We start from the raw sequence: 114,190 nt of genomic DNA on the forward strand, positions 1-114,190 counted from the left end.
GGTGACCCGCTCGGCGAAGGTGCCCTGGTAGCGCTCGGTCAGGATCGAGCGGGGCTCGTCCGGACCGACGCCGTGGCCGGTCTGGCCGATGACGGGCCCGGCCCGCCGAAGACCGCGAAGCGGCGGCGGGCGTAGGTGTACGCGAGGGACCGGGCCGGTTCCGCGAACGCCTGCGAGCCGGGCGCGCCGCTGTGCCCGACGGCGCCCGCGCCGAGCTCGGGGTGGCGGAGGGCGAGCGGGATGAAGCCGAGGGCGAAGGCGTTGGGGTTCCCGGTGACCAGGTCCGTGCCCTCGGAGTGGACCCGCGAGAACTCCGCCAGGGTCTCCGGCTTCAGCAGCGGCGCCCGCCCGTCGAGCTCGCCGGCCATCGCCGCGTACATCCGGGCGAGCCCGCGCGCGCTGCCGACCCCGCCGCCGGAGAGCGGCGCCCCGGCCCGCAGGGCCCGGGAGTTCCCGTACGCGACCATGTCGAGCGGCGGGTCGCCGTGCAGGCCGAAGGCGATGCTCAGGAGGCTGTCGGGGGCGACCGGGTGGGCGTCGAGGAGGGCCTGCTCCTCCGGGGTGGGCCGCATCGGCAGGACGGTCCGGAAGCGCGGCTCCAGCTCCTCGGGCAGGCCCAGGTGGTAGTCCACCCCGTACGGGACGCGGATCCGCTCCTCGTAGTGCTCCCGGACCGTGCGCCCGGTGGCCCGCACCACCACCTCGCCGACCAGCGCGCCGAAGGTGTGGCCGTGGTAGCCGTGCCCTGTGCCGGGCTCCCAGTACGGGCGGTGGGCGGCGAGCCGGGCGGCGACCCCCCGGTCGTCGGCGAGCTCCTCCAGCGTGAAGCCGCCTTCGACGGCGATCGCGCCCGCGCGGTGCGCCAGCAGCTCCCGCAGGGTCAGCGCCCCCTTGCCCTCCGCCGCGAACTCCGGCCACCAGGAGGCCACCTCGCGGTCGAGGTCCAGCGCGCCGTCCTGGACCAGCAGGGCGACCACGAGCGCGACGGCGCCCTTGCTGCAGGAGTAGAGGGCGAGCAGCGCGTCGCCGTCGACATCCTCGCCGCCCCACAGGTCCACCACCCGCCGCCCCCGGTGGTAGACGGCGAGCTGGGCGCCGCCGTCGCGGGCCTCGTCGGCGAGGACGCTCGCGAACTCCTCCCGTACGGACTCGAATCCGGCCGCCACGGTGCCGTGGACCTCGCTCATCGCACCCTCCCCCTCGTCGTGGCGCGGTGGTCCGCGCCGGGTCTTCCTCGGACCGAACGATCAAGGAGGCGGCGGGATTCCCGGCGTTGTCAGTGCGGGCCGCTAGCGTCGGCGGCATGGAATTCCGTATCGAAAGCGGCCTCTTGACCGAAGCCGTGGCCTGGGCGGCCCGGGTGCTGCCCGCCCGCTCCCCCGTGCCCGTGCTCGGCGGGCTGCTGTTGGAGGCGGCGGACGGGCGGCTGCGCGTCTCCGGTCTGGACTACGAGGCTTCCGCCCGCATCGAGGTGGACGCGGACACCCTGCGGGACGGGCGGGCCCTGGTCCTCGGGCGGCGGCTGCTCGACATCTGCAAGGTGCTGCCGGCCGGGGTCGCGCACTGCGCCGTCGAGGGCGCCCGGCTCTCGGTGACGGGCGGTGACGCCCGCTTCGGGCTCTCGCTGCTGCCCCTGGACGACCACCCGGCCCCGCCGGTGCTGCCCGCCGTGCGCGGGACGGTGGACGCGGACGCCTTCGCCGCGGCCGTGGGCCACGTGGCGGTGGCGGCCGGGCGGGACGACGCGCTGCCGGTCCTCACGGGGATCCGGCTCGGCCTGGACGGCACGACGATGACCCTGGCCGCGACCGACCGCTACCGGTACGCGGTGCGCACCCTGGAGTGGAAGCCCGAGGAGGCCCCCGGGGCCGAGGCCGCCGACGTGGTGGTCCCGGCCCGCCGGCTCACCGAGATCGCCCGCTCGCTGGCCGGGTCGGGCCCGCTCCGGCTCGCCCTCGACCAGGGCTCCATCGGCTTCGAGAGCGGCGGGATGCGGACCACCACCCGCCTCCTGGACGGGCGGCTGCCCCGGCACGACAAGCTGTTCGCGCTCGGCGAGCACGCGGTGGCCGTCACCGGGCGGGCTGCGCTGGTCGAGGCGGTGAAGCGGGTCGCGGTGGTGGCCGAGGGCGACAGCCCGGTGCAGCTCACCTTCGACCCGGCCGGCGTGCACCTCCAGGCGGGGTACGAGGACGACGTCGCCTCCCAGCGGCTGCCCGCCTCGCTCACCGGCGCCGAGTCGCTGACGGTCGCCTTCAACCCCGGCTATCTGCTGGACGCCCTGGGCTCCTTCGACGCGCCGGAGCTGTGCCTCCGGCTGCTCGGCCCCGGGCAGCGGGCGCTGATCACGGACGGGGAGGCCGGGACCCACCGGCATCTGCTGATGTCGGTGAAGCCCCTGGTCTGAGTCCGGCCGGCCTGGGCGCGGTCGGACGGTCAGAAGCCGCCGCCGCCGTCGAAGCCTCCCCCGCCGTCGAAGCCGCCGCCCCCGTCGAAGCCGCCGAAGTCGCTCGACCCGAAGTCGGCGGAGCTGAAGTCGGCGCCCGAGAAGTCGCCGCCCTGGAAGTCCGCGCCGCCGTACTCGGCGGCGTAGGCCGGGGTGGCGAGCATCGAGCCGAGCATGGTGCCGACGAGCAGGCCGGGCAGGATCCCGCCGCCGAAGTAGCCGCCGGCCCAGGGGCCGTACGCGGGTCCCGCCTCCCAGTAGGGGCGGCGCCCGCCGTCGGTCTCGACCGTACGGGCCCGGGGGTCGAGCCCGTCGTCGATGCGGGCGGCGTCGGCGGCGCAGACCGGGACCTCGCGGGCGGCGCCGCCGGCCGGGGTCCAGGTGCGGTCCTCGGTGGAGGGGCCGTGCCGGGGGTCGAAGAAGCAGGGGGCGCGCCGCTCGGGCGGCGGGCGGTGCTCGCGGCGGGCGGCGAGCACGGCGAGCGAGTAGCGGCCGTCCTCCAGCGCCTCGGTGACCGGGCGCACCTCGTGCGGGCGGGTGGCGGCGCCCATCAGGGACTTGGCCCGGTCGTAGGAGTCGAGGGCGCGCTCGTAGTCGCCGCGCATGGCGTCGTCGGCGCCCGCCTCGGCGGGGTGGAAGTCCAGCCGCTCCAGCTCCTCGCCGAAGGCGGTGATGTCCTCGTCGACGACGACCCGCAGCCGGTCGAGGGCGGCGCGCTCCTCGGCCTCCTTCCGCTGCCGCCTGCGGCGGGACACGGTGAGGGCGGTGGCGCCGCCAGCCACGACGACGGCGCCGAGGACGGCCAGGCCCGCGACGGGGACGCCGGAGCCCTGCCCGGAGCCGCCGGTGGCGCCCCAGGAGGCGGGGGCGGAGCCGCGCAGGGTCGGCAGGGCCTGGTCGACGAAGTTGTTCAGCTCGGTCGCGGCGGAGACGCCGGGCTGCCGGACGGCGGTGACCAGGTTGCGGACGGTGTCGCCGGAGATCACCGAGCGGTCGGCGGCGGCGTTGAAGCCGTCGCCGAGGCGGACCGCGTAGAGCCCGGTGACGCCGGTCTCGGTGCGCAGGTTGCGCAGCAGGTTCTCCGGCGGGAACTGCGCGTTCGCCGGGAGGACCGCCACGAACAGCGGCTTGTCGGCGTCCTTGATCTTCTTGGCGAGGGCGTCGGCCTCGGCCTTGGAGAGCTGCCCGGCGGCGGCCGGGTCCACGTAGACCGGGCCCTGTTTCAGGGCGGCGGCAGCGTCGGAGAGACCCGTGGCCCTGGCCCCCGCGGGCGGGGCCAGGGTCAGGAGCAGCAGAAGCGTCAGCCCCGCGAGGGCCGACCATATGGATATCGCCCTGATCCTCATGGTTCGACGCTACCCGAACAGCATCGAACAGGACATAGAGGGGTTATTCGGCCGGGTCGATGCCCGCGCGGAGCAGGCCGTACGTGAAGGCGTCCTCCAGGGCGTGCCAGGAGGCGGCGATCACGTTGCCGCCGACGCCGACGGTGGACCACTCGGTGTTGCCGTCGCTGGTGGTGACCAGGACGCGGGTGGTCGACTCGGTGCCGTGGCGGCCCTCCAGGATGCGGACCTTGTAGTCGACGAGGCCGAACTTGGCGAGCGGCGGGTAGATGCGCTCCAGGGCGACCCGGATGGCGCGGTCGAGGGCGTTGACGGGGCCGTTGCCCTCGGCGGTGGCGACGATCCGCTCGCCCTTGGCCCACAGCTTGACGGTGGCCTCGTTGGCGTGGGTGCCGTCGGGGCGGTCCTCGACGATGGCCCGCCAGGACTCGGTGCGGAAGTAGCGGCGCGGCCGGCCCTCGGCCTCCTCGCGGAGCAGCAGTTCGAAGGAGGCGTCGGCGGCCTCGTACGTGTAGCCCTGGAGCTCGCGCTCCTTGACGCGCGCGACGACCCGGGCGACCAGGGCGCGGTCGTCGCCGAGGTCCACGCCGAGCTCCTTGCCCTTGAGCTCGATGGAGGCGCGGCCGGCCATGTCGGAGACGAGCATCCGCATGGTGTTGCCGACCAGCTCGGGGTCGATGTGCTGGTAGAGGTCGGGGTCCACCTTGATGGCGGAGGCGTGCAGGCCCGCCTTGTGCGCGAAGGCGGAGACGCCGACGTACGGCTGGTGGGTGGAGGGGGTGAGGTTGACGACCTCGGCGATGGCGTGGGAGATCCGGGTCATCTCGGCGAGGGAGCCGGCCGGGAGCACGGTCTTGCCGTACTTGAGCTCCAGGGCCGCGACGACGGGGAAGAGGTTGGCGTTGCCGACCCGCTCGCCGTAGCCGTTGGCGGTGCACTGGACGTGGGTGGCGCCGGCGTCGACGGCGGCGAGGGTGTTGGCGACGGCGCAGCCGGTGTCGTCCTGGGCGTGGATGCCGAGCCGGGCGCCGGTGTCGGCGAGGACGGTGGAGACGACGGCCTGGACCTGGGCGGGCAGCATCCCGCCGTTGGTGTCGCAGAGGATGACGACGTCGGCGCCGGCCTCGTACGCGGTGCGGACGACGTCCTTGGCGTAGCCGGGGTTGGCCTTGTAGCCGTCGAAGAAGTGCTCGCAGTCGACGAAGACCCGGCGGCCCTGGGCGCGCAGGTGGGAGACGGTGTCGCGGACCATCTCCAGGTTCTCTTCGAGGGTGGTGCGCAGGGCGAGCTCGACGTGCCGGTCGTGGGACTTGGCGACGAGGGTGATCACCGGGGCGCCGGAGTCCAGCAGCGCCTTGACCTGCGGGTCCTCGGCGGCGCGGCCGCCGGCGCGGCGGGTGGCGCCGAAGGCGACGAGCTGCGCGTTCTTGAACGCGATCTCCTGCCGGGCGCGGGCGAAGAACTCGGTGTCACGCGGGTTGGCACCGGGCCAGCCGCCCTCGATGAAGCCGACGCCGAAGTCGTCGAGGTGGCGCGCGATGGTCAGCTTGTCCGCGACGGTGAGGTTGATTCCTTCGCGCTGCGCGCCGTCGCGCAGCGTGGTGTCGAAGACGTGGAAGCTGTCGTCGGGACGCGGGCTCTCGCCGTTCTCCGTGGTCATGACTGTGATGGCTCCTGTCGGATGTGGCTCCGGAAGTCTGGATCCACTTGCCCCCATTCTCACGCGCGGTCCGTTTTCGGCGGTGGTGGGGCCGGAAAACGAAAAAACCCCTCGCGGGTGCGAGAGGTCTGCGCGCGGGTCTGGGGCACGATGTCCGCCTGCGTGGGGGTTCTTCCACGCGTCAGCGGCCACTGCGGACCGGCGCGCTGCTGCCGATAATCATGGTGGTAGCGAGCACGCCCGCAGTCTGCCACAGCCGGGTGGCCGAAAGGGATGCGGTCTCAGGATGCGGGCGCCTTCTCCGCCCCGGCGGCCGGCACCGGGGCCGGTGTCCGGGCGCCGACCCGGCCCAGGTCGATGTCGCGGGTCTCGCGCATCGTGAGGTAGACGACCAGCGAGACGGCCGCGCAGCCCGCCACGTACCAGAAGAAGCCCGACTCGATCCCGGCGTCCTTGAACCAGAGCGCCACGTATTCGGCGGTGCCGCCGAAGAGGGCGTTGGCGATCGCGTACGGCAGGGCGACGCCGAGGGCGCGGATGCCGGTCGGGAAGAGCTCGGCCTTCACGCAGGCGTTGATCGAGGTGTAGCCGGTGACGACGAGGAGGGCGAGCAGGGAGAGGCCGAGGGCCGGCCAGAAGGAGCCCGCGTGCCGGAGCATCGTCATGATCGGCACGGTCAGGAGGGTGGAGCCGACCGCGAAGGTGATGAGCAGCGGGCGGCGGCCGACCCGGTCGGAGAGCAGGCCGGCGAGCGGCTGGAGGCAGGCGAAGACGATGAGCGCGCAGAAGGAGACGAGGGTCGCGGTCTGCTTGGGCAGCCCGGCGGAGTTGGACAGGTACTTCGTCAGATAGGTGGTGTACGTGTAGTAGGCCACGGTGCCGCCCATGGTGAGCGCGATCACCAGGAACGCCTCGCGGCGGTGCGCCCAGAGGGCCTTGACGGTGCCCTTGTCGTCCCGCGCGACGGCGTCGTCGGCGGTCTCCTCGTAGACCTCGGTCTCCAGCATGGTGCGGCGCAGGTAGAAGACGACGGCCGCGCCGAGGGCGCCGATGGCGAAGGGGATGCGCCAGCCCCAGGTGTGCAGGTCCTCGGCGGACAGGGTGCGCTGGAGGACGATCAGGAGCCCGAGGCCGGCGACCTGGCCGGCGGTCATCGACACGTACTGGAAGCTGGAGGCGAAGCCGCGGTGGCGCGGGGCGGACGCCTCGGTGAGGTAGGTGGCGCTGGCGGCGTACTCGCCGCCGACGGAGAGCCCCTGGAGCAGCCGGGCGACGAGCAGGACGGCGGCGCCGCCGTATCCGGCGACGGCGTAGGTGGGGGCGACGGCGATGAGCAGGGCCGAGGCGGACATCAGGGTGACGGTGAGGGTGAGCGCGGCCTTGCGGCCCTTGCGGTCGCCGACCCGGCCGAGCAGCCAGCCGCCGACCGGGCGCATGAAGAAGCCGACGGCGAAGATGCCGGCGGTGTTCATGAGCTTGGCGGTGTCGTTGCCCTCGGGGAAGAACGCCCCCGCGAAGTAGGTCGCGAAGCTCGCGTAGACGAACCAGTCGAACCACTCGACCATGTTGCCCGCCGACCCGACCCAGATCTTCTTCCAGTGCTCTCGTCCCATGGGGAAGGACCGTGCCGGAGGAGGCGTGGGCGCAACAAGGGTGCAGGGCGCAACGATCGGGAGTACTTACGTGCCTTGAGTTCCCGCGATCAGGGTTTGATCGACGAACTCCCGTACGTGGCCGAGGACTTGCTCGCGTCCGGTGCCGGGGATGCCGACGGCGACGTGCACGCTGAAGCCGTCCAGGAGGGCGCGCATCCGGTGCGCGAAGCGGTCCGGGTCGACGCTCCGGAACTCCCCGCGCGAGACGCCCTCGGCGAGGATCGCGACGAGGTCCCGGTGCCAGGCGCCCTCGATGGCGGCCTGCCGGGCGCGGGCGTCGTCGTCGGCGTTCTGCGAGCGGTTCCAGACCTCCAGCCAGAGCGTCCAGTGCGGGTCGCGCGGCCCCACCGGCACGTACACCTCGACGTAGCCGTCGAGCCGCTCGCGCGCGCTGCCCGGCCGCGCCAGCAGGGCGCCGCGCTCGGCCCCGAGCCGCCCCTCGCTCCACTCCAGGGTGCGCAGCAGCAGCTCGTCCTTGGTGCGGAAGTAGTAGAGCAGGTGCCCACTGCTCATCCCGACCTGCCGCCCGAGCCCGGCCATGGTCAGCCCGTCGAGCCCGCGCTCGGCGATGGTGTCCATGGCGGCGGCCAGCACGTCCTCGCGGGGCGGGGCGGCCTGGTTGCGGCGGCGGGGGTGGGGGGCGGGGTCGCTGCTCTGACTCACTCGTACGTTCTACATGATCGGGCGGGGTGGCCCGTGCGCGGAAGGCGCCGCGGCCGTGCGGGCACGGCGGGCGGGAGCCCGTTCCGCCGGAGCGGTGAGCGGAGGGGGCGGGGCGGCCGGATTCGAACCGGCGTCCTCCGAGATGATGTCGCGGCGCACTACCTCTGTGCTACGACCCCGCCTTGGCGATCACCCTAGGGGGCTCCGGTCGGCTCCCTCAAGGGGTTTTCCGCCCGCTCGCCCGCCCGTCCGCTCAGACCGCCGGCTGCTGCTGGGTGATGCAGTGGATGCCGCCGCCGCCCGCGAAGATCGTGCGGGCGTCGACGAGGACGACCTCGCGGTCCGGGAAGAGGCCGCGGAAGATCTCCGCGGCGACCTCGTCGTTCGGGTCGTCGAAGGCGCACAGGACCACGCCGCCGTTGCACAGGTAGTGGTTGATGTACGAGTAGTCGACCCAGTCGCCCTCCTCGTCCTTCAGGACGGTCGGCGCCGGGACCTCGACGACCTCCAGCGGGCGGCCCTGGGCGTCGGTCTGGCCGCGCAGCAGGTTCACGTACAGGCGCGAGCGCTCGTAGTCCGGGTGGGCCGGGTCCCGCTGGCTGTGGACCAGGACGGTGCCGGGGCGGGCGAAGGCGGCGACGATGTCGACGTGGCCCTGGGTGCCGTACTGGCCGTAGTCGCCGGCCAGGCCGTGCGGGAGCCAGATCGCCTTGCTGGTGCCGAGCTTCGCGTGGATCTCGGCCTCGACCTCCAGGCGGGTCCAGTCGGCGTTGCGGCCGGGGCCGAGCTGCACGGTGTCGGTGAGGAGGACCGTGCCCTCGCCGTCGACGTGGATCGCGCCGCCCTCGTTGATCAGCGGGGAGGGCAGCACCGGCACTCCGGCCACGTCCGCGACATGGCGGGCGATCGTGGAGTCGTGCTCCCAGCGGGCCCAGTCCTGGGCGCCCCAGCCGTTGAACACCCAGTCGACCGCGGCCAGCCGCTCGCCGTCGGTGACGAAGGTCGGGCCGATGTCGCGCATCCAGGCGTCGTCCAGCTCCCGCTCGACGAGCTCGATGCCCTCGCCGAGCAGGGCGCGGGCGGACTCCGCGTCGCCGGGGGCGACCACCACGGTGACCGGCTCGAAGCGGCGCACGGCGCGGGCCACGGAGGCCCAGGCTGCGCGGGCCTCGGCGAGCTCCTCCGGGTTGGTGAAGGTCGGGTTGGGGCTCGGCCAGGCCATCCAGGTGCGCTCGTGGGGGGTCCACTCGGCGGGCATGCGGTACGTCATGGGCTGCGGTCCTAGCGGTCAGGGGTGGCGGCGGTCACGTTCCGTGGGGCCGGGTGCGCCAGCCAGTCACCTCATGTTTGAACACCACTCTAAATGCTGTGACCTCAGCTTCCAAGCATTGACGCCGCAGGTTCATGTGGGTCACATTGAGCGGCACTCTAAATCCGTACCCACCCCCCACGCCTCCCTCTCCTTGCCCCCTGCCCCCTGCCCCCCCAGGAGCCCCCACCCATGGCGATAGAACAGCGCGGAGTCGACACCATCCCCGAGGCGGAGCGCACCAGCGGCCCCCGCGACCTCGTCTCGATCCTCCTCGGCTCCAACCTCTGCCTCGGCGTGATCGTCTTCGGCTGGCTGCCCGTCTCCTTCGGGCTCGGCCTGTGGGCCTCGGTCACCGCCGTCGTCACCGGCACCCTCGTCGGCGTGGCCGTCACCGCCCCGCTCGCGCTGATCTCGCTGCGCACCGCCACCAACCTCTCCACCTCCTCCGGCGCCTTCTTCGGCGTCCGGGGCCGGCTCGTCGGCTCGGTGGTCGGCCTGCTGCTCTCCCTCGGCTACACCGCGCTGACCCTGTGGATCGGCGGCGACGTGATGGTCGGCACCCTGGAGCGGCTGGTCGGCCTGCCGACCGGCGGGCTCGCGCACACCCTCGTGTACGCCCTGCTCGCCGCCCTCACCGTGGTCGGCGCCGTCTACGGCTACCGGCTGCTGCTCAGGCTGAGCCAGGCGCTCGCGATCGGCATGACCCTGCTGCTCGCGCTCGGACTCCTCGCGTACGCCGGGGACTTCAGCGCCGCGCCCGTGGCGGACACCCCGCTCCTGCTGGGCTCGTTCTGGCCCACCTGGCTGCTCGCCGCCGTCGCCGCCGGGCTCAGCGGGCCGGTCGCCTTCATCACCCTGCTCGGCGACTACACCCGCTACATCTCGCCCGCCGAGCACAGCCCGCGGAAGGTCTGGCGGGCCACCTGTCTGGGCCTCGTCGTCGGCCTGCTGGTCCCCCAGCTCTTCGGCACCTTCACCGCGCTCGCCTCGCGCGCCGGGGCCGAGTACGCCGGCCCGCTCGTCGCCGCCTCGCCCGCCTGGTATCTGGTCCCGCTGCTGCTCGCGGCGACCGCCGGGTCGGTCGGCAACGCGGGCCTGATGCTCTACTCGATGGGCCTGGACCTCGACGCGATCCTGCCGAAGGCGACCCGCGCCCGCGCCACCCTGGTGGTCGCCGCCGTCGCCACCGCCTTCGTCTTCCTCGGCCACTTCGCCTCGGACGCGCAGACCGCGATGACCTCGTTCGTGCTGCTGCTCACCGCGATCGGCACCCCCTGGGCGGTGATCACCCTGATCGGGCACGTGCGCTGCCGGGGCGCGTACGACGCGGAGGCGCTCCAGGTCTACAACCGGCGCTCGCGCGGCGGCGTGTACTGGTACGCGGCCGGCTGGCACCCGCGCGCCACCGTCTCCTGGGCGATCGGCGCGGCGGTCGGCCTCGCCGCCGTCTCGACCCCGCTCTACGAGGGCCCGCTGCTGTCCCTGACCGGCGGGGTGGACTGCAGCTTCGTCTTCTCGGGGATCGTCGGCGGCGTGCTGTACGCGGTGCTGACCCCGTCCCCGGCACGCGAGACGCCCGGGACGGAGACCGTCCCGGGCGTCCTGGCCGACAGGCCCTGAGCCGCTACTCGCCGAGCTGGTGCACCCAGCCGTGCGCGTCCTCGGCCTTGCCCGTCTGGATGGCGAGCAGGGCCTCGCGCAGCTTCATGGTGACCTCGCCGGGCTCGCCGCCCGAGTGGTGCCACTCGCCGCGGGCGGACTTGACCGTGCCGACGGGGGTGATGACGGCGGCGGTGCCGCAGGCGAACACCTCGGTGAGGGTGCCGGCCTCGGTGTCCGCCTGCCACTGGTCGATGGAGACGCGGGCCTCCTCCGACGCGTAACCGAGGTCGCGGGCGACCTGGAGCAGCGAGTCGCGGGTGACGCCGGCGAGCAGGGAGCCGGTGAGGGTCGGGGTGACGATCCGGTCCCCGTACACGAAGTACAGGTTCATGCCGCCCAGCTCCTCGACCCACTTGTGCTCGACGGCGTCGAGGTAGGCGACCTGGATGCAGCCCTTCTCGGCGGCCTCGGCCTGGGCGAGCAGGGAGGCGGCGTAGTTGCCGCCGGTCTTGGCGTCGCCGACGCCGCCGGGGACGGCACGGACGCGGTCCTCGGAGGCCCAGATGGCGACCGGCTTCACGCCGTCCGGGAAGTAGGCGCCGGCCGGGGAGGCGATGACGACGAAGAGGTACTCGTTGGCCGGGCGGACGCCCAGGCCGACCTCCGTGGCGATCATGAACGGGCGGAGGTACAGGGACTCCTCGCCGCCGTGCGCCGGGACCCACGCCTCGTCCTGGCGGACCAGGACGTCGCACGCCTCGATGAAGGTCTCGACCGGGAGCTCGGGCATCCCGAGGCGGTGCGCGGAGGACTGGAAGCGGCGGGCGTTGGCGTCGGGGCGGAAGGTGGCGACGGAGCCGTCGGGGCGGCGGTACGCCTTCAGGCCCTCGAAGATCTCCTGGGCGTAGTGCAGGACGCTGGTCGCGGGGTCCAGGGAGAGCGGGCCGTAGGGCACGAGCTGCCCGTCGTGCCAGCCGCGGCCCTCCGTCCAGCGGATGGTGACCATGTGGTCGGTGAAGTGGCGGCCGAATCCCGGGTTGGCCAGGATCGCCTCGCGCTCCGCGTCGGACAGCGGGCTGGAGGAGGGCTTGAGCTCGATGGTGGGCGTCGTCATGAGTGCTTGTCCTTCACCGGTTGTGTGTGTCGGACCGCGCTCACGCCGCTACGCAGTACTGCTAGGACGTCCGAGCTTTCCCGCATTCGCGGCCCCACGTTCGATTATCGCTCGTGGGGACCGGTGGACGAAAACGGTGTGTGACGCGGTCCAGGGTTCGATGGTGGCACCCTGCGACCGCATAGGTACAGCCGCCGGGTGCGGAGTGCGACCCGGCGGCTGGAGGTGGAACGTGCAGCGGCGGGTCAGCTCGCTACGCGTACCGCGAGCGCGTCGCCGATCTCGGCCGTCGTACGGGGGGTGTCGCCGCGCTCGGTGAGGTCGGCGGCGACCGCCTCCTCGATGCGGGCCGCCTCGGACTCGTAGCCGAGGTGGCGCAGCAGCAGGGCGACGGAGAGGACGGTGGCCGTGGGGTCGGCCTTGCCCTGGCCCGCGATGTCCGGGGCGGAGCCGTGGACCGGCTCGAACATGGACGGGAACTCGCCGCTCGGGTTGATGTTCCCGGAGGCGGCGACGCCGATCCCGCCGGAGACGGCGGCGGCGAGGTCGGTGATGATGTCGCCGAAGAGGTTGTCGGTGACGATGACGTCGAAGCGGGCCGGGTCGGTGACGAGGAAGATCGTCGCGGCGTCGACGTGCAGGTAGTCGGTGGTGACCTCGGGGAACTCGGCGGCCACCGCGTTGAAGATGTTCGTCCACAGGTGGCCCGCGAAGGTCAGCACGTTGTTCTTGTGGACCAGCGTGAGCTTCTTGCGGGGGCGGGCCTGGGCGCGGGCGAAGGCGTCCCGGACCACGCGCTCGACACCGTAGGCGGTGTTGACGGAGACCTCGGTGGCGACCTCGTGCGGGGTGCCCTTGCGGATGGTGCCGCCGTTGCCCGTGTACGGGCCCTCGGTGCCCTCGCGGACGACGACGAAGTCGATCTCGGGCTGGCCGGCGAGCGGGGTGGCGACACCGGGGAGCAGCTTCGAGGGGCGCAGGTTGACGTGGTGGTCGAAGGCGAAGCGCAGCTTCAGCAGGAAGCCCCGCTCCAGGACGCCGGACGGGACCGAGGGGTCGCCGATCGCGCCGAGCAGGATGGCGTCGTGGCCCTTGAGGGAGTCGAGGTCGGCGTCGGTGAGGGTCTCACCGGTGGCGTGGTAGCGCGTGGCGCCGAAGTCGTACTCCTTGGTCTCCAGCTTCACATCCTGGGGAAGGACGGCCGCGAGGACCTTGAGGCCCTCGGCCACGACCTCCTGGCCGATGCCGTCGCCGGGGATGACTGCGAGATCGATGCTGTGAGACATGTCGGCACCCTACTCTTCGTCCCATCGTCTGACACATCATGTCCAGGATGCGGACGATCCTCCTGGACCCGGGGCGGCGCGCCGGGGGTCGGCGGGGTGCGCCGCCACCTTCGGGCCCGGACCGAAAATGGAGGCATGACACGCACTTTCGAAGAACTCGTGGCGGAGGCGTCCCAAGCGCCGGTGGACGGCTGGGACTTCTCCTGGCTGGACGGCCGGGCGACCGAGGAGCGCCCGTCCTGGGGCTATCAGCGCCTGATGGGCGGGCGGCTGGCGGCGGCGGAGGCCGCGCTGGACGTCCAGACCGGGGGCGGCGAGGTGCTGGCCGGGGTGCCGGTGCTGCCCCGGACGGCGGTGGCGACCGAGTCCTGGCCGCCGAACGTCGCGCGGGCGACGGAGCTGCTGCACCCGCGCGGGGTGGTGGTGGTCGCGGACCCGGACGAGCCGCCGCTGCCGTTCGGCGACGCGGCCTTCGACCTGGTGACCAGCCGCCATCCGGCGACCGTGTGGTGGGCGGAGATCGCCCGGGTGCTGCGCCCCGGCGGCACGTACCTCGCCCAGCACGTGGGCCCGGCCAGCGTCTGGGAGCTGGTCGAGTTCTTCCTGGGCCCGCAGCCGGAGGCGGCCCGGCTGCGGCACCCCGACGACGAGGCGGCGGCTGCGCGGGCGGCCGGGCTCGACGTGGTGGAGGTGCGCGCGGAGCGCCTGCGGATGGAGTTCCACGACGTCGGGGCCGTGGTCTGGTTCCTGCGCAAGGTGATCTGGATCGTGCCGGGCTTCACGGTGGAGGCCGAGCTGCCGAGGCTGCGCGCGCTGGACGCGCTCATCCGCGAGCGGGGCCCGTTCGTGGCCCACTCGGCCCGCACCCTGATCGAGGCCCGGAAGCCCGGGGGCGGTGGCGGGTCCGGTCAGTGACCGGTCTCGCCGCCGTTGTCCCGGCGGTCGAGGGAGCGCTGGAGGGCGGCGGCGGCGTTCTTGCGGGCCTCGTCGCTGGGACGGACGGCGGAGTGGCGGACGCGGCGGGCGGTCTGAGCGGCCATGAGGGATCGACTCCTTGAGATCAGCGTGATCGAAGGCGCCGGAAGGGGCGGGGAGCGCCGCCGCAGGGGTTGCCTGCACGGGGCGTGGCGCTCTCGACCGCCCTGCGCTCGATGGAGCGGGACGTTCGGCTTCTACAAAGCTAAGCCAGCTCACCCGAACTGTCTCCACAATTACTCGGACTTCCTACTATCTGAGACGGCCCTCACACCGCCACCTAGATTGCATTCCTACCTAGATAGTGCTGAGATCCATCCATGGCCGCAGACCGCAGATCCAGCTGGCTCAAGGGAGTCCTCGACCTGCTCGTCCTCTCCTGCCTGACCGACGGTGAGAGTTACGGGTACGAGATCGCCAGGTCGCTCGCGGAGGCGGGGGTCGGCGAGATCAAGGGCGGGACGCTGTATCCCGTGCTGAACCGCCTGGAGGAGGCCGGCCTCGTCGAGGCCGAGTTCCGGGCCGCCGAACGGGGCCCCGGACGCCGCTACTACCGCCTGACCGAGACCGGGCGGACCCATCTCGCGGCGGAGAGCGCGGCCTGGCACCGGTTCCACCGGGCCGTGGGGACCAAGCTGCACACAGGGGGTACGGAACGATGAACACCGCGAAAGTCCCGAAGGGCACCGACGCAACCGGTGCAACCGGCGCAACCGGCGCCGCCGACGCCACGGACCGCTGGTTCGCGACGCTGGGCGAGGCGCTGACCGGCGCGGGGGTGCCCGAGGAGCAGGTCGCCCGCACGGCCGACGAGCTGCGCGGCCACCTGGCGGAGTCGGGCACGGGGCCCGAGGAGGAGTTCGGCCCGGCCGGCCGCTTCGCCGCCTCGCTGGGCGGCCTGGCCCCGGCGCCCGGCGAACCGGACGGGGCGGCCGAGCGGTGGACCTGGACGGCGGACCTGTTCAACGACCGCCGGATGCTGGCCGTCCACGGCGACCAGGGCTGGGAGGTCGAGCACCTGGACCCGCTGGGCCGCTTCGTCTGCCGCCGCGCTCCCGGGGCGCCGCTCGCCTGGGAGTACCGCCGCGAGGTCATCGGCCTGCGCCGCCGCGCCAAGGTCCTCGGCGAGCTGGACCCGGAGGGCTGGGAGCTGTGCGGGGAGTGGCTGGTGTACGGCTACTTCAAGCGCCCGAAGGCGGCGACGACGGGCCCGGCGGCGACCCTGGCCACGGTCCCCGCCACCCCGGACCGCCACCTCTTCCTGAGCCGCCGCGGCAAGGCCCTCCTGGCCCTGTGGGCCGCGGGCTCGGGCGCCGCGTACCTCTCCCTGGGCCTGCCGGGCCTCGCGATCCTGATCGCCCTGGGCGGATCCCTGACGGCGGTCTGGACGGCGAGGCTGGAGACGGCCCGGGGCAGGGTGGCGGCGGCGGCCGGGAACGGCGACGCGGAACGCCCGGGGCCGTAGCGGTCGACGGCTCCCGGGGCGCGGGTCGGTTCCCGGGCCCGCCCCGGATCAGGGGACGACGGCCGCTGCCCTGATCAGGAGGCGACGGCCGCTCCCCGGATCAGTGCCCGGCGGCCGGCGACCCGAGCTGGGCGGCGACGCCCTGCCGGTCGATCTGGATCCAGTACTCGACGATGAGCCCGTCCTCGACGCGATAGACCGCGCTGGTCGTCGCGGTGACGGGCACGCCGGTCGGCTCGTGGCCGTCGACCGGCCCGAGGTGCCGCCCGGTCTGGGTCCAGCGCGCGTAGACCCGGTCGCCCTCGGCGATGAGCTCGTCCACCGTCAGCGCGAAGGCGCCGTACGCGTCCAGCATCTCCTGGACGTGCTCGGTGTACTGCGCGGGCGTCCGCTCGACGACCTCGGGCGCCTCCGAGACGACCTGGTGGGCCCGGACACGGCCGGCCATGAACCGGTCGGCATGGTCCGGGTGCAGCCCCGAGCGCACCTGGAGCAGGAACTGGCGGACGATTTCCTTGGCATCGATCACGGTCACAGTCTGGCACCCCTCCCCCGGACCGCCCGGGGCCGGGGCCGGACCGGGCGACCCGGCGGACCACTTGTTGCAGCATCGCGGCCCGCTCGATCGGCTGGAACGTGTGCCACGCTGCGATCAGCCCGAAGATCAGCTCGCGGTACTCCTCCTTGGCCGGCATCGCCTTACCACCTCCGGACTCACCGCCGATGAGCAACGCCCCCTCTCGCGCTCAGCACGAGAGGGGGCGTTTTGTCGTGCACGGCTACTGTTCCGGTGTCGAGTCAGAACGGAGCCCCTTATGCACGCTCTACCACACGACCACACCGGCGCACGCATCAAGCGTCTGCGCCTCGAACGACACCTCACCCAGAAGGCGTTGTCGGACCTGTCGCAGGTCCCGTACGGCACCCTCACCAAGGTCGAACAAGGTGTCACCGCCGCCACCCCGTACGTCATCGCCGCCGTCGCCCGCGCGCTGCGTGTCGAGGTCGCCACGGTCACCGGCCAGCCGTACGCCGCCGAACTGCGCGCCGACGAGCTGGACGTGCTGATCCGCCCCATCCGTGAGTCCTTGGACGTCTACGACCTCGGCGCCGACCCCGACTTGTCGCCCCGTCCACACCAGCTCATCTCCGATGACGCCGAGGAACTCCTCGTGTCGGTCCGGGCGGGCGAGATCAAGCGGGTCGCCAGCCTCGTGCCGGGCCTGATCGAAGAGGCCACGACCGCCGCGCACCTGGCACCCAGCAGGGAGCGGTGGCTGCTGCTCGCCAGCCTGTACCGCACGTCGTACGACGTCGCGTCGAAGCTCGGCTATGCGGACCTGGCGACGCTCTCCCTGGCCCGGATGGACTGGGCGGCGCATCGCGCCTCGGACGCGGTGGTCGGGGGCATGTACAGGTACATGCGCGCGCTGACGTACCTCCGTAGCGGCGAGTACCGCACCGGCCAGCGCCTGATCGACCTCGGCCTCTCCGCCCTGGGGCAGGCCGAGGAAGGGCGGGAGCGGAGTGTCCTCACCGGCCAACTGCACCTCGGCGCTGCCGTCATGGCCGCCCGCTCGCGGAACGCCGACAGCGCCGAGGACCACCTGGTCGAGGCGGACCGGATCGCCGCCGAGACCGGTGAGGCCGTCGATGTGCACTGGCTCGCGTTCGGCCCGACGAACGTAGCGGTCCACCGTGTGAGCGCGCTCGCCGAGCTCGACGAGTACGGTGCTGCGGCCGAGCGCGGCGCCGAGGTCCGGATCCCCCGGGACTGGCCGGCCTCCCGCCGGTCGCATCACCATGCCGAGGTGGCACGGGCGCAGATGTGGACAGGAGACCTGGAAGGTTCGTTCCGCAGCCTGCTCGCAGCGAGGAAGGCGGCTCCCCAGCAGGCGCGGTACCACCTGACTGTCCGGGAGACGTACTCCGGCCTGGAGGCGGCACGGCGCCAACTCCCCGACAGCTTCCTGTCGTATGGCTCCTGGCTGGGAGCCTGACGGATCGTTATCCCTTGGCCCCGACTATCCGAAACGGCGGATAGTCGGGGCCTTCCCATGCCCCCACTCTGGTCTCACGCAGTCGCCAAGAACCTTCCACCGCAGGTCCCCGCATCCGAATCGCCGCAACAGGGACCACCGCCCCCGTCCGGTCTTACCCGCCACGGTCACCGCATCGTGGCCGGACTCGCCACGCAGTACGGCACTTCGCCCGACGGCCGCGGCCTGTGGGCCCTGCTCTCCACGTCGTAAACGCACCGCCGACAGGCTCGGCCTCCACTCTTGAGAGGGGACACGCGTGATCGATCCACCGCGGGCGCTTCCGCCCGCAAGCTGCCTGCCGCCCGCAGGCCCGCCCTCCGTACTGCTGCTGGGGAGCTCCCCTCAGTCCGCTCGCGAAGCGCGGGCATTCGCACGCGAGTTCACCGAGTTCCACTCGCCCGACGCAAGGAGCAGCCACGTTGACGCGGTCGTCCTGGTGATGTCCGAGCTCGTCACCAACAGCTACCGGTACGGCAGTGAACCCGGCGACTCGATCCAGGTCGTCATGGACACCAACAGCCACCGCACGCGCATCGAGGTGCACGACCCCGTGCGCCGCACGCCGCGTCAGCGGCCCGAGTCCGCCGATCGCGACCGCGGGCGCGGCCTGATCATCGTCGACGCGCTGTGCCCGCAGCGGTGGGGTGTCAAGAACCGACCGCTCGGGAAGTACGTGTGGGCGGAGGTCCCGTGGAACACGTGACCATCCGCCCCGTACCCGGCCCCGGGTTCACCGCCACGCTGCTGACGTCAGCGTGGATTGACTCGGACGTAGATGCGGGCGACGTGGCGTGGCTGTTCGTGGCTCACGCCGGAGCTCGTCGTCCTGGCGATACGCCCGAGGCAGTCGAGACCAACCTGATGGGCATGGCCGACGCCCTCGGCCTCGCCCCGATGACCGAGAACCTGCCCGACATCGGAGGGCGGCTGATCATCAGGGGCGGCGCCTCCCTCTACTACGGGCACCCCATGTCCGTACTCCGGCTTCCACACACGTCCCCCAGGTGGCAGCGCCACATCCTCGCGGGCGGCCTGGCCGTCCTCGCCCTGGGGCTCGCCCCCATCCCGCCCGGCACCGGACAGGACGGCATCGACGAGTACCTGTTCCGCCACGGCGCCGACGACCGGGTCCTCATGGGCGCCACCAGTCTGCGCCGCCGATGGACGTGAACGGGAGACCGGACCGCCCCGGAGTGTAGAAGACTCCGGGCCGGTCCGGCGTGGCCCGAGCCTACAAGTCCCGCCCTGCGCGCGTGATCCGCTCCGTGCGCAGGGCGGCCCACCGCACCACCCACAGCCGGCCGCTCGCCCGGCCGCGACACAGGAGGACCGAGAGATGACCACCGCCCTTGACCTGCGGGAGGTTTTCCCGCTGACCGCCCGCCTCTTACCGAGCAGCGACCCCCAGAGCAGCGCCGCCACCCGCCCGTGGATCCTCCGGTTCGCCCGGACGCCCGACTCCACGCAGGCCGTCACCATCCCGCCGGCTGTCTACGACCCCGAGTCGCAGATGTCCGTCAGCCTCTACGGCGGCCCGCTCCCCTTCATGCAGACGCACACCCCGAGCGTCCCCGACGGGAGCATCCACAACCCGCCGCCGCTCGACGAGGGCCCGAAGGACTGACCGCCCATGCCCACCGTTCTCGTGATCGCGGCCGACGACGACTGGCCGACCGACCGCGTCGTGAAGGCCCTCACGGACGGTGGGGCGGAGGTGTTCCGCATGGACACCGCCATGTTTCCGCAGGAACTCAGCCTCGCCGGGCGCATCGATGCCCGGCGAGGCTGGTCCGGCGGACTCACCACCGCCCACCGCTCCGTCGACCTCGCGGACGTCTCCGCCGTCTACTACCGCGCCCCGAACCCCTTCGCCTTCCCCGCCGGCATGTCCGGACCCGAGCGCCGGTTCGCCGCCGCGCAGGCGCGCGCCGGTCTGGGCGGCATCATCACGGCCCTGGACTGCCGGTGGGTGAACCACCCGAGCGCGATGTCGCGCGCCGAGTACAAGCCCCTCCAGCTCGCCACCGCGCGGGACAGCGGCCTGACCATCCCCCCGACGCTCATCACGACCAGCCCCGACGCCGTCCGCGCGTTCTGGGGTGACGTCGGCGGCGAACTGGTCTGCAAGCCGGTCGCCACCCCCGTCTTCATCGAGGGCGACCGCCTCCAGACCGTGTACACCCACCGGGTCACCGAGAACGACCTCGACGACCTGCTCGGGCTCGACACCACGGCCCACCTCTTCCAAGGGTGGGTGCCCAAGGCCCACGAGGTACGCCTCACCGCTGTGGGCGACCGGCTGCTCGCCGCCGAGGTGCACGCCGGCAGTGCCGCCGCGCATACCGACTGGCGCAGCGACTACGCGTCGCTCACCTACCGCCCGTGCACCCCGCCGGACTATGTCGCCGAGGGCGTACGCCGCTACATGGGCACCCTTGGCCTGCGCTTCGCCGCCCTGGACTTCGTCGTCGGCCACGACGGCACCTGGACGTTCCTGGAGGCCAATCCGTGCGGCCAATGGGACTGGATCGAGCACGCCACCGGCCTGCCCCTCACGCAGGCCATCGCCGACGAACTGCGAGGAGCCCCCGCATGAACACGCCTCCATCCCTTACCGAGGCCCGTCCCTACATGACCACGCTCGCGACGGAGCTGATCAAGTCCGGGGCCATCCGCACCCGCCCGTGGACCCGCGCGTTCGGCGACGTGCCCCGGCACCTCTTCGTGCCGAGGTGGCTCCGGCAGGACCAGGACCACCGCGGCATCACCGTGTGGCGCGAGCACCACGGCGCCACCACCGACGAGGACCTCGCCGCCGTCTACAGCGACCAGACGCTCGTCACGGCCCTGGACCCCGACACGGCCGAGCAGTTCGACGACGGCGCGTGGACCGGCATCCCCGTGTCGTCCAGCACCCTGCCGAGCCTCATGGTCCGAATGCTCGAAGACCTGCGCATCGCGGACGGCCACCGGGTCCTCGAAATCGGCACCGGCACCGGCTACAACGCCGCCCTGCTGAGCGCGCGCCTCGGCGCGGACCTCGTGCACTCCGTCGAGATCGACCCCGAGCTCGTCGCCGCCGCACGCCGGCACCTCGCCGCCGCCGGATTCGCGCCGCACGTCCTCGCGGGCGACGGAACCCTCGGCCACCCCGAGGGGGGCACCTTCGACCGGATCATCGCCACGTGCTCCGTGCCGAGCGTCCCCGCCGCGTGGATCGAGCAGAGCAGGCCGGGGACGATCCTCGTCACCGACATCGCCCTCGGCGTCGAGGGCGGGCTCGTCCGCCTCAAGGTCGACGACCGCGGCCGGGCCGTCGGCCGGTTCACCACGACCGCCGGCCGCTTCATGGCCGCCCGCTCCGACGCCAAGAGGTACCCTCCGCGGCACCGCCCCGAGCCCGCACCGGAGGCGGGGACGCTTCCGTCGTCGGTCGCCGCCGCCGACATCCGCGCGCACTATCCCTTCCGCCTGCTCCTGTCGGTCAGCCTCCCCGAGGCCGAACTCGTCTACCACCTCGACGAGGCGGGGACGACGGCACTCCAGATCCAGGACCCCGAAGGCTCCTGGGCCCGGATTCCCCTCGCAGGCGATGCGGCCCGGACGGTCACCTACGGCGGCGACCCCCGTCTGTGGGCCCGGGTCGACTCCGCGTGGCAGTGGTGGTGCGCGGCGGGCCGCCCGTCCCACGACGCGTTCACGTACACCCGCGAGGCCGACGGCCGCGCGTACGCCTCACACGCCCCCACCGGGGCCCGCTGGAGCCTCCCCCGGCCGTAGACCGGCCCCATGGAAACCGCCCCCTTCGCCGGTTGGGGGACCGGCGAAGGGGGCGGTGATCAGGGGCCTCCCCCGCGAGGGGGGGGAGGCGGGTGGGTGTTAGCCCATGTGGGGGTAGCCGTACTCGGTCGGCGGGACCAGGGTCTCCTTGATGGCGCGGGTCAGCGTCCAGCGCATCAGGTTCTGGGGGGCGCCGGCCTTGTCGTTGGTGCCGGAGGCGCGGCCGCCGCCGAAGGGCTGCTGGCCGACGACGGCGCCGGTCGACTTGTCGTTGATGTAGAAGTTGCCCGCGGCGAAGCGGAGCTTCTCCATCGTGTACGCGGCGGCGGCGCGGTCGCCCGAGATGACCGAGCCGGTCAGGGCGTAGTCGGAGACGGACTCCATCTGGGTCAGCATCTCGTCGTACGCCGCGTCGGAGCTGTCGTCGTACACGTACACCGCGAGGATCGGGCCGAAGTACTCGGTCGTGAAGACCTCGTTCTCCGGGTCCGAGCACTCGATGACGGTCGGGCGGACGAAGTAGCCCTCCGAGTCGTCGTAGGTGCCGCCCGCGACGATCGTGCAGGAGGCGTCGGCCTTCGCGCGGTCGATCGCGGCCTTGTTCTTGGCGAAGGAGCGGTCGTCGATGACGGCGCCGATGAAGTTCGACAGGTCGGTGACGTCACCCATGGTGATGCCGTCGACCTCGGCCGCGAACTCCTCCTTGAACCCGTCGTTCCAGATGGAGGCCGGGACGTACGCGCGCGAGGACGCGGAGCACTTCTGGCCCTGGAACTCGAAGGAGCCGCGGGTCAGCGCGGTCTTCAGGATCGCGCGGTCGGCGCTCGGGTGGGCGACGACGAAGTCCTTGCCGCCGGTCTCGCCGACGATCCGCGGGTAGGAGCGGTACGTCTCGATGTTGTTGCCGACGGTCTTCCACAGGTGCTGGAAGGTCTTGGTCGAACCCGTGAAGTGGATGCCGGCCAGGTCGCGGTGGTTCAGGGCCACCTCGGAGACGGCGATGCCGTCGCCGGTCACCAGGTTGATGACGCCCTTCGGCAGGCCGGCCTCCTCCAGGAGCTCCATGAGGAGCACGGCGGAGTGGGTCTGGGTCGGGGACGGCTTCCAGACCACCACGTTGCCCATGAGGGCGGGGGCGGTGGGCAGGTTGCCCGCGATGGCCGTGAAGTTGAACGGCGTGATCGCGTAGACGAAGCCCTCCAGCGGGCGGTGGTCCAGGCGGTTCCACACGCCGGGCGAGTTCGCCGGCGGCTGCTCGGCCAGGATCTGGCGGGCGTAGGCCACGTTGAAGCGCCAGAAGTCGACGAGCTCGCACGGGGTGTCGATCTCGGCCTGCTGGGCGGTCTTCGACTGGCCGAGCATGGTGGACGCGGCCAGCGTCTCGCGCCACGGGCCGGCGAGCAGCTCGGCGGCGCGCAGGATGATCGCGGCGCGGTCGTCGAAGGCCATCGCGCGCCACGCCGGGGCGGCGGCCAGGGCCGCGTCGATCGCGTCCTGGGCGTCCTGCTGGGTGGCGCCGGCGAAGGTGCCGATGACGGCCTTGTGGTTGTGCGGCTGCACGACGTCGACGCGCTCGCCGCCGCCCATGCGCTTCACGCCGCCGATGGTCATCGGCAGCTCGCGCGGGTTGTCGGCCAGCTCCTTGAGCTTGACCTCCAGACGGGCGCGCTCGGGGGAACCGGGGGCGTAGCCGTGCACCGGCTCGTTGACCGGAGCGGGGACCTGGGTGACAGCGTCCATGGGTCGCGGGACTCCTTCTTGAGAGGTGGTGGGGCTCAGCCCTTGGTGAGGATGGAGCGGACGAAGAAGAGCAGGTTGGCCGGCTTCTCCGCGAGGCGGCGCATGAAGTAGCCGTACCAGTCGGTGCCGTAGGCCGTGTAGACGCGCATCCGGTGCCCCTCGGCCGCGAGCCGGTTCTGCTCCTCGCCGCGGATGCCGTACAGCATCTGGAACTCGTACTCGTCCAGCTTGCGCCCGGCGCGGCGGGCCAGCTCCTGGCCGACGGCGATCAGGCGCGGGTCGTGGGACCCGATCATCGGGTAGCCGTCGCCCTCCATCAGGATCTTCATGATCCGGACGTACGCCTTGTCGATCTCCGGCTTGTCCTGGATGGCGACCTCGGCGGGCTCCTTGTAGGCGCCCTTCACGATCCGCACGCGCGAGCCGTTGGCGGCGAGGCGGCGGGCGTCGTCCTCGGTGCGGAAGAGGTACGCCTGGATGACGCAGCCGGTCTGCGGGAAGTCCTTCCGCAGCTCCTCGTGGATGGCGAACATCGAGTCGAGGGTGGTGTGGTCCTCGGCGTCCAGGGTGACGGTGGTGCCGATCTCGGCGGCGGCGGCCACGACGGGGCGCACGTTCGCCAGCGCGAGCTCGTGGCCGCTGCCGGGGCCCTCGGGGTCCAGCGACTGGCCGAACATCGACAGCTTCACGGACATCTCGGCGCGGGCGCCCAGGCCCAGCTCCTTGAGGCGCCCGATGAGCTCCAGGTAGGCGTCGCGGGCGGCGTGGGACTGCTCGACGGTGGTGATGTCCTCACCGACCACGTCGAGAGTGACCTCCAGGCCGCGGGCGGCCAGCTCCTGCACGATCGGGACGACGTCGTTGACCGTCTCGCCGGCGATGAAGCGCGCCACGACCTGCTTGGTCCCGGGGGCGGCCGACACGAAACGGCGCATCTTGTCGCTGCGCGACGCGGCGAGGATCACGGGACCCAGCACGGGGCACCTCCAGAGGGCAGGGTGACGAAAGGTGCCGTACCCGACCTTCCGTAAGGAACGGGGAACAGCACGAAGAACCACCGTGAAACCTAGGGACCGCTCCGATCGTCCGCCATCTACAGCTGTCACGCATCCGTGGACACGCTCTCAGACATCTGTCTGAAGGTCGGGCCGCGCGGTGGGAGAATGGCGCCGTGAAAGGCGACTACCAGGACCTTGTGGACGAGATCTCGGCGCTGCTCGGCGCCCCCGCGACCCTGGAGAACCGCGATTTCGGGCTGATCGCCTTCGGCGCGCACGACAGCGAGGACGACGAGGCGATGGACCCGGTCCGCACCCGGTCGATCCTCACCCGCAAGTCCACCCCCGCCGTCCGCGCCTGGTTCGAGGGCTTCGGCATCACCCGGGCGACCGGCCCGGTCCGCATCCCGGCCGCCCCCGACGCGGGCGTCTTCCGGGACCGGATCTGCCTGCCGGTACGCCATCGGGGAGTGGTCCTCGGCTACGTCTGGCTGCTCGACGCCCACCCCGGCCCCTCGCACGCGCAGCTCACCGCCGCCATGGAGGTCGCCGCCCGGATCGGCGAGCTCCTCGCCGACGAGGAGCGGGCCGGCGCCGACCTCTCGCGCGAGCTGCGGGCCGCCCTGTCGGCGGAGCGCGGCTGGCAGTACGACATGGCGCTGGCCGCCCTGCGCACCGCCCTCGGCCCGGACGCGGACGGCCTGCACGCCCTGGTCTGCCTGGCGCCCTGGCCCGGCGAGGACTCCCCTTCCCCGCGTACGGTCCCGGGCGCGGCGGCCCTGTGCACGGTGCCGTGGCGCCCGGCGGCGCCCCCGGCCGACGGCCCCGGCGCCCCCGGCTCCGCTCACGCCCCCGCCCCGGCCCGCGCGCTCGCCGCGCTGGTCCGGCTCCGCTCGGCCGACAACCTCTCCCCCGCCGTCACCGCCGCCACCCGGCTGCGCGGCACGGCGGGCCCGGCGGCCGTCGCGGGGGTCGGCACACCCCGGCGCGGGCTCGCGGACCTCGACGTCTCCTGGCGCGAGGCCGGCTCGGCCGCCCGCGCCGCGACCGCGCAGCCGCGCCTGGGCCCGCTCGCGGAGTGGTCCGCCATCGGCCCGTACCGCCTGCTGACCGCGCTCCCGCCGGACGGCCCCGACCCGGCGGTCCGCACCCTGCTGGCCCCGGCCCACACCGAACTGGCCCGCACCGCCGAGGTGTTCCTCGACCACGCGGGCCAGGCGGGCCGCACGGCGACGGCCCTCGGCATCCACCGCCAGACCCTCTACTACCGCCTCTCCCGCGTCGAACAGCTCACCGGCCTCGACCTGGACGCGGGCGAGGACCGGCTGCTGCTGCACATGGCGCTGAAGGCGGCGAAGCTGTAGCGACGGGCCCGCCGCCCGTCACGGGCCGACGTGCACGTACGCCGCCCAGGCCGCCACGGCCCTCGGCCTGAGCGCCCGCACCGCGCGCAGCGCCCGGTGCAGGGCGACCGCCGGGCCGGGGGCCTCCGGCCGGGACAGCTCCCCGTACACGGCCTCCGCGACGACCGGCGCGAGGCCGTCGTCGATGGACCACAACGTGCCGACGACGTCCCGGAAGCCCGCCAGCTGGAGCGCGGCGGCGAAGCTGATCGCCTCGTCCGCGAGGACGAACCCGCCCCGCGAGGTCTCGCAGGCGGAGAGGTACGCGAACCGCGCGCGCGGCAGCCGGAGGTTCACGATGTCCCGGAGCGTCAGCGGACCGTCGTGCAGGACGAGCGCGCCCCGCGAGGGCATGGCGAGGTCCTGCGTGCCGTGGCAGGCGAAGTGCGCCCAGGCGCAGCGGGCCAGCTCCGCCAGCACCGCCGGCGCGGTCGCGGCCGGTCCGGTGAGGAGCCGGGCCTCCGGGTGCCGCCGGCACAGCGCGGCGGCCTCCGCCTCGGCGGCCGGCAGGTCCCGGAAGTCCGGGGTGACGGGGAGGGAGACGACGAGGCCCGGGCCCTCCGGGCCGGCGGGCAGCCGGAGCCGGGTCCGGGCGTGGAGCAGCGCCCGCAGCGTCGGGGTGTAGGAGGAGACGACCCGGTCGGCGACGCCCTCCCCGCCTCCGGCGGACGGCCGCCCGGCGGCGTGCAGGGGGAACTGGGTGAAGATCCCGGTGGGGCACCACCACAGGCGGGGCCCGTCCCCGTCCGGGCCGATCGGCGCGGTGTGGCCCAGCGCCGCGAGCACGGGCGCCGCCACCACGTCCCACAGCCAGCCGAGGGTGTCCTTGACCGTCTTCCGCGCCCGGATCGGCGAGTACCCCGGATCCAGGGCCAGCGCGAGGCTCACGGCCCGCCGCGACAGGTCCTCCGCGTCCGTCTCCAGCGCGAGCGCCCGCGCCCCGTCCGTGGTGAGGAGGAGGACGGAGCAGCCGTACGTGCTCACCACCGGCAGCACCACGGGGCCCTCGGCCGCGGCGGCGCGCAGGGTCTCGAACGAGGGCGGGCGCAGGAAGCCCCCGAAGCCGTCCAGGGCCCGGATCTCCTGGAGCAGCCGCTCCCGCCGGCCGGCCAGGGCGACGCGCCGCTCATGGGCCCGGAGATGGTCCGGCCGCTCCCAGCCCGCCGTCCCGGCCGGGCTGTCGGGCAGGCGCTCCAGCTCGTCGAGGACCTCGTCGAGGCGGTCCACGAGCTTGGGCGCGCGGGCGCGGAGCCGGCCGTGGTCGGTGCGGGTCTCCAGGGCCTGGGCGAGCAGGATGCCGCGCCCTTGTTCGAGCAGTTCCACCGCACGCTCCGGGTCCCCGGCCCGTATGGCGCAGGTCGCGGCGTTGGCGGCGAGGCTGGGGAAGGTCGCGATCAGGCGTTCCCGGTCGGCGCGCTCCAGGCCGCGCCAGGCGGTGAGTTCGAGCTGCTCCAGTGCGAGCGCGAAGCAGTCGACGGCTTTGGCGAAGCGCCCGGCCTCGGCGAGGACGTCCCCCGCCAGGGCGGCGGCCCGCGCCCGCTCCTTGGCCGGCGCGGTGGGGACGGCGGCGGCGCGGCGCAGGGCCTTGACGGCCCCCTTGCGGTCGGCGGCGGCCCCGCCGGTCCGGTGGCGGTCCCGCAGCATGAGCCCCAGCTCGGTGAGGAGGCCGGTGCGGTCCGGGTGGTTCTCCGGCAGCAGGGCGTCGGCCTCGTGGAGCGCGGCGAGGGCCGTGTCGAGCAGCTTGCGGGAGCCGGGGAAGTGGTCGACGACGGCCTTCAGCGAGTGGGCGAAGCCGCGCAGCATCATCGGCCGGCGGTAGTGGCCGACCGCGCTGGACTCGACCGCGCCGACGCCCGCCTCCGCAGCGGCGGCCAGGTCGCCGGGGTCCTCCGTCAGCTCGTACCGGGCCTCGTACGCCTGGGTCAGGGTGTGCAGGCAGCCCGGCCGGTCGGGGTGGCCCTCCGGCAGCAGGGAGAGCGCGTCGTCGAGCATGCCGATCGCCAGTTCGTACCGGTCGGCGCGGGCCGCGACCTCCCCGGGGTGGCCCAGGATCAGGCCGGCCAGGTTCACCAGCCGGCTCGGCAGGTCGGGATGGTCCCGAGGGGTGCTCGCGGCGGCCTCGAACTGCACCCGGAGCGCCTCATTGGCCGAGTCGAGGCGGCCGACGGCCTGGTACTGCGCGGTCAGGGCGGTGGTGAGGTTGGTCAGGACGGCGGCGCGCAGCGGGTCGTCCTCCGCGCCCGCGGCCACCCCCTCCCGCAGCGCCCGGATCGCCTCGCCGAGGATGTCGAGGTCCCCCGTGCGCTGGAACTCCCGGATCAGGATGTGCCCGAGACCCGAGCAGTACTTCAGACGGCACGGGCCGTCGTCCGGGACCATCTCCTCCGCCGCGCGGGTCATGAGGAAGGCGCGTTCCAGGTCGTCCTCCTCGGCCGTGAACTCGTAACGCCGGGTGAGGACGTTCCCGAGCGTGATGAGGGCCTCCGCCTTGACCACGTCGTCCCGGGGGCTCGCGCGGGCCGCGAGCAGGCACAGCTCGGCGGCGTCGTCGAGGAGCTCCGTGTCCCCCGTCGCCTCCGCCCTCTTGAGCAGGTTGACGCCGCTCTGCGTGAACGCCGACAGCGGCTGCTCGGACACCAGGCCGAGCACGGGGTCGTCGCTCTCCACGTAGACCCGCGTCACGACCTCGGGGACGAGGTGCGGGGCCAGCATGTACACCGTCTTGTAGAGGAACGTGGCGCGCCCGGCGTCCTCCCGCCGGATCTCGTCCCGGATGTACTCGCAGCGGTGCCAGTGGAAACTCGCCAGCAGATAGGCGGCGTTGAACATCCGGGCGCCGTCGGCGACGCCGGACTCCGGGGCGTACCAGTCGATCCGGTGGTACAGGGCGTCGGCTTCGCGCTGGGACTCGGGCTCCCACAGGACGTCGGGATCGCCCTCGGCGTAGAAGACCGCCAGCCGGTGCTCCAGTGCCAGGGCCAGTTCTCTGATGCTCACGACGCCTCCGCCCACCCGGGGACCGCACGGAATGCCTGACGCTTCCGGATAGCCGATGAGACTATGCGCTGGACGTCGGGCCAGGGGGAGGAACGGATGACTCGATCCAGCGAGGGCGCACACGAACTCGCCTTTCTATGCAAGCAGTTCGCGGATGTACGCGCGGATGCGCGGGAGGAGGGCTGCTCGGCGGAGCTGGACGCGATCCTGGCCGGGCTGCGGGACGGGAGCCGGTCGGCGGCGGCCGCGGTGGCGGCGGTCAACGCCCTCATGGACCTGGCGACGCGCCCGCGCGGCTACTCCGCCTTCGCCGGCCAGGAGCCCGCGCCGCCGCCCGCCGGGAGCTACCTCTGCCCGGTCGGGCTCTGTTCGCGCTCGGAGGTCCGCCGCGCGGGCGCCCCGCTGCCCGAGTGCGCGGCGTTCGACGAGCCGCTCACCTTCGGATGAACACCCTGCTGTCGGCCCTCGGCAAGGGCCTGGCCGAGCGCTGGCTGCAGCTGCTGGCCCTGCCGGGCGCGCTGTTCACCGCGGTCGCCGCCGCGGCGTCCGTCCTCGGGCACCGGCACGCCCTCGACTGGCGGCTGCTGACCGGGGCCGCCGAGAGGCTGGCGGCCGGCTACGAGCGGCGCCCGGTGTCCGCCCTGCTCCTGGCGGTGGCCCTGCTGCTGGCCGGGGCGGCGGTCGGGCTGCTGGCGCGGGGGCTCGGCGCCCTGGTGGAGCGGGTCTGGCTGCTGTCGGGCCCGCGATGGCTGGTCGGCTGGCTCGTCGGGCGGCGCCGCGACCGCTGGACCGCCGAGAACCGCGCCGCCACGCTCGGCACGGCGGCCGAGCGCGCCGCCCACGCCGGGGCCCGCAACGCCGTCGCGCTCACCGAACCGGCCCGGCCCACCTGGATCGGGGACCGGCTGCGCGGCGTGGGCGTCCGGGTGCGGGGGCAGTACGGGCTGGACTTCGCCTTCGCCTGGCCCCGGCTGTGGCTCCTGCTGCCGGAACCCTGCCGGGCCGACCTGATCGCGGCGCGCGAGGCGCTGACCGGCGCGGCGGTCCGGGGAGGCTGGGGCCTGCTCTATCTGTGCCTGGGCGTCCGCTGGTGGCCGGCGGCCCTGGCGGGCGTCGCCCTGCTGGTGTACGCCCGGCGGCTGGGGCGGGACGCCGCGGGCACCCTGGCCGACCTCGCGGAGTCGGCGGTGGACCTGCACGCCGCGGAGCTGGCCAGGGCCCTGGGCGAGGAACCGCCGGCCGGGCGGGTCCCGCCGCGGCTGGGCCGGCGGCTGAGCGAGCGCTTCCGCAAGGGGGCGTGAACCCCGGCCGCCGTACACCCGTGGAAGACGGGTGTACGGCGGCCGGGTACGAAGTGCGCCCCCCGAGGGGGGACTGCGTCAGATCAGGTTGACCGAGCGGGCCGAGGCCGCGCCGATCTCCTCCGCGATCTCGGCGATCACGTTCGCCGGGACGGTGTCGTCGACGGTGAGCACGACGAGTGCCTCGCCGCCCTCCTCGGTGCGGGAGACCTGCATGCCCGCGATGTTCAGGCCCGCCTCGCCGAGGATCCGGCCGACCGTGCCGACGACGCCGGGGCGGTCCTCGTAGCGGAGCACGACCATGTGGTCGGCGAGCGCCAGGTCCACGTCGTAGTCGCCGACGGCGACGATCTTCTGGAGGTGCTTGGGGCCCGCGAGGGTGCCGGAGACCGAGACCTCCTGGCCGTCGGAGAGCGTGCCGCGGACGGTGACCACGTTGCGGTGGTCGGGCGACTCGGAGCTGGTCGTGAGGCGCACCTCGACGCCGCGCTCCTGCGCGAACAGCGGGGCGTTGACGTACGACACGGTCTCGTCGACCACGTCCTCGAACACGCCCTTGAGCGCGGAGAGTTCGAGCACCTTCACGTCGTGCTGGGTGATCTCGCCGTACACCTCGACGTCGAGGCGGACCGCGACCTCGCCGGCCAGCGCGGTGAAGATCCGGCCCAGCTTCTCGGCCAGCGGCAGACCCGGCTTGACGTCCTCGGCGATGACGCCGCCCTGCACGTTGACCGCGTCGGGGACCAGCTCGCCGGCGAGCGCGAGGCGCACCGAACGGGCCACCGCGATGCCGGCCTTCTCCTGCGCCTCGTCGGTGGAGGCGCCCAGGTGCGGGGTGCAGACGACCTCGTCGAGCTCGAAGAGCGGCGAGTCGACGCAGGGCTCCTTCGCGTACACGTCGAGGCCCGCGCCGGCGACCCGGCCCTCCTTCAGCGCCGAGTACAGCGCGGCCTCGTCCACGATCCCGCCGCGCGCGGCGTTCACGATCCGGACCGTGGGCTTGACCTTGTGCAGCGCCTCGTCGCCGATGAGACCGAGGGTCTCGGGCGTCTTGGGGAGGTGGACGGTGATGAAGTCGGCGACCTCCAGGAGCTCGTCCAGGGCCAGCAGCTTCACCCCCATCTGGGCGGCGCGGGCGGGCTGCACGTAGGGGTCGTACGCGACGATCTTCATGCCGAACGCGGACATCCGCTGGGCGACCAGGACGCCGATGCGGCCGAGGCCGACGACGCCGAGGGTCTTCTCGCTGAGCTCGACACCCGTGTACTTCGAGCGCTTCCACTCGCCGTTCTTCAGCGCGGTGTTGGCCTGCGGGATGTTGCGCGCGGTGGCGACCAGGAGGCCGCAGGCGAGCTCGGCGGCCGTCACGATGTTGGAGGTCGGGGCGTTCACGACCATCACGCCGGCCTTGGTGGCGGCGGAGACGTCCACGTTGTCGAGACCGACACCGGCGCGGGCGACGACCCGGAGCTTCTTCGCGGCGGCGATGGCCTCCGCGTCGACCTTGGTCGCGGAACGGACGAGGATGGCGTCGACGTCGGCGATCGCGGGGAGCAGCTCGGCGCGGTCCGCGCCGTTGCAGTGCCGGATCTCGAAGTCCGGGCCCAGGGCGTCGACGGTGGCGGGCGACAGCTCTTCAGCGATGAGTACGACAGGTTTCGAGCTCACGTGAGTCCTCACAGATCCAGTGCGGACGGCCGTCCCGACGGCCGCAGGCGTGGAGGGGGCTTGCCGCGTGAAAGCGCACGACGCTGTGGGCCTGACGCGTATGTTGTTGAGCAGTGTAGTGGTGCGTCGGCGCACGTCGTACGCCTCGTTGGAAGGATCACCCGTCCGTGGTTGGACGGGGTGTCCAACGATGTGGCACGGGGCCGGACACCCTGTCCGGCCCCGCACCGAGGGGCTTACGCCTCCTCGTCGTTCACCCAGCTCATGAGCTTCCGCAGCTCCTTGCCGGTGGTCTCCAGGAGGTGCTGCTCGTCCTGGGTCTTGTACTCGTTGTACTTCTTCAGACCGCCGTGGTACTCGTCCATCCAGTTCTTGGCGAAGGTGCCGTCCTGGATGTCGGTGAGGACCTTCTTCATCTCGGCCTTGGTGGCGTCGGTGATGATCCGCGGGCCGGTGATGTAGTCGCCCCACTCGGCGGTCTCGGAGACGGACCAGCGCATCTTCTCCAGGCCGCCCTCGTACATGAGGTCGACGATGAGCTTCAGCTCGTGCAGGCACTCGAAGTAGGCGATCTCCGGCTGGTAGCCGGCCTCGACCAGGGTCTCGAAGCCCGCCTTGACGAGCGCGGAGGCGCCACCGCAGAGGACGGCCTGCTCGCCGAAGAGGTCGGTCTCGGTCTCCTCGGTGAAGGTCGTCTTGATGACGCCGGCGCGGGTGCCGCCGATGGCCTTGGCGTAGGAGAGCGCCAGCGCGAAGGCGTTGCCCGTCGCGTCCTGCTCGACCGCGGCGATCGCGGGGACGCCGCGGCCCTCCTCGTACTGACGGCGGACCAGGTGGCCCGGGCCCTTCGGGGCGACCAGGGCGACGTCCACGTTGGCCGGGGGCTTGATGAAGCCGAAGCGGACGTTGAAGCCGTGAGCGAAGAACAGCGCGTCGCCGTCCTTCAGGTTGCCCTTGATGGACTCCTCGTAGACCTGGGCCTGGATCGGGTCCGGGATCAGGATCATGATGACGTCGGCCTCGGCCGCGGCCTCGGCCGGGGTGACCACGCGCAGGCCCTGCTCCTCGGCCTTGGCCTTGGACTTGGAGCCCTCGTGCAGACCGACACGGACGTCGACACCCGAGTCACGGAGCGACAGCGCGTGGGCGTGGCCCTGGCTGCCGTACCCGATCACGGCGACCTTGCGGCCCTGGATGATGGACAGGTCGGCGTCGGCGTCGTAGAACAGCTCGGCCACTGGGTATCTCCTTGAGGTGCTGGTGTTGCGTCCCACCGTACGGCGGGGTGCGGGAGGAAGGTTTTCGGGTCTCGTCAGGCGGACCGCCGGATGGACCGGCGGTCAGTGCCCGTTGACGGTCGGGAGTGTCACGCGCTGCGGTCGAGGGCCCGCAGGGACCGGTCCGTGATGGACCGGGCGCCACGCCCTATGGCGATGGTGCCGGACTGCACGAGCTCCTTGATGCCGAACTGCTCCAGCATCTTGAGCATCGCTTCGAGCTTGTCACCCGATCCGGTGGCCTCGATGGTGACCGCCTCGGGCGAGACGTCCACGGTCTTCGCGCGGAAGAGCTGGACGATCTCGACGATCTGGGAGCGGGTCTCGTTGTCGGCGCGGACCTTCACCAGGACGAGCTCGCGCTGGATCGCGGCGCTGGGCTCGAGTTCGACGATCTTCAGGACGTTGACCAGCTTGTTGAGCTGCTTGGTCACCTGCTCAAGGGGCAGGTCCTCGACATTGACCACGATGGTGATGCGGGAGATGTCGGGGTGTTCGGTGACACCGACGGCGAGCGAGTCGATGTTGAAGCCGCGGCGGGAGAACAGCGCGGCGATCCGGGCGAGGATGCCGGGGGTGTTCTCGACCAGGACCGAGAGCGTGTGCTTGGTGGACATGGTGTGGGTCACTTCCCTTGACTCTTCGGCTTCGCTCGTCAGTCGTCTTCGCCGTCGCCGAAGTCGGGGCGGACGCCCCGCGCGGCCATGACCTCGTCGTTGGAGGTGCCGGCGGCGACCATCGGCCAGACCTGGGCGTCCTCGTGGACGATGAAGTCGATCACGACCGGGCGGTCGTTGATCGCGTTGGCCTCGGCGATGACCTTGTCGAGGTCCTCCGGGGACTCACAGCGCAGCGCGACACAGCCCATGGCCTCGGACAGCTTCACGAAGTCCGGGATGCGGGTGCCCCGGGCCTGCGGGTTGACGTCGTCCGGGCCGGAGTGCAGGACGGTGTTGGAGTAGCGCTGGTTGTAGAACAGCGTCTGCCACTGGCGGACCATGCCGAGGGCGCCGTTGTTGATGATGGCGACCTTGATCGGGATGTTGTTCAGGGCGCAGGTGGTCAGCTCCTGGTTGGTCATCTGGAAGCAGCCGTCGCCGTCGATCGCCCAGACCGGGCGGTCCGGCTGGCCGGCCTTGGCGCCCATCGCGGCCGGGACCGCGTAGCCCATCGTCCCGGCGCCGCCGGAGTTCAGCCAGGTGGCCGGGCGCTCGTAGTCGATGAAGTGGGCGGCCCACATCTGGTGCTGGCCGACGCCGGCCGCGTAGATGGTGTCGGGCGGGGTGAGCTGGCCGATGCGCTGGATGACCTGCTGCGGCGAGAGGCTGCCGTCCTCCGGCAGGTCGTAGCCGAGCGGGTAGGTCTCGCGCCAGCGGTTGAGGTCGCTCCACCAGGCGGCGTAGTCGCCCTGGTGGCCGTCGCTGTGCTCGGCCTGGACGGCCTGGACCAGGTCGGCGATGACCTCGCGGGCGTCACCGACGATCGGCACGTCGGCGGTGCGGTTCTTGCCGATCTCGGCCGGGTCGATGTCCGCGTGGACGATCTTGGCGTACGGGGCGAAGCTGTCCAGCTTGCCGGTGACGCGGTCGTCGAAGCGGGCGCCGAGGGCGACGATCAGGTCGGCCTTCTGGAGCGCGGTGACGGCGGTGACCGAACCGTGCATGCCCGGCATCCCGACGTGCAGCGGGTGGCTGTCGGGGAACGCGCCCAGCGCCATCAGGGTGGTGGTGACCGGGGCGCCGGTCAGCTCGGCGAGGACCTTCAGCTCGGCGGTGGCGCCGGCCTTCAGGACGCCGCCGCCGACGTACAGGACCGGGCGCTTGGCGCCGGTGATCAGCTTGGCGGCCTCGCGGATCTGCTTGGCGTGCGGCTTGGTCACCGGGCGGTAGCCGGGCAGGTCGGTCTGCGGCGGCCAGCTGAAGGTGGTCTTCGCCTGGAGGGCGTCCTTGGCGATGTCGACCAGGACCGGGCCCGGACGGCCGGTGGAGGCGATGTGGAACGCCTCGGCGATCGTCCGCGGGATGTCCTCGGCCTTGGTGACCAGGAAGTTGTGCTTGGTGATCGGCATGGTGATGCCGCAGATGTCCGCCTCCTGGAAGGCGTCCGTGCCGATCGCCTTGGAGGCGACCTGGCCGGTGATCGCGACCATCGGGACGGAGTCCATGTGGGCGTCGGCGATCGGGGTGACCAGGTTGGTCGCGCCGGGGCCGCTGGTGACCATGCAGACGCCGACCTTGCCGGTCGCCTGGGCGTAGCCGGTGGCCGCGTGGCCCGCGCCCTGCTCGTGGCGGACCAGGATGTGGCGGACCTTCTTCGAGTCCATCAGCGGGTCGTACGCCGGGAGGATGCAGCCACCGGGGAGACCGAAGATGGTGTCCGCGCCCACCTCTTCGAGAGAGCGGATGAGGGACTGCGCACCCGTCACGTGCTCGACGGTGGGGGCGGGCTGCGCGCCGTTACGGGGCCGCGGCTGCGGATGGTGCCCGGTGGCCTGCTCGGTCATCAGCATTCTCTTCTCGAAGCAGAGGGTTTTTGCGAGGTTTTGATACGTCTTCGGGGTGATCCGGTGCAACAAAAAACCCCTCGTGCCGGGGAGGCAAGCGAGGGGAGCGCGTCGGAGCGTTACAGGCGGGCCTTCACTGGCCCTGCCTCAGCCGACGCGCTTTCCAAGTACGAGAATTCGGGTGCGCATGGCACTGACCCTCCACCCGACGCGCGGTTACTGTCAAGTGGGTGGGACGGGCGTCTCAGCATTTGAGCGCAACGAGGGACCGTTTCCGGCGGTCACCGGGACCGCTCCGGGCAGCGGATACTCGTCCCTGACCAGCGCGCGGCGGAGCCGGTACTCGTCCAGCGGACCGGCGAAGGCCATGCCCTGGCCGTGGGTGCAGCCCATGGAGCGCAGGGCCAGCACCTGCTCCGGCACGTCCACTCCGTCGGCCACCGACTGCATCCCGAGGTCGCCCGCGATCCGGAGCAGCCCGCTGGTGATCTTGCGCAGCCTGGCCGATTCCACGACACCCTCGACGAGGCCCCGGTCCAGTTTCAGTATGTCGACCGGGAGCCGGCGCAGGGCGTTGATGGCGGCGTGTCCGCTGCCGAAGCCGTCCAGGGCGATCCGCACCCCGAGGCGGCGCAGGGCGGCCAGGCGCTGCTCCAGCTCGTCGAAACCGACCCGGGGGTCCCGGGGGTCGCTCTCGGCCAGCTCGATGACGAGGGAGCCGGAGGGCAGCCCGTGCCGGGTCAGCAGGGCCTCGATCGAGCCGAGCGGGAGCGAGCGGTCGAGCAGCCGGCGGGCGGAGAGCCGGATGGTGACGGGGGTGCGGTGGCCGATTCCGGCCCGCTCGGCGGCCTGCTCGACGGCCTCTTCGAGGAGCCAGCGGCCGAGCTCGGCGGTGCGCTCGCCGTCGTCGGAGACCCGGAGGAACTCGGCGGGGGTGAAGAGGATGCCCTGGGCGGAGCGCCAGCGGGCCTGGGCGGCGACGGCGGTGATCCGGCCGGTGCTCAGGTCCACGACGGGCTGGTGCAGCAGGGCGAACTCGCCGTCGTGCAGGGCGGTGCGCAGCCGGGCGGCGAGCTCGGTGCGGCGGACGATCTCGGCCTGCATCTGGGGGGCGTAGAGCTCGACGCGGTCCTTTCCGGCGGCCTTGGCCCGGTACATGGCGAGGTCGGCGTTGCGCAGCAGGTCGCCGGCGCCGATGCCGGGCTCGGCGAAGGCGACGCCGATGGAGGCGGCGACCCGGACCTCGTTGGCCGCGTCCACGCGGTATGGCTGGGAGAGCGTGACCCGCAGCCGGTCGGCGATCTCGAACACCTGGCACTCGCGGGCGGCCCGGTCCCGGTTGCCGTCGCCGAGGATGAGAGCGGCGAACTCGTCGCCGCCGAGCCGCGCGGCGGTGTCCCCGGCCCGGACGGAGTCCTGGAGCCGGCGGGCGGCCTGCACGAGCAGCTCGTCGCCCGCCTGGTGGCCGAGGCGGTCGTTGACGCCCTTGAAGCCGTCGAGGTCGATGAAGAGCACGGCGGTGCCGGGGTCGGAGGAGCGCCGGCCGCTGAGGGCGCCGCGGACCCGCTCGGTGAAGAGCGCCCGGTTGGGCAGGTCGGTGAGCGGGTCGTGCTCGGCGTTGTGCCGGAGCTGGGCCTGGAGGCGGACGCGCTCGGTGACGTCCCGGCTGTTGAAGATCAGGCCGCCCTGGTGCCGGTTGACGGTGGACTCGACGTTGAGCCACTCGCCCCGGCCGGACCGGAAGCGGCACTCGATCCGGGTGGTGGGCTCCTCGCAGGGGGGCGCGGCCAGGAAGCGGCGCACCTCGTGGACGACGGCGCCGAGGTCCTCGGGGTGGATGATCGAGGCCAGCTCGGAGCCGATCAGCTCCTCGGCCTCGCGCCCGTAGACCCCGGCGGCGGCGGGGCTCACGTAGCGGAGTATCCCGGTGGGCGCGGCGATCATGATGACGTCGCTGGAGCCCTGCACGAGGGACCTGAAGTGGTTCTCCTTCTGGGCCAGTTCGTGGGTGAGGGCGATGTTGTCGAGCAGCATGATGCCCTGGCGCAGCACCAGGGCGAGCACGACCGTGCAGCCGGTGAGGACGACCACGCGGTCCACCCGGCGTCCCTCGACGACGTTGTACAGGATGCTCAGCGTGCAGACGGCCGCCGCGAGGTACGGCGTGAGGGCGGCGAGCGAGCCGGCGAGGGGGCGGCTGTGCGGGTGCCGGGCGCGGGTGGCGGCCTGGTCCGCGGCGCGCCGGGCGCCCCAGGGGGCGTAGGCGAGGAGCAGGGAGCCGCCGAACCAGCCGGCGTCGAGGAGCTGGCCGGAGCTGTAGTGCTCGCGCAGCAGCGGCGAGGTGAAGAGGGCGTCGCACAGGACGGTGAGGGCGAGGGCGGCGATGGCCGTGTTGACCGCGGAGCGGTTGAGGGCGGAGCGGCGGAAGTGGAGGGCGAGGACCATGCTGACGAGGACGATGTCCAGCAGCGGATAGGCCAGGGAGAGCGCGGAGCGGGCGACGCTCTCGCCCTCGGCGACCTCGACCCGCGCGGTGTGCGCGAGGGCGAGGCTCCAGGAGAGGGTGAGCAGGGAGCCCCCGATGAGCCAGGCGTCGAGTGCGAGGCAGACCCAGCCGGCCCGGGTCACGGGTTTCTTGGCGAGGACCAGCAGGCCGACGATGGCGGGCGGGGCGAAGAGTAAGAAGCAGAGGTCGGCCAGCGAGGGGCTGGGCACCTCGATGGCGAGCACGACCTCGTACCAGCCCCAGACGGCGTTGCCCGCGGAGGCCATGAAGGAGGAGAAGGCGAAGAGCAGCCAGGCCGGGCGGAAGCTGCCGCGGTGGCGGCGGGCGTAGAGGAAGCAGGAGACGGCGGCGGCGAGCGCCGCGGCGCTCAGCCCGAAGTCGCCCATGACCAGGGCGAGCTCCTCGGAGCCCCAGCCGAGGGCGGCGCCGGTGGCGTATCCCCCGCAGACCAGGCCGAGGCCGATCTGGGTGAGGACTCCCCCGGCGCCGGGTCCCTGGCGGCCGGAGCCGGGGCCGGGCGCGCCGAGGCCGGGGCGGGCCGCCGCGCGGTCACCGGAGGGCCGCTGCCGGACGAGCGCTCCGGGGGCGCTCACCGGGGCCTCCGGGTCCTCGCCGGGGTGCCCGTGGGCGTCTGGCCCGCAGGGGGCCTCGGCCTCGTCGGGGCGGGGCACGGCGTGGCCGCAGAAGGCTCCGGCGTCCGCCGCGCCGGGGGCGGTGTCCCAGCCGCCCGGCGCGCCGCCGGGCGGGGCGGGCGGGGCACCGCCGGCCCGGGGCACGGGGACGCCGGGGGCGCCTCGGCCGCCCGGTGCGCCGGGGTCCGGCGCGGCGGGGGTGGTGTCGGTGTCCGGGCCGGTGTCCGGGCCCGGACCGGCCGCGGCGGACCGGCCGCGGCTCGGCGGGGCCGGCTGCTCCGGCAGGGCGGCTGCGGGGCGCGGGCGGGGCGCCGAAGGCCCCGCCGCGTCGGATTCTCGCTCGCTCGGCCGTGCTCCACCCGTCACCCCCCTCGGATTCTGATGACCCGTCACTTCGCTCCCCAGCGTCTGCCCGTTCTCGGCGCAGTCCCCCGCTCCGGGACGATACACCAGGATCGTCACTCAGGGACAGGGTCGCAGTACTCTCCGTGACGGTCTGGGGGGCGCGTGCCGAGCGCGTGCCGGGAGCGCGCGTCTCAGGTGGTCAGGACCAGGTTCTTGGGCTCCTCACCGGCCGCGAACCGCCCGAGCTGCGCGGCCAGCAGGCGCTTGGCGCGCGGCATGAACGCCGAGGTGGAGCCGCCGACATGGGGGCTGATGAGCACGCCGGGCGCGTGCCACAGGGGGTGTCCGGCGGGCAGCGGCTCCGGGTCGGTGACGTCGAGCGCGGCGGTGATCCGGCCGCTCTCCGTCTCCTTCAGGAGCGCGGCGGTGTCCACCACGGGGCCGCGGGCCACGTTGACCAGCAGCGCTCCGTCCTTCATCCGGGCCAGGAAGCCCGCGTCGGCGAGGTGGCGGGTCTCCGGGGTGAGCGGCGTGGACAGCACGACGACGTCGGCTTCGGGCAGGAGCGCGGGCAGTTCGGCCAGCGGGTGTACGGGACCGCGCTCGGTTGCACGCGCCGAGCGCGCGACGCGCACGATCCGGGCGCACTCGAAGGGGGCGAGGCGGTCCTCGATGGCGGCGCCGATCGATCCGTAGCCGACGATCAGGACGGTCTTGTCGGCGAGCGCCGGGTAGAAGCCCGCGCGCCAGCGCTCCGCGTCCTGGCCTCGGACGAAGCCGGGGATGCCGCGCAGCGAGGCGAGTATCAGGGCGAGGGTGAGTTCGGCGGTGCTGGCCTCGTGGACGCCCTTGGCGTTGCACAGGCGGACGCCGGGGCGCAGCCGGTCGATGCCGGGGGTCACGTGGTCGATGCCGGCGGAGAGCGTCTGCACGACCCGGACGGAGCTCATCCCGGCGAGCGGGCGGACCGCGATCTCCTCGCCCTTCATGTACGGCACGACGTAGAACGCGCAGCGCGCGGGATCGGCGGGGAACTCCGGTCCGCCGTCCCAGAAAAGGTAGTTCAGGCCCGACGCGCCCGGCTCGGGAAGTCCCTCGATCTCGTCGGCGGGGATCGGAAGCCACACGTCAGCGGCGGTGTCATCGAACGTCATGACCGGGAGGCTATGCGAAGAACCGCGCGCGCGATTGGTTACTTTGGGGGGCGGCACAGGGAGGGGTAGCGGCACGTGGAGCGCAGGACGATCGGGGCGGCGGCGCTCGGTGTGGGTGCGGTGGGCCTCGGATGTATGCCGATGAGCTGGGCGTACAGCGGTTCGGAGCGGCGCGGTGACCGCTCGCTGCGGACCGTGCACGCGGCGCTGGACGCCGGGACGAGCCTGCTCGACACCGCCGACATGTACGGGCCCTTCACCAATGAGCTGCTGCTGGGGCGGGTGTTGAGGGAGCGGCGGGCGGACGTCTTCGTGTCGACGAAGTGCGGGCTGCTCGTCGGCGGCGACCAGCATGTGGTGGCCAACGGGCGCCCCGGCTACGTGCGCAGGGCCTGCGACGCCTCGCTGCGGCGGCTCCAGACCGATGTGATCGATCTCTACCAGCTCCATCGCGCGGACCCCGAGGTGCCCGTCGAGGAGACCTGGGGCGCCATGGCCGAGCTGGTGCGCGCGGGCAAGGTGCGGGCGCTCGGGCTGTGCGCGGTGGGCGCGCGGGCGCGGCGGCGGGGCCGGCCGGGCTGCGGCTACGAGGGAACGATCCGGCAGCTCGAACGGGTCCAGCAGGTCTTCCCCGTCGCGGCGGTCGAGGCGGAGCTGTCGGTCTGGGCGCCGGAGGCGCTGGAGCGGCTGCTGCCGTGGTGCGCGGACCGGGGCGTGGGCTTCCTCGCCGCGATGCCGCTGGGCAGCGGCTATCTGACCGGGACGCTCACCCCGGGCGGCGGCTTCGAGGCGGACGACCCGCGGGCCCGGCACCCGCGCTTCACGGCCGAGATGATGGCGGCCAACCAGCCGCTGATCGCGGGGCTGCGGCGGGTGGCCGCCCGGCACGGCGCGGAGGTGACCCCGGCGCAGGTGGCGCTGGCGTGGGTGCTGGCGCGCGGACCGCACGTGATCCCGGTCCCGGGCGCGAAGCGGGAGCGCTGGGCGGTGGAGAACGCCCGCGCGGCGGAGCTGACGCTGACCGGGGCGGACCTGGCGGAGATCGCCGCGCTGCCGCCCGCGCGGGAGTCCTGGGACTGACGGGGGCCCGCGCGGGGCCGGGTATCGAGCGGGGGGCCTGGGACTGACCGGGTCGCGTGCGGGGCCGGGTGCCGGGCGGGAGCCCCGGGACCGACCGGCCCCCGCGCGAGGCTCGGTATCAAGCCGAAGCCCCGGGACCCACCGGCCCCGCACCAGCCCCCGTGTCGGTGGTCCCGTGTATCAAGGAGGGAGACCTCCGTCGGAAGGGACCGGGAGCATGGGCCGAAGCCGAGAGCGAGCCGTCCTGGCGGGTGGCGCCGTCGTCCTGCTGCTGGCCGCCGGGTGCGCCGCGCCGTCGGGCGGGGGCGCGGGCGCCTCCTCGGCCCCGCCCTCCTCCTCGGCCCCGGCCGCCTCCTCGGCGCCGTCGGTGGCCCCGGGCGGGGCCCGGGTCGCCGGGGTGCTCACGCGGGGGCTGAAGTCGCCGTGGGGGCTCGCCGAGCTGCCTGGTGGGGACCTGCTGGTGTCCTCGCGGGACGAGCGGACGCTGACCCGGGTCGACGCGCGGACCGGGCGGCAGACCCCGCTCGGCGTGGTCCCGGGGGTGGTGCCGGGCGGCGAGGGCGGGCTGCTGGGGGTGGCCGTGCGGGACGGCTGGGTGTACGCGTACCTGACCTCGGCGACGGACAACCGGATCGTGCGGATGCGGTACGGCGGCGGGGCGGGCGACCGGCCCGGCGCGCCCGAGCCGGTGCTCACCGGCATCCCCAAGGGGTTCACCCACGACGGCGGGCGGATCGCCTTCGGGCCGGACGGGATGCTCTACGCGGGGACCGGTGAGACCGGGCGGACCGGGCTGGCGCAGGACAAGGGCTCGCTCGGCGGGAAGATCCTGCGGATGACCCCGGAGGGCCGCCCGGCCCCGGGCAACCCCTTCCCGGGCTCCGTGGTCTACTCGTACGGGCACCGGAACGTGCAGGGACTGGCCTGGGACCCCGCCGGGCGCCTGTGGGCGTCGGAATTCGGCCAGAACACCTGGGACGAGCTCAACCTGATCCGGCCGGGGCGCAACTACGGCTGGCCGGTCGTGGAGGGCCGCGCGGGGCGGGCCGGGTACACCGACCCGGTCGCCCAGTGGCCCACGGACCAGGCGTCGCCGAGCGGCATCGCGTACGCCAGGGGGGCGGTCTGGATGGCCGCGCTGCGGGGCGCGAGACTGTGGCGCGTACCGCTCTCCGGAGCGGAACGTTCCGGCGAGCCCCAGGCGTTCCTGACGGGTGAGTACGGGCGGCTGCGCACGGTCCTGGCGACCGGGGACGGCTCCCGGCTCTGGCTCGTGACGAGTGAGACCGACACCCGGGGCACCCCCGGGCCCGGTGACGACGAGATCCTCCGGCTGGAGGTCGGGTAGGAGGGCGAGGCGGATGTTCAACCTGATGGAAGAGCTGTTCGCGCCGGGCCGCAAGCACACCGACGACGAGCGGCAGCGGCTCGCCCTGACCCGTGAGGACATGGGCGACGCGGATCCGCACAAGGGGCCGATAGACCTCACCTCGGGCAAGGTCGTCATGCGGATACCCACCCCCGGGACCGCGCCTAGCCCCGACCCCGGCCCCGCCGACTAGGGCGCCGGTTCCAACAGGCGGAGGCGGTGGGCCAGGGCGGCGGCCTCGCCCCGCCCGGCCACGCCCAGCTTCGCGAGGATGTTGGAGACGTGCACGCTCGCCGTCTTCGGCGAGATGAAGAGCTCCTCCGCGATCTGCCGGTTGGTCCGCCCCTCGGCGAGCCGCCGCAGCACGTCCTGCTCGCGCGGGGTCAGCCCGAAGGTCCCGGCGGCCGGGTCCTCCGGCTCCGGGGCCGCGCCCTCGGGGGCGCGCAGCGGGAGGCGGGCGCGCGCGGCGAGCAGTTCCACGTCCTCGCGCAGCGGGTGCGCTCCGAGGCGTACGGCGGTGGCGTGGGCCTCGCGCAGCAGGGCGGCGGCCTCGTCGCGCCGCCCGCCCCCGGCGAGCAGCGCGTCGGCCAGCCGGTGCCGGGCGCGGGCCAGCTCGTGCGGGTGCTCCAGCGGCTCGAAGGCGGCGACGACCTCGGCCCAGCGCTCGGCGGTGTCCCGGGCCTCCGCGCGGGCCAGCTCGGCGGAGACCTGGAGGCCGTACGCCTGCCAGAGGGGCGCCGGGGCGGCCAGGGAGCGCACGGCCCGGCGTACGGCGTCCAGGGCGGCGGCGCGGCCCTCGGCGGCGGCCGGCAGGCCGTGGGCGTCGGCCTCGGCGGTGACGGCGGCGAGGACGAGCGGCCAGCCGTAGCGGTGGGTGCCGGCCGGGAAGCCTGAGACGGCGAGCGCGGCGAGCTCCGCGCGGACGTCGGCGAGGCGGCCCTCGGCGGCGGCGACGGCGACGGTCAGGTGCGCCATGGGCAGCGTGTACTGCGGGATCGGGTCGCGGCTGCCGTAGCGGGCGGCGGCCTCGGCGAGCCGGGCGGCGGCCACGGCGGGCTCGCCGCGCCCGACGGCGAGGCGGGCGAGCTGGAGCAGCGCGGTGCCGCCCGGCTTGGATCCGGCGGCGCCGGTGCGCAGCAGCAGCTCGCTCTCCTCCTGGACGCGGTCCCACTCGCCGAGCGAGAACAGCGACTCCGCGAGGTTGGCGCGGATCCAGCCGGTGCTGTCGACCAGGCCGTGGGAGCGGGCCATGGCGATGCCGCCGGTGGCGACCTCGGCGGCCTCGCGGGAGCGGCCGAGGCCCTCCAGGGCGGAGGAGATGTTGACGGCGGCGCGGGACGCCTCGTGGAAGTGGCCGAGGGCGAGGGTGCGTTCGCCGACCTCGCGCATCTCGACGAGGCCCGGTTCGGTGGCCCCGGCGGAGACCATGATGGTGCCGAGGGTGAGCCGGGCGGCGAGTTCGGTGCCCTCGGCCTTGACCAGGCGGGCGTACTCCACGGCCCGTTCGGCGGCGGCCAGCGCCTCGGCGCCGGGCTTGCGGAGCATCCCCCAGCCCGCGGCGAAGGCGAGCACCACGGCGTGGACGGCGGACGGCGGCAGGCCCCGGACGAGCTCCTGGGCGCGGGCGATCTCGTCCCAGCCGTCGCCGCGGGCCATGTTGGACTGGAGGCGGGCCCGCTCGACCCAGAACCAGGCGGAGCGCAGCGGGTCGTCGTCCCCGGCGCCGTCGAGCAGCCGGTGGGCCATCTTGGCGATCTTCAGGGCGCGTTCGCGTTCGCCGCAGAGCCGGGCGGCGACGGTGGCCTCGGCCAGCAGGTCGAGGTAGCTCAGCGGGGTGTCGGGGTCGCAGCCGCAGGAGGGGTACGCCTCGGCGTAGTCCATGGGGCGCAGGGCGCGGCGGACCTCGGCGGGGGCGTCGTCCCAGAGTTCCATGGCGCGTTCGAGGAGCCGGAGCTGTTCGGCGTAGGCGTAGCGCTTGCGGGTCTCGACGGAGGCGCGCAGCACGGCGGGCAGGGCGCGGGCGGCGTCGTGGGCCTGGTACCAGTACGTGGCGAGCCGGTTGGCGCGGGCGTCGGCGCGGACGAGGCCGGGCGCGGCCTCCAGGGCCTCGGCGTAGCGGCGGTTGAGCCGGGAGCGCTCGCCGGGCAGCAGGTCGTCGCTGACGGCCTCGCGGACCAGCGAGTGCCGGAAGCGGTAGCCGTCGCCGTCGGGCGCGGCGAGCAGGATGTTGGCGCCGACGGCGGCGCGCAGGGCCTCGATGAGCTCGTCCTCGGCGAGCCGGGCGACGGCGGCGAGCAGGTCGAACTCGACGGTGGAGCCGCCTTCGGCGACGACGCGGACGACGCGCTGGGCGTCGTCGGGGAGGGCCTCGACGCGGACCAGGAGGAGGTCGCGGAGGGACTCGCTGAGGGAGCCGAGGGAGGCGCCGCACTCGTGGGAGGCGATGAGCTCCTCGACGAAGAAGGCGTTGCCGTCGGAGCGTACGAAGACCTCGTCGAGGAGGGCGGGGGCGGGCTCGGCGGCGAGGATGCCGGTGAGCTGGCGGTGCACCTCGGCGCGGGTGAAGCGGGCGAGCTCGATGCGCCGGACGGAGCGCAGCCGGTCCAGTTCGGCGAGGAGGGGGCGCAGCGGGTGGCGGCGGTGGATGTCGTCGGCGCGGTAGGTGGCGACGACCACGATCCGGCCGCGGCGCAGGGTGCGGAAGAGGTAGGCGAGCAGGTGCCGGGTGGAGGCGTCGGCCCAGTGCAGGTCCTCCAGGACGAGGACGACGGTGCGGTCGGCGGCGATGCGCTCCAGGAGCCGTACGGTCAGCTCGAAGAGGCGGGCGGTGGAGTCCTCGGCGGCGGGCTCGTGGTGGGTGAGGTCGCCGAACTCGGGGAGCAGCCGGGCCAGTTCGCCCTGGTGTCCGTCGGCGGCGGCGGCCAGTTCCTCGGGGAGGCGGCGGTGCAGGGCGCGCAGGGCGGACGAGAAGGGCGCGAAGGGGAGTCCGTCGGCGCCGATCTCGACGCAGCCGCCGAGGGCGACGACCGCGCCCTGGGTGTGGGCGAGGGCGGTGAACTCCTCGATGAGGCGGGTCTTTCCGACACCCGCCTCACCGCCGACGAGCAGGGCCTGGGGCTCTCCCGCGGTCGCGCGGGAGAGCGCCTCGGTGAGGGCGGTCAGTTCGCCGGCGCGGCCGACGAACACGGGGCTCACTGACTTGGTCTCCACGGCGCCGAGCATCGCACAGGCGTCCGCGTTCGCACCCATACGGGGGTCACGCGGCCCGAGCGAAGCGGTGCTGGGCGGTGGGGCTCACCTGCCCCTCCGGATCCTGGCGGCGCATCCAGCGGCGGCCCTTGCCGGCGCGGGCGGCCTCGTGGGCCAGGCGCTCGGCGGCGGCCTCACGGAGGAGCTCGGCGTGGCGGAGGGTGTGGAGTTCGTACGTGAACATGGCGTGCTCCCTGGGCTCTTGCCGTACCGGTCCCGGTGGCGGCTTCGGTTTCCGTATCGCTCCTTGCGATGCCTCTACTTTCGTCCGCCAGGGGGTGCGGCCACATCGGGCGAGTGCCGCATGTTCGGTGGCCGGGGGGCCTTAGGCGGCGGCGAGGGGGCCTTAGGGAGGTCGTAGGGATGCCGTAGGGGGGCCGTAGGGGGGTGCGGGGAGGCCGTAGGCGCCCGTCGGGATGCCCGAAGAGGGGCTTTTGCCGAGAAGATCATCCCTAGGTTAGGTTTACCTAACTAGCGGCGAGCGAATTGCCCCGTTCACACCTTTGTGCACCCCTGACGACAGGAGCCCTCCCCGTGCGTCCCCGTCCCCGCCTCCGTCTCCGCAACCCCCTCGTCGCCACCGGCGTCACCCTCGCCACCGGCCTCTCGCTCGCCTCCTGCGGCGGGCCGTCCGGCGGCGAAGGCCCGTCCGCCGGGCGGACGGTCACCGTCCCCACCAACAAGGGGGACGCCGAGGTCCCGGTGAAGCCGATACGCGTGGCGGTGCTCGACAACACGGCGTTCGCGACGGTCAGGGCCTTCGGCGTCGAGCCGGTCGCCGTCCCGAAGGGGCTGCTGCCGCGCGACGGCTACCAGGACTGGCACAAGAGCCCCGACGTCAAGGACGTGGGCGACCACCGGGAGCCGAGGCTGGAGGCGCTCAACGCCGCCCGGCCCGACCTGATCATCGGCGGCTACCGCTTCTCCGGCCACCACGCGAAGCTCTCGAAGATCGCCACGACGATCGACATCGCCCCCTCCGACACGAACTACGTCGACGCCCTGCGGAAGCAGACCGCGACCCTGGGCAGGATCTTCGGCCAGGAGAAGAAGGCCGAGGAGCTCGTCGCCGGGCTCGACGCGGCCGAGGGCGCCGCCGCGAAGGCCGTCCGGGGGGAGAGCGTCTTCCTCGGCGTCACCAGCGCCGGACGGATCGACAACGGCGCGAGCCGCATCGGCCGCCTCGTCGAGCGGCTCGACCTGCGGAACGTCCTGCCGGCCGACGGCCAGGACAGCACGTCGGTGCACAACAACTCCGGGCTCGCGCCCGAGACGATCGCCCAGCTCGACCCCGAGTGGATGATCCTCCTCGACCGGGACTCGGCGGTCGCGGAGGGCGGCGACAAGGGCACCCCGGCGCGCCGGCTGGTCGAGGGGCAGGAAGCCTGGGCCGACACCACGTTCCGGAAGAAGAACCAGGTCGTGTACCTGCCGTCCGACTTCTACCTCACCGAGGGGATCGAGTCGTACACCCGGGCCTTCGAGCAACTGACGGCCGCCTTCACCGCCTCCCGCCAGTCCCACTAGCCCCCGCCAGTCCCACTGGCCCCGCTAGCCCCGGAGGCTCCCTCCCCCATGCGCCGCCGCATCCCCGCCGCGCTCGCCGTGCTCCTCGTCCTCGCGCTGGTCTGCGCCTCGCTCCTGGTCGGCGGCTACGACATCGACGTCCCCGCCCTCCTCACCGACCCGGCCGCCCGGAACATGTTCCTCATCTCCCGGGTCCCGCGCACCCTCGCGCTGGTCTTCGCCGCCGCGGCCATGGCCGTATCCGGTCTGATCATGCAGATGCTCGTCCAGAACCGTTTCGTCGAGCCGACGACCACGGGGACCAGCGAGTGGGCGGCCCTGGGCGTGCTGCTGCTCACGATCGGCGCGCCCGCCGCCCCGCCGCTCGTGAGGATGAGCGTCGCGAGTCTCTTCGCCCTCGCCGGGTCGATGGCCTTCCTGGCCGTGCTCGGGCGGGTCGCGCTCAGGTCGCAGGTCATCGTCCCCATCGTGGGCATCATGCTCGGTGCCGTCGTCGGCGCCGTCACGCTCTACGTCGCCGCCCGCACCGATCTGCTCCAGATGCTGGCGACCTGGCGTTCCGGGGGCTTCAGCTCCGTCGTCCGCGGCGGTTACGAACCGATCTGGGTCGTCGCGGGCATCGTCGCCGTGCTGTACGTGGCGGCCGACCGCTTCACCCTCGCGGGGCTGGGCCGCGACACGGCCACCGGCCTCGGACTGCCCTACCGGCGCACCCTGTTCACCGGGCTCGCCCTGGTCTCGCTGGCGACCGGCGTGACCGCCGTGGTGGTGGGCTTCCTGCCCTTCCTCGGGCTGATCGTGCCCAACATGGTCTCCCTCGTCCGGGGCGACGACGTCAGGAAGAACCTCTTCTGGGTGGTGCTCGGCAGCGTGGCGCTGCTGATCGTCTGCGACCTGATCGGCCGCCTGGTGATCTTCCCCATGGAGATCCCGGTCTCCGTGGTGCTCGGGGTCGTCGGAGCGGCGGTCTTCGTGGCGATGACCCTGCGACAGCACGGGAGGGCACGTGTCTGAGAACGCCTCGCCGACGAGTTCCGTCCGGCTCTGGACGGTCGCCGGGCTGGCCGCCGTCGCGGTCGCCGCCTTCCTCCTCCTCTTCGTGGAGGGGGACCTGGCCTTCGCGCTCGACCGGCGGCTGACCCTGCTCGGCGCGATGACGGTCGCGGCGTTCGCCCACGCGGTGGGCACCGTGGTCTTCCAGACCGTCACCGGGAACCGGATCCTCACCCCGTCGATCATGGGCTTCGACTCGGTCTACACGCTGACGCAGACCCTGATGGTCTTCGTCCTCGGCGGCAGCGCGCTCGCCGCGACCGACGGGCTGCCCAAGCTGCTCGCCCAGACCCTGCTGATGGTCGCCTTCACGACCCTGCTCTTCGGCCGGCTCTTCTCCCGGGGCGGCAACCTGCACGTCCTGCTCCTCGTCGGCGTGGTCCTCGGCCTCGCCTTCGGCAGCCTCTCCGTCTTCCTCCAGCGGATGCTCTCCACCGCCGAGTTCGACGTGCTCTCCGCCCGGCTCTTCATGCGGCTCAGCACCGTGGAGGCCACGCATCTGCCGCTGGCGGCCCTGGTCTGCCTGGGCGCCGGCGGCGTCATCTGGGCCCGCCGCCACCACCTGGACACCCTGCTCCTGGGCCGGGAGGCGGCCACCGGGCTGGGTGTCGCCCACCGCCGCGAGCTGCTGACGATGCTGGGCCTGGTGTCCGTGCTGGTCGCGATGTCCACCGCGCTGGCGGGGCCGATGACCTTCTTCGGGTTCGTCGTGGCGACGCTCGCCTACCGGGTGGCGGGCACCCACCGGCACGCCGTCGTCCTGCCGATGGCCTTCCTGCTCGGCCTTCTCACCCTGGTGACCGGCCAGTTCATCATGGAACACGTCTTCTACGCCGCGGGGATGCTCACCGTGGTGATCGAGTTCCTCGGCGGCGCCGTCTTCCTCGTCCACCTGCTCCGGAAGGGCGCCCTGTGATCGAGTTCACCGGCCTCACCAAGACGTACGGGGACACCGTGGTCCTCGGCCCCCTCTCGGGGAGCATCCCCAAGGGCGGGTTCACCTCGCTCATCGGCCCCAACGGGGCGGGGAAGTCGACGCTGCTCACCCTGATCGGCCGGCTCGCCGAGCCCACCGCCGGGCGCGTGACGGTGGACGGGCTGGACGTGCACCGCGCCAGGACCCGCGACGTGGCCCGCGTCCTGTCCGTGCTGCGGCAGGAGAACCATTTCACCGCCCGGGTGACGGTGCGGGAGCTCGTCGCCTTCGGCCGCTTCCCCCACTCGCGGGGCCGCCCGACCGCCGCCGACCAGGCGCACATCGACGACGCCCTGGACTTCCTGGACCTCGGCGACCTGCGGCACCGCTTCCTCGACCAGCTCTCCGGCGGCCAGCGGCAGCGCGCCTACGTCGCCATGGTGATCGCCCAGGACACCGACTACGTCCTGCTGGACGAGCCGCTGAACAACCTCGACCTGAAGCACTCGGTCCGGATGATGTCCCAGCTGCGCAGGGCCACGGACGAGCTGGGCAAGACCGTCGTCATGGTGGTGCACGACATCAACTTCGCCGCCGCCTACTCCGACCGCATCCTGGCGCTGCGCGACGGCCGCGTCGCCGCCGCCGGGACGGTGGCCGAGATGATGCGGGCCGAGGTGCTCAGCGAGGTCTACGACACTCCCGTACGGGTCCATGACGTGGACGGGCGCCGGACGGCCGTCTACTACGCGTGACGGCCGCCGACGGCCCCAGGCGACCCCCGGCTAGGAACGCCGGGCCGCCGCGGCCTCGGACTCCGTGCGCTGCGCGGGCACCGGCACGCCCTCCCGCGCGTCCGCCGCCGCCCGGCACTCCGGGGGCTCGATGCTGATGCGGGGCAGCCGGCGGTCGAGCCAGCGGGGCAGCCACCAGTTGGCGCCGCCGAGCATGTGCATGAGGGCGGGGACGAGGAGGGTGCGCAGGACGAAGGCGTCGAGGGCGACGGCGGCGGCGAGGGCGATGCCGAACATCGCGATCACGCGGTCGCCGGAGAGGACGAAGGCGAGGAAGACGGAGATCATGATGACCGCCGCGGAGTTGATCACGCGGCTGGTCTCCGCGAGGCCGACGCGGACCGCGCGCCGGTTGTCGCCGGTCTCCAGCCACTCCTCGTACATCCGGCTGACCAGGAAGACCTGGTAGTCCATGGAGAGTCCGAAGAGGACCGAGACCATGATCACGGGGAGGAAGGGCTCGATCGGTCCGGCGCTGCCGAGGCCGAGGAGTTCGCTGCCCCAGCCCCACTGGAAGATCGCCACGACGACGCCGAAGGCGGAGGCGACGGCGGCCACGTTCATGGCGGCGGCCTTGAGCGGGATGCCGATGGAGCGGAAGGCGAGCAGCAGGAGCACGCAGCCCAGCGCGATGACGACGCCGACGAAGAGCGGCAGCTTGCCGACGATGATCTCCGCGAAGTCGTCGTACGAGGCGGTGACGCCGCCGACGTGGACCTGGAGCGAGGTGCCGTCGGAGGCGGCCGGGAGGACGTCGTCGCGGAGCCGGTCGACGAGCTCGCTGGTGGCCTTCGACTGGGGCGAGGACTCGGGTACGACGGTGAGCACGGCGGTGTCGCCGGAGCCGTTGTAGGTGACCGGGGAGACCGAGGCGACGCCCTTGGTGTGGGCGAGGGCGGCGGGCAGCTCGTTCATGGCGACCTTGGCCTCGGCGCCGTCGAGCGAGGCGACCAGGGTCAGCGGCCCGTTGACACCCGGCCCGAAGCCGTCGGCGAGCAGGTCGTACGCCTGCCGGGTGGTCGCGGAGGCCGGGTTGTTGCCCTGGTCGGAGGTGCCGAGGTGGAGCGAGAGGGTCGGCAGCGCGAGGGCGAGCATGACGACGGCGGCGACCCCGCCGAGCAGCTTGGGGTGCCGCTCGACGAAGGCGGACCAGCGGGCGGCGAAGCCGGTGGGCAGCTCGGGCTGCGGGCCGTGCTCGGCGAGCCGGCGGCGCTCCTTGCGGCTGAGCGCGCGCATCCCGATGAGGGAGAGCAGCGCGGGCAGCAGGGTGACGGAGGCGGCGACCGTGAGGACGACGGTGAGGGAGGCGGCGATGGCGACGCCGTTGAGGAAGCTGAGCCGCAGGATCAGCATCCCGAGCAGGGCGATGCAGACGGTGGCGCCCGCGAAGACGACGGCGCGGCCGGTGGTGGCGACGGCGATCCGGGCCGCCTCGGGCACGGGCAGGCCGCGTTTGAGGCCCTTGCGGTGCCGGGTGACGATGAAGAGCGCGTAGTCGATGCCGACGCCGAGGCCGATGAGCATCCCGAGCATCGGGGCGAAGTCGGCGACCGTCATGAGGTGCCCGAGGAGCACGATGCCGGAGTAGGCGATGCCGACGCTGACGAGGGCGGTCGCGATGGGCAGCAGGGAGGCGGCGAGCGAGCCGAAGGCGACGAAGAGGACGACGGCGGCGACGACCACGCCGACGGCCTCCGCGATGTGCCCGCCGGGGGCCTCGGTGAGGGCGACGGCGCTGCCGCCGAGGGCGACCCGTACGTCGTCGGTCGCGGCGCCCCGGGCGGTGTCCACCAGGGCCTCGGCCTGGCCGACCGGGATGTCGGTGGCCGCCGCGTCGAAGGCGACGGTGGCGTAGGCGGTGCGCCCGTCCTCGCTGATCTGGCCCCGGTCGGGGCCGTACGGGGAGGTGACGGAGGCGATGCCGGGGAGGTCGGCGACCTTGTCGAGCATGGCGGTCATCCGCCGCTCGACGCCCTCGGCGCGGACGCTGCCCCGGTCGGTGTGCCAGACGATGGTGTCGGTGTCGCCGCCCGCGCCGTGGAAGCCCTGTTCGAGCAGGGCGGTGGCGCGGCCGAACTCGGTGCCGGGGACCTCGTAGTCGTTGGAGTACGCGTTGCCGGCGATCGCCGCGCCGGTCGCGGCGCCCCCGAGGGCGAGCAGCCAGATCAGGACGGCGACGAGGCGGTGCTTGATGCACCACCGTGCGATGGCTGCCAACGGACGCGCTCCCTGGGTGGATCGGTACTGGCCCCACTGTTACAGCCAAACGTGATCGTTTGCCCGTTTCGTGGCGATCCTCACAGGGGGTCCGGAGGGGGTCGGGACGGAGGTCCCGGCCCCCTGGGGACGGGCTACCCGGAGACGCTGGGCCGCCCGTTCTCGATGTGGCCCATCAGCCGCCGCCGGAAGCCTTCGGGGCCGGTGACCTCGATGTCGTACCAGCCGTGGGCGTCGGCGGCGGAGTGCACGACGGTACGGCTCCGGCCGGGCTTCACGGTGACCGTGCGGGTCCAGTCCCGCAGGTCCCGCTCGTCGACGTAGCCGAGCGGGCGCACGGTGAAGGCGACGGCGGTCCGGGACTCGTTGCGCAGGGTGAGGTGGAGGTCGCGGTCGTGGTGGTCGACGCGCGAGGCGAGCTGGGCGCCCCCGGCGGCGGGGCCCTCGAACTCGCGGCGGAAGCCGTTGGGCCCGGTCACGGTGAAGCGGTAGCGGTCCCGGGTGAGGGGGACGGTCCACTCGGCCGCGCCCCGCACGTCCCGGTGCTGCGGGACGGCGAACTCGCCCGCGTACGGGTAGAGCGCGAGGTGCGCGCTCGACCGGCCGGTGTTGCGCAGCGCCAGCGTGACGGCGCCGTCGCCGACCGTGGCGGAGGCGTCCGGCTGGTAGGGCAGCGGGCGGGCCGGGCGGGTGCCGGGCTCCTGGACGGGCATGGTCTGCACGGCGGGCGGCTGGGGGCGCCAGCGGCCGGTGAAGGGCGGGATGGCGCCGGGGCGCTCGACGGGCGGCTGCCGCCGGGTGCGCTTGAAGTCGAAGGCGGAGGTGAGGTCGCCGGTGACGGCGCGGCGCCAGGGGGTGATGTTGGGCTCGCGGATGCCGGTGAGGCGCTCCAGGAAGCGGATCACGGAGGTGTGGTCGAAGGTCTCGGAGCAGACGTAGCCGCCGACGGTCCAGGGGGAAACGACGAGCAGCGGGACCCGGATGCCGAGGCCGGTGGGCTGGCCCTTGTAGCGCTCGGCGTCCCCGGCGGGGTCGTCGGCGGCGGGGACCGGCGGGGGCACGTGGTCGAAGAAGCCGTCGTTCTCGTCGTAGTTGATCAGCACGACGGTGTGCCGCCAGACGTCCGGGTGGGCGCCGAGGGCGTCGAGGACCTTGTAGACGAGGGAGGCGGAGGCGACCGGGGAGGAGGCGCCGGGGTGCTCGGAGTCGACGGCGGAGGGCACCAGGTAGGAGACCTCGGGGAGGGTCCCGGCGGCGACGTCGGCGCGGAAGGCGTCGGCGAGGGTGCCGGTCTCGACCCGGCGCAGCCCGCGCTCGAAGAGGGAGCGCTCGGCGCGGGTGAGGGTGGCGACGCCCCGCTCCAGGAGCCCGAGGAGCCTGGCCCGCTCGGCGAGGTCGTCGGTGTCGCGGACGGCGGCGTAGAAGGACTCCATGAAGGTGTGCCCGCCGGTGGGCGCGAGCGCCTTGCGGGCGATCTTCTTGAAGCTGGTGAAGAACTCGATGTTGTTGTCGGTGAAGTTCTCCCACTCGGTGTACGTCTTCCAGCTCCGCCCGGCGGCTTCGAGCCGCTCGGCGTAGGTGGACCAGCCGTAGCCGGGGTGGGTGCCCTCCGCGTAGGCGGCGTTGGTGACGGCGCGGCTGCCGTCGGCCTCGAATCCGGTCCAGCCGGACCACAGATGGTTGCGGTTGGGGCTGGTGGAGGTGTGGATGGAGGAGTGGTAGGCGTCGCAGATGGTGAAGGTGTCCGCGAGCTCGTAGTGCAGCGGGATGTCCCGCCGGTCGTAGTACGCCATGGTGGCGGCGGTCTTGGCGGTGACCCAGCCGTCCATCCAGCCGCCCCGCCACGCCTTCGCGCCGCCGCTCCAGGAGTGGTCGAGGTCGCCTATGTACTGGAGGTCCTTCTGCTGCGTCGCGGCGGCGCCGCGCACCGGGAAGGGCAGCACGGTCCGTCCGGCGGCGGGCTGCTCGAAGACCGGCGTGCCGCCGGGCAGTTCGATGGCGTTGCGGTCGCCGAAGCCGCGGACGCCGCGCAGGGTGCCGAAGTAGTGGTCGAAGGAACGGTTCTCCTGCATGAGGATCACCACGTGCTTCACCGCCGAGAGCCCGCCCGAGGCCGGCTCGGCGGCCATCGCGGCCTGGAGCGACGGCGGCAGCAGCGATCCGGCGGCGGCCACCCCGAGGGCGCCGCCGCCCAGGGCGAACAGCCTCCTGCGGGACAGCTCGGGGTTCGTCTCCGTGGACTCCGTGGACAAGGACCGACCTCCAGTCGCGGACCTGACACCCAATGGTTCGTCGTTGAGCCATTGGCCTGGTACGTCAGGGACGCTAATGAGACCGGGTGTCCGTGAGAAGACCCCGTGGGGGCGCGGCGGTGAACGCCCGAGGGAACACCGCCGCGCCGAGGTGGCCTGATCAGGCCCGTATCAGGCCCGTATCAGGCCCGTATCAGCTCCGCTGCCACCGCTGGTTGGGGGCGCCGTTGCCGTACCAGAGGGCGACCGAGCTGCCGGGGGCCGTGGCCTCGCCGGAGACGTCGATGTTGAAGCCGTTCATCTGGTTGGTGACCGTGCCGTCGCCGTTGAAGGTCCACTTCTGGTTGGCGCCGCCGTTGCAGTACCAGATGATCAGCCCGCGCCCGCCGTGGTCGGCGTCCAGGCACATGGTGCCGTAGACCCGCAGCTCCTTCTCCGGCGTGTACGCCCACTGCTGGTTGGGCGAGCCGGCCGTGCACCACCAGATGATCAGCGAGCTGCCGGCCTCCTTGGAGGCGCCGGGCACGTCGAGGCAGTGTCCGGAGCCGACGCCCCGCAGGACGCCGTTCTGGACGGCCGGGCGGCCGGTGCCGAACCAGGCCCAGGCGAGCCGGTCGGCGGCGGACTGGTTGGTGGTGCGCAGGGTGAGGTCGGTGCCGGTGCCCTGGAGTTCGGTGAGGCTGTACCAGTCGCCGTTGCGCAGACCGGGCCAGTAGACCGAGCCCATGCCGAGCTCGCGCAGGGTGTCGGTGTCGCCCTGGAGGTACGCGATCTCGTTCGAACCGTTGACCGGGCCGTTGTAGTCGAGCCCGCTGGCGAGGTTTGAACCGAACTCGGTCAGGACCGTGCGGGAGGCGCAGCCGCCGACCTTGGTGCGCAGGTCGGCCGCCCACTGGGCGCGGTCGGTCCAGTCGCCGTGCCAGAAGCCGTAGTGGTGCAGCGAGAGGTGGGTGCCGGCGAGGCGGGAGTCGGCGCAGACCGGGCGCACGTCCTCGCTGTAGCCGGTGCCGCCGACGAAGACCCGCTCGCGGGAGATGTTGCGGCCGTGGGTGCCGAGCCAGCCGGCGGCGACGTCGGTCCACTGCGCGGCCGTGTAGCCGAACGGCTCGTTCATCGGCTCGAAGTAGACCTGCTGGGAGTCCCCGTACTTGGCGAGGATCGTCGTCCACATCGCGTCGTAGGACGCCTGGTCGTCGATCTTCCCGTCCTTGGCGCCCGGGGCCTCCCAGTAGCCGAGGAGGACCTTGACGCCCTTGTGGAGGGCGGCGTCGATGGCCCCGGTGTACGACTGCCAGTACGGGCCGTTCACGGTGGCCGGGTTGACCGGCAGCCGGACCGTGTTGACGCCGAACTTGCTCTGGAACTGCCCGACGATCGCCGCCGACTTGGCGTACGTGGCGGAGAAGTCGTCGGTCTTCGAGAGGCCCGAGAGGACCAGCTCGTCTCTCGCGTAATTGTCGCGCGGGTCGGCCCAGTTGACACCCTGGAACCGGCCGCTGTCCGTGGCCGCGGCGGCCTCGGTCGCCAGCGGCCCGGCCTGGAGCCCTATGAGTGACAGGCAGCCCGCGGCCAGGAAGGCCAGGGCTCTGCGTGAGGTGGATGAGACGGACAAGGCGTTCCCCCGTGGGTTTCGAGTGAAGATCGTTTGAGGATCCTCGCGATCGTATCGACCGTATCGGGACCACGCCCCGAGCTCGGGGCCCCACGCATCACCCGGACATCACCCGAACTCGCACCAGACGATCTTCCCGGGGTCCCGCTCCCCCACCCCCCACCGGTCCGCGAGCGCCTCGACGAGCAGCAGCCCGCGCCCGGACTCGCCCTCGGGGGTGCGGACGACGGCGGGCGTGCCGTCGCCGCTGTCGTGGACCTCGATCCGGAGCGGGCCGGGGCGCTCCAGGTAGAGGTGGAGGCGGTAGCCGCGGCCGGGCGGGACGCCGTGCCGGAGGGCGTTGGTGGCGAGTTCGCTCACGCACACCAGTACGTCTTCCGCGCGGGCGTCCACTCCCCAGTCGGCCAGCGCCTTGCGGACGAAGTCGCGGGCGAGGGGCACGGAACGGTGCTCGCGGCGGTAGAAGACCTCGCGGAACAGGGGAAGTTCGTCGTTCATGGCGATCAAGGTGGCGTTTCGCGCCCCACGCGCCCCAGCGATCCGACCCGTACAAATTCTTTGTACGGGTTCCGGATGCGTCGGGCGGGCGTTGCTCGGGGAAACCACGCCTCATGACACGCGCGACGAATCCCAGGAAGAAGGTGCCCGCATGGGTGGCGACGGGCGCCTTGGTGGCGCATTACCGGAAACAAGCGGGGATGACCCAGCCCCAGTTGGCCACCGAGGCGTGTGTGGCCCTGGAGACGCTCGGGTCGATCGAGCAGGGGCGGCGGGCACTGCGCCTGGTGCTGGCGGGTGAGTTCGACGGCATCCTGAACACCGGCGGGGCGCTCACCGTGCTGGTGGAGAAGGCGCCGAAGAAGGAGCGCTTCCCGGCGTTCGTGCAGGAGTTCATCGAGCTGGAGGCACAGGCCCTGAGCCTGAGCTGGTACGAGAACGGTGTCGTCCCTGGACTGCTCCAGACGCCCGACTACGCCCGCGCGGTCTTCGACTGCCTGTACCCGCCGATCACTCCGCAGGAGGCGGAGGACCGGATGCTCGACCGGCTGGACCGGCAGCGGATCTTCGAGCAGAAGCCGTGGCCGCCGATGATGTCCTTCCTGCTGGACGAGGCCATCCTGGAACGTCCCATCGGCGGACGAGAGGTGCTGCGCGACCAGATCCGGCATCTGCGCGCGCTGGCCGAACTCCCCTTCCTGGCACTCCAGATCATCCCCAAGGCGCGTATGAAGCACGCGGGGCTCAACGGGCCCATGGTGCTCATCGAAACCCCCGGTCACGAACACGTGGCCTACATCGAAGGCCAGCGGGTGAGCTTCCTCATCGATGATCCCGACGAGGTCGGCATCCTCCAGGCCAAATATGGAATGCTGCGATCGCAGGCCCTGACACCCGAAGACACCATGGGCCTGCTGGATCGTCTGGCAGGAGAGACATGAGCACAGCAGCACTGTCGTGGTTCAAGTCCAGCTACAGCGGCGATGAGGGCGGCGCTTGCCTCGAAGTCGCCTACGAATGGCGCAAGTCCAGCTACAGCGGCAGCGAGGGCGGCGCGTGCGTCGAGGTGGCCGCCCACCCCGCCGCCGTACACGTCCGGGACTCCAAGCAGGGCGACACCGGCCCCGTCTTCACCGTCTCCCCCACCGCCTGGTCGGGCTTCCTGGCCGAGGTCGCCGTCTAGCAGCGCACGGACGCGACGGCGGCCGCCGAACAGGTGCCGTGCCCGCCGTCGCGTCGGGGTTGCCCGTTCACCCACCGCACGGTGCCCTGGAGGGCGTTGTTCCCGGTCGGCTCCGCCGACTAGACAGGGAGGAACGCACCCGTACCACGCCCTTCAGGGGGATTTTCATGCACGCCAAGGACGCACCGAAGCCGTCGACCGCGACGAGGGCGGAGGCGGGCGCCCGTCGTGACAGGCCGCGCGGCGACGCGGTCACCCCCGCTGCCGGTGTCGGCGGTGCCCTGTCCCCGCAGACGGTCCTCGCCCTCCAGCGCACGATCGGCAACGCCGCCGTCTCCCGGCTGGTCGAGGAGTCCCGGCACCAGCACGGCGCGGGCTGCGGCCACGCGCAGGGCCCGGAGGCCGCGCCCGCTCCCGTACAGCGCTCGGCCGTGCACGGCGTCCTGAGCGGCGCCGGGAGGCCGCTCGACGACGGCACTCGCGCCGACATGGAGTCCAGGCTGGGCGCCGACTTCTCCGACGTGCGCGTGCACGACGACAGCGCGGCCCGCGCGTCCGCCGCCGAGATCGGCGCCCGCGCGTACACCTCCGGCAGCCACATCGTCATCGGCGACGGGGGCGGCGACCGCCACACCCTCGCGCACGAGCTGACCCACGTCATCCAGCAGCGCCAGGGCCCGGTCGCCGGCACGGACAACGGCTCCGGCCTGCGGGTCTCCGACCCCTCGGACCGCTTCGAGCGCGAGGCCGAGGCGAACGCCCGGCGCGCGCTGTCGGGCCCGGCGGTGGCTTCGGAACAGGCCGCCGCGCCGCCGGTCCAGCGCGCGGCCGGGGGCACGCGGCCACCTGTCGTCCAGCGGGCGCTGACGGATCAGCAACCGGCGGCGCAGGAGCCGGTGGCTCCGGCCACACCGGCGTACGGAACCGAGGTCAGCACCCCGGCGGAGGCGGCCTCCCACGGCCTGACGGCCGACAACACCCTCGTCGTGAACGCGAGCCACTCCGGCGACATGTACCACGTCCGGGCCGCGATGCTCCTCGACGAGAACCTCAAACTCCTCATGTACGGCCTGCTGGACCCCTTCGACGAAGAGGCCGACGTGCATCGGATCACCGGCTCCGTGCGCACCAGGCTGATGACGGAAGAGATAAGGCCGCGTGAGGAGCGAACGGCGGCGTTCAAGGCCACCAAGATGCGGTTCCAGCGAGAATCCGGCACCCGGATGCCTCCGCCGGAGATCACCGAACCGAGGGCCATCAAGCAATGGCGCAAGGGCCAGGTGGACGCCGCCATCGCCGTGGAGCAGGCCCGGCTGGACGACCACGAGACCGCCCTTGAGGAGAGGATCGCCGCCACTACCACCAGGGACATCACCAACGAGCGGGAGAACCGCCCCCGCGCCATCCGCGCCGTCGACCGCAAGGCCCTCCACATGTACCAGCTCCATGAGGACCTGGGGCCCGGCCGGGTCTTCTTCACCAAGAAGTCCGGGGACAGCCTCGGGCTCGCGCACGGCGGCGGGGAGAACCTGTCCACCAACAAGTTCAGGGACGGGATGCCGAGGCTGGGCGCCGCGGACCACGAGGAGCGGACGCAGGACTTCCACGACAGGTACGCGGCTCCCGACGAGAACACCAGGCGGGCGTTCGACGAGGCGCACGCGAAGACCGGTCACCCGCTGAACAGGTTCAGGCCGGGCGTCCGGTACGTCATCGTGAACTACCGGGACAGCGGCCACACCGGGGAGGGGAACGCCCCCGCGCTCGACACCGGGCGGAGCGGTCTGGCGGACCTCCAGGACATGATCAGCAATCACCCCGCCCTCGGGGGCGCGGTGCCCGTACTCATCGGCGACATTCCGGAAGCGCTCCTCCCCGCCGACGCACCGCACCTGCACAAGTACTGGCTGTGGGAGGGGATGACGGGCCGCCGCTCCGAACTGGCGCTGCTGCACTACCTCAAGGAGAACTTCACGATCCTCGGCGCGGTCGGGATGCGCAGCGGCGTCACCGACCAGTTCGCGTTCGCGGGGATCAAGACCCTCTCGATCGACATCTCCCCGAACCAGGCCAGGCCCCGCCCCGGCCAGGCGGTGGACGACGAGACGGACGTGGAGAAGTACCCGTCCAAGGGCTGGGAGCGCGGCGGCAAACTGGAGGCGATCCTCGGCCCGCTCTACGGCCGCGCCTTCCTCAAGCAGGCCAGGGACCGCGACCAGGAAGTCACCGACGGCAACTGGGAGGGCCCCTTCGGCGAGGAGGACAAGGCGCTGCTCCGCGACGCGATCACGTTCTTCTTCGCCGAGGCGGGCGACAACCACGCGACGGCCGAAAACTTCCGGCACTCCTCCCATCCGCTGCACCAGGCCAGCATCGCCGAACTCGACGCGAGCCAGACACTGGGCGACGCGAAGAAGGCGGTGATCCACGCGAGGATCGCGGCGGCCCAGCAGATGTAGGGCGTCGGCTCCGATGCCCGAAACGCCGGCGGAGCCGAGCCCTACAGGAACCGCAGCTCGCGCAGGGCCCGTTGCGTGTCCTCGCACCACATCCGGTACGAGGGCACCTGCGCGAGCACGGCGAGATCCGTACGGCGGACCAGCAGCTCCGCGCCGTCGCGCAGCAGGTCCGGCCCGTCGCTCCCCAGCAGGGCCTTCCAGACCTCCTTGGGCGTCAGCCTGGTGTTGCCGCCCTTGAGCGCGACGCGCTTCTCCACCGCCTGGGGCCCGGAGTACGGGTACGCGGCGAGCTCGCCCACGACCGACTCCAGGGCCTTCCGGTCGGCCAGCATCCACGACTCGGTCATCAGGACGGGCACGAGGGGGACGGACACCCCCGCGCGCGGAGCGTCCTCCCGCCGCCGCTCCAGCTCGGCGACCAGCTTGTGGCGGGCGTCGACGGCGTCCCGATCGCCGTGGACGAAGACGATGTCGCAGTCGGCCGCGAGCTCCTCGGCCGCCGCCAAGACGAGGTCCGGGCGGTCGTTGGAGCGGACCGGGGAGACATCACACGCGAGCACGTCCACCATCTGCCGGGCACCTGCCCGGACGAGTTCGTCGAGCTGTCGCTTGACCAGGCTCCGCAGATAGGGCCCGTCGCTGCCCTCGACGAGAAGCCCCGGCAGCAACGTCCTCATTCCCCAGCCCCGTTCAGCTTCCGCAGCAGCCGCTCCACCCGCTCCGGCGACACGCTCTCCCCCGGCTCCCGCTCCGGATCGAAGGCCCTCAGCGGCCTGGCCACGGTCGCGCGGGAGATCGTCCCGTCGGCCGGATCGACGCGGTCCGCCTGTTCCAGGAAGACGAGGCTGCCGGACAAGTCGTGCCGGAGCGCCGCGAGGAGGGCCGGTGAGTGGGTCGTGGCGATGAGCTGGCGGTACGCCGACGCCTCGGGCCGCACCCCGGTCCCGCGCCGCAGCCGGCGCACCAGCTCGGCGACGTACTCGGGGTTCATCCCGTTCTCGATCTCCTCGACGCACATCCCGCCGGGCCAGGCCGGATCGGCGGCGGCGGCGAGCAGGGCCGCCATGCGCAGCGTGCCGTCCGAGAGGGCGGGCGGAGCCAGCCACCCCGTATTGCTGAAGGACACCTCGAAGTCGTACTCCTGACGGCGCTCGTCGTACACGACCCGTACGTCGTCGACCCCGTCGACGAGAGCGGCGAGGTCGGCGACGAACCGGCGCCAGAGCGGCGGGCGCTCCTCGATCCGCTGGAGCACCTCGGCCAGGTTCCGCCCGTCGGGGGCGAGCCGGCGTTCGACGAAGGCGGGGGACGGCAGGCGCATGGCCGCAGGATCGAGGACGAGGGCTGTCCACGACGCGCACTCACGCGCGGCCAGCAGCCGCAGTTCCGTGCCGGGCTCCTCGAAGAGTGCTTCACTCCTGGCCGACGACCGTACGGACTCCTCGTCCTCCACGGGCAGGGGGCTGCCCAAAGGCCCCTGGAAGGGCACCCACGTGGCGGCATCGTGCGTGGCGAACTCCGCCCGGGCCCGCGCCACGGCACTCCGCTGGTCCTCGTCCAGGCCGATGTCGCCCATCCAGCCGGGCTCGCGCAGGCTGCTGATCCAGACGCCGCTCTTCGCCCCGAGCATCACCCGGCCCGACCCGAGCCGCGCGACGACAAGCCGGATCCGCAGCGGCACCGGCCCGTAGCGGGTAGCCACCAGCGAGCCGACGGTGACGGTCAGCTCCCGCCGCTCCCCGCCCTTGTGCCGTCGGAACAGGTCGACGGGCGCCAGCCGCCGGTCCCCGCGGACCGTCTCCTCGAAGCCGCGGTCCGCCGTTCCGGCGACGAGGCGGAGGGCGTCGAGGAGGTTCGACTTCCCGGCCCCGTTCGCGCCCAGCATGACCAGCGTCGGCGGCACGTCGAGCCGGAAGTCGCGGAACGACTTGAAGCCGTCGATCCGGATCTGGGTGATCATTCTGGGCTCTGCTCCTCGTGTCGCCGTACCTCGGCAGCGTCCCTTCCCACCCTAATGGCGCCGACTCCCCCGGCCACGTGGACGCACGCCGTACGACGAAGGCGGCCCCGCACCGGAGTTCCGGTGCGGGGCCGCCGTCTTGAGCCGTACGGGCGCGAGGGGGATCAGCCCTCGCTGACACCCAGCTTCTCCAGGATCAGGTCCTTGACCTTCGCCGCGTCGGCCTGGCCTCGGGTGGCCTTCATGACCGCGCCGACCAGGGCGCCGACCGCCGCGACCTTGCCGCCGCGGATCTTGTCCGCGATCGCCGCGTTGCCCGCGATGGCCTCGTCCACGGCCGTGCCGAGCGCGCCGTCGTCGGAGACGACCTTCAGGCCGCGCTTCTCGACGACCTCGTCCGGGGTGCCCTCGCCGCCGAGGACGCCCTCGATGACCTGGCGGGCCAGCTTGTCGTTCAGGTCGCCGGCGGCGACCAGGGCCGACACGCGGGCCACGTCCGCCGGGGTGATCGCGAGCTCGTCGAGCGCGACGCCCTGCTCGTTCGCGTTGCGGGCCAGCTCGCCCATCCACCACTTGCGGGCCGACGCCGCGTCGGCGCCCGCCTCGATGGTGGCGACGATCGGCTCGACCGCGCCCGCGTTGAGGATGGCCTGCATGTCCAGCTCGGACACGCCCCACTCCTCGCGCAGCCGGTTGCGGCGCACCCGGGGCAGCTCGGGCAGGGCCGCCCGCAGCTCCTCGACCCAGGCGCGGGCCGGGGCGACCGGGACCAGGTCCGGCTCCGGGAAGTAGCGGTAGTCCTCGGCGTTGTCCTTGATCCGCCCGGAGGTGGTGGAGCCGTCCTCCTCGTGGAAGTGACGGGTCTCCTGGAGGATCGAGCCGCCCGACTGGAGCACGGCCGCGTGCCGCTGGATCTCGAAGCGCGCCGCCCGCTCGACGGAGCGCAGCGAGTTCACGTTCTTCGTCTCCGAGCGCGTACCGAAGGTCTCGGTGCCCTTCGGCATCAGCGACAGGTTGACGTCGCAGCGCATCTGGCCCTTGTCCATGCGCGCCTCGGAGACGCCCAGGGCCTTGATCAGCTCGCGCAGCTCCGCGACGTACGCCTTGGCGACCTCGGGAGCGCGCTCGCCCGCGCCGACGATCGGCTTGGTGACGATCTCGATCAGCGGGATGCCGGCCCGGTTGTAGTCGAGCAGCGAGTGCGAGGCGCCGTGGATGCGGCCGGTCGCGCCGCCGATGTGGGTGGACTTGCCGGTGTCCTCCTCCATGTGGGCGCGCTCGATCTCCACGCGGAAGATCTCGCCGTCCTCCAGCTGCACGTCGAGGTAGCCATTGAAGGCGATGGGCTCGTCGTACTGGGAGGTCTGGAAGTTCTTCGGCATGTCCGGATAGAAGTAGTTCTTCCGGGCGAAGCGGCACCACTCGGCGATCTCGCAGTGCAGCGCGAGACCGATCTTGATGGCGGACTCGACGCCGACCGCGTTGACGACCGGCAGCGCGCCGGGCAGGCCGAGGCAGGTCGGGCAGGTCTGCGTGTTGGCGTCCTGGCCGAGCTCGGTCGAGCAGCCGCAGAACATCTTGGTCTTGGTGCCCAGCTCGACATGGACCTCAAGGCCCATGACGGGGTCGTACGTGGCGAGCGCCGCGTCGTACGACAGCAGTTCAGTGACAGTCACGGTGGAACTTCCCTCTCAGCCCAGCAGGACGTCGTCGTCGCCGAGACGCTTCAGCTCGCGGTACAGGATCGCGAGGCCGGTGACGATGGCGGCGGCGGACACGACGGCGTCGACGAGCTTCAGCGTGTCGTGCTCGGCGCGCGCCTTGCGGACCTGCTTGGCCACGCTGAGCGCGCCGAACGCGGTGGTGCCCATCGACACGTACGTGCCGGTGCGGGACTTCTTGAAGCCCTTGGCCTTCTGCAGTGCACTGGTACTCACAGCGACGGAGCCTCCTCGAGCAGCGGGTGGCCCCACTTTTCCACGAAGGCGGCCTCGACGGCGGCACCGACCTTGTACAGGCGGTCGTCCTTCAGGGCGGGGGCGATGATCTGCAGGCCGACCGGCAGGCCGTCCTCCGGCGCGAGGCCGCAGGGCAGCGACATGGCGGCGTTGCCCGCCAGGTTGGTCGGGATGGTGCACAGGTCCGCGAGGTACATCGCCATCGGGTCGTCGGCGCGCTCGCCGATCGCGAAGGCGGTGGTCGGGGTCGTCGGGGAGACGATCACGTCGACCTGCTCGAAGGCGGCCTCGAACTCGCGGGTGATGAGCGTGCGGACCTTCTGCGCCGAGCCGAACCAGGCGTCGTAGTAGCCCGAGCTCAGCGCGTACGTGCCGAGGATGATGCGGCGCTTCACCTCGGGGCCGAAACCGGCCTCGCGGGTCAGCGCGGTGACGTCCTCGGCGGACCGGGTGCCGTCGTCGCCGGCCCGCAGGCCGTAGCGCAGGCCGTCGAAGCGGGCCAGGTTGGAGGAGCACTCCGACGGGGCGATCAGGTAGTACGCGGAGAGCGCGAGGTCGAAGGTGGGGCAGTCCAGCTCCACGATCTCGGCGCCCAGCGACTTCAGCAGCTCGACGGACTCGTCGAAGCGCTGCACGACGCCGGCCTGGTAGCCCTCGCCGCGGAACTGCTTGACGACGCCGACGCGCATCCCGGCCACCGAGCCGTTGCGGGCCGCCTCGACGACCGGCGGGACCGGGGCGTCGATGGAGGTCGAGTCCAGCGGGTCGTGCCCGGCGATGGCCTCGTGCAGCAGGGCCGCGTCGAGGACCGTGCGCGCGCAGGGGCCGCCCTGGTCGAGCGAGGACGAGAAGGCCACCATGCCGTAGCGGGAGACCGCGCCGTAGGTCGGCTTGACGCCGACCGTGCCGGTGACGGCGGCGGGCTGGCGGATCGAACCGCCGGTGTCCGTGCCGATCGCGAGCGGGGCCTCGTACGCGGCGAGCGCGGCCGAGGAGCCGCCGCCGGAGCCGCCGGGGATCCGGGTGAGGTCCCAGGGGTTGCCGGTCGGGCCGTACGCGCTGTTCTCCGTGGAGGAGCCCATCGCGAACTCGTCCATGTTGGTCTTGCCCAGGATGACCACGTCGGCGGCCTTGAGGCGCTTGACCAGCGTGGCGTCGTAGGGCGGGATCCACCCTTCGAGCATCTTGGAGCCGACCGTGGTCGGGATGCCCTCGGTGGTGAAGATGTCCTTCAGCGCGAGCGGGACGCCGGCCAGCGGGCCCAGCTTCTCGCCCCGGGCGCGCTTCTCGTCGACGGCGCGGGCCTGGGCCAGCGCGCCCTCGCGGTCGACGTGCAGGAAGGCGTGCACCTTCTCGTCGACGGCGTCGATCCGGGCCAGGTGGGCCTCGGCGACCTGGACGGCCGTGAGCTCGCCGGAGGCGATCTTCGCCGCGGTCTCGGCGGCGGTGAGCTTGATGATGATGCTGTTGTCCGTCATGACTTCTTAGTCCTCCCCCAGGATCTGCGGCACCTTGAAACGCTGCTGCTCCTGGGCCGGGGCGCCGGAGAGCGCCTGCGCGGGGGTGAGCGACGGACGGACCTCGTCCGCGCGCATGACGTTGGTCAGCGGCAGCGGGTGGGAGGTCGGCGGTACGTCTTGGTCGGCGACCTCGGAGACGCGGGCGACCGCGCCGATGATGTCGTCGAGCTGGCCGGCGAAGTGATCGAGCTCTTCGTCGGCGAGTTCCAGACGCGCCAGCCGGGCGAGGTGGGCGACCTCCTCGCGCGTGATGCCAGGCATGCGGATCCTCAGGGGTGCTTGATGGTGTTGGCCCAATCCTAGGGGGCCCGCACCGCTGCCCGTGAAACGGTTTGCCCGCGCCGGTCTCCCGGCGCGGGCCACGGGTCACTGCACCACGTGCCCGGAGGGGTGCTCGACGGCCGAGGCGGCCTCCAGGGCGGCGGCGTCCGCCGCGATCTCCGAGGGGCGGCGCCAGCCGCGCTCGCCCCGCGCGCGGAGCCAGGCGGTGGTCTCGCCGGGCGGCATGGCGGCGGCCACCAGCCAGCCCTGGACGGCGTCGCAGCCCAGGTCCCGCAGCCGCTCCCAGGTCTCGTCGTCCTCGACGCCCTCGGCGACGACGAGCAGGCCCAGCGAGTGGGCGAGGTCGACGGTGCAGCGGACGATCTCGGCGTCCTCGTTGTCCACGGCGAGCCGGGCGACGAAGGAGCGGTCGATCTTCAGCTCGCTGACCGGCAGGCGGCGCAGGTGGACGAGGGAGGAGTAGCCCGTGCCGAAGTCGTCGAGGGACATCTTGACGCCGTGGCCGGTGAGCCCGGCCATGGTGTCGGCGGCCCGCTGCGGGTCCTCCAGGAGGACGTGCTCCGTTATCTCCAGCTGGAGCGCGCCCGCCGGGACGCCGTGCCGGGCGAGCCGGGCGGCGACGGCGCCCGCGAAGCCGGGGGTGTGCACGTCACGGGGGCTGACGTTGACCGCGACCGGCACGTTGAGCCCCTGGGCGCGCCAGCGGGCCACCTGGGCCAGGGCGGTCTCCAGGACGTACTCGGTGAGGTGCGGCATCAGGCCGGAGGACTCGGCGATGGCGATGAACTCGTCCGGGGGGACCTTGCCGCGCTCGGGGTGCACCCAGCGGACCAGCGCCTCCAGGCCGGCCACCTGGCCGTCGAAGCGGACCTTGGGCTGGTAGTGCAGCTCGACCTCGCCGGCGTCGAGGGCGCGGCGCAGGTCGCCGAGGAGGCCGAGGCGGTCGGGGGTGTTGGAGTCGCGCTTCGACTCGTACACCTCGACGCCGGTGCGGTCGCGCTTGGCCTGGTACATGGCCACGTCGGCGCGGCGCAGCAGCCCCTCGGCGTCGAGGGCGTGCTCGGGGAAGACGGCGACACCGGCGCTGGCCTCCAGGACCAGGGTGAGGCCGTCGAGGTCGAGCGGCGAGGACAGCTCGGCGACGAGGTGGCGGGCGACCCGCTGGGCGCTGGTGGTGGAGTCGGCGGTGGGCAGCAGGACGGCGAACTCGTCGCCGCCGAGCCGGGCGGCCTCGGCGCCGCGCGGCAGGGCGAGCCGGAGCCGCTCCGCGATCTGGAGGAGCAGCCGGTCGCCCGCGAGGTGCCCGAGGGTGTCGTTGACCGAGCGGAAGCGGTCGAGGTCGATGAGGACGAGCGCGGAGCGCACGCCCTGGCCCTCGGCCTCCTCCAGGGCCGTCCAGGTGCGTTCCAGCAGCCACTGGCGGTTGGGCAGGCCGGTGAGCGGGTCGCGGAGCTGCTCCTCGGCGCGGGCGCGGGCGATCCACAGGGTGGAGTCGAGGGCGATCAGCGGGACGACGAAGAGGGGCAGCAGCGCGGGGTGGGCGACGGCGACGACGCAGATCAGGGGCGCGATGCCGAGCAGGGCGACGGCGACCAGGCCCTGCCGGAGCAGGGCGGTGCGGGCGGCGGTGGGCAGCGAGCCGCCCTGGGGGGCGAGGGCGTACCACAGCAGCAGCCGGGTCACCACGAGGTAGGCGACGGCGGCGAGGACCACTTCCGGTACGTCCGCGATCCCCCAGTCGAGGGGCCGCCAGGGGTTCTCGACGGTCGGGACGTCGCCGAAGGTGGCGAGGACGAGGGCGGCGGCGCAGGCTCCGATGACGTCGACGGCGCCGTGCAGCAGGCCGTGCCGCCAGCGGTGGCGGCGGGCGGCGGCGACGAGCACGACGACGGAGAGCGAGACGAGACAGGCGGGCACCCAGCCGTAGAGCAGCAGGACGGCGAGGGTGAGGGCGGCGCCGGAGCCGGTGCCGCCCCACCAGCGGTCGCGGCCGAGGGCGACCAGATGGCCGACGATGAGGCCGGTGAGGACGGCGAGGGACCAGCCGGCGCCGCCGCCGGGGAAGAGCCCCTGGCCGGTGCTGAGCGTCCGGTACAGCCCTGCGGCGAGCACGACGGCGGCGATGCCCACCAGCACTCCGGGCAGCCCGGAGGTGATGCCCACGAACGCCGCACGGCCCTGGGGCCGTGCGACCGGGGCGGCACTCTCGGTCGGTTTCATTCCCGTCCCTCTCACAGCCGGCGGTGCCGTCGCAACGCGGGGGCCGTCGTCATGCCAGTCGTCATGCCACTGTCAGGCCGCTGGGCCGTCCTGCCGCCGCTCGTCGTACCGCGTGTCCTGCTCCTGCCGCCCGGCAGGGCCCTCGCACGGCCGTGCGCGGCGGACGCACGGTCACCACACTAGGCCGCGGAGGGCTTCTACGGGCAGCGCTCTCCATCTCTTGCCCGAATGCGACCCGGCCACCCGTAACGATCTGGTATGCGCCGAACGGGTGAGCTTTCAGGGGCTGTCGGGGAGCTGTTCGTCTCCCGGGAGCGCCGCCTCCCGCGCCGCGTCGGGACCCTGTTCGAGCAGCACGGCGAAGCCCTCCTCGTTCAGAACCGGAACCTTCAGCTGCATCGCCTTGTCGTACTTCGAGCCCGGGTTGTCACCTACGACGACAAAGGCGGTCTTCTTCGAAACGGAACCCGTCACCTTCGCTCCTCGGGCTTGGAGCGACTCTTTTGCGCCATCCCTGGTGAAGTTCGCCAGGGTGCCCGTCACGACCACCGTCAGGCCGTCCAGCGGACGCGGCCCGGTCTCCTCGCCGGCGCCCTCGTCCTCCAGGCTCACCCCGGCCGCGCGCCACTTGCGCACGATCTCGCGGTGCCACTCCTCGGCGAACCACTGCTTCACCGCCGTCGCGATGATGCCGCCGACCCCGTCGACCGCCGCCAGCTCCTCCTCCGTCGCCTGCTCGATCCGCTCCAGCGAGCGGAACTCGCGGGCCAGCGCCTCGGCCGCGACCGGGCCCACGTGGCGGATCGACAGGCCGTTGATGAAGCGGGCCAGCGGGCGGGTCTTCGCCGCCGCGATGTGCTCCAGCATGGCCAGCGCGTTCTTCTTCGGCTCGCCCTTCTGGTTGGCGAAGACCGTGACGATCTTCTCCTCGCCGGTCTTCGGGTCCCGCTTGGGCAGCCCGCTGTCCGGATCCAGCACATACGCCTTGATCGGCAGCAGCCGCTCGATCGTCAGGTCGAAGAGGTCGCCCTCGTCCGCCAGCGGCGGCTCGGCCGGCTCCAGCGGACGGGTGAGCGCCGCCGCCGCGACCGCCCCGAAGTTCTCGATGTCCAGGCACTGGCGTCCGGCCAGGAAGAACAGCCGCTCCCGGAGCTGGGCGGGGCACGTCCGCGCGTTGGGGCAGCGCAGATCGATGTCCCCCTCCTTCATCGGCTTCAGCGGCGTCCCGCACTCCGGGCACTCGGCCGGCATCACGAACTCCCGCTCGCTGCCGTCCCGCAGGTCCGCCACCGGGCCCAGGATCTCCGGGATCACGTCACCGGCCTTGCGCAGCACGACCGTGTCCCCGATCAGCACGCCCTTGGCCTTCACCACCTCCTGGTTGTGCAGGGTGGCGAACTCGACCTCGGAACCGGCCACCGTCACCGGCTCCACCTGCGCGTACGGCGTGACGCGCCCGGTGCGGCCGACGCCGACCTTGATGTCGATCAGCTTGGTGTTGACCTCCTCCGGCGCGTACTTCCAGGCGATCGCCCAGCGCGGGGCGCGCGCCGTGGAGCCGAGCCGGCCCTGGAGCGGGATCTCGTCCAGCTTGACGACGACCCCGTCGATCTCGTGCTCCACCGAGTGCCGGTTCTCGCCGAAGTACGCGATGAAGTCCCGCACGGCCGCCAGCGAGTCGACCACCCTGTTGTGCCGGGCGGTCGGCAGGCCCCACTCGTGCAGCAGCTCGTACGCGTGCGACAGCTTGTCGATGTCGAAGCCCTCGCGGGCGCCGATGCCGTGCACCACCATGTGCAGCGGGCGGCTCGCCGTCACCTTCGGGTCCTTCTGGCGCAGCGAACCCGCCGCCGCGTTGCGCGGGTTGGCGAAGGGCTTGTCGCCCGCCTCGACCAGGCGCGCGTTCAGCCCCTCGAAGGCGTCCATCGGGAAATAGACCTCGCCCCGGATCTCCACCAGCGCCGGGATCCGGTCCCCGCTCAGCCGCTCCGGGACGTCCGCGATCGTCCGCACGTTCGGCGTGATGTCCTCGCCGGTGCGCCCGTCGCCCCGGGTCGCCGCCCGGGTCAGCCGCCCGTGCTCGTACGTCAGGTTCACGGCGAGGCCGTCCACCTTCAGCTCGCACAGATAGTGGAAGTCGGGCGTGCCGACGTCCCGCGCGACCCGCTCGGCCCAGGCGGACAGCTCCTCGTCGTCGAACGCGTTGTCCAGCGAGAGCATCCGCTCGCGGTGCTCCACGGAGGTGAACTCCGTCTCGTACGCCCCCGCGACCTTCTGCGTCGGCGAGTCCGGCGTGCGCAGCTCCGGATACTCCTCCTCCAGGGCCTCCAGGGACCGCAGCAGCCGGTCGAACTCGGCGTCGCTGACGACCGGCTGGTCCTTCACGTAGTACCGGAAGCGGTGCTCCTCGACCTGCTCCGCCAGCTCGGCGTGCTTCTCCCGCGCCTCCGCGGGGGCCCCCTGCTCGACTGCCACCGTTCCTCGTCCTCCCGATGCCTGAATCCCGGTCGTCCCGGCCGCCCCGGTCACTCTGGGTTGTCCGCGAGCGATCTCGCCGCCCGGACGCAGTGGGCGAGCGCCTTGCGGGCGTACTCCGGAGAGGCGCCCGCCAGACCACAGGTCGGGGTGATCACCACGGACCGTGCGAGAGTCCCCGGATTCAGCCCCAGCCTGCGCCACAGCGTCCTGACACCCATGACGCTACCGCCCGGGTCCGACAATGCCCCCGAGGCCGGGTCCGTGGACGGCACCACACCGGCGAGAAGCACGGTCCCGCCCTCCACCGCCTCACCGATCGGCTCCTCGTCACGCTCGGTGAGCAGGCCGAAGTCGAACGAGACGCCGGCCGCGCCGGCCCGGCGCAGCAGCCCGAACGGCACGCCGGGCGCGCAGGAGTGCACGACCGTCGGCCCGTCGTGGACCGCCATCACGTCGCGCAGCGTCCCCTCCACCACCTGCCGGTCCACCGCCCGGTGGGTGCGGTAGCCGCTGGCGGTGCGGACCTGCCCGAGCAGCACCGAGGTCAGCGAGGGCTCGTCGAGCTGGAGCACCAGCCGGGCGCCCGGGACGCGCCGGCGCACCTCCGCGAGGTGCCCGCGCAGCCCCTCGGCGAGCGAGCCCGCCAGGTCCCGTACGGCCCCGGGGTCGCCCAGCATCGCCTCGCCGCCGCGCAGCTCCAGGGCGGCGGCGAGCGTCCACGGCCCCACCGCCTGCACCTTCAGCGGCCCCTCGTAGCCCTGGGTGAACTCCTCCAGGGCGTCCAGGTCCTCCCCCATCCAGGACCGGGCCCTGCGGGTGTCCCGCCCCGGCCGGTCCCCGATCCGCCAGCCGCTCGGCTCCACGTGCGCGTACAGCTCGACGAGCAGCCCCGCCGTCCGCCCGATCATGTCCGCGCCGGGCCCCCGCGCGGGCAGCTCCGCCAGGAACGGGAACTCCTCGAAGGACCCGGTCACGGTCTTGGCGGCCTCGCGGGCGTCACCGCCGGGCAGGGAACCGACGCCGGTGGCGGGGCCCCAGGGGAATGCGCTCTCGTCGCTCTTCTCGCTCACCCGGGAAGCGTACGTGCCGCACGTGCCAGCGCCTCGCGCGTGGCGACGGTGACCGGGTGCCCGGCGCCGAGGACCCTGGTACGGGCCTCCAGGACGGCGGCGAGTTCGGCGCGGGCGGCCTCGGGGGCGAGGCAGCGGGCCAGGTTGAAGCGGGCGGTGAGGGTCACCGGGTGCTCGGCCCCGAACAGCCGGTGGCGGGCCTCGGCGATCACCGCCAGCTCAGGGCGCGCGGCATCGAGGTCGCCCGAGTCGCGCAGCAGGCAGGCCCGGCTCTCCCGCGTGACGAGGGTGTAGAAGTGCTCGGCGCCGTGCACCCGCGTCTCCGCTTCGAGGATCGCCTCCATCTCGGCGAGCGCCTCGGCCGTCCGGCCCAGGGCGGCAAGGTCCACGGCCAGGTTGTGACGGGTGTTCAGAGTCGCCTCGGCGTCTGGGCCGAGGACACGGAGCCGGGCCCGGAGCACGTCGGCGTACTCCGTACGGGAGGCCGCGAAGTCTCCGGACAGGGAGTGGGCCATGGCCCACGCGTGCCGCACCTGGAGGGTGAAGGGATCCTCCGGGCCGAGCTCGCGCACGCAGGACTCGGCAAGCGGACCCAGGACCGCAAGGGCGGACCCGCTCTCACTCAGCGACAGCAGAGTGTTCCCGTGCTGGAGCAGGGCCGCGCGCGCCGCCGGATGCCGGTCCGTCAGCTCCCGCACGGCCCCTTCCGCCACCGCCCGCGCGGCCTCGGCCGCGTCCCCGACCAGCCCGCGCGCGACGAGCGAGCGCACGGCCAGGACCGCCGCCTCCCAGACCTCCGCCGGGGTGCCGGGCCCGAGGCCGTCCAGCAGGTGCGGCACCAGCGGCGGCCAGAGCGGCCCGCGCCCCTCCGGCTCCTCGCTCTCCCGCGCGAGCGGCGCCGACAGGCGCTCCCGCTCCCCCCGGTACGCGTCCCGGACCAGCGGGTGCAGGGCGACCACCGGCTCGCCGTCCGTGCGGAGCGCGGCCAGGCCCAGGCGGTCCAGGGCCTGGAGGCAGGACCACAGCTCGCCCGGCGGGACCGCGGCCCGGCCCGGGGCGAGGACCCGCAGCGGCACGGGCGCGTCGGCGAAGCCCGCGAGGAGGCGCAGCAGCTCCTCCGCGTGGCCGTGCCCCCGGTCGCGCAGCAGGCGCAGCGACATGGCCCAGATCCGGGCGAGGGTGCCGTCCCCGTCGACGGCGAGGTCCCCCGTACCGAGGGCGTCGAGATAGGCGCCGTACGTGGCGGGCTCGCCGGGCGTACGGAGGAAGGCGGGGCGCTCGGCGACCGAGGCGAGATAGCGCCCGGCGCTGTCCAGGGCGAGGGGCAGCCCGCCGAGGCGCGCGGCGAGCCGCTCGGCGTCCGGGGCGGGCCCCGCGCCGGCGGACGCCCGGTCGGCGAGGACCAGGGCCGCGTCCGGGGCGGGCAGCGCGCCCAACGGGTGCAGGGCGGGCCCGGCGCCCCACGCGGCCGGGTCGCCGTCGCGGGTGGTGACGAGCACGAGGCCGCGGGACGCCGCCGGGGCGCGCACCCAGCCCGTACCGGCGGCGAGCGAGCCGGGGCCGTCGAGCAGGGCGAGGTCGTCCGCGTTGTCGACGACGAGGAGCCAGCGCCCGGGGAGGGCGGCCAGCCGCTCCCACAGCAGGTCCGCGGTCTGGCCGGCGGCCAGCTCGGCGTCGCCGAGGCCGACCCGGCGGGCGACCGCGCGCAGCCCGCCCACGAGCCGCCCGGCGTCCTGGGCGGCGACCCACCAGACGGGCGCGCCCGCGTCGGCGAAGGCCCGCGCCACGTCGAGGGCGAGCGTGGTCTTGCCGACGCCGCCGAGCCCGTACAGCACCTGGGTGCCTGCGCCCGCGCGAAGCGCCGCCAGGAGGGCGTCCCGGCCCCGGAGGGGGGTGCCGCGACGGCCCCAGGGCGGGGCGACGGTGACCTCGTCGGGCGGGGGCGGGGGCGGGGTCTGGTGCTGATGGACCACCAGGTGCTCGATGCGCCCGGCCTGCACGACGGTGCCGTGCGTCCCGCCGGTGACCTGGTTGCGCACCGCGTGCGAAGTGGCGGCGCCCTCGGGCCCGGTCTCGGGTCCGAGGGCGGATCCGGTCCCGGTCCCGGCCCCGGATCCGGTCTCGGGTCCGGATCCGGTCTCGGCCCGGGTCTCGGCCCCGCCCCCAGCCTCGCCCCCGCCCCCGGTCACCGGGTCAGCGTCCCGGGCGGACCGACAGGTCGTTGACCTCGGCGTCTCGCGGCAGGTCGATCGCCATGACGATGCTGGTGGCCACCGACTCGGGGTCGATCCAGCGGGCCGCGTCGTACTCCTTGCCCTCCTGCTGGTGCACCTTCGCCTGCATGGGGCTGGCCGTGCGGCCCGGGTACACGGAGGTGACCCGCACCCCGTTGGCGTGCTCCTCGTGCCGCAGGGAGTCGGCGAGCGCCTTGAGGCCGTGCTTGGAGGCGGCGTACGCGCTCCACTCGGCGTGCGCGGCGAGCCCGGCGCCCGAGTTCACGAAGACCACGTGGCCCTGGGTGAGCCGGAGCTGGGGCAGGAAGTGCCGGGTGAGCTCGGCGGGGGCGACGAGGTTGACGTTGAGCTGGTGGTGCCAGGTCTTCGGAGTGAGCTCGCCGACCGTGCCGAGGTCGATGACACCCGCGATGTGCAGCAGGGTGTCCACCCGGTCCGGCAGCGTCTGGTGCGAGAACGCCCAGGACAGCCGGTCCGGGTCGGCCAGGTCCCCGACGAGCGTCCGCGCGCCCGGGAACTCGCCCGCCAGCTCCTTGGCCCGGCCCGCGTCCCGCGCGTGCAGCACGAGCTCGTCCCCGCGCGCGTGCAGCCGCCGCGCGACGGCGGCACCGATGCCGGAGCCCGCTCCGGTAATCACATGAGTTGCCATGCGCCTCATGCTCGCATCATCCGCGCGCGCTCACGGCCCGCTCCAGATACTCCAGCGCCGCCGCCCCGTCCTCCGCGAAGAACACCAGGTCGGCCAGGGGCACCGGGAGGAAACCCTCCTCGTCCATGCGTGCGAACTGGGCCTTGAGGCCGTCGTAGAAGCCCGCCGTGTTGAGGATGACGACCGGCTTGGCGTGCTTGCCGTGCTTCTTCAGCTCCAGGACCTCGGTGGCCTCGTCCAGGGTGCCGGTGCCGCCGACCATGACGACGATCGCGTCCGACTTGGCGAGCAGCAGGGCCTTGCGCTCGGCCAGGTCCTTCGCCACCACCATCTCGTCGGCGGCCGGGCGCGCCTTCGCCGACAGGAACTCGACCGAGACGCCGACCAGCCGCCCCCCGGCCTCCTCGGCGCCGTCCGCGACGACCTTCATCAGGCCCGAGTCGGAGCCGCCCCACACCAGGGTGTGGCCGGCCTTGCCGAGGCGGTTCGCGAAGTCGCGGGCGGGGGTCGTGTAGCGCTCGTCGAGGTCGGCGGCGGAGAGGAAGACGCAGATGTTCATGGGCTCCACCGTATGCCGTCGCCCCTCCGACGACTCCCGCGCGTCCGCCGCGAGGTTTTTCGAGGAAGTTCCGGCGCCGAGCGATGAGTTCCGGGAGCCGTCCCGGTCAGAGCTTCCATGGACGAGGTGAGGCACATGGCGCGCGGACGGTTCGGGACCTGGTACGGGCACGGGGGCGGCGGCGACGCCGGACCGCCGGTGGTGCTGGTGGGCGGCGGCGGGGCCGGCTGCGCCGCCGGCGAGCGGGCGCTGGCCCGGCTGCTCGCCCGGCGCTTCCCGGTGCTGCTCTACGGGCGGCGCGGCGACGGCCCGGCGCCCGCGGAGCGGGAGATCGGCGACCTCGCGCTGCTCCTGGAGACCCTGGGCGGCGGCGCCGCCGTGCACGGCACCGGCGCCGGGGCGGGGCTGGTGCTGGCCGCCGCGGCGACGGGCGTGCCGGTCGGGGCGGTGTCGGTGTACGAGCCGCCCTACGCCGACGGGGCCGCCGACGGGCTGGGGCGGGTGCACGCGCGGGTGCTGGTCGTCGACGGCGGCGCGAGCCCCTCGGAGACCCGGCGGGCGGCCCGTACGGTCGCCGCCGCCGTCCCGCGCGGACGGCACCGCACCCTCACCGGGCAGACCCACGAGGTCGCCCCGCACGTGCTGGCGCCGGTGCTGGCGGAGTTCCTCGGCGAGGGCACGGCGGGGGCGTGAGGCGGGTGCTCCCCCGCCCCCGCGCCCCTGGGGCTCAGGCCGGCTGCGGTGCCGTGCGGCGGGCCGTCGTCGCGATCGTCGCCGAGCCCACCACGCGCGTGCCGTCGTACAGGACGATCGCCTGGCCGGGGGCCACGCCCCGGACCGGCTCGTCGAAGGTGACCCGCAGCTCGCCGTCCTCCATCGCCGCGCTCACCGGCGTCTCGCCGCCGTGCGCGCGGAGCTGGGCGGTGTAGCGGCCCGGCCCCTCGGGGGGCGCCCCGCACCAGCGGGGCTTGATCGCGGTCAGCGCCGTCACGTCCAGCGCCTCCGCCGGGCCCACCGTGACCGTGTTGTTCACCGGCGAGATGTCGAGCACGTAGCGCGGCTTGCCGTCCGCCGCCGGGTGCCCGATGCGCAGGCCCTTGCGCTGGCCGATCGTGAAGCCGTACGCGCCCTCGTGGGTGCCGAGCTTCGCGCCCGACTCGTCGACGATGTCGCCCTCCGCGCGCCCGAGGCGGGTCGCGAGGAAGCCCTGGGTGTCGCCGTCCGCGATGAAGCAGATGTCGTGGCTGTCCGGCTTCTTGGCGACCGCGAGGCCCCGCCGCTCCGCCTCCGCGCGGATCTCGTCCTTCGTGGTGAGCGTGTCGCCCAGCGGGAACATCGCGTGCGCGAGCTGCTTCTCGTCGAGGACGCCCAGCACGTACGACTGGTCCTTGGCCATGTCCGAGGCGCGGTGCAGCTCGCGCGTGCCGTCCTCGCGCGGCAGGACCGTCGCGTAGTGCCCGGTGCACACCGCGTCGAAGCCGAGCGCCAGCGCCTTGTCCAGGAGCGCCGCGAACTTGATCTTCTCGTTGCAGCGCAGGCACGGGTTGGGCGTGCGGCCCGCCTCGTACTCCGCGACGAAGTCGTCCACGACGTCCTCGCGGAAGCGCTCCGCCAGGTCCCACACGTAGAACGGGATGCCGATCACGTCCGCCGCGCGGCGGGCGTCGCGCGAGTCCTCGATCGTGCAACAGCCCCGCGCGCCGGTGCGGAAGGACTGCGGGTTCGCCGAGAGGGCGAGGTGCACGCCGGTGACGTCGTGGCCCGCCTCTACGGCGCGGGCGGCGGCGACGGCGGAGTCGACCCCGCCGGACATGGCGGCGAGGACACGGAGGGGGCGCTGCTGCGGGGTCTGAGTCATAGCCCTACCAGGGTACGGGGCCGGGGAACCGTGGTCGCCTGGGTAAGCGTTCTCGATCACATGGGGAAGCAAGGGAATCAGCGGAAGCCGGGGAAGCCGAAGAGCGGGAAGGGCGGCGCCTCCCGGCGGGCCTTCCTGATCGGCGGCGGCGTCGCCGTGGCCGGCACCGCCGTGCTCGCCCGCGACGAGCTGGCCCGGCTGTGGTGGCGGCTGCCGGGGACCGAGCACCGGCGGACCGAGGGCGCGATCGACCACAAGGGCGCCGAGTGGACGGCGGCGTCCGAGTACAACTGGCGGCGGGCCGACCGGCCCGACGACTACACCGTCGACCGGGTCGTCATCCACGTCGTGCAGGGCAGCTACGCCTCCGCCGTGCGCGTCTTCAAGGACCCCGGGCACGCCGCCGCCGCGCACTACGTGGTGCGCAAGGACGGGCACATCGCGCAGATGGTCCGCGAGCTCGACGTCGCCTACCACGCGGGCAACCGGGACATGAACGAGCGCAGCGTCGGCATCGAGCACGAGGGCTTCGTCGACCGGCCCCAGGACTTCACACCCGCCATGTACGCGGCGTCCGCCGCGCTCACCGCCGACATATGCAAGCGGTACGGGATACCCGTCGACCGGACCCACATCGTCGGGCACGTCGAGGTGCCCGGGACCGACCACACCGACCCCGGGCCGCACTGGGACTGGCCGCGCTACCTCGCGCTCGTACGGAAGGAGCGGGCGCTGCTCGACCGGGCGCCCGCCGGGGCCTCCGGGGCCGCTAGCTGAGGCCCGCCGTCCGCGCGCGGTCCACCGCCGGGCCGATCGCCTCCGCCACCGCCGCCACGTCCTCCTTCGTGGAGGTGTGGCCCAGCGTGAAGCGCAGCGTGCCGCGCGCGAGGTCCGGGTCCGCGCCCGTCGCCAGCAGCACATGGCTCGGCTGCGCGATGCCCGCCGTGCAGGCCGAGCCCGTCGAGCACTCGATCCCCGCCGCGTCCAGGAGCAGCAGCAGCGAGTCGCCCTCGCAGCCCGGGAAGGTGAAGTGCGCGTTGGCCGGGAGGCGGTCGGCCGGGTCGCCGCCGAGCAGCGCGTCCGGCACCGCCGCGCGGACCGCCGCGATCAGCTCGTCGCGCAGGGCGCCGACCTCGCGGGCGAACTCCTCGCGGCCCTCCGCCGCGAGCCGGCCCGCCACCGCGAACGCGGCGATGGCCGGGACGTCCAGGGTGCCGGAGCGGACGTGGCGCTCCTGGCCGCCGCCGTGCAGCACCGGGACCGGGGTGTGCTCGCGGCCCAGCAGCAGGGCGCCGATGCCGTACGGGCCGCCGATCTTGTGGCCGGACACCGTCATCGCGGCGAGGCCCGAGGCGCCGAAGTCGACCGGGATCTGACCGAACGCCTGGACCGCGTCCGCGTGCAGCGGGACGCCGTACTCGGCCGCGACGTCCGCCAGGGCGCGGATCGGCATGATCGTGCCGATCTCGTTGTTCGCCCACATCACGGTCGCCAGCGCGACCGACTCCGGGTCCCTCGCGATGGCCTCGCGCAGGGCCTCCGGGTGCACCCTGCCGTACGTGTCGACGGGGAGGTAGTCGACCGTGGCGCCCTCGTGCGTCGCCAGCCAGTCGACGGCGTCCAGCACGGCGTGGTGCTCGACCGGGCTGGCCAGGACGCGGGTGCGGCGGGGGTCGGCGGCGCGGCGGGACCAGTAGAGGCCCTTCACCGCGAGGTTGTCGGCCTCCGTGCCGCCGGAGGTGAAGACGACCTCGCTGGGGCGGGCCCCGAGTGCGCTCGCGAGCGTCTCGCGGGCCTCCTCGACGGTCCGCCGGGCGCGCCGGCCGGCGGCGTGCAGCGAGGAGGCGTTGCCCGTGACGGCGAGCTGGGCGGTCATCGCCTCGATCGCCTCGGGGAGCATGGGCGTGGTCGCGGCGTGGTCGAGGTAAGCCATGGTGGGTCGATTCTACGAGGCCGGGTGGGGGCGGCCGCAGTGTGGCCTGATCCGGGTGGTCGGATCGCGCCGCCCCTTGCGCCGCTCCGGGCTCGTCCGTCCCACTGCCGGGCCTCTTGGCGGGCCGCCGCCGGGCCTCTGTCGAGCCTCTGTGGGGCCTCTGCCGGTCCCTTCCCGGGCCCTCCCGGGCCCTCCCGGGCCTCTTCCGCCCCTTGTCCGGGGCCCCCCGCCGGGCCCCGGCGCCTCCGCGGGGGCAGGGGTGTCCGGACTGCGACCTTCACTTCGCTTCGCTCGTTACGGGCGCCGCCACGTCCGGACACCCCCTACCCCCGCCCCGCCCCCTTCTCGCCGTGCTCTTCTGACCCGCTCAGTTCTTGCGGTACGTGTACGCCTCCTGTGCCGCCGATGTCACCGCGTCCAGGTCGGCCCCCGTGCTCGCCGTCACCAGGGCGGCCACCGCGCCCTCCACGAAAGGGGCGTCCACCAGGCGGGTGCCCTCCGGGAGCTCGTCGCCCTCCGCCAGCAGGGCCTTCACGGTGAGGACCGCGCTGCCCAGGTCCACCAGTACGGCCACCCCGGCGCCGGTGTCCGCCGCCCTCGCGGCCTCGGTGATCAGGTCCGCGCTGGTGCCCAGGCCGCCGTCGGGAGTGCCGCCCGCCGGCAGGATCGGCGCCGTGTCCCCGCCGCCCGCCAGGCCCCGCGCGAGGTCCGCCACGGCCATGGCCACGGCCGCGCTGTGCGAGACCAGGACGATGCCCACGCGCTTGTCCGTCATACCGCCGCCTCCGCTAGTGCCGTGATGAGGAGTGCCGCCGAGGTCGCCCCCGGGTCCTGGTGGCCGATCGAGCGCTCGCCCAGGTAGCTGGCCCTGCCCTTGCGCGCCTGGAGCGGTACGGTCGCCAGCGCGCCCGCCTCCGCGGCCTCCCGCGCCGCCTCGAACGAGGTGCCCAGCGCCTCGGCCGCCGGGACCAGAGCGTCCAGCATAGTCTTGTCGCCCACCTGCGCCCCGCCCAGCTGCGCCACCGCGGCCACGCCCGTCGCCAGCGCCTCGGCCAGCTCCTTGCGGGAGACCTCGGGCGCCTCGCCGAGCGCCTTGCCCGTCCGGCGCAGCAGGGTGCCGTACAGGGGGCCCGACGCTCCGCCCACGGTCGAGATGAGCCTGCGGCCCGCCGCGGTGAGCAAAGCGCCCGGGGTGGCCGTCGTGTCCGTGCCGAGGTCCGCCGCCACCGCGGTGAAGCCTCGCTTGAGGTTGGCCCCGTGGTCCGCGTCGCCGATCGCCGAGTCCAGCTCGGTCAGGCGGTCGGCCTGCTCGTCCACCGCCGCCGCCGTCCGCTCCAGCCAGGAGCGGAAGAACGCCGAGCCGTACGTCGCTTCGCTCATGCCGCGCTCACCGGCCCCAGCGCAGCGCGGGCGTCTGCACCGGCGCGTCCCACAGGCGCAGCAGCTCCTCGTCCGCCTCGCACAGCGTCACCGAGCAGCCCGCCATGTCGAGCGACGTCACGTAGTTGCCGACGAGCGTGCGGGCCACCGCGACACCGCGCTCCCCGAGCACCCGCTGCACCTCCGCGTTGAACCCGTACAGCTCCAGGAGCGGCGTGGCGCCCATCCCGTTCACCAGCGCCAGCACCGGGCCCTTGGGGCGCAGGTCGTCCAGAACCGCGTTCACGGCGTAGTCCGCGATCTCCCCCGAGGTCATCATCGGGCGCCGCTCACGGCCCGGCTCCCCGTGGATGCCGACACCCAGCTCCAGCTCGCCGTCCGGCAGGTCGAAGGTCGGCGAGCCCTTCGCCGGGGTCGTACACGCGCCGAGCGCCACCCCGAAGCTCCGGGACCGCTCGTTCACCCGCCGCCCGATCGCCTCGACCCGCTCCAGCGGCGCGCCCTCCTCGGCCGCCGCGCCCGCGATCTTCTCCACGAACAGCGTCGCCCCCGTGCCGCGCCGCCCCGCCGTGTACAGGCTGTCGGTCACGGCCACGTCGTCGTCGACGAGGACCTTCGCGACCTGCACGCCCTCGTCCTCGGCCAGCTCCGCGGCCATCTCGAAGTTCAGCACGTCACCGGTGTAGTTCTTCACCACGAAGAGCACCCCGGCTCCGCTGTCCACCGCTGCCGCCGCCCGCACCATCTGGTCCGGCACCGGCGAGGTGAACACCTCCCCGGGGCACGCCGCCGCGAGCATCCCCGGCCCCACGAACCCGGCGTGCAGGGGCTCGTGTCCCGAGCCCCCGCCCGACACCAGGGCCACCTTCCCGGCCACCGGCGCGTCCCGCCGCACCACCACCCGGTTCTCCACGTCGACGTTCAGATCGGGGTGCGCCGCCGCGATCCCGCGCAGCGCGTCCGAGACGACCGTCTCCGGAACATTGATCAACATCCTCACTGACGCCTCCTCGTGAGCAGACAAGTCGCTGATCACGATCCTCGCAGCTCGGGTGCGCGGGCGCGGCCTTCTCAGGAGCTTCGCTGGAAGAACTCCACCTCCGCCAGGGCCAGATGGCGGCCTTTCGACAGCCCGGCCGGCCCGTCGAGGACCAGACGGACCTGCGTCACGTCGCTCACACCCGTCGCGAAGGTCTGCGGTCCCGGCTTGTCGGCGAGGGAGAGGGCGGTGCGTGTCGTCGTGTTCTCCTTCGTCGTCACCTCCATCGTGATCCGCAGGGCCCGACCCTGCGCCGCGTACTCCTCCGGGTCCTGCGAGGCCCCGTTGGTGATGATCACGTCCACCAGGCGGAACGGCCTGCCGAACGTGTACGTCACCGAGGCGCCCGCGCCCGGCGCGCCCCAGTAGCGGTTGCTGAGGCCGTCCGTCGTGTCGCCCGCCGGGTGCCCGGCCAGCTCGCCGCTCGCTCGTACGAGCGTCGGCGTCACCGCCTTCGCCTTGCCCAGCTTGTCCCGCGTGTCCTCCACCAGCCGGCGGCCCGCCGGGAGGAGGAACAGCCCCGCCGCGCACAGGGCCAGCAGCACCGCCAGGATCACCAGCAGCCGCACGGCCCGCCCCGAGCCCGCCCGGACCCTGCGCCGGAACGGCCAGACCGTGCGCCACCACGGCAGCGGCGGCGCCTCGGCGGGCGGGTCCAGACGGGCCGCGCATCGGCGACAGAAGCGGCGGTCCGGCGCGTTGCGCGTGCCGCACGCCGGGCAGGGGGAGCCGGGTGTCTCCTCCTCCGCCGGGACCGCCCGCACCCGCGGCCGCGCCACCTCCGCCCTCGCCGGCTGCACGGGGGAGGGGGACGGGGAGGGGGAGGGGGAGGGGGAGGGGGGAGGGGGTGTGGGAGGGCTTGAGGAAGGGCTTGCGGGAGGACTTGGTGTGGGGGGCCGGCGGGGGGTGGTGGGCTCCCGGGGGGTCGTGTCGGGCTCGGGGGTGGGGGTGGGTTCCTGCCGGGGGTGGGGTGCGGGTGCGGGTGTGCGGTCCGGCCAGTCCAGGTACGCGCCGCAGTTGCCGCAGAAGTCGTCCGTCTCCTCGTTCGGCGTGCCGCACGCCGGGCACTCACGCATCGTTCTCGTCTCCCTCGCCGGTCGGCGGGCCCGCCAGGACCTCCACCCGGCAGGCCGTGTGCACCGGGCACAGGGTGCGGACCAGCGCCCGCACCCGGTCCGCGTCCACCGTCGGCTCGCGCAGCGGCCACACCCGGACCAGCACCTCGTCCGCCGGGGGCGGCGGCAGCGCGGCGCCCGGGGTGCTCGACCAGGCCGCCCCGCCGTCGCCGCCGACCTCCGCCCCGACACCCAGGACCAGCCGCAGTGCGTCCACCAGGCCCCGCCGGGTGCCGCGGCGGCGGTGCAGCTCCACCGCGCGGGCCACCGCCTCGCGCCGCTGGTCCTCCGGCCAGCCCGGGTCGTCCGCGCCGCCCACCCAGGTCGCCAGCCAGGCCAGGAAGTCCGCCGGGGCCAGTCGCGGGTCGAAGTAGGCGGGCAGGTTGTCCAGGGTCGCGAACACCGGCGCCAGCACCGTGTCCAGGCCCGCCGTGAACCGCTGCGCGAAGTCGTCCTCCGCGTACAGCGCGGGCAGTTGGCCCCCGATCGGGTAGCGGCTCGGCAGCCCCGGGACCGCCGCCCGGTTCACCGGGACCCGTCCTCGGTCCGTGCCGTCACGACGACCTGGTGCCGGTACGAGAACACCAGCGCGCCCGCGTCCAGGTCGATCCGGTCCACCGGCGCGCCGCGCCGCCCGGTCACCGGGTCGGCGGCGAACAGCCTGATCTCCTCCACCAGCACGTCCCCGACGGCCCGTTGCAGCACGCCGAACACCTCCCCGTACTGCACCGGCCGGCCGAACGGCCACCCCGTCCCGTCCGGGCCGCCGCGCAACGGATCCAGGTGCCGGAACAGCGCGGCGAGCGCCGCCTCCCGCACCCGGTCCGCCGCGTCCGGCGGCGCCGACAGCCGCGCCACGACCGTCACACCCTGGTAGAACGGCGGCTCCACGACCAGGCGGGTACCGATCAGGCGCCGCTCGTCCAGCGCGGCGGTGATCGTCCGCAGCGTCTGCTCCGACGGGATCAGCTGCTCGAAGCGCAGCCGGTCCTCCTCGTCCGGCACCGCGTCCGGGACCACCAGGACCCGGACCGCGCCCGGCCCGCCGCCCGCCGGCAGACAGCGCACCCGCCGCACCGAGGGCGCCGCCTGGCGCGCGACGATCTCGTAGTCCTCCGCCGTCACCGCCCGCTCCTGCATCCGCAGCGCCTCCGGGGCTCGCAGCCGCGCGTTGTCCAGCGTCTCCCCGGCCACCCCGCCGCGCGCCGCCTCCCGGTTCACCACCCGCGTCACGTACGGCACCGAGCTCCGCAGCACCGAGATCGCGCCCCGCGCCACGTTGCCCGCCGGACCGCCGCCGGTCCGGTAGCGCGCCACCCGGACCCGCGCGCCCTTCGGCGGCACCGCGCCCCGGGCCCGTAACGTGCCGTCCGGCTCGCGCAGCACCGGCGGGAACGTGAACTCGCCCAGCGTCGCGTCGATCCGCACGTGCCGGTCCGCCGGACCCGAACGCCCGAAGTGCTCCACCGGCTCCCACCGCTCCCAGCCCTCCGGCGACGACACCTCCACCACCGGCGGCTCCCCGTCGAGCAGCACCGGCGGCCGGCCCAGCCGGAAACTCTGCCCCGCCACCCCCTCCGAGACGCCCAGCGGCACGTCGGTCACCGTCTCCGCGTGCTCCACCGTCATCGTGCCCCCGACCGTGAACACGGCCGCCTCCCGCACGGTCGGCGACTCCGAGTAGAACGGCTGCCCCGGCTCCGGCTCCGTCACCCGGCAGCGCAGCCAGCCCGCGCGCGTCCCCGCGACCACCGACGCCGTGTGCCCGGCCGGTACGTACACGATCACCTCGCCCGGCCGGTTCAGCCCGCCCGTGCCGTCCGCGCCCGTCTCGCAGCGCCGCCAGCCCGCCCCGTCCCACGCCTCCCACACCAGCGGCGGCTGGCGCGGATCGACGCCGACACCCCGCACCCGGCTGTCCAGCCGCACCGCCACGATGCAGCGCGGCACCGCCGTCGGCAGCCCGAACAGCAGCGCGTCGCCCGGCTGCGGCGCCGCCTGGAAACACGGCACGTCCCGCCCCTCCGCGAGCGCCCCGGTCACATCCGTCTGCGCGCCGCCCCTGGGCGCCGTCACCATCCGCGTCAGCTCCGCCGGCACGATCCGCAGGCGCTCGGCCGTCGCGAACACCACCCCCTCGTCCCCCGTCTCGTCCGCACCGCCCGCCACCGTCGTCACCTCGGTGCCCGCCGGCAGCGTCACCGCGTCGGGCTGCGGCGCCGACAGCCAGAAGTCCACCTCGGCGACCGCCGCCGACGGCGGGAACAGCCGGATGCCCAACAGGTCCAGAAACGCCAGGTAGTTCTTGTCCGGGACCCGGTTCAGCCGGTACAGCAGCTGGTCCACCAGATAGGCGAACGTCTCGATCAGGGTCACGCCGGGATCGGACACGTTGTGGTCCGTCCACTCCGGCGCGCGCTGCTGCACATACCGCTTCGCCTCGTCGACGAGCTGCTGGAAACGGCGGTCGTCCAGATTAGGGGAAGGCAGGGCCATCAGTCGCCGACCGTATTCCCGGTCCCCTCCTCGGAGGGGATCGTGTAGAAGGGAAAGACCAGATTGCGCAGGTCGTTGGTGCTCCGGACGGTGTAGCGCACGTCGATGTACAAGGTGCCCGCGTCGACGGAGTCGAAGACCACGACCACCTCGTCCACCACGATCCGCGGCTCCCATCGCTCCAGCGCCTCGCGCACCCGCTGCGCGACCCGCCCCGCCGTGTCGCCGTCGCCGGGCGCGAACACGTACTCGTGGATGCCGCAGCCGAACTCCGGCCGCATCGGGCGCTCCCCGGGCGCGGTCCCCAGGACCAGCCGGATCGCCTCCTCCAGCTCCCGCTCCCGCTCGACCATCACGATCCCGCCGGTCGGCCCGACCCGCATCGGGAAGCCCCAGCCGCGCCCGATGAACCGCTCGCTCATCACACGCCCCCGATCAGCACGTCCGGGGCGCCGGTCAGGATCATCGCCCCGCACGCCGTCCGGTCCCGGGCCCGCGCCGCCGGGAGCCCGCCGATCAGGACCATTCCCGTGGCCAGTCCGGACGGGTCGGGCAGCACCACGTTCGCCGGGCCCAGCGCGACGTGCGGCGGGACCACGCAGACGTGCAGGCTGCCCACCACGGCGGCGGGCAGCCCGCCGATCAGCACCGTCGCCACGCTCACGGCGGCGCCGGGCGGCGGCGTGGCGATCCGCCCGCCGTGGTCGGTGGGATCGCCGGTACGGGCCGCGGCTGGCATCGGGCACTCCTAGAAGACTCGGTGAACGGGGGTGAGTGGGGTGAGAGGGATGAGTGGGGTGCGGGGGACCAGGCTCAGTTGATGCGGATCAGGCGGGCCTTCAGGACCGCCAGCAGGCCGCCGTCCACGGTCACGTCCGCGGTGCCGGCCACCCGGACCGTCCGCCCGCCGACCCGCAGCCCCGCCGTCGCGTCGATGTCGACCTCCCGGCCCGACACCTTCACCGTCCCCTGCCGGGCGTCCAGCGTGATGCCGTCCCGGTCCAGCAGCACCGAGCTCACCGGGCGGTTCCGGCCCGCGTACACGGTCAGCTCGATCCGGTCTTGCCGGTCGTCCAGCCGGACCTCAAGGCGCTCGTCCCCCGTCACCAGCCGCAGCCCCGAAGGGCCCGGCGCCGGGGCGTCCAGCAGCTCCACGCGGTGGCCCGAGCGGGAGACGAAGGAGCGCCGGTTGACCCGGCCGCTCGTCGCGTCGACCAGCGGCACGTCGTGCGGCGACGGCGCGTCCACGCCGTTGTACAGGCCGCCGAGCACGTACGGGCTGTCCAGCAGCCCCTGCTCGAAGCCGACCAGCACCTCGTCGTTCACCTCCGGGCTCACGACCCCGCCGCCGCCCCGCCCGCCCCACTGGACCGTACGCACCCAGTCGGTCACATAGGTGTCGTCCAGCCACGGGAAGCGCAGCCGTACCGCGCCCCGCTGCGAGCCGTCCGGCTCCCGCACGTCCGTCACCACCCCGATCGCCAGCCCCGGGATCCGGGGCCCCCGGGCCGGGGCGCCCGCCCCCGTCACCAGGCCCGCCAGCGAACGGTCCGCGCTCGCGCTCACCCACACCGTCGTGCGGTAGCCGCCGTGCGGCTCCAGGACGTGCTGCACCGCCGTCGCCGTGTACCGGCCGGAGAACTCCGGACCCACGTTCCCCAGCGCCACCGCCTTCCCCGCGCGCAGCAGCGGATTGCCCTCCGCCACCGCCTCCAACTCCCCGAAACCGGCGCTGACCTGCGCCGCCATCGCCCCCGCCACCGCCGTCGTCTCCGCCTGCGTACGGTACGGGGTGTCCGTCACCGTCACCGTCGGCGAACCGAACCGGGCGGCGGTCCCCGGCGCCAGCCCCGGCACCACCGTGTCGCTCACCACCGACGGGCGCTCCGCCACCAGGGGCCGCTTCGTCGTCACGTCCCAGCCCCGCACCCGCACCCGCGCCGCCCCGTCGGCCGCCGACAGCACCGCCCGCAGCGCCAGCAGGTTCCGCCCGTACTCCAGGACCAGCGGATTCCGGATCGCCGGCGTGGCCGGATCCGGCGCCCCCGACGCCGGTGTGGGCCGGGTGAACTGGAGCAGCCCCTTGTCGTCCACCCGCACCCGCGCCCCGCTCTCCCCGGCGAGGAACTGCAGGAAGTCCCAGTCGGAGACGTTCGCCTGGGACAGCTGCCGGTACGTCACCGGCGCCGCCTCCACCGTCCCGACCGCCAGCCCCGCCCCCGCCGCGACCTTCCGCACGATCGCCGCCGCCGTCATGTTCCGGAACGCCACGACCCGGCGGCCCCGCTGGAGCCGGTGGGCCTTCGAGTACGCCCGCACGACCGTGAACGAACCCGTCCGGTCCCGGTCCAGCTCCAGAGCCGTCACCTCGCCGTGGAACAGCCGCTCCCGCGCCTGCCCCTTCGCCGTCACCACCGACACCGTCAGCGGCGTGCCGATCGTGATGCCGGTGGCGCGCAGGAACTCGTGGTCGGGGTCGCGGTAGGTGAGGACCGCCGTGTCGGGCAGCGCCAGGTTCTCGTCGACCACGCAGCTCACCAACTGGGCCGCCCACACCGGCGGCAGCTCACCGGGCGCCGCCACGATCGGATCGGCCGCGAACGACCGCCCCCCGGTCTCGAACCCGCTCATCCCCGGCCCTCCGCGTGCTCGTATGCGTCCCCGTCCGCGTCCCGGAGCCCGGGCACCACCAGCTCTGTGCCCGGGACCAGCGCCATCGGGTCGTCGATCCCGTTCGCCTCCGCGATGGGCCGCCACGCCGTCGCGTCCCCGTACTCGTGCCAGGCGAGCATCGCCAGGCTGTCGCCCGCCACCACCGTGTGCGTACTGCGCGCGGTGCGCGAACCCGACGTCGGGTTCTGGCCGGGCGGATCGGTGCTCGCCTCCTCGATGGACAGCGCGCAGGTGGCCCGAAGCGGCTTCCCGTCGACGTCGAACAGCGTGTACGACACCGACAGGCTCGACAGGACCCCGTCGAACGAGGTCGTCCGCGCGTTGCCCCACTCGAAGCGCACCCACGGGCTCGCGGGCTTCTTCCGGCCCAGACTCGCCGGGGTCGGCACGCACGCCTTCATCAGCTTCTCCACCGCCTGTTCCACCGAGTTGTCGTGGGTGGCGGTGGCGTCGAGGAAGACCTCCAGGCTGAGCGCCCGGGGGCCGCTGCCCACGAACTCGGGCAGCGCGGACTGGCCGGCCATCCGGGACGGCGAGCGCCGCCACTCGGTGGTCTTGCGCAGCTCCAGCGACGCCGGGTTGAACTGGAGGTCCAGCCGCGCGATCGTCCCGCCGGGCTTGGCGCCGACCGAGGCGGGGGGCTCCTTGAGCGTGAGCTGGGCCCTGGCGCGGCCGGCGCGGGCGGAGGAGGACATGACCGTGCGGTTCCTTTCCGGGGGGCAGGGGGACGGCGGTTCTCAGGTGGGCAGCAGGCCCGCGTGGGCGATCTCCAGGGTCTCCACCGCCGCTTCGGAGCGGGCCGGGTCGAAGGACGGGCCCTGCCAGCGGACCGGCACGATCCCGAACACCTGCCAGCTGATGATCCGGCTCAGGTCCGGGCGCAGCGCCACGATCTCGCCGTCCTTCGGCTCGACCCGGCGCAGCGTCTCGTCCAGCCAGCGCCCGATCTTCGCCGTGTCGGCGGTCACCGGCCGGGTGAGCGTGATGTTCGACCAGGTCACCCGGCCCGGCAACTGCCAGGTGAAGCCGTTGTTGCCGCCCTCGGCGTAGCTCTCCATCTCGACCTCGGCGCCCATGCCGGAGCAGGTGTGGAACGCGCCCAGGTCGTTGCCGCCGATCGCCAGCCGGAAGAACACGCTGGTCGCGAAGATGCTGTCGGTCATCGGTCCGCCTTCCGTCTCTCGTCCGTCCGTTGTGTCAGCGCCGTCCGTCGAAGGGCCTCCCGGCGCGCTCTCGCCCGCGCCGCAACTCGGTGCGCAGCAGCCGGGAGACCGGGTCGATCAGCCGCCGCGCGAGGTCGTCCAGCTCGGTGTCGGCCCCCTGCGGCGTCCCGCGCGCCCCGGTGGCCGCCTGCACCGGCCGCGCGGGGCGGGCGGCGGGCGCCGGTGGCGGCGGGGGGCTTGGTGCGGGCGGGGCGGGCGGGGCGGTCACCGGGAGGGGGGTACGGGGCGCCTCCACCGGCGGCGTCGGCGTCGGCGCGGGCGCGGGGCGCCTGGCGACGACCGGGCCGGCCGCCTCCGCCGTACCGCGTCCGCCACCGCCTCCGGCGTCCAGGCCCAGCGGCAGCGGCCGCGCGGCCAGCAGCCGCAGCAGGGGCTGCCCGGGCGGCCGGGCGCCGGGGCCGGGCCCGGACGCGGGCTCCGGCACGACGAGCGGGAGGGGTTCGTCGTACCGCCGGGCCGGTGGGGTCGCCGTCGTCGGTGGGGGTGGTGGTGCGGGCGGGGCGACCGGCCGAGGCTTGGCCTGCCCGGCCCGCTGCACTGACGCGGGCAGGGCTGCCAAGGGCGCCCCGAGCCCGCGCCGCGTACGCGGGGGCTCGGCCGGGACCGCCTCGGCGACCTCCGGGGTGGGAGGCGACGAGACGAGGGGCGTGTCGGGCGTGTCGGGCCGCTGGTGTGGGCGTACGTCAGGAGTGGCGCGTACGGCGTCCATGACGGGCACGGCGGGGACGCGGCGCCTGGGCATCAGGGGCGCGGGGGGTACGGCGTGGGGCCGGACGCGGTCCGCCGTCTTGCCCGGAGCCACGACGGGCACGCTCCGCCGCGCCGGCTCTCCCGGACGAGTTCCCGTATCGGCCGTGGGGACGTCGGTGACGGCCCGTGCGACGAGCGGGCGTTCACCGGTCGCGGGGGTGGTGGTGGGCGGGGCCGGATGGCCGGACGGTGACGGCTCGGCGGCAGAGGCCCGCTCGACGACAGGCGCGTCGAGCGGTCCGCTCCGACCGGTGTCGCCGGGCGCGGGCGGCGCCGCCACGGCGGGGGTCGATGCGCGGGGTCCGGGCGGCGGCGGGTCGCTCGCGCGGGCCCGCGCCACCACCGGCGCCTCGAACGCGGCGCCGGGGCCGGTCGCGGTGCGGGCCCGCGGGGGAGGCGGACCGTTCCGGTCGCCGTCCTGCGGCGTGGCCTGCGGCAGGACCAGCGGGGCCGTCTCCGGCCCGCTCCGGCCGGACGCCCCGCGTTCCGGCGCGGTCCTGCGCGCGACGGTCGGCGGCGTCTCCGTTCCACCCGCGCCGGATCGACCGGGCTCGGGCGGCCGTGTCGTCGCCTCTCGCCCGGGCGCCGGTGCCGCTTCCGACATGCTCCCGCCTGCTCCGGCGGCCTCGGACGGCTGTACGGGCGTCCCTCGCTCCGGCGCGGTCTCCGGTCCGGGCGCGTCCTGCGCAGGTGCGGGACGCCGCGCGACGGTGGGTGGCGTCGTCGGTCCGCTCGCCTTCGCTCGACTGGGCTCGGACGGCCGCACGATCGCGTCCCGCGAGGGCGCGGGCCGCCGCGCCGCGGACGGCGCCGACTCCGATCCGCCCGCCCCCGGCCGCTCGGTCCCCTCCGATCCCGCGATGCTCGGAGTCGCTTCCGATCCGCTCGCGCGGGCCCGATCGGCATTGGCAGGGCGGCCGGGCGCGTTCTGTATCGGCGCGGTCCGTCGCGCCAGGGGTGGCACCGATTCCCTTCCGTTCGGGCCGAGTTGACCGGGCGCGGACGGCTGCACGGGCGCCTGCCGTTCCGGCGCCGACCGGCGTGCCGCGCTCGGCATCGCCTCCGGTCCGCTCCCGCTTGCCTGGCCGGGCTCGTACGGGTGTAGAGGGGCGTCCTGCAAAGGCGCGGGCCGCCGCGCCACGGGCGGCGCCGATTCCGTTCCGTTCGGGTCGGGTCGACCGGGTGCGGACGGCCGTGCGATCGCCTGCTGTTCAGGCGTCGACCGGCGCGTCACGGGCGGCGCCGATTCCGATCCCTTGGGGTCGCGTTGACCGGGTGCGGACGGCCGTACGGCTGCCTCTCGTCCCGGCGTCGTCCGGCGCGCCACGGGTGGCGCCGACTCCGGTCCGTTCGCGGCGGGTTGACCGAGCGCGGACGGCCGTACGGTCGCCTCCGGTCCCGGCCGACGCGCCGCGCTCGGCACCGACTCCGGCTCGCCTCCGTCCGCCCGGCCGGGCGCGGACGGCCGTACCGCCCTGTCCCGTTCCGGCGCCGACCGTCGCGCCACGATCGGCGGCGTCTCCGGTCTGTCCCCGCCGGGCCCGCCCCGCGCGGGCCCCGGCAGCGATACCGGCGCCGGGCGTGCCGACCCCGGCCCGGCCGCCCGCCGCGCGACCGGAGCCGGCCCCGGCCCCGTAGGCGACGGCGTCGCGGCGGCCTCCTCGGCGCTCTCCCCGGGCTCCGGCGCCTCCCCCGCCCGCGCGAGTGCGCGCAGCAGGAGCGGGCCCGAGGTGGTGTGGGGGAGGGAGGTCGTCGTGTGGCGGGTCACGCCGTGGATCAGGCCCGGTGGGGCCGTCGGGGTCACCGCGTGGGCCAGGCCCGCGTCGAAGCTCGGGTTCTGCCAGGCGGTCAGGCCGTCGCGGAAGACGAGGCCGTCGCTCACGGCCAGCGGCGCGCGGGAGACGGTCAGGCGCGGGGCCGGTGTCCCGCGCCAGCCGCCGTCCCAGTCGGGCGGCACACCGGTGTCGGGCCGCGCCGCCGGGGCCTCCGGCGACGGGGCGGCCCCGGTGCGCCGCCGCCGTAGCCTGTCCCGCCATGCCATGCGTCAACCGCCTTCGTTCACACGGGTGTTGATCCGGGCGATCTCGGTGACCCAGTCCTGGCGTTCGCCGTGGGTCAGGTCGAGGATGTCGTCGCGCTGCCAGTGGAAGTGGTAGGCGATGTACGCGATCTCCTCCCGGAGCCGGGGGAGCGCGTACGTCACGATTCCCCCAGGCGCCCACCGGAGAGGTCGACCTCGAAGGCCCCCTCGCAGTGCGGGCAGGTGACGGCCGCGCGGGTGTGCCCCTCGCTGTTGACGCGCCGGTAGAAGTCCTGGAGGAAGGCGACGTCGGTCGCGTACATCCGCTCCACGATCCCCGCGTGCACGTCGGTGAGCGTGCCGAGCCGGGTGATGACCTGGCTGAGCAGCACCACGCTCAGATAGGCCGGGTTCTCCTTGACCCGCAGGTCGATCTGCGGGCGCAGCTCGTCCCGGGCGGTCGCCAGCCGCATCGCGCCGTGCCGGTGCAGGGTGCCGTCCTCGTCCACGTACCCGCGGGGCAGCTCGAACTCGAAGTCGGTGCGCAGCCCGTGGTCCCGCCGCTGCGCGGGGGCCGGCTGCTCGGACGTCGGGGCGGGTGTCGTGGCCTGGAGGATCTCCTCCAGGCTGCCCGCCGTCACCGTACGGCGCCTCATTCGACGATGATCTCCTCGAACACGATGGTCACGGTCTCGGTGGCCCCGGAGGACTCGCCCGCCTTGAGGGAGGGGCCCTCCCACTTCGACGCCCAGCCCTGCATGAGCTGGATGCGCCGGACGGTCTCGCCGGTGCTGTCCTTGATCTCGATGGTGATGTTCTGGCGCGCGGTGTCGACCGCGCCGTTGTTCAGCGTCTCCTTGATCCACCTGGTGAACTCGCTGCTCTTGTCGAGTCCCCGGGTGATCGTGATCTCGCCGGCCTGCCGGGCGCCGGGCTGCTTGCGGATGATCTGCTTGCCCGTCGAGCTGACCTGGCGGACCTCGACGACCTCCTCCTCGACGCGCAGTCCGCTGATCTCCTGGACGGACTCGACCAGATAGCCGCCCAGCTGCACGCCGAAGACATGGGTGGAAAGCGCGTCGCCCTCTGCCATGAACGTCTACACCTCTCTACTCGCTGCTCGGTGCTCGTCGCTCACTCGTCGACGAGGCTCGTGCTGTCGGAGAACTGGGCCAGCCGGAACACCACGAACTCGGCCGGCTTCACCGGTGCGACGCCGATCTCGCAGACCACCCGCCCCTGGTCGATCGACTCCTGCGGGTTGTTCTCCCGGTCGCACTTCACGTAGAACGCCTCCGCGGCGGTCAGCCCGAACAGCGCGCCCCGGCGCCACTCCTCGGTGAGGAACGCGGTGACGTTGCGCCGGATGCTGGACCACAGCCGGTCGTCGTTCGGCTCGAAGACCACCCACTGGGTGCCCAACAGGATGGACTCTTCGAGGTAGTTGAAGAGGCGCCGTACGTTCAGGTAGCGCCAGGCCGGGTCGGAGGAGAGGGTGCGGGCGCCCCAGATCCGGATGCCTCGGCCGGGGAAGGCCCGCACGCAGTTGACGCCGATCGGGTTCAGCAGGTCCTGCTCGCCCTTGCTCAGCCGCATGTCCAGGTCGACGACACCGCGGATGACCTCGTTGGCCGGCGCCTTGTGCACCCCGCGCTCGGCGTCGCTGCGCGCCCACACGCCCGCGACGTGCCCGCTCGGCGGGACGGTCGTGTTGCGGCCGGCGGCCGGGTCGAAGACCCGCAGCCACGGGTAGTACAGGGTCGCGTAGCGCGAGTCGTAGCCCGCCTCGTCGTTGCGCCAGCGCCGCACCTGCTGGGCGGAGAGCCCGGGGGGCGCGTCGAGGACGGCGACCCGGTCGCCCATCTGCTCGCAGTGCGCGATCACGGCGAGCTGGACCGTGCGCAGGCCCTCGGCGTCGATGTCGCCGCGCTCGTACGCGCTCATCAGGTCCGGCACCGCGACCATGGTGATCTCGTCGATCGTCTCCAGGCCCGCGAAGCCGGTGCGCGCCTCGGCGTCGCCCACGTACTCGGCCGGGTCGAGCGGCGCCGTGCCCGCCCCGGCGTCCGGCGCGGGCCGCGCGGGGGCGGCCGAGGCGTCCGGGGCGTCCGGGAGGGCGACCGTCTGCGCGGCGGGCCGGGGCTGGGCGGCGGCCTCGGGCCGCTCCGCGACCTCGATCAGGCGCGAGCCGCGCGCCTGGGTCACGAAGTACCCCTTGACGCTGCGGCGGGTGGACACCTCGTACGTCTCCGCGACCTGCCCGTCCTGCCGGACCAGCACCCGGAAGCGGTCCTCGGGCGGGTTCTCGCCCTCCGGGTCGGCGATCTCCACGGACACGCCCGCCGCACCGGGCCGGGCCGCGACGAGGAAGCCGCCGAGCTCGACCGGAGGGGCCGCCGGGAGCTCCCGGGCCCGCTCGCCGGAGGTGCCGTCCGCCGTGCCCGCGTCCCGCGCGGGGCCGCCGATCCGGACGACGTACGCGGCCCCGCCGCCGTTGGCGAAGTAGCCGTGGACGGCGAGCGGCAGATACGCGCCCGGGGCGAAGCCGCCGAAGAGGCGGCTGAACTGCTCCCAGCCGGTGACCAGCGTCGGCTCGTGGAAGGGCCCGCTCCTGGCGAAGCCGACGAACGCGGCGACGGCGGTGCCGACCCCCTCGATCGGGCGGGCACCGGACTGCACCTCCTCCACGTACACGCCGGGGGTGAGGTACGTCGGCATGGTCGCTCCTTCGGTCGGCTCGCCGCCGGTACGGGCGGCGGCACGCGGTGATCGGCGCCGTACCAGCCTTTCCGGCGGGCGCCGGTGGCGGCAGGGGCGCACGGACCAGGCCGGGGGCACCGGCGCTGCCCTCGGAGGGCGCCCGCTGCCCCCGCCGGTTCACGCTTCCGCGACCCGCGCCAGGTACGGCCCGAACTCGCCCTCCAGGACCAGGCGGCCCAGCTTGCGGTACTCCTGCGCGACGGCCGTCACCAGCCGCTCCATCGTCAGCGGCTCGTCGGCGGCGGCCGTCGCGTACGCGGCGGTGACCGCGCAGGCCCGGATCGAGCCGCCGGCCAGCTCGAAGCGGTCCGCGCAGAAGCCGAGGTCGAGGTCGGCCGCGCGGGGCAGCCGCCCGCCCAGGCAGCGCTCCCACAGGGCGAGCCGCTGGGCCGTGTCGGGGAGCGGGAAGTCCGCGATCACGTCCAGGCGGCGGGTGAACGCCTCGTCGAGGTTGGCGCGCAGATTGGTCGTGAGCACGGCGATGCCGTCGAAGGACTCCATCCGCTGGAGCAGGTACGCCGACTCGATGTTGGCGTGCCGGTCGTGCGCGTCCTTCACCTCCGCGCGCTTGCCGAAGACCGCGTCGGCCTCGTCGAACAGCAGCACCGCGTTGACGGCGGCGGCCTCCGTGAAGATCCGCTCCAGGTTCTTCTCGGTCTCCCCGACGTACTTGTCGACGACCGTGGACAGGTCCACCACGTACAGGTCCATGCCCAGGTCGGCCGCGACGACCTCGGCGGACATCGTCTTGCCGGTGCCGGAGGGGCCCGCGAACAAGGCGATCACCCCGCGCCCGCGCCCCCCGCCGGGCCGCATCCCCCACCGGCCGAGCACCCGGTCGCGGTGCCGGGCCCGCACCGCGAGCTCCTCCAGACGGCGGCGGGTGGCGGCGGGCAGCACCAGGTCGTCCCAGCCGACGGCGGGCTCCACCCGGCGGGCGAGCCGGGCGAGCCCGGCACCGTTCTGCGCGCGTACGGCGGTCGTCAGGTCCCCGGGGGACACGGGCCGCCCGTCCAGGGCCGCCGCGCGCACGGCGGCACCGGCGGCCCGGCGCACCTGCCCCGCGTCGAGGCGGTGCGCGGCCACCGCCCGGGCGAGCGGCCCGGCGTCGTCCGGGGCGTGCTGCCCGCCCCCGTCCCCGTACCGCTCCGAGGCGTCCGCGAGGGCGTGCCGCCAGCGTGCCGCCTGCCGCTCGGGCGACGGCGCGGGGACCGGCAGGACGACCGGCGCGTCCGGCGCCCAGGCGGGGTCCCAGTCGCCGGAGCCGTACGTGAACAGCGGGATCCCGCGCAGCTCCGCGGCTACGGTACGGAGCACCCGGGCGCGCTCTCCGGGCCGGTCGGGCAGCTCCTCCAGCGGGCCCAGCAGCACACCAGCGCCGGTCAGGCGGGCCTCGCGGGCGACGGTCCGGGCGAGGGGGGCGAGCGCGTCGGCCGGGCGGTGCCCGAGGGCCGCCGCGTCCAGCGGCAGCGCGCCGAGGCCGCGGGCGCGCAGGGCGGCGACGGCGAGGCCCGCCGGGTCGCCGCCGCCGAGCGCCCGCAGGTGGACGTGGCCGAGACCGGACGCGGCGGCGGCGCGGTCCCGGGCGGCGGGGTCGGCGGCCGGGTCCTCGGCGGGGGGCCCGAGGACTCCGGCTAGCAGCGGGTCGGGGGTGGTGTCGCCGAGGAGGTGCGCGGTGACCCGGTCGGGCACGACCAGGACCCGTGACAGCGGGGGGCGTTCGGGTTCGGCGACCTCGACGAGGCCGCCCGCGACGAGCGGCGCGGCAGGCCCGAGCCGGAAGCGGGCGGCCGGGACGCCGGAGTGCCCGCACAGGTCGAGGGCGAGCCCGACGGTGGGGCGGCGGCGGCCCAGGTCGTCGTTGAGGTAGCCGTACAGCTGCTCGAAGCGGGCGTCCAGGTCCGGCGCCAGCGCGACCAGCAGCAGGTCCACGTCCACCGGCGCGAGCCCGAACCGCGCCACGAGCCCGCCGAGCGGCGAGCCGGGCGGCGGGGGATCCGGGGCGAGCGCGGGGAGCCGGGGGTCGTACGGCGGGTCCAGCACCCGCGCGACGGCCTCAGGCGTCAGGAACCGTCCCCGGTACGGATCGTCGGGATCGGGGTCGACGGCGACCCGGACCCCGACGGCCCGCCGCACCCGCTCCTCGACGACGAGCAGCCGCCGCCAGAGGTGGGGGACCGCGCCCGCGCCGTCCGGCGCGGGCGGGCGCCCGAGGCCGGGCTCCGCCGGCGGCCCACCGCCCGCCGCCGGTCCGGCCGCCGCCGCCCGCCCCGCCCTCGGCGGGTCCGCCCGCCCCGGGCCGGCGGTCGGTCCGAGGTCCGGGGGCGTCGGTCCGGCCGGTCCGGGGTCCGGGGGCGTCGGCCCGGCCTGCCCGCCCGCCGCCGGTCCGCCCGCCGCCGCCCGCCCCGCCCTCGGCGGGTCCGCCCGCCCCGGGCCGGCGGTCGGTCCGAGGTCCGGGGGCGTCAGTTCGGCCGGTCCGGCCGGTCCGGCCGCCCCGGGAGCGGGCGGCCCGACCGGGTCCGGGCCGGGGCCCGAGCGGCGTGCCGGACCCGGTGTCCCGGCCCGGTCCGGGTGTCCCGTCCGCCCCGTGGCGGCCACGTCGTGGGCGGTGTCGGTCACGGGCGGCGGTCTCCTCGTCTGCGGCGGGCCGGGGGGAGCGGGCGGTCGCGGGGGGCGGCGAAGCCCTCTTCGGGGGCGGGGGGCGGGAGTTCCGTGTAGCGCAGGCGGCGGGAGGCGGTGTCGTCGGCCGGGTCCGAGCGGATGACCAGGCCCTCCGTGACCGGGGGCGCGGTGAGGCGGGTGAGGGAGGCGAGCGGGGCCCGGACCCGTAGCGCGATCGACGGCTTCAGCTCGCCGCCCAGCGCCGACCACACGTCCGAGGCGGACGGCGCGTCCGGACCCCCGGCGCCGGTGTCCAGCGGGACCAGCAGGCCGAGTTCGGCGAGCGTGCCGCCCAGCAGGTGCGTCGGGAGCTCGTCGCGGGCGGTGAGGCAGACCAGGACCCGGGAGAGCAGCCGGTGTTCGTCCTCGGGGCGCCCCGCCCACGCGGACACCAGGTACGTCAGCTCGAACCAGCGCGGCGGGCCGCGCCGCGCGACGACGAACCCGGCCTCGTCGTACACCTCGCCCGCCCCGCTGCCGCGCCGCGTGTGGTCCTCGCGGATGTCGTACAGGAACACGCAGACCGTGGGCGTGCTGCGGCGGGCCGCCCAGTCGCGGGTCGGCGCGTCGAAGGCCACCTCGACACCGGCCGCCGCGAGCCCGGACTCCGCGAGGAGGCGGCGCAGCGCCTCGTCCACCTCGTCGATCACCGGCGGCTCACCCAGTCGGGCGGCTGGACCGTGCCGGAGACGACGAGGAAGTCGGTCCGCACCGGGCCGAAGCCCGGCCCGCTCGCGGTGATCGTCCGAGGCCCGGGGAGGTCCTTGGCGAGGATGAGGAGCTGCCCGGCGAACGAGCCGTCCGGGCCCGGCACGGTCGGCGCGGCGGCGGCGGTGATGCCCGGCCGCCAGGCGAACCGCACCGGGACCCCCGGCGGGAAGTCCGTACCCCGCACCGAGGTCACGAAGCCGGGCCTGCCGATCGGCGGCACCGCCACGATCCGCGGCTGGAGCACCCGGACGCGCTGCCGGGCGGTGTTGTCGCGCGGGTCGGCGTCCGTGCCCGTGGTGGTGAGCACGCCGGTGACGACCGCCGAGAAGGCCCGGTCGGGGCTCAGGACGACCCGGACGACCGCGCGGGCGCCGGGCGCCAGGTCCGGCAGCGCGCACGTCCAGCCGGTGTCGCAGCCGGGCGGCGGCCCGTCGCGGGGGACGCCCCGGGGCAGCCCGATCCGCAGCCGCAGCCCGGTCGCGAGGGCCTGGCGTCCGTTGCCGACGGTGTACGTGACGACGACGCGCCCGCCCACGTACCCCGGCTGGGGCCGGACCGAGATCCGCACCCCGGGCCCCGCGCGCGGCTCCGGCGGCACCGGCGGCGTCGTCGGGGGCCGTGTCGTCGTCGGCGGGGTGGTCGGAGGCGGTGTCGTCGGCGGCGGAGTGGTCGGTACGGGGGTGGTCGGCGGCGGCGTGGTCGGCGGGGTCGTCGGGGGTGCCGGCTCCCGCACCGGCACCAGCGTGCGGCCCGTGTTGTCGCTCGGCGCCGGGTCCAGCACCGCCCCCGTCACCCACCAGTCCACCGCCTGCTCACCGGCCACCGTCCCGGTGAACGTCACGTCCACGGGGACCACGGCCCCCGGCGCCAGCACCCCGAGCGCGCAGCTCCGCGCCGCCGGGTCGCAGACCGCGCCGGGCGCGCCGAGCGCGGTGACGGTGAGGCCCGCCGGCGCGTCGAACGTGAGGCGGGTGCCGGGCGAGGCCGCCGGGCCCTGGTTGACGACCTCCACGCGTACGGTCCCGGGCACCCCGACGGTCAGCGGCGGCACGGTGCCGGGCGCCCGCACGGCGAGGTCGACGGACTGGCGGACGGCGGGCTCCTTCTGACGGCCCGGCAGCCCGGCGGTCAGCGGGGTCACGGCGCCGGTCGCCACGTCCACCAGGCGCAGCTTCTCCGGGCTGTTCGCGGCGAGCGCCGCCCGCGAGCTGAACACCAGGCTCCGCCCGTCGGAGGTCCAGGCGGCGTCCCGGGGCTGGAACGGCCCGGTGTACGTGGTGTCGGGGAGCTCCCGCCCGCAGGCCCCCGGCAGGTCGCGGGCGGCGGCGGGCAGCAGCACCCGGCAGCCGGGCGCCCCGCCGCCCGCGTCGAGGGTCGCCAGCAGCAGCCCGGCGCGCTGGTCGACCAGGCCGCCGCCGCTCTTCCGGTTGAACGCGACGAGGGTGCCGTCCGGCGAGAACGCCGGGCTGTCGTCGATCACCCGGCAGCCCGCCGGGCACATCAGGGCGCTCAGGTCGCGCTGCTCGCCGAGCCGGTCGACCGGCACGGTCCACACGTGCTTGTTCCCGCCGACGCCGTCGATCACCTGGGCGCGGGTGAACGCGAGCGTCGTGCCGTCCGACGACCAGGTCGGCTGCGCGTCGCCGCCCGCCGCCTGCCCGTCCGGCGGCACGATCTCGCCGCGCAGCTCCCCGGTCGCCGCGTCGGCGATCAGGACCCGCGCCGGGCCCGAGGCGTCGCCGACACCGCCGGGCGAGGTCCGGGTGAAGGCGAGGAGCCGCCCGTCGGGGGAGAACGTCGGATCGGTGTCCCAGTCGCGCGGCCCCCGCCCGGCCAGCGGCAGCACCCGCTCGTTCGCGCCGTCCGCGTCCGCCGTCCAGATCCGTTCGGTCCTGGTGTCCGGGGCGCCCTCGAAGCGGGTGAACACGAGGCCGCGCCCGTCGGGCGTGTACGTCTGGCGCTCGGTCCACGGGTCGAAGCCCGGCGCGGGCCGGAACAGCGGGTCGCGGGTCGGATCGGTCTCGGTGTCGGCGGCCGGGTCCTCGTTCAGGACCGCCCGGCCGAGGTCGCGCGGATCGGCGCCGTCCGACCGTACGTCCTGGACCGTCACCTCGTGCGGACCGCGCGCCGACACCCGCTCGACGACGGCGCCGCCGCCCTCCTGCGGGCCCAGCCAGGTGGGCGAGCCGACCTCCCGGTCCTCGCTCAGCACCACCGAGGGCGTGTCCTGCGTGCGCGCGGTCACCCGGAAGACGTGGTCCCAGTCGCCCTCGCAGTCGCAGGTGCGGTCCGGGCTGAGGAACAGCACCCCGTTCCCGTCGGGCAGCCACGCTGCCCCGTGGGTCCGCCACTGCTCCGGCGTCCCGGCGAACAGCGGCCCGCCGGTCCGCCCGGCGCCCGTCCCGTCCGTCCACCGCAGCCGGGGGCCGCCGGGCCCGTTCGCCGTGTACGCGATGAGGTCCCGGTGCGCCGGGTCGTCCACCGGGTTCCACACCGGCTCCCCGGCCGTGCCCTGGCCCGGGTCGCTGACCAGCTCCGCGTCGCCGCCGGCCAGCGGGCGCGCGTACACCTGGCGGCCGAGCGCCGGGTCCGCGTCGCTCGCGTACGCGAGCCGCGTCCCGTCCGGCGACACCGTCGGGTGCTCCTCGTTCGCGGGGGAGTCGGTGAGCCGGGTGAGCCCGGTCCCGTCCGTGCCCACCCGCCACAGGTCGCGCTGTCCGCCGCCGGGCGCCGCCGCGTCGAAGACCACGGCCAGCCCGTCGGGGGTGAGCCGCGGGTTCGCCGCGTCCAGGCCGGCGGTCAGCCGGGACACCGCGCCGTCCGCCGCCCGCAGATAGATCTGCGGGGCGGCCTCGTCCCGGCGGCTCGCGAACACCAGCCGGTCGCCCAGTGCGGCCGGCTGCACGTCCAGATGGGCCGGGCCCTCGCCGAACAGCGGCGCGCTGGTGGTGCCGCTGGTGACCCGGCCCAGGCTGCGGTGCCGGGTCCCGGCGTACGCGATCCGGACCTCGCCCGCGTCGGCCGCCGCCCGGGGCCCGGCCTCGGCCCGGTCGGGGGCGGAGGCCGCGGTCACCGCGAGCAGGGGGACCAGCAGCAGCATGGGCGCGCCGACCCTTCCCCAGCGGTGCCGTCGGCCGCCGGAGCCGCCCGTGCTCATCACGGTCCACCTCACAGTCCGGTGCAGCGGGGTCCTACGACCCCGCCACCCTGCCCGCCCCCGCAGGCCGCCCGGCAGGGCCGCGGGGGCCGCACCCGGGGGAAGCGCCGGGTGCGCTTTGGGGCAGTCGCGGCGGTCAGATGAGCCCGTTGCGCAGGGCGTAGCCGACCGCGTGGGTGCGGTTGCGCAGCTCCAGCCGCGTGATGACCTCGTGCAGCACGTTCTTGACGGTCCGTTCCGAGTACGAGGTGGTCCGCGCGATCTCGGCCGTGTCCAGGCCCTCGGACACCAGCCGCAGCATGTCCGCCTCGCGCGGGGTCAGCGTCGACAGCGACGAGACGTGCGGGTCCAGCGCCGACCGCTGGAGGCTGCCGACGTGGCTGAGGAGCTTGGCCAGCAGGTCGCCCGGGAGCACGCCCTCACCGTTCGCCATCGCCACCACCAGCCGCAGCAGCCGGTCCTGGTCGGCCTCGGCGCGCCGCAGCACCGCCGTCACCCCGCACTCGATGGCCCGCTGGAGCGCGTCCCCCGACTCGAAGGTGCCGACGACGAGCCCGGTGCGGGTGCGGGAGTTGTGCCGCAGCCGCCGCAGCAGCGCGGCGGTCTCGTCGTCCACGCTGTCCACGGTGACCAGCGAGACGCGCGCCTCGGCGGCCCGCACCCCGTCGAGCAGCTCGACCTCGGGGCGCTGGCGGAGCTGGTGCACGACCCCGACGTGCAGCACCGGGTCCGAGGCGTAGACCGCCACGGTGATCCGCCGGTCCTGCGGGATGCCGCCGGGGGCGGGCGGCACGGTCGGGAGCTGGTGCCGGGGCACCTCGCCGGGGTCGGGGGCGTCGTGCGTCCGGGGCGCGTCCCGGGTCCGCGCGGCCTCCTGGACCGGGGCGGGGTACGCGGCGGTGCCGGAGGGGGTGACGGGTCCGCTGTGCTGAGCTCGACTCATGGATCGCTACCTGTTCGGTGTCGGTGAGACGTGCGCGGAGGGGGGGCGGGAGGTGCGGGGCGGGGACCGCATGGCGGGGGCGCGCCGGGCGGCGCGGGGACGGCGCGGCGGGCGGCCCCGGCAAGGCACCGCGGCTGCCCGGGGCCCTGCCCTCGCGACCGTGGAGCCCCCGGAGCCGGCGGCCTAGCGTCGTCGGGGTGACGTCCTCAGCTGCCTCTGCCAGCGCTGGCGCGCCGGGTACCGACATCCCGAGGGTGTCGGTCGTCCCCGGCGGCACAGCGACCACCAGCCTCACCGTCCGCAACGACGGCGACATCGTCGAGGCGTACCGCCTGGAGGTCGTCGGCGACTGCGCCCCCTGGACCACGGTCGAGCCCGAGCGGGTCTCCCTCTACCCGGGCACCTCCGAGACCGTGACGATCCGGCTGGCGCCGCCGCGCTCCTCGCGGGTACGGGCCGGGGACGTGCCGCTCGCCGTGCGGGTGCTGCCCACCGAGCGCCCCGAGGCGGTCCGGGTGCCCGAGACCGTCGTCCACGTCGGGGAGTTCCGGGAGCTGCGCGCCGAACTGGTCCCGCGCCGCCGCCGAGGCTGGCTGCGCGGACGCTACCGGCTCGCCGTGCGCAACGAGGGCAACGCCCGCGTCCGGGTCGCCTTCGCGGCCGGCCAGCAGGGCGAGGAGCTGCGCCTCGCCTTCCAGCCCACGGCCCAGGACCTGGAGCCGGGCGAGTCGGCGGAGGCCGGGCTGCGGGTCAGGGCGGGCGGCCCGGTGTGGTTCGGGACGCCCACGACCTGGCCGTTCACCGTGACGGCCGGCGACGCCAGGGACACCCGGGACACCCGGGACGGCCGGGACGGCGCAGACGGGACCGGTGGGGCCGACGGGGCGGGCGCCACGGGCGAGGCCGCCGAGGCCGCGGGCACGGCCGGTCACGAGCCCGTACACCCGCCGCTGGAAGCCGAGTTCGTACAGCTCCCGCTCCTCCCGAGGTGGCTGCTGGCGCTCCTCGCGCTGCTGGTCGCCCTGCTCGTCGCCTGGTTCGCGCTGGTCCGCCCGGCCGTCCGCAGCACCGCCAAGGAGGCCGCCGACGAGGTGGTCCAGCAGCGGCCCGCGCCCACCGCCGCGCCGAGCGCGCGGCCCTCCGGCGACAGCACCCGGCCCGGCGGCTCCGGCGCCACCACCGCGCCCGGGACCGGCGGCGACGGCGGCACGGGCACCAGACCGGGCGCGACGGGCGGCGGGCAGCAGGGCTCCGCCACCATCGACCTGGAGACCGCGGGCGGCCGGACCGCGACCGGCACCTACACCGTGCCCGCGGGCAAGGCATTCGGGATCACGGACATCGTCGTCGCCAACTTCCAGGGCGACGAGGGCGTGATGACCATCGGCTTCGGCGATCGCAAGATCACGACGATCGCGCTGGAGACCTTCCGCAACCAGGACTACCACTGGGTCACCCCCATCAGGATCACCGAGAGCCAGACCGTCACCGTCCAGGTGACCTGCGCGAAGCCGGGCACCCCGGCCACCGGCCGGCGGGCGGAGAAGTGCCACGAGGTCCTGAACGTGAGCGGAGTGCTCAGCGACCTCAGGTGAACCACGCGGCGCGCCCATCCTGGGGCATCCGCGGCTCCGCACAAGGACCCGGCCACCGGCGCTGGCCGGAAAGACGCCAAGGAAGACCGGTATAGAGCGCTCTCAACACGGAATCGGAAGGCATCGGAGAGGAACCGGAACGGATCCGGAACGGAACCGGAAGGGCTCCCTGTTCTCGTCGGAGAACAGGGAGCCCTTTTTCCTTCCGGGCCTTCCGGGCCTTCCGGGCCTTCCGGGCCTTCCGGGCCTTCCGGGCCTCCCGCGCCTACTTCCGGGTCCGCCCCGATCCGGAGCCCTCGCCGCCGCCGCGCCCGTTCCGCCGCGACCGGGTCCGCTGCGGCTCGCCCTCCGCCGGGCCCGGCCCCCGGTCGTGCCGGTACGCCTCCTCGGCCCAGTCGGCCAGGCTGCGCAGCTCGTTCTTGAGCTCGTCCCAGGTCTTCATGAGGCTGCCCATGGTGCGGATCTCGAAGGGGACCATGACGGCGCCCTCCTCCTGATGCGGGTCGATCTGGTTCATGCCGCCGAAGACCCGCTGCTGGAACACGTGCGGCACGCCCCGGATCGCCGACATCGCGAAGTCGTAGAGCGAGACCGGGCCGTCCTCGATGTCCCGCGTGGAGTCCTCCTGGAACTCCAGCGTCCGCCCGTCCCCGGAATCCTCCTGGTACCCCGCGAGCAGGGTGAGGATCTCCTCGTCACGGTCGGTCAGGAACGTCCTGAACTCGGCCTTGAGCAGCGCGTGCACGTCCGAGAGCCGCGAGCGGGACAGCACCGCCGTCAGGTTCTTGATCTGGCCCTGGTCCTGGTCCTCGGCCACGTAGTCCGCCACCGCCGCGACCTGCGTGAAGAACAGCTGGCAGTAGCCGTTGAGGGCGTCGGTGTCCTCGTCGTGCTCCTTGCGCTTCTTGTCGGTGCTGTCCGCGAGGTCGTACATGTCGACGACCGCCTTGGCGAACGCCTTCGCCTGGGTCAGCCGGAAGCGGGCCCGCCGGTTCGGCGCGCCCTGCGTGTCGGGCGCCGCGGTCCGCAGGTGGTCGAAGAACAGCGGCATCCCCTTGAGCGGCACGCCCACCGAGTAGTGCACGAACAGGCCGTCGCCGAACCCCTGCTGCCCGGCGTACTCCGGGTAGTCCAGGTCCGGGGCGAGCCGCGCCTCTGCGCCGCCCGGCAGGATCTCCAGCTCCAGCGGCAGATCGGCCAGCGGGGTGCGCTCGGTCTCCTGGTAGAAGCGGTCGCTCACGGCCCTGATCTCGTCGGCGAGCTGGTCGAGCCGGCCCTTCCCCGCCTCGGCCTGCGAGCCGACGACCCGGACCGCCCCCGTCACGAACTCGATGTTGGAGTAGCCCGCACCGGAGTTCAGGCTCCGTTTGTCGGAGACGACCTTGAAGTCCTCCCGGGTGCTCTTGGCGAGGTCGGTGTCGCCCTCGAACTGGTTCCCCGCCGCGTCCTCCACGGGGAGGCTGACCTCTGTCTCGAAGCCCAGCATCCGCTGCACGGGGGCGGCGGCCCGCTGCGCGGGAGCTGTGTCGGCGGACCCGCCGGAACCGTGTTCCGCGTGCCTCGCGGGTGCCGCCTGCGTGGTCACGGGCGGCGGGCCGCCGGACATGACCCGGCGGGCGTTGGCCTCGGCCGCGCGCTCGTAGGAGTCCGAGGGATCGGACAGCGCGAGCCCCGTGCCGTCGTCGGTGCCCGCGACCGGCCCCTCGCGCTGCTGGACCACGTGCGTCAGCTCGTGCGCGAGCGTGTGCCGGTCGCCGCCGCCGGACCCGATGACCACGTCGCGGCCCGAGGTGTAGGCCCGCGCCCCGATCACGGCGGCGGACCGCTGGGCCGTGGCGCCGGTGTGGACCCGTACGTCGGAGAAGTCCGCGCCGAGCCGCGCCTCCATCTCCGCGCGCAGCGCCTGCCCGAGCGGCCGGCCCGGCCGCCGCAGCTCCTCGTGGACGAGGGCGCCGCCGCCCTGCTCCTCCTCCCGCTCCCGCGCGCGCTGGACGGCGCGCGCGACGGCCGCGTTCCCGATGAGGCCCTGAAGGGCCGCCGCGTCCAGCGGCCCGGCGGACGTGCCCGCCCCGCCCCTCCCGCGGGCCCGGGCCGGTGTCGCCGCCCGGCCCGCCCGGGTCTCGCCGACCGCCCTCTCGCCGGACGTGCCGCCCCGGCCCTCGGCTCTCGCGCGCACGGATCGCCTCCCGTTCGTCGTGACGGTTCCCGCTCCCGATGGTCCCGCCCCCGGGCCCGCCCGGACAGTCCCCGGAGGGCAGCGCCGGGGCCGTACCCCCTGCACCCCCGCCCCCGGGAGCTCAGCGCTTGACGGTGTCGTCCGTCTTCAGGTCCGCGACCGCCGCGTCGAACGCGGCGACCTGGTCGGGGCAGTAGACCTGGAGCACGATCCGCTCGGCGTCCACGGACTTCGTGTCGGCGATGACCGGGCGGTTGCCGGGGCCGGTGGCGCCGTTGGAGAGCTGCTGGGTCCGGTACAGCGCCTTCTTGAGGGCGCTGTCCGGGTCGTCGCAGACCTGGCCGCCGTCCGTGCCGAGGAGCCGCTGGACGGTGTCGGTGTCCGGCGCCGGATAGCCGGCCCTCACCAGCTCCTGGGCGAGCTGGTCCGCCTTCTTCGCGCTCTCGTTCGTGCGCTTGAAGCTGCTGTAGCGGACGAGGCCGGTGATCAGCATCCCGACGAGGATGACGATGGCGCCCCAGTAGATCCACCGGTGCTCGGAGGCGAAGCGGGTCGGGCTCATGACGCGTCTCCCTCGGTGCGGGCGGCCTCGGTGCGCCAGCCGGGCTTGCGGAACCTCAGGAACAGGAACGGGACGAGGAAGCCGAGGACGAGCAGGCCGCAGGCGATGAACAGCACGTACGACAGGACGCTGCCGCTGCCGAACTGCGAGGGCGGCACGAAGCCGATCGCGAGTGCCGCGAGCGAGGCCAGCAGGCCCACGGTGCAGACCAGGCCGAGCATCGGCACCCGGTAGCCGCGCGGGTGGTCCGGCTTGATCTTCCGCAGCCGCATCGCCGCCGCGAACATCAGCAGGTAGACGATGAGGTAGACCTGCGTGGTGATGGTCGAGAAGATCCAGTAGACGCTGGAGACGTTCGGGATAAGCGCGTACAGGAGGGCGATGACCGAGGTCACGACACCCTGCGTGACGAGGATGTTCTGCTGGATGCCGAACCTGTTCAGCTTCTGCAGGAAGGGCGGCAGATAGCCCTCGCTGCGGGAGATCTCCAGGAGGCCCTTGGACGGGCCCGCGAGCCAGGTGAGCATGCCGCCGAGCGAGGCGGAGATCAGCATCACGGCCGCGATCGGGGTCATCCAGCCCACGTCGAAATACGAGAAGAAGGCGTCGAACGCCTGCATCACACCGGCCGTCAGGCTGAGCTGGTCGGCCGGGACGACCCAGCTGATGGCGAGGGCGGGCAGGATGAAGATGAGCAGCACCAGGCCCACGGCCAGGAACATCGACCTCGGGTACTCCCGCGCCGGGTCCTTCAGCGACGAGACGTGCACCGCGTTCATCTCCATGCCCGAGTACGACAGGAAGTTGTTCACGATCAGGACCAGGCTCGCCAGGCCCGTCCACTGCGGCAGCAGGTGGCCGGCGTCCATGGGCGCCGCCGACGGGTTGCCCTGGCCGAGGAACACCATGCCGAGGACGACCAGGACCGTGCCCGGGACGAGCGTGCCGATCACCAGACCCCAGCTCGACAGGCCCGCCAGGGCCTTCGTGCCGCGCGAGGAGACCCAGACACCCGTCCAGTACAGGACCATGATCACGATGGCGGTGTAGACGCCGTTGGAGGCGAGCGAGGGATCGATCACGTACGCGATCGTCGACGCGACGAACGCCAGCAGGCTCGGGTAGTAGAAGATCGTCATCGCGAACTGGCACCACACCGCGAGGAAGCCCAGCGGCTTCGAGAGCCCCTCGGCGACCCAGCGGTAGACGCCGCCGCTCCAGCCGGAGGCCAGCTCGGCGGAGACCAGCGCCGTCGGCAGCAGGAACACGATGGCCGGCACCAGGTAGAGGAACACGCACGCCAGGCCGTACACGGCCATCGTCGGCGCCGCCCGCAGGCTCGCCACCGACGCGGTGGTCATCAGCGCCAGCGTCACCCACGTCAGGGTGGGCGGGGCGGTCGGCCGCGCCTCCGCGCGCGGTTTCGGCAGGTCGGCCGGGACGTCCATCGATGCCATGGGCCCTCCTCAGGCGTGGCCGTGATGGACCCAGCCTCGGTGCGGGCGTACGGGGACGCAGGCGGAGTCCGCCGTACGGGTGAGCGGCCCGGCGGCCCGGTGCGTGGCGCCCCCGCCCCGCCGGACGGATCCTGAAAGGAGGGGGCCGAACCGACACGGCACGACAGCAGGAGGCGGCGGGCCATGACACGGCACCTGGAGTGGAAGGTCGGCCTGGACCTGGTCGAGGACGGCGGCACGACCCGGGCGGAGGCCCACCTGGACACCGGCTCGTCGCGCCTCACCGGGCGCGGCAGCGCCCGGTGCGCCCCGGCCGACGTGGACGTACCGGCGATCGGCGACGAGCTCGCCGCGAGCCGGGCCATGAAGGACCTGGCCGGCAAGCTCATGAACGAGGCCAACCGGGAGATGGAGGCCGCCGGGGCCGACACCGTGCCCCGGCGCACCGGCCCCGGATACGGCTGGCCGGAGGCGGTCACCTGAAGGGACCGCCGGTAGGCGGGACGGGGACGGCGGTCCCGGGGGAGGGGCGGGGACGGGACGGGGGCGGAGCGGGCCGGTCCGGCCGGTCCGCTCAGGTCCGGGCCGCCGCTACCCGGCCTGCTCGTCCCCCCGGTGCGGCTCCCCAGCGCCCTCCCCCTCGTACGCGAGCCGGTCGACGACCTCGACCACCCCGTCCACGTCCTCGCACAGCCGGACGAAGATCGGCCCGATGCCCCGGCGCGCCAGCGTGCCGCTCAGCGTCACCCGGCCCTCGGCCACGTCGATGTGCAGCGAGGCGGGGGAGAGGCCCAGGATGCGGGTGACCACGTCCTCCAGGATCTCCTCCTGGATGGCCCGGTCCCGCCGCAGGAACAGCTGGAGCAGGTCGCTGCGGCTGAGCACGCCGATCAGCCGCCCGTCCGCGTCGACGACCGGCAGCCGCTTCACGTGATGGCGTTCCATCAGCCGCGCCGCCTCGACGGCCGTCCAGGAGGGCCGGGCCACGTGGACGGGGCTCGACATCATCGCCTCGGCCGTGCTCGGGCCGTCCTTCGTGGTGTGCCGGCGCAGCAGGTCCGCCTCCGAGACCACGCCGACCGGCCGGTCGTCCGCGTCCACCACGGGCACGGCCGTGATGCCGTACTCGTCGAGCAGCCGCGCGATCTCCTTGAACGGCGTGCCCGGTTGGACCGCCACGGCGGTCGGCGTCATGAGGTCGGCGACACTGCGGTGCCTCATCTTCGTCCCGTCCCTTCTCGGCTCCTTTGTCCATGATCCCTCACGGGATGGGCGGTCGGAGCCGGGAGGCGGACGGGAGACGACGGAAGGGGGGCGCTCAGGACGAGGGGGAGGGTGAGGGGGAGGGGGCCGGCTCGGTCGGCTTCGGCAGGTCGTAGATGTGGTTCGGGGTCACGATCTCGGTGATCGCCTTGCCGAAGAGGGTGCTGGGCTCGGTCTGCCCGTGCAGGATGTCGGTGTTCAGGAGCACGACGAGGGTCGCCTGCTCCTGGGGCAGGTAGATCGTCAGCGACTCGTAGCCGGGCAGCGAGCCGTTGTGGCCGATCCAGCCCTGGACGTCGAAGATGCCGAGGCCGTAGCCGGTGTCCGTCATGCCGCTCGTGGAGCCCGTCTTCAGGCGCTGCGCCTGGGTGTCGGCCGTCAGGAGCGTGCCCGTGGCGACGACCTTCGCCCAGGTGCGCATGTCCTGGAGGTCGGAGACCATCGCGCCGGCCGCCCAGCCCCACGACGGGTTCCAGTCGGTGGCGTCCTCGACCTGGCCCGTCGCCGTCTGGTTGGTGTAGCCGTGCGCGTGCGGGTGCGGGAACTCCGCGCCGGTCGGGAACGAGGTGTGCTTCAGGCCGGCCGGCCGCACGACCTTCTGGTCGATGTAGTCGTGCAGGGGCATCCCGGAGACCTTCTCGACGACCAGGCCCAGCAGGATCGTGTTGGTGTTGGAGTACTCGAACTGCGCGCCGGGCGCGAAGTTCACCGGGTGCTTGAACGAGTAGTCCAGCAACTCCTGCGGCGTGAACGGGCGTTGCGGGTCGGACGTGAGCGCCTTGAAGAAGCCCTCGTCCATCGAGTAGTTGTACAGGCCGCTGCGCATCCCGGCGAGCTCGCGGAGCGTGATGCGGTCGCCGTTCGGGACGCCGGACACGTAGTCGCCGATGGGGTCGTCGAGGCCGACCTTGCCCTGGTCGACGAGCTGGAGCAGCGCGGTGACCGTGAAGGTCTTGGTCTCGCTGCCGATCCGCATGTAGAGCCCGGGGCTCATCTGCTGCCCGGTCGCCTTGTCCGCGATGCCGAAGGAGCGGATGTACTCGCCCTTGCCGGGCGCGGACAGCGCCACCATCACGCCGGGCACGTTCGCCTCGGTCATCACGCCCTTGATCGCGGAGTCGAGCTGGGCGGCGACGGCGGGACTGAGCTGCGGGAAGCTGTCCCCGGAGGAGGATGGTGACGGCGAGGTCGGCGTCGGCGAGACCGGCGATGGGGAGACCGGTGAGGGGGAGACCGGCGTCGGCGAGAGCGGTGAAGGCGAGACCGGTGACGGCGTCGGGGTGTCCGCCGTGGTGGTCGCGGCGACCGGGCCCGGTGGTTCGGGGGCCGGGGCCGTCGCGCCGTACGCGGCTCCCGCGGCCGCCGGTACGGTCAGGGTCCCCGTGAGGGCCACACCGATGCAGAGCCTGCGCCAACGCGCCTGCGAGTACCTCACGGCAGCCTCCTGCCAGACGAGGGCAACTCCGTCTTCCAGGCTAGGCCCGCGCCTCCGGCCCCGCACGGTGAGCGCGGCCCCGCCCTCACACAAGGAACACCCGGGCCAGCGCCCCGGCCAGGCCCTCCGCCGTGGGCGGGTCCAGGCGCGCGCCCAGATAGCCGTCGGGCCGTACGAGCAAGGCCGTTGGCGGGCGTACGGAGAAGGCGCGGGCGAACTCGCCCCGCGCGTCCAGGTACACGGGCAGCCCGGGTGGGCCCGCGCCCGCGCCGGACACCTCGTCGGGTGCCGTGCCGGGGGCGAGCAGCGCGAGGCAGTGCACGGCGCCGTGCGACAACTCCCGCGCGTGAGCCGCGAGTCGGGCGAACTCCCCGCCGCTGCGCCCGTCCCCGTACAGCAGCAGGACGTGGTCGCGGCCGCGCAGCAGCTCGTACAGGCGCAGCGGCCGGGCGGCCGTCCCGGCGGCGAGCCCCGCGCAGTCGGGCACCCGGTCGCCGGGCCGGGGTCCGTCGCCGGTGGGGTCGGGGACATCGGTAGCGTCGGTGGGATCGGGGCCCGCCGCGACGAGGGGGCTGCCCCGGTAGCCGACGAGCAGTTGCGCCTCCCGCAGCAGCAGTGCCTCCGGGGCCTCCCGGTCCGCCCCCACGCCCCCGCGCGCGTGCCGCACGGTACGGCCGACGACCTCCTCGCCCACCGGGTGCCGCTCGGCGTCGTAGCCCGCGAGGAGCCCGGGGGCGGCGGTCCCGTCGAGGGCGAGGGCGAGCTTCCACGCCAGGTTGTGGGCGTCCTGGATGCCGGTGTTCATGCCCTGCGCGCCGGTCGGCGGGTGGATGTGGGCGGCGTCGCCCGCGACGAACACCCGGCCCTCGCCGTACCGGTCCACCAGCCGGTGGCTGATCCGGAACACCGAGGACCAGCGCAGCGCCGACGCGGTCGCGGGCCGGGGCGCCAGCCGGTCCAGGACCGCCTGGAGGTCCCCGAGTCCGGGCGCCCGCGCGCCGCCGTCGAGCCCGTGCGCGGGGGCGCCGCCCGGCGCGGGCCCGCCGCCGTCCCGGGGCCCGCCGCCGTCCCGGGGCCCGCCGCCGTCCCGGGGCCCGCCGTCCCGGGGCGCGGCGGACAGTTCGGGCGGCACGTTCATGGAAACGCGGTAGCGCCCGTGCCCCGGCAGCGGGATGCACACCAGCACGTCGTCCCGGGCCCCCGGGCCCGCCGGGCCGCCGTCCGTGCGGGTCGAGCGGACGGTGTACCCCGGCGGCAGGTCCCAGTCGAGCTCGACGTCGCCGAGCATGTACTCCTCGGGGAAGGCGCCGCCCTCGAAGCCGAGCCCCAGTTGCTTGCGCACGACGCTGTGGGCGCCGTCGCAGCCCACCAGGTACCGGCAGCGGAGCTCCTCGGCGCCCGTCGCCCCGTCGCCCCGGTCCGTGACCAGGCGGGCGGTCACGCCGTCCGCGTCCTGGTCGAACGACACGAGCTCCGTGCCCCGTTCGACGGCGGTCCCGAAGCCGGCCAGGAACTCCTCCAGGATCCGCTCCGTCTCGTACTGCGGCAGCGAGGCGAAGCGGTACGGCACCTCGGGCGGCAGCGCCAGCTCCAGGCGGGAGCGCTCGGCGCCGTCCACGTACAGGAGCTGCCCGCGCAGCGGCACGGCCGCCTCCAGGGCCGCCCGGACGCAGCCCATCCGGTCCCAGACCTCCAGCGTGCGCGGCTGGATGCCGACGGCCTTGGCGTACGGGAGGCGGGCCGGCAGCCGGTCCACGATCCGCACCCGCGCGCCGCGGCGGCGCAGTTCGGCGGCCGCGGTGAGCCCGACCGGTCCGGCGCCGACGACGAGGACGCCGGTCCCGTGGCCGCTTCCGCCCTGACCGTTTCCGCCCTGGCCGCTTCCGCTGTTGGTGCCGCCGTCGGTTCCGCTGTGGGTTTCGCCGCGCATCGCCGCGCCTCCAGACCCCCGGCCGTCACGGGCCCCTCCACCATCGTGGGCCGCGGGGACCGCCGGGCGCACGCCGGGGCGGGGTGAGGCGAGCCGAGGGCCCGCCCCGGTTCACTCCTCCGCCAGGACCTCGCGCAGCGCGGCGACGGCGTGGTCCCGGTGCTCGTCCAGCCACCGCACCGCCGCGTCCACGTCGCCGGAGGCGAGGGCCGCGAGGACGGACCGGTGCTCGTGCACGGCCAGGTCCCGGTGCGCGTCCTCGGTGTAGTAGAGCGAGCGGTAAGCGTCCGTCGCGTCCCACAGGGTGGCGATCAGGCGCACCAGGCGCGGCATCCCGGAGGCTTCGACGAGGGCGAAGTGGAAGCGCCGGTTCGCCTCCGCCATGGCCGTGACGTCACCGGCGGCGGCCGCCCGCTCGACCTCCCGCTGGATCTCCTCCAGGACGCCGAGCGCGCCGTCCGCCAGGCGCGGGGCGGCCGTGCGCACGGCCTCCGTCTCCAGGAGCCGCCGGATCCGGTAGATCTCCTCCAGGTCGGCCAGCGACAGCTCGGCCACGAAGTAGCCCCGGTGGACGTGGTGGACCACGAGCCCCTCGGCCTCCAGCGCCTTCAGGGCCTCGCGCAGCGGGACCCGGCTCACGTCGAGCCGCGCGGCCAGCGTCTCCTGCCGGATCGCGCCGCCCGGCCGCAGCTCCCCGGAGGTGATGGCACGCCGCAGCTCCGCCAGGACGAACTGCTGGGCGGTCGGTGGCCGCCGTCTCTCCACGGCGCTGCTCATCGCCGGTGACCTTTCGTTTCGAAGGAGCGCTCGGTCCGCCCCGGGTGTTTCGTACATCTTGCTATGGCCTGGGGGCGGGCCGGCCGGTCAGGCCCCGGGCCCGGCCCCGGCGTCCGGCAGCCCGGCCAGCAGCTCGGCCGTGTGCTCGCCCAGGCGCGGCGGCGCGGAGCGGTACGCGGCGGGGGTCGCGCCGAACGCGATCGGGTGGGCGACCTGCCCGGGGCCCGCCGCCTCCACCGGGACGCGCGGGGCGAGCCCGAGGCGGTCGGCGAGGGCGAACGCGGCGCCGAGGTCGTTGATCGGCCCGCAGGGCACACCCGCGCCCGTGAGCTCCTCGAACCAGGCGTCGGCGGTGCGGCCCGCCAGCGGCCCGGACAGCTCCTTCACCAGCTCCTCGCGGTGCGCGACCCGGGCGGTGTTGTCGGCGAAGCGGGGGTCGTCGGCCAGCCCGGGGCGCCCGATCCGCTCGCACAGGGCGCGGAACTGGCGGTCGTTGCCCACGGCCAGGACCAGCGGGCGGTCGCTCGCCGCGAACTCCTCGTACGGCGCGATGCTCGGGTGCCGGTTGCCCATGGCGCGCGGGACGACCCCGGCGGCGAGATGGGCGGCGGACTGGTTGGTCAGCGCCGACAGCAGCGAGCCGAGCAGCGAGACCTCGACCCGCTGCCCCTCGCCGGTGCGCTCGCGGTGCCGCAGGGCGGCCAGGACGCCGAGGCCCGCGTGGAGTCCGGTGATCACGTCGACGAGGGCGACGCCCGCCTTCGTACCGGAGCCGCCGGGCTCGCCGGTGACGCTCATGAGGCCGCCCATGGCCTGGACGAGCAGGTCGTAACCGGGCAGGTGGGCGCCCTCCGCCGCGCCGAAGCCGGTGACCGAGCAGTAGACGAGCCCCGGGTTGGACTCCCGCACCCGCTCGTAGCCGAGGCCGAGGCGGTCCATGGTGCCGGGGCGGAAGTTCTCCACCAGCACGTCGGCGCGGTCGACGAGCGCGCGGGCCGCGGCCAGGCCGTCCGGGTCGCCCAGGTCGAGGGCGACGGAGCGCTTGTTGCGGTTCACGCCGAGGTAGTACGTGGCCTGCCCGTCGGCGAACGGCGGGCCCCAGGCGCGGGTGTCGTCCCCCGTGCCCGGCCGCTCGATCTTCACCACCTCGGCGCCGAGGTCCGCGAGCAGCATGGTCATGTACGGCCCGGCGAGCACCCGCCCGAAGTCGGCGACGACAATTCCGGACAGGGCGCCCGCGGCGGGCGTCTCCGGGGGATCCAAGGGC

General features: G+C 74.0%; 94 protein-coding genes and 1 pseudogene (1 of these 95 cut by a window edge). 28 read left to right on the top strand and 67 right to left on the bottom strand.

What is annotated here, in order from left to right; translation table 11 throughout:
* Positions 1 to 38 precede the first annotated feature (38 nt).
* Positions 39 to 1,187 (bottom strand): serine hydrolase domain-containing protein, encoded by a 1,149-nt coding sequence (locus tag AB0C99_RS06630; RefSeq protein ID WP_362470275.1) that lies wholly within the window; start codon positions 1,185 to 1,187, stop codon positions 39 to 41.
* Positions 1,188 to 1,303: 116 nt separating this feature from the next.
* On the opposite strand from AB0C99_RS06630, the gene dnaN reads away from it, so the two are divergent.
* Complete coding sequence (dnaN, locus tag AB0C99_RS06635) at positions 1,304 to 2,407, top strand: DNA polymerase III subunit beta (protein WP_362470278.1); 1,104 nt, start codon at positions 1,304 to 1,306, stop codon at positions 2,405 to 2,407.
* 29 nt (positions 2,408 to 2,436) lie between these two features.
* On the opposite strand, the gene AB0C99_RS06640 is transcribed toward dnaN, so the two are convergent.
* From AB0C99_RS06640 to AB0C99_RS06660, 5 genes are all read right to left on the bottom strand, one after another.
* Positions 2,437 to 3,792: a hypothetical protein gene (locus AB0C99_RS06640; RefSeq protein WP_362470281.1), complete on the bottom strand. Its 1,356-nt coding sequence runs from the start codon at positions 3,790 to 3,792 to the stop codon at positions 2,437 to 2,439.
* Positions 3,793 to 3,835: 43 nt separating this feature from the next.
* Complete coding sequence (gene cimA, locus AB0C99_RS06645; protein ID WP_362470284.1) at positions 3,836 to 5,452, bottom strand: citramalate synthase; 1,617 nt, start codon at positions 5,450 to 5,452, stop codon at positions 3,836 to 3,838.
* Between the two features lie 281 nt (positions 5,453 to 5,733).
* Positions 5,734 to 7,065, bottom strand: coding sequence for an MFS transporter (locus AB0C99_RS06650; RefSeq protein ID WP_362470287.1), 1,332 nt, complete (start codon positions 7,063 to 7,065; stop codon positions 5,734 to 5,736).
* Positions 7,066 to 7,131: 66 nt separating this feature from the next.
* Positions 7,132 to 7,686 (bottom strand): TetR/AcrR family transcriptional regulator, encoded by a 555-nt coding sequence (locus AB0C99_RS06655; protein WP_362470765.1) that lies wholly within the window; start codon positions 7,684 to 7,686, stop codon positions 7,132 to 7,134.
* Positions 7,687 to 8,023: 337 nt separating this feature from the next.
* Positions 8,024 to 9,040, bottom strand: coding sequence for an agmatine deiminase family protein (locus AB0C99_RS06660; protein ID WP_362470289.1), 1,017 nt, complete (start codon positions 9,038 to 9,040; stop codon positions 8,024 to 8,026).
* A 231-nt stretch (positions 9,041 to 9,271) separates the two neighbouring features.
* Here AB0C99_RS06660 and AB0C99_RS06665 point away from each other — a divergent pair, with 231 nt between their 5' ends.
* Positions 9,272 to 10,702 (top strand): cytosine permease, encoded by a 1,431-nt coding sequence (locus tag AB0C99_RS06665; RefSeq protein WP_362470292.1) that lies wholly within the window; start codon positions 9,272 to 9,274, stop codon positions 10,700 to 10,702.
* A gap of 4 nt (positions 10,703 to 10,706) precedes the next feature.
* On the opposite strand, the gene AB0C99_RS06670 is transcribed toward AB0C99_RS06665, so the two are convergent.
* Entirely contained in the window at positions 10,707 to 11,798 is a 1,092-nt protein-coding gene (locus tag AB0C99_RS06670) for a branched-chain amino acid aminotransferase (RefSeq protein WP_362470294.1), read from the bottom strand.
* A gap of 245 nt (positions 11,799 to 12,043) precedes the next feature.
* On the bottom strand, positions 12,044 to 13,084 hold the full coding sequence (locus AB0C99_RS06675) for a 3-isopropylmalate dehydrogenase (protein WP_362470297.1): 1,041 nt from the start codon (positions 13,082 to 13,084) through the stop codon (positions 12,044 to 12,046).
* Positions 13,085 to 13,219: 135 nt separating this feature from the next.
* Here AB0C99_RS06675 and AB0C99_RS06680 point away from each other — a divergent pair, with 135 nt between their 5' ends.
* Positions 13,220 to 13,999 carry a class I SAM-dependent methyltransferase gene (locus tag AB0C99_RS06680; RefSeq protein ID WP_362470300.1) on the top strand — a complete coding sequence of 260 codons (780 nt, stop codon included), beginning with the start codon at positions 13,220 to 13,222 and terminating at the stop codon, positions 13,997 to 13,999.
* Here AB0C99_RS06680 and AB0C99_RS06685 read toward each other — a convergent pair.
* Positions 13,993 to 14,124, bottom strand: coding sequence for a hypothetical protein (locus tag AB0C99_RS06685; RefSeq protein WP_362470303.1), 132 nt, complete (start codon positions 14,122 to 14,124; stop codon positions 13,993 to 13,995). The genes AB0C99_RS06680 and AB0C99_RS06685 overlap by 7 nt on opposite strands.
* 255 nt (positions 14,125 to 14,379) lie before the next feature.
* Here AB0C99_RS06685 and AB0C99_RS06690 point away from each other — a divergent pair, with 255 nt between their 5' ends.
* On the top strand, positions 14,380 to 14,721 hold the full coding sequence (locus tag AB0C99_RS06690; protein ID WP_362470306.1) for a helix-turn-helix transcriptional regulator: 342 nt from the start codon (positions 14,380 to 14,382) through the stop codon (positions 14,719 to 14,721).
* Positions 14,718 to 15,524, top strand: coding sequence for a hypothetical protein (locus tag AB0C99_RS06695; RefSeq protein WP_362470309.1), 807 nt, complete (start codon positions 14,718 to 14,720; stop codon positions 15,522 to 15,524). The genes AB0C99_RS06690 and AB0C99_RS06695 overlap by 4 nt, the downstream gene beginning before the upstream one ends.
* A 100-nt stretch (positions 15,525 to 15,624) precedes the next feature.
* Here the strand turns inward: AB0C99_RS06695 and AB0C99_RS06700 are convergent, their stop codons facing one another.
* Positions 15,625 to 16,053 carry an ester cyclase gene (locus tag AB0C99_RS06700; RefSeq protein WP_362470312.1) on the bottom strand — a complete coding sequence of 143 codons (429 nt, stop codon included), beginning with the start codon at positions 16,051 to 16,053 and terminating at the stop codon, positions 15,625 to 15,627.
* 286 nt (positions 16,054 to 16,339) lie between these two features.
* On the opposite strand from AB0C99_RS06700, the gene AB0C99_RS06705 reads away from it, so the two are divergent.
* From AB0C99_RS06705 to AB0C99_RS06730, 6 genes are all read left to right on the top strand, one after another.
* A complete protein-coding gene (locus AB0C99_RS06705) occupies positions 16,340 to 17,524 on the top strand; it encodes a helix-turn-helix transcriptional regulator (protein ID WP_362470315.1) in 1,185 nt (394 codons plus the stop codon).
* A 337-nt stretch (positions 17,525 to 17,861) separates the two neighbouring features.
* On the top strand, positions 17,862 to 18,269 hold the full coding sequence (locus AB0C99_RS06710) for an ATP-binding protein (protein ID WP_362470768.1): 408 nt from the start codon (positions 17,862 to 17,864) through the stop codon (positions 18,267 to 18,269).
* A gap of 164 nt (positions 18,270 to 18,433) precedes the next feature.
* On the top strand, positions 18,434 to 18,736 hold the full coding sequence (locus AB0C99_RS06715) for a hypothetical protein (RefSeq protein WP_362470318.1): 303 nt from the start codon (positions 18,434 to 18,436) through the stop codon (positions 18,734 to 18,736).
* 166 nt (positions 18,737 to 18,902) lie between these two features.
* Positions 18,903 to 19,190: a putative ATP-grasp-modified RiPP gene (gene tgmA, locus AB0C99_RS06720; RefSeq protein ID WP_362470321.1), complete on the top strand. Its 288-nt coding sequence runs from the start codon at positions 18,903 to 18,905 to the stop codon at positions 19,188 to 19,190.
* Positions 19,191 to 19,196: 6 nt separating this feature from the next.
* Positions 19,197 to 20,162 carry an ATP-grasp ribosomal peptide maturase gene (tgmB, locus tag AB0C99_RS06725; protein WP_362470324.1) on the top strand — a complete coding sequence of 322 codons (966 nt, stop codon included), beginning with the start codon at positions 19,197 to 19,199 and terminating at the stop codon, positions 20,160 to 20,162.
* The gene (locus AB0C99_RS06730) at positions 20,159 to 21,346 is read left to right on the top strand and encodes a methyltransferase domain-containing protein (protein ID WP_362470327.1); all 1,188 of its coding nucleotides are present in this window, start codon (positions 20,159 to 20,161) and stop codon (positions 21,344 to 21,346) included. Before tgmB ends, AB0C99_RS06730 begins: the two co-directional genes overlap by 4 nt.
* Before the next feature lie 99 nt (positions 21,347 to 21,445).
* Here the strand turns inward: AB0C99_RS06730 and pruA are convergent, their stop codons facing one another.
* Positions 21,446 to 23,086, bottom strand: a complete 1,641-nt coding sequence (pruA, locus tag AB0C99_RS06735) for an L-glutamate gamma-semialdehyde dehydrogenase (RefSeq protein WP_362470330.1) — start codon at positions 23,084 to 23,086, stop codon at positions 21,446 to 21,448.
* Positions 23,087 to 23,121: 35 nt separating this feature from the next.
* Positions 23,122 to 24,063 (bottom strand): proline dehydrogenase family protein, encoded by a 942-nt coding sequence (locus tag AB0C99_RS06740; RefSeq protein WP_362470333.1) that lies wholly within the window; start codon positions 24,061 to 24,063, stop codon positions 23,122 to 23,124.
* Between the two features lie 194 nt (positions 24,064 to 24,257).
* Between AB0C99_RS06740 and AB0C99_RS06745 the strand changes: the two genes are divergently transcribed.
* Positions 24,258 to 25,448, top strand: a complete 1,191-nt coding sequence (locus AB0C99_RS06745) for a helix-turn-helix domain-containing protein (protein WP_362470336.1) — start codon at positions 24,258 to 24,260, stop codon at positions 25,446 to 25,448.
* A gap of 18 nt (positions 25,449 to 25,466) precedes the next feature.
* On the opposite strand, the gene AB0C99_RS06750 is transcribed toward AB0C99_RS06745, so the two are convergent.
* A complete protein-coding gene (locus tag AB0C99_RS06750) occupies positions 25,467 to 28,484 on the bottom strand; it encodes a CHAT domain-containing protein (RefSeq protein WP_362470338.1) in 3,018 nt (1,005 codons plus the stop codon).
* A gap of 96 nt (positions 28,485 to 28,580) precedes the next feature.
* On the opposite strand from AB0C99_RS06750, the gene AB0C99_RS06755 reads away from it, so the two are divergent.
* Both AB0C99_RS06755 and AB0C99_RS06760 read left to right on the top strand, forming a co-directional pair.
* Positions 28,581 to 28,931, top strand: coding sequence for a hypothetical protein (locus tag AB0C99_RS06755; RefSeq protein ID WP_362470341.1), 351 nt, complete (start codon positions 28,581 to 28,583; stop codon positions 28,929 to 28,931).
* A complete protein-coding gene (locus tag AB0C99_RS06760; protein WP_362470344.1) occupies positions 28,928 to 29,785 on the top strand; it encodes a hypothetical protein in 858 nt (285 codons plus the stop codon). The genes AB0C99_RS06755 and AB0C99_RS06760 overlap by 4 nt, the downstream gene beginning before the upstream one ends.
* A gap of 78 nt (positions 29,786 to 29,863) precedes the next feature.
* Here the strand turns inward: AB0C99_RS06760 and serA are convergent, their stop codons facing one another.
* From serA to AB0C99_RS06790, 6 genes are all read right to left on the bottom strand, one after another.
* The gene (serA, locus tag AB0C99_RS06765; protein ID WP_362470347.1) at positions 29,864 to 31,453 is read right to left on the bottom strand and encodes a phosphoglycerate dehydrogenase; all 1,590 of its coding nucleotides are present in this window, start codon (positions 31,451 to 31,453) and stop codon (positions 29,864 to 29,866) included.
* Positions 31,454 to 31,689: 236 nt separating this feature from the next.
* A complete protein-coding gene (ilvC, locus tag AB0C99_RS06770; RefSeq protein WP_362470349.1) occupies positions 31,690 to 32,691 on the bottom strand; it encodes a ketol-acid reductoisomerase in 1,002 nt (333 codons plus the stop codon).
* Positions 32,692 to 32,819: 128 nt separating this feature from the next.
* Entirely contained in the window at positions 32,820 to 33,347 is a 528-nt protein-coding gene (gene ilvN / locus AB0C99_RS06775) for an acetolactate synthase small subunit (RefSeq protein WP_362470351.1), read from the bottom strand.
* Between the two features lie 38 nt (positions 33,348 to 33,385).
* On the bottom strand, positions 33,386 to 35,239 hold the full coding sequence (locus AB0C99_RS06780; protein ID WP_362470353.1) for an acetolactate synthase large subunit: 1,854 nt from the start codon (positions 35,237 to 35,239) through the stop codon (positions 33,386 to 33,388).
* 216 nt (positions 35,240 to 35,455) lie between these two features.
* Positions 35,456 to 38,203, bottom strand: a complete 2,748-nt coding sequence (locus AB0C99_RS06785) for an EAL domain-containing protein (RefSeq protein WP_362470771.1) — start codon at positions 38,201 to 38,203, stop codon at positions 35,456 to 35,458.
* A 704-nt stretch (positions 38,204 to 38,907) separates the two neighbouring features.
* A complete protein-coding gene (locus tag AB0C99_RS06790) occupies positions 38,908 to 39,870 on the bottom strand; it encodes a 2-hydroxyacid dehydrogenase (RefSeq protein ID WP_362470356.1) in 963 nt (320 codons plus the stop codon).
* Between the two features lie 75 nt (positions 39,871 to 39,945).
* Between AB0C99_RS06790 and AB0C99_RS06795 the strand changes: the two genes are divergently transcribed.
* The 3 genes from AB0C99_RS06795 to AB0C99_RS06805 all read left to right on the top strand — a co-directional run bounded on the left by AB0C99_RS06795 (position 39,946) and on the right by AB0C99_RS06805 (position 42,512).
* A complete protein-coding gene (locus tag AB0C99_RS06795) occupies positions 39,946 to 40,950 on the top strand; it encodes an aldo/keto reductase (protein WP_362470359.1) in 1,005 nt (334 codons plus the stop codon).
* Between the two features lie 217 nt (positions 40,951 to 41,167).
* Positions 41,168 to 42,298 carry a PQQ-dependent sugar dehydrogenase gene (locus tag AB0C99_RS06800; RefSeq protein ID WP_362470362.1) on the top strand — a complete coding sequence of 377 codons (1,131 nt, stop codon included), beginning with the start codon at positions 41,168 to 41,170 and terminating at the stop codon, positions 42,296 to 42,298.
* Between the two features lie 13 nt (positions 42,299 to 42,311).
* Positions 42,312 to 42,512: a DUF6191 domain-containing protein gene (locus AB0C99_RS06805; protein WP_362470365.1), complete on the top strand. Its 201-nt coding sequence runs from the start codon at positions 42,312 to 42,314 to the stop codon at positions 42,510 to 42,512.
* Here AB0C99_RS06805 and AB0C99_RS06810 read toward each other — a convergent pair.
* Together AB0C99_RS06810 and AB0C99_RS06815 are read right to left on the bottom strand one after the other, a co-directional pair.
* Entirely contained in the window at positions 42,509 to 45,568 is a 3,060-nt protein-coding gene (locus AB0C99_RS06810; protein ID WP_362470368.1) for a BREX system ATP-binding domain-containing protein, read from the bottom strand. The genes AB0C99_RS06805 and AB0C99_RS06810 overlap by 4 nt on opposite strands.
* A gap of 7 nt (positions 45,569 to 45,575) precedes the next feature.
* Positions 45,576 to 45,752 carry a hypothetical protein gene (locus AB0C99_RS06815; RefSeq protein ID WP_362470371.1) on the bottom strand — a complete coding sequence of 59 codons (177 nt, stop codon included), beginning with the start codon at positions 45,750 to 45,752 and terminating at the stop codon, positions 45,576 to 45,578.
* A gap of 350 nt (positions 45,753 to 46,102) precedes the next feature.
* Here AB0C99_RS06815 and AB0C99_RS06820 point away from each other — a divergent pair, with 350 nt between their 5' ends.
* From AB0C99_RS06820 to AB0C99_RS06835, 4 genes are read left to right on the top strand one after another with little or no spacing between them, the layout of a single operon-like run.
* On the top strand, positions 46,103 to 47,095 hold the full coding sequence (locus AB0C99_RS06820) for an ABC transporter substrate-binding protein (RefSeq protein WP_362470373.1): 993 nt from the start codon (positions 46,103 to 46,105) through the stop codon (positions 47,093 to 47,095).
* A 48-nt stretch (positions 47,096 to 47,143) separates the two neighbouring features.
* Complete coding sequence (locus tag AB0C99_RS06825) at positions 47,144 to 48,109, top strand: iron chelate uptake ABC transporter family permease subunit (RefSeq protein ID WP_362470375.1); 966 nt, start codon at positions 47,144 to 47,146, stop codon at positions 48,107 to 48,109.
* Positions 48,102 to 49,064: an iron chelate uptake ABC transporter family permease subunit gene (locus AB0C99_RS06830; protein WP_362470378.1), complete on the top strand. Its 963-nt coding sequence runs from the start codon at positions 48,102 to 48,104 to the stop codon at positions 49,062 to 49,064. Before AB0C99_RS06825 ends, AB0C99_RS06830 begins: the two co-directional genes overlap by 8 nt.
* Entirely contained in the window at positions 49,061 to 49,819 is a 759-nt protein-coding gene (locus AB0C99_RS06835; protein WP_362470380.1) for an ATP-binding cassette domain-containing protein, read from the top strand. The genes AB0C99_RS06830 and AB0C99_RS06835 overlap by 4 nt, the downstream gene beginning before the upstream one ends.
* A 30-nt stretch (positions 49,820 to 49,849) precedes the next feature.
* Here the strand turns inward: AB0C99_RS06835 and AB0C99_RS06840 are convergent, their stop codons facing one another.
* The 4 genes from AB0C99_RS06840 to AB0C99_RS06855 all read right to left on the bottom strand — a co-directional run bounded on the left by AB0C99_RS06840 (position 49,850) and on the right by AB0C99_RS06855 (position 56,437).
* A complete protein-coding gene (locus AB0C99_RS06840) occupies positions 49,850 to 52,075 on the bottom strand; it encodes an MMPL family transporter (protein ID WP_362470383.1) in 2,226 nt (741 codons plus the stop codon).
* Between the two features lie 134 nt (positions 52,076 to 52,209).
* Complete coding sequence (locus AB0C99_RS06845) at positions 52,210 to 54,327, bottom strand: phosphocholine-specific phospholipase C (protein ID WP_362470385.1); 2,118 nt, start codon at positions 54,325 to 54,327, stop codon at positions 52,210 to 52,212.
* Positions 54,328 to 54,520: 193 nt separating this feature from the next.
* Positions 54,521 to 55,939, bottom strand: a complete 1,419-nt coding sequence (locus tag AB0C99_RS06850; RefSeq protein ID WP_362470388.1) for a ricin-type beta-trefoil lectin domain protein — start codon at positions 55,937 to 55,939, stop codon at positions 54,521 to 54,523.
* A 108-nt stretch (positions 55,940 to 56,047) separates the two neighbouring features.
* Complete coding sequence (locus AB0C99_RS06855; protein WP_362470391.1) at positions 56,048 to 56,437, bottom strand: ATP-binding protein; 390 nt, start codon at positions 56,435 to 56,437, stop codon at positions 56,048 to 56,050.
* Positions 56,438 to 56,550: 113 nt separating this feature from the next.
* On the opposite strand from AB0C99_RS06855, the gene AB0C99_RS06860 reads away from it, so the two are divergent.
* From AB0C99_RS06860 to AB0C99_RS06870, 3 genes and pseudogenes are all read left to right on the top strand, one after another.
* A complete protein-coding gene (locus tag AB0C99_RS06860; RefSeq protein WP_362470394.1) occupies positions 56,551 to 57,378 on the top strand; it encodes a Scr1 family TA system antitoxin-like transcriptional regulator in 828 nt (275 codons plus the stop codon).
* Entirely contained in the window at positions 57,375 to 57,620 is a 246-nt protein-coding gene (locus AB0C99_RS06865; protein ID WP_362470397.1) for a DUF397 domain-containing protein, read from the top strand. Before AB0C99_RS06860 ends, AB0C99_RS06865 begins: the two co-directional genes overlap by 4 nt.
* A 167-nt stretch (positions 57,621 to 57,787) precedes the next feature.
* A pseudogene (locus tag AB0C99_RS06870) lies at positions 57,788 to 58,396 on the top strand (DUF4157 domain-containing protein); the annotation flags it as partial.
* A gap of 1,724 nt (positions 58,397 to 60,120) precedes the next feature.
* Here AB0C99_RS06870 and AB0C99_RS06875 read toward each other — a convergent pair.
* From AB0C99_RS06875 to AB0C99_RS06930, 12 genes are all read right to left on the bottom strand, one after another.
* Positions 60,121 to 60,756 (bottom strand): hypothetical protein, encoded by a 636-nt coding sequence (locus tag AB0C99_RS06875; RefSeq protein WP_362470399.1) that lies wholly within the window; start codon positions 60,754 to 60,756, stop codon positions 60,121 to 60,123.
* Positions 60,753 to 62,039 (bottom strand): AAA family ATPase, encoded by a 1,287-nt coding sequence (locus AB0C99_RS06880; protein ID WP_362470402.1) that lies wholly within the window; start codon positions 62,037 to 62,039, stop codon positions 60,753 to 60,755. Before AB0C99_RS06880 ends, AB0C99_RS06875 begins: the two co-directional genes overlap by 4 nt.
* 164 nt (positions 62,040 to 62,203) lie before the next feature.
* Positions 62,204 to 63,715: an Asp-tRNA(Asn)/Glu-tRNA(Gln) amidotransferase subunit GatB gene (gene gatB, locus AB0C99_RS06885; RefSeq protein WP_362470405.1), complete on the bottom strand. Its 1,512-nt coding sequence runs from the start codon at positions 63,713 to 63,715 to the stop codon at positions 62,204 to 62,206.
* A gap of 15 nt (positions 63,716 to 63,730) precedes the next feature.
* The gene (locus AB0C99_RS06890; RefSeq protein ID WP_362470408.1) at positions 63,731 to 63,976 is read right to left on the bottom strand and encodes a hypothetical protein; all 246 of its coding nucleotides are present in this window, start codon (positions 63,974 to 63,976) and stop codon (positions 63,731 to 63,733) included.
* The gene (gatA, locus tag AB0C99_RS06895; protein WP_362470410.1) at positions 63,973 to 65,475 is read right to left on the bottom strand and encodes an Asp-tRNA(Asn)/Glu-tRNA(Gln) amidotransferase subunit GatA; all 1,503 of its coding nucleotides are present in this window, start codon (positions 65,473 to 65,475) and stop codon (positions 63,973 to 63,975) included. The genes AB0C99_RS06890 and gatA overlap by 4 nt, the downstream gene beginning before the upstream one ends.
* Before the next feature lie 6 nt (positions 65,476 to 65,481).
* Entirely contained in the window at positions 65,482 to 65,778 is a 297-nt protein-coding gene (gene gatC / locus AB0C99_RS06900) for an Asp-tRNA(Asn)/Glu-tRNA(Gln) amidotransferase subunit GatC (RefSeq protein ID WP_362470412.1), read from the bottom strand.
* A gap of 105 nt (positions 65,779 to 65,883) precedes the next feature.
* Positions 65,884 to 68,019: a bifunctional diguanylate cyclase/phosphodiesterase gene (locus AB0C99_RS06905; protein ID WP_362470415.1), complete on the bottom strand. Its 2,136-nt coding sequence runs from the start codon at positions 68,017 to 68,019 to the stop codon at positions 65,884 to 65,886.
* Positions 68,020 to 68,298: 279 nt separating this feature from the next.
* Entirely contained in the window at positions 68,299 to 70,494 is a 2,196-nt protein-coding gene (ligA, locus tag AB0C99_RS06910; protein ID WP_362470418.1) for an NAD-dependent DNA ligase LigA, read from the bottom strand.
* A gap of 50 nt (positions 70,495 to 70,544) precedes the next feature.
* The gene (locus AB0C99_RS06915; RefSeq protein WP_362470421.1) at positions 70,545 to 71,567 is read right to left on the bottom strand and encodes a methionine synthase; all 1,023 of its coding nucleotides are present in this window, start codon (positions 71,565 to 71,567) and stop codon (positions 70,545 to 70,547) included.
* Entirely contained in the window at positions 71,564 to 73,756 is a 2,193-nt protein-coding gene (locus tag AB0C99_RS06920) for a tetratricopeptide repeat protein (protein ID WP_362470424.1), read from the bottom strand. The genes AB0C99_RS06915 and AB0C99_RS06920 overlap by 4 nt, the downstream gene beginning before the upstream one ends.
* A gap of 4 nt (positions 73,757 to 73,760) precedes the next feature.
* Positions 73,761 to 74,459, bottom strand: a complete 699-nt coding sequence (locus tag AB0C99_RS06925) for an SDR family oxidoreductase (RefSeq protein WP_362470426.1) — start codon at positions 74,457 to 74,459, stop codon at positions 73,761 to 73,763.
* Between the two features lie 7 nt (positions 74,460 to 74,466).
* Complete coding sequence (locus AB0C99_RS06930) at positions 74,467 to 75,009, bottom strand: TIGR00730 family Rossman fold protein (RefSeq protein WP_362470427.1); 543 nt, start codon at positions 75,007 to 75,009, stop codon at positions 74,467 to 74,469.
* 135 nt (positions 75,010 to 75,144) lie between these two features.
* Between AB0C99_RS06930 and AB0C99_RS06935 the strand changes: the two genes are divergently transcribed.
* Complete coding sequence (locus AB0C99_RS06935; RefSeq protein ID WP_362470429.1) at positions 75,145 to 75,702, top strand: hypothetical protein; 558 nt, start codon at positions 75,145 to 75,147, stop codon at positions 75,700 to 75,702.
* A 34-nt stretch (positions 75,703 to 75,736) separates the two neighbouring features.
* Here AB0C99_RS06935 and mnmA read toward each other — a convergent pair whose 3' ends face one another.
* Positions 75,737 to 76,867, bottom strand: coding sequence for a tRNA 2-thiouridine(34) synthase MnmA (gene mnmA / locus AB0C99_RS06940; protein WP_362470431.1), 1,131 nt, complete (start codon positions 76,865 to 76,867; stop codon positions 75,737 to 75,739).
* A gap of 60 nt (positions 76,868 to 76,927) precedes the next feature.
* On the opposite strand from mnmA, the gene AB0C99_RS06945 reads away from it, so the two are divergent.
* The gene (locus AB0C99_RS06945; RefSeq protein WP_362470433.1) at positions 76,928 to 77,644 is read left to right on the top strand and encodes an N-acetylmuramoyl-L-alanine amidase; all 717 of its coding nucleotides are present in this window, start codon (positions 76,928 to 76,930) and stop codon (positions 77,642 to 77,644) included.
* Here the strand turns inward: AB0C99_RS06945 and AB0C99_RS06950 are convergent.
* The 21 genes from AB0C99_RS06950 to AB0C99_RS07050 all read right to left on the bottom strand — a co-directional run bounded on the left by AB0C99_RS06950 (position 77,637) and on the right by AB0C99_RS07050 (position 101,728).
* Positions 77,637 to 78,800: a cysteine desulfurase family protein gene (locus tag AB0C99_RS06950; protein WP_362470435.1), complete on the bottom strand. Its 1,164-nt coding sequence runs from the start codon at positions 78,798 to 78,800 to the stop codon at positions 77,637 to 77,639. The genes AB0C99_RS06945 and AB0C99_RS06950 overlap by 8 nt on opposite strands.
* A gap of 367 nt (positions 78,801 to 79,167) precedes the next feature.
* Positions 79,168 to 79,575: a dihydroxyacetone kinase phosphoryl donor subunit DhaM gene (gene dhaM / locus AB0C99_RS06955; RefSeq protein WP_362470437.1), complete on the bottom strand. Its 408-nt coding sequence runs from the start codon at positions 79,573 to 79,575 to the stop codon at positions 79,168 to 79,170.
* Complete coding sequence (dhaL, locus tag AB0C99_RS06960) at positions 79,572 to 80,180, bottom strand: dihydroxyacetone kinase subunit DhaL (RefSeq protein WP_362470440.1); 609 nt, start codon at positions 80,178 to 80,180, stop codon at positions 79,572 to 79,574. Before dhaL ends, dhaM begins: the two co-directional genes overlap by 4 nt.
* 7 nt (positions 80,181 to 80,187) lie before the next feature.
* On the bottom strand, positions 80,188 to 81,180 hold the full coding sequence (dhaK, locus tag AB0C99_RS06965) for a dihydroxyacetone kinase subunit DhaK (RefSeq protein ID WP_362470443.1): 993 nt from the start codon (positions 81,178 to 81,180) through the stop codon (positions 80,188 to 80,190).
* 71 nt (positions 81,181 to 81,251) lie between these two features.
* On the bottom strand, positions 81,252 to 82,019 hold the full coding sequence (locus AB0C99_RS06970; RefSeq protein ID WP_362470446.1) for a zinc ribbon domain-containing protein: 768 nt from the start codon (positions 82,017 to 82,019) through the stop codon (positions 81,252 to 81,254).
* Between the two features lie 268 nt (positions 82,020 to 82,287).
* On the bottom strand, positions 82,288 to 82,863 hold the full coding sequence (locus AB0C99_RS06975) for a phage tail protein (RefSeq protein ID WP_362470449.1): 576 nt from the start codon (positions 82,861 to 82,863) through the stop codon (positions 82,288 to 82,290).
* On the bottom strand, positions 82,860 to 84,830 hold the full coding sequence (locus AB0C99_RS06980; protein ID WP_362470452.1) for a putative baseplate assembly protein: 1,971 nt from the start codon (positions 84,828 to 84,830) through the stop codon (positions 82,860 to 82,862). Before AB0C99_RS06980 ends, AB0C99_RS06975 begins: the two co-directional genes overlap by 4 nt.
* Entirely contained in the window at positions 84,830 to 85,252 is a 423-nt protein-coding gene (locus tag AB0C99_RS06985; protein WP_362470455.1) for a GPW/gp25 family protein, read from the bottom strand. Before AB0C99_RS06985 ends, AB0C99_RS06980 begins: the two co-directional genes overlap by 1 nt.
* The gene (locus tag AB0C99_RS06990; protein WP_362470458.1) at positions 85,252 to 85,569 is read right to left on the bottom strand and encodes a PAAR domain-containing protein; all 318 of its coding nucleotides are present in this window, start codon (positions 85,567 to 85,569) and stop codon (positions 85,252 to 85,254) included. Before AB0C99_RS06990 ends, AB0C99_RS06985 begins: the two co-directional genes overlap by 1 nt.
* 74 nt (positions 85,570 to 85,643) lie before the next feature.
* Entirely contained in the window at positions 85,644 to 87,461 is a 1,818-nt protein-coding gene (locus AB0C99_RS06995) for a VgrG-related protein (protein WP_362470461.1), read from the bottom strand.
* Positions 87,458 to 88,198, bottom strand: coding sequence for a LysM peptidoglycan-binding domain-containing protein (locus AB0C99_RS07000; RefSeq protein ID WP_362470464.1), 741 nt, complete (start codon positions 88,196 to 88,198; stop codon positions 87,458 to 87,460). Before AB0C99_RS07000 ends, AB0C99_RS06995 begins: the two co-directional genes overlap by 4 nt.
* Before the next feature lie 42 nt (positions 88,199 to 88,240).
* Positions 88,241 to 88,666, bottom strand: coding sequence for a phage tail protein (locus AB0C99_RS07005; protein WP_362470466.1), 426 nt, complete (start codon positions 88,664 to 88,666; stop codon positions 88,241 to 88,243).
* Between the two features lie 34 nt (positions 88,667 to 88,700).
* Entirely contained in the window at positions 88,701 to 90,080 is a 1,380-nt protein-coding gene (locus AB0C99_RS07010) for a hypothetical protein (RefSeq protein ID WP_362470468.1), read from the bottom strand.
* Between the two features lie 1,440 nt (positions 90,081 to 91,520).
* A complete protein-coding gene (locus tag AB0C99_RS07015; protein WP_362470471.1) occupies positions 91,521 to 91,679 on the bottom strand; it encodes a DUF6760 family protein in 159 nt (52 codons plus the stop codon).
* Entirely contained in the window at positions 91,676 to 92,152 is a 477-nt protein-coding gene (locus tag AB0C99_RS07020; protein ID WP_362470474.1) for a hypothetical protein, read from the bottom strand. Before AB0C99_RS07020 ends, AB0C99_RS07015 begins: the two co-directional genes overlap by 4 nt.
* Positions 92,149 to 92,589 (bottom strand): phage tail protein, encoded by a 441-nt coding sequence (locus AB0C99_RS07025; RefSeq protein ID WP_362470477.1) that lies wholly within the window; start codon positions 92,587 to 92,589, stop codon positions 92,149 to 92,151. The genes AB0C99_RS07020 and AB0C99_RS07025 overlap by 4 nt, the downstream gene beginning before the upstream one ends.
* Before the next feature lie 41 nt (positions 92,590 to 92,630).
* Positions 92,631 to 94,214 (bottom strand): phage tail sheath subtilisin-like domain-containing protein, encoded by a 1,584-nt coding sequence (locus tag AB0C99_RS07030; RefSeq protein WP_362470480.1) that lies wholly within the window; start codon positions 94,212 to 94,214, stop codon positions 92,631 to 92,633.
* 159 nt (positions 94,215 to 94,373) lie between these two features.
* Positions 94,374 to 96,413, bottom strand: coding sequence for an ATP-binding protein (locus tag AB0C99_RS07035; protein WP_362470774.1), 2,040 nt, complete (start codon positions 96,411 to 96,413; stop codon positions 94,374 to 94,376).
* 458 nt (positions 96,414 to 96,871) lie between these two features.
* Positions 96,872 to 97,567, bottom strand: a complete 696-nt coding sequence (locus AB0C99_RS07040; RefSeq protein WP_362470483.1) for a DUF4255 domain-containing protein — start codon at positions 97,565 to 97,567, stop codon at positions 96,872 to 96,874.
* Positions 97,564 to 100,785, bottom strand: coding sequence for a hypothetical protein (locus tag AB0C99_RS07045; protein ID WP_362470486.1), 3,222 nt, complete (start codon positions 100,783 to 100,785; stop codon positions 97,564 to 97,566). The genes AB0C99_RS07040 and AB0C99_RS07045 overlap by 4 nt, the downstream gene beginning before the upstream one ends.
* Before the next feature lie 136 nt (positions 100,786 to 100,921).
* On the bottom strand, positions 100,922 to 101,728 hold the full coding sequence (locus AB0C99_RS07050) for a response regulator transcription factor (RefSeq protein ID WP_362470488.1): 807 nt from the start codon (positions 101,726 to 101,728) through the stop codon (positions 100,922 to 100,924).
* A gap of 245 nt (positions 101,729 to 101,973) precedes the next feature.
* Here AB0C99_RS07050 and AB0C99_RS07055 point away from each other — a divergent pair, with 245 nt between their 5' ends.
* Complete coding sequence (locus tag AB0C99_RS07055) at positions 101,974 to 103,323, top strand: hydrolytic protein (RefSeq protein ID WP_362470777.1); 1,350 nt, start codon at positions 101,974 to 101,976, stop codon at positions 103,321 to 103,323.
* Between the two features lie 265 nt (positions 103,324 to 103,588).
* Here the strand turns inward: AB0C99_RS07055 and AB0C99_RS07060 are convergent, their stop codons facing one another.
* From AB0C99_RS07060 to AB0C99_RS07070, 3 genes are all read right to left on the bottom strand, one after another.
* On the bottom strand, positions 103,589 to 105,499 hold the full coding sequence (locus tag AB0C99_RS07060; RefSeq protein ID WP_362470491.1) for a DUF4157 domain-containing protein: 1,911 nt from the start codon (positions 105,497 to 105,499) through the stop codon (positions 103,589 to 103,591).
* 121 nt (positions 105,500 to 105,620) lie between these two features.
* A complete protein-coding gene (locus AB0C99_RS07065; RefSeq protein WP_362470494.1) occupies positions 105,621 to 106,061 on the bottom strand; it encodes a hypothetical protein in 441 nt (146 codons plus the stop codon).
* The gene (locus tag AB0C99_RS07070; RefSeq protein ID WP_362470497.1) at positions 106,058 to 107,518 is read right to left on the bottom strand and encodes an APC family permease; all 1,461 of its coding nucleotides are present in this window, start codon (positions 107,516 to 107,518) and stop codon (positions 106,058 to 106,060) included. Before AB0C99_RS07070 ends, AB0C99_RS07065 begins: the two co-directional genes overlap by 4 nt.
* Before the next feature lie 183 nt (positions 107,519 to 107,701).
* On the opposite strand from AB0C99_RS07070, the gene AB0C99_RS07075 reads away from it, so the two are divergent.
* The gene (locus tag AB0C99_RS07075; protein ID WP_362470500.1) at positions 107,702 to 108,001 is read left to right on the top strand and encodes a DUF1876 domain-containing protein; all 300 of its coding nucleotides are present in this window, start codon (positions 107,702 to 107,704) and stop codon (positions 107,999 to 108,001) included.
* A 108-nt stretch (positions 108,002 to 108,109) separates the two neighbouring features.
* Here the strand turns inward: AB0C99_RS07075 and AB0C99_RS07080 are convergent, their stop codons facing one another.
* From AB0C99_RS07080 to AB0C99_RS07100, 5 genes are all read right to left on the bottom strand, one after another.
* Complete coding sequence (locus AB0C99_RS07080) at positions 108,110 to 108,739, bottom strand: CBS domain-containing protein (protein ID WP_362470503.1); 630 nt, start codon at positions 108,737 to 108,739, stop codon at positions 108,110 to 108,112.
* A 97-nt stretch (positions 108,740 to 108,836) separates the two neighbouring features.
* Positions 108,837 to 110,216: a serine hydrolase domain-containing protein gene (locus AB0C99_RS07085; RefSeq protein ID WP_362470506.1), complete on the bottom strand. Its 1,380-nt coding sequence runs from the start codon at positions 110,214 to 110,216 to the stop codon at positions 108,837 to 108,839.
* Between the two features lie 85 nt (positions 110,217 to 110,301).
* A complete protein-coding gene (locus tag AB0C99_RS07090; protein ID WP_362470509.1) occupies positions 110,302 to 112,146 on the bottom strand; it encodes an FAD-dependent monooxygenase in 1,845 nt (614 codons plus the stop codon).
* 111 nt (positions 112,147 to 112,257) lie between these two features.
* Complete coding sequence (locus AB0C99_RS07095; RefSeq protein ID WP_362470512.1) at positions 112,258 to 112,923, bottom strand: GntR family transcriptional regulator; 666 nt, start codon at positions 112,921 to 112,923, stop codon at positions 112,258 to 112,260.
* Positions 112,924 to 113,010: 87 nt separating this feature from the next.
* Positions 113,011 to 114,190, bottom strand: the 3' portion of a protein-coding gene (locus AB0C99_RS07100; protein ID WP_362470515.1) for a CoA transferase. Its footprint extends 2 nt past the window's final position; the window shows 1,180 of its 1,182 coding nt (coding positions 3-1,182); its start codon straddles the right edge of the window (only 1 of its three bases is visible, at position 114,190); the stop codon is at positions 113,011 to 113,013.

It is taken from the genome of Streptomyces sp. NPDC048659 (assembly GCF_040650575.1).
Lineage (GTDB): Bacteria > Actinomycetota > Actinomycetes > Streptomycetales > Streptomycetaceae > Streptomyces.

Bases quoted from the DNA above. Each gene is read 5' to 3' on its own strand.
- dnaN (WP_362470278.1), top strand. From the start codon at position 1,304: ATGGAATTCCGTATCGAAAGCGGCCTCTTGACCGAAGCCGTGGCCTGG.
- AB0C99_RS06790 (WP_362470356.1), bottom strand. From the start codon at position 39,870: ATGACGTTCGATGACACCGCCGCTGACGTGTGGCTTCCGATCCCCGCC.
- AB0C99_RS06640 (WP_362470281.1), bottom strand. From the start codon at position 3,792: ATGAGGATCAGGGCGATATCCATATGGTCGGCCCTCGCGGGGCTGACG.
- tgmB (WP_362470324.1), top strand. From the start codon at position 19,197: ATGCCCACCGTTCTCGTGATCGCGGCCGACGACGACTGGCCGACCGAC.
- AB0C99_RS06855 (WP_362470391.1), bottom strand. From the start codon at position 56,437: ATGAACGACGAACTTCCCCTGTTCCGCGAGGTCTTCTACCGCCGCGAG.
- AB0C99_RS07070 (WP_362470497.1), bottom strand. From the start codon at position 107,518: ATGGCATCGATGGACGTCCCGGCCGACCTGCCGAAACCGCGCGCGGAG.
- AB0C99_RS06730 (WP_362470327.1), top strand. From the start codon at position 20,159: ATGAACACGCCTCCATCCCTTACCGAGGCCCGTCCCTACATGACCACG.
- AB0C99_RS06715 (WP_362470318.1), top strand. From the start codon at position 18,434: ATGGCCGACGCCCTCGGCCTCGCCCCGATGACCGAGAACCTGCCCGAC.
- AB0C99_RS06685 (WP_362470303.1), bottom strand. From the start codon at position 14,124: ATGGCCGCTCAGACCGCCCGCCGCGTCCGCCACTCCGCCGTCCGTCCC.
- AB0C99_RS06980 (WP_362470452.1), bottom strand. From the start codon at position 84,830: ATGGCCCTGCCTTCCCCTAATCTGGACGACCGCCGTTTCCAGCAGCTC.
- AB0C99_RS07090 (WP_362470509.1), bottom strand. From the start codon at position 112,146: ATGCGCGGCGAAACCCACAGCGGAACCGACGGCGGCACCAACAGCGGA.
- dhaL (WP_362470440.1), bottom strand. From the start codon at position 80,180: ATGAGCGAAGCGACGTACGGCTCGGCGTTCTTCCGCTCCTGGCTGGAG.
- AB0C99_RS07075 (WP_362470500.1), top strand. From the start codon at position 107,702: ATGACACGGCACCTGGAGTGGAAGGTCGGCCTGGACCTGGTCGAGGAC.
- AB0C99_RS06930 (WP_362470427.1), bottom strand. From the start codon at position 75,009: ATGAACATCTGCGTCTTCCTCTCCGCCGCCGACCTCGACGAGCGCTAC.
- AB0C99_RS06905 (WP_362470415.1), bottom strand. From the start codon at position 68,019: ATGAAACCGACCGAGAGTGCCGCCCCGGTCGCACGGCCCCAGGGCCGT.
- AB0C99_RS06630 (WP_362470275.1), bottom strand. From the start codon at position 1,187: ATGAGCGAGGTCCACGGCACCGTGGCGGCCGGATTCGAGTCCGTACGG.
- AB0C99_RS06805 (WP_362470365.1), top strand. From the start codon at position 42,312: ATGTTCAACCTGATGGAAGAGCTGTTCGCGCCGGGCCGCAAGCACACC.
- AB0C99_RS06675 (WP_362470297.1), bottom strand. From the start codon at position 13,084: ATGTCTCACAGCATCGATCTCGCAGTCATCCCCGGCGACGGCATCGGC.
- AB0C99_RS06925 (WP_362470426.1), bottom strand. From the start codon at position 74,459: ATGAGGCGCATGGCAACTCATGTGATTACCGGAGCGGGCTCCGGCATC.
- AB0C99_RS06810 (WP_362470368.1), bottom strand. From the start codon at position 45,568: ATGGGTGCGAACGCGGACGCCTGTGCGATGCTCGGCGCCGTGGAGACC.
- pruA (WP_362470330.1), bottom strand. From the start codon at position 23,086: ATGGACGCTGTCACCCAGGTCCCCGCTCCGGTCAACGAGCCGGTGCAC.
- AB0C99_RS06780 (WP_362470353.1), bottom strand. From the start codon at position 35,239: ATGCTGATGACCGAGCAGGCCACCGGGCACCATCCGCAGCCGCGGCCC.
- AB0C99_RS07010 (WP_362470468.1), bottom strand. From the start codon at position 90,080: ATGTCGGAAGCGGCACCGGCGCCCGGGCGAGAGGCGACGACACGGCCG.
- cimA (WP_362470284.1), bottom strand. From the start codon at position 5,452: ATGACCACGGAGAACGGCGAGAGCCCGCGTCCCGACGACAGCTTCCAC.
- AB0C99_RS06815 (WP_362470371.1), bottom strand. From the start codon at position 45,752: ATGTTCACGTACGAACTCCACACCCTCCGCCACGCCGAGCTCCTCCGT.
- AB0C99_RS06690 (WP_362470306.1), top strand. From the start codon at position 14,380: ATGGCCGCAGACCGCAGATCCAGCTGGCTCAAGGGAGTCCTCGACCTG.
- AB0C99_RS06665 (WP_362470292.1), top strand. From the start codon at position 9,272: ATGGCGATAGAACAGCGCGGAGTCGACACCATCCCCGAGGCGGAGCGC.
- AB0C99_RS06695 (WP_362470309.1), top strand. From the start codon at position 14,718: ATGAACACCGCGAAAGTCCCGAAGGGCACCGACGCAACCGGTGCAACC.
- AB0C99_RS07080 (WP_362470503.1), bottom strand. From the start codon at position 108,739: ATGAGGCACCGCAGTGTCGCCGACCTCATGACGCCGACCGCCGTGGCG.
- AB0C99_RS06945 (WP_362470433.1), top strand. From the start codon at position 76,928: ATGGGGAAGCAAGGGAATCAGCGGAAGCCGGGGAAGCCGAAGAGCGGG.
- AB0C99_RS06875 (WP_362470399.1), bottom strand. From the start codon at position 60,756: ATGAGGACGTTGCTGCCGGGGCTTCTCGTCGAGGGCAGCGACGGGCCC.
- AB0C99_RS06650 (WP_362470287.1), bottom strand. From the start codon at position 7,065: ATGGGACGAGAGCACTGGAAGAAGATCTGGGTCGGGTCGGCGGGCAAC.
- AB0C99_RS06755 (WP_362470341.1), top strand. From the start codon at position 28,581: ATGACTCGATCCAGCGAGGGCGCACACGAACTCGCCTTTCTATGCAAG.
- AB0C99_RS07000 (WP_362470464.1), bottom strand. From the start codon at position 88,198: ATGTCCTCCTCCGCCCGCGCCGGCCGCGCCAGGGCCCAGCTCACGCTC.
- AB0C99_RS06680 (WP_362470300.1), top strand. From the start codon at position 13,220: ATGACACGCACTTTCGAAGAACTCGTGGCGGAGGCGTCCCAAGCGCCG.
- AB0C99_RS06865 (WP_362470397.1), top strand. From the start codon at position 57,375: ATGAGCACAGCAGCACTGTCGTGGTTCAAGTCCAGCTACAGCGGCGAT.
- AB0C99_RS06880 (WP_362470402.1), bottom strand. From the start codon at position 62,039: ATGATCACCCAGATCCGGATCGACGGCTTCAAGTCGTTCCGCGACTTC.
- AB0C99_RS07065 (WP_362470494.1), bottom strand. From the start codon at position 106,061: ATGAGCCCGACCCGCTTCGCCTCCGAGCACCGGTGGATCTACTGGGGC.
- AB0C99_RS07095 (WP_362470512.1), bottom strand. From the start codon at position 112,923: ATGAGCAGCGCCGTGGAGAGACGGCGGCCACCGACCGCCCAGCAGTTC.
- ilvN (WP_362470351.1), bottom strand. From the start codon at position 33,347: ATGTCCACCAAGCACACGCTCTCGGTCCTGGTCGAGAACACCCCCGGC.
- AB0C99_RS06800 (WP_362470362.1), top strand. From the start codon at position 41,168: ATGGGCCGAAGCCGAGAGCGAGCCGTCCTGGCGGGTGGCGCCGTCGTC.
- tgmA (WP_362470321.1), top strand. From the start codon at position 18,903: ATGACCACCGCCCTTGACCTGCGGGAGGTTTTCCCGCTGACCGCCCGC.
- AB0C99_RS06990 (WP_362470458.1), bottom strand. From the start codon at position 85,569: ATGCCAGCCGCGGCCCGTACCGGCGATCCCACCGACCACGGCGGGCGG.
- mnmA (WP_362470431.1), bottom strand. From the start codon at position 76,867: ATGACTCAGACCCCGCAGCAGCGCCCCCTCCGTGTCCTCGCCGCCATG.
- gatC (WP_362470412.1), bottom strand. From the start codon at position 65,778: ATGCCTGGCATCACGCGCGAGGAGGTCGCCCACCTCGCCCGGCTGGCG.
- AB0C99_RS07045 (WP_362470486.1), bottom strand. From the start codon at position 100,785: ATGAGCACGGGCGGCTCCGGCGGCCGACGGCACCGCTGGGGAAGGGTC.
- gatA (WP_362470410.1), bottom strand. From the start codon at position 65,475: ATGACGGACAACAGCATCATCATCAAGCTCACCGCCGCCGAGACCGCG.
- AB0C99_RS07030 (WP_362470480.1), bottom strand. From the start codon at position 94,214: ATGCCGACGTACCTCACCCCCGGCGTGTACGTGGAGGAGGTGCAGTCC.
- AB0C99_RS06860 (WP_362470394.1), top strand. From the start codon at position 56,551: ATGACACGCGCGACGAATCCCAGGAAGAAGGTGCCCGCATGGGTGGCG.
- AB0C99_RS07050 (WP_362470488.1), bottom strand. From the start codon at position 101,728: ATGAGTCGAGCTCAGCACAGCGGACCCGTCACCCCCTCCGGCACCGCC.
- AB0C99_RS06825 (WP_362470375.1), top strand. From the start codon at position 47,144: ATGCGCCGCCGCATCCCCGCCGCGCTCGCCGTGCTCCTCGTCCTCGCG.
- AB0C99_RS06985 (WP_362470455.1), bottom strand. From the start codon at position 85,252: ATGAGCGAGCGGTTCATCGGGCGCGGCTGGGGCTTCCCGATGCGGGTC.
- AB0C99_RS06705 (WP_362470315.1), top strand. From the start codon at position 16,340: ATGCACGCTCTACCACACGACCACACCGGCGCACGCATCAAGCGTCTG.
- AB0C99_RS06760 (WP_362470344.1), top strand. From the start codon at position 28,928: ATGAACACCCTGCTGTCGGCCCTCGGCAAGGGCCTGGCCGAGCGCTGG.
- AB0C99_RS07025 (WP_362470477.1), bottom strand. From the start codon at position 92,589: ATGGCAGAGGGCGACGCGCTTTCCACCCATGTCTTCGGCGTGCAGCTG.
- AB0C99_RS06655 (WP_362470765.1), bottom strand. From the start codon at position 7,686: ATGGACACCATCGCCGAGCGCGGGCTCGACGGGCTGACCATGGCCGGG.
- AB0C99_RS06950 (WP_362470435.1), bottom strand. From the start codon at position 78,800: ATGGCTTACCTCGACCACGCCGCGACCACGCCCATGCTCCCCGAGGCG.
- AB0C99_RS06995 (WP_362470461.1), bottom strand. From the start codon at position 87,461: ATGAGCGGGTTCGAGACCGGGGGGCGGTCGTTCGCGGCCGATCCGATC.
- AB0C99_RS06670 (WP_362470294.1), bottom strand. From the start codon at position 11,798: ATGACGACGCCCACCATCGAGCTCAAGCCCTCCTCCAGCCCGCTGTCC.
- AB0C99_RS06935 (WP_362470429.1), top strand. From the start codon at position 75,145: ATGGCGCGCGGACGGTTCGGGACCTGGTACGGGCACGGGGGCGGCGGC.
- AB0C99_RS07020 (WP_362470474.1), bottom strand. From the start codon at position 92,152: ATGAGGCGCCGTACGGTGACGGCGGGCAGCCTGGAGGAGATCCTCCAG.
- AB0C99_RS07005 (WP_362470466.1), bottom strand. From the start codon at position 88,666: ATGACCGACAGCATCTTCGCGACCAGCGTGTTCTTCCGGCTGGCGATC.
- AB0C99_RS06660 (WP_362470289.1), bottom strand. From the start codon at position 9,040: ATGACGTACCGCATGCCCGCCGAGTGGACCCCCCACGAGCGCACCTGG.
- dhaM (WP_362470437.1), bottom strand. From the start codon at position 79,575: ATGACGGACAAGCGCGTGGGCATCGTCCTGGTCTCGCACAGCGCGGCC.